General features: G+C 64.7%; 107 protein-coding genes (1 of these 107 only partly in view). 88 read left to right on the forward strand and 19 right to left on the reverse strand.

From position 1 onward, the window contains the following. Positions 1 to 214 precede the first annotated feature (214 nt). The 4 genes from ACIPG5_RS17590 to flgA form a co-directional block, all read right to left on the reverse strand. Positions 215 to 958, reverse strand: coding sequence for a flagellar brake protein (locus tag ACIPG5_RS17590; RefSeq protein ID WP_176515792.1), 744 nt, complete (start codon positions 956 to 958; stop codon positions 215 to 217). An 80-nt stretch (positions 959 to 1,038) separates the two neighbouring features. Continuing rightward, entirely contained in the window at positions 1,039 to 1,506 is a 468-nt protein-coding gene (locus ACIPG5_RS17595) for a flagella synthesis protein FlgN (protein ID WP_176515794.1), read from the reverse strand. 49 nt (positions 1,507 to 1,555) lie between these two features. After that, entirely contained in the window at positions 1,556 to 1,870 is a 315-nt protein-coding gene (flgM, locus tag ACIPG5_RS17600; RefSeq protein ID WP_176515796.1) for a flagellar biosynthesis anti-sigma factor FlgM, read from the reverse strand. A gap of 151 nt (positions 1,871 to 2,021) precedes the next feature. Then, positions 2,022 to 2,774: a flagellar basal body P-ring formation chaperone FlgA gene (gene flgA / locus ACIPG5_RS17605; RefSeq protein WP_176515798.1), complete on the reverse strand. Its 753-nt coding sequence runs from the start codon at positions 2,772 to 2,774 to the stop codon at positions 2,022 to 2,024. Between the two features lie 79 nt (positions 2,775 to 2,853). On the opposite strand from flgA, the gene ACIPG5_RS17610 reads away from it, so the two are divergent. From ACIPG5_RS17610 to ACIPG5_RS17955, 70 genes are all read left to right on the forward strand, one after another. Next, a complete protein-coding gene (locus tag ACIPG5_RS17610) occupies positions 2,854 to 3,783 on the forward strand; it encodes a chemotaxis protein CheV (protein WP_176515800.1) in 930 nt (309 codons plus the stop codon). Positions 3,784 to 3,835: 52 nt separating this feature from the next. Then, positions 3,836 to 4,663: a protein-glutamate O-methyltransferase CheR gene (cheR, locus tag ACIPG5_RS17615; RefSeq protein WP_176515802.1), complete on the forward strand. Its 828-nt coding sequence runs from the start codon at positions 3,836 to 3,838 to the stop codon at positions 4,661 to 4,663. A gap of 337 nt (positions 4,664 to 5,000) precedes the next feature. After that, positions 5,001 to 5,408, forward strand: coding sequence for a flagellar basal body rod protein FlgB (gene flgB / locus ACIPG5_RS17620; RefSeq protein WP_401376691.1), 408 nt, complete (start codon positions 5,001 to 5,003; stop codon positions 5,406 to 5,408). Positions 5,409 to 5,410: 2 nt separating this feature from the next. After that, positions 5,411 to 5,854, forward strand: coding sequence for a flagellar basal body rod protein FlgC (flgC, locus tag ACIPG5_RS17625; protein ID WP_176515806.1), 444 nt, complete (start codon positions 5,411 to 5,413; stop codon positions 5,852 to 5,854). Between the two features lie 15 nt (positions 5,855 to 5,869). Further along, complete coding sequence (gene flgD, locus ACIPG5_RS17630) at positions 5,870 to 6,577, forward strand: flagellar hook assembly protein FlgD (RefSeq protein ID WP_176515808.1); 708 nt, start codon at positions 5,870 to 5,872, stop codon at positions 6,575 to 6,577. Positions 6,578 to 6,608: 31 nt separating this feature from the next. After that, positions 6,609 to 7,964 (forward strand): flagellar hook protein FlgE, encoded by a 1,356-nt coding sequence (gene flgE / locus ACIPG5_RS17635; protein ID WP_176515810.1) that lies wholly within the window; start codon positions 6,609 to 6,611, stop codon positions 7,962 to 7,964. 72 nt (positions 7,965 to 8,036) lie between these two features. Continuing rightward, on the forward strand, positions 8,037 to 8,222 hold the full coding sequence (locus tag ACIPG5_RS17640; RefSeq protein WP_176515812.1) for a hypothetical protein: 186 nt from the start codon (positions 8,037 to 8,039) through the stop codon (positions 8,220 to 8,222). A gap of 260 nt (positions 8,223 to 8,482) precedes the next feature. Beyond that, positions 8,483 to 9,223, forward strand: coding sequence for a flagellar basal-body rod protein FlgF (flgF, locus tag ACIPG5_RS17645; RefSeq protein ID WP_176513079.1), 741 nt, complete (start codon positions 8,483 to 8,485; stop codon positions 9,221 to 9,223). 47 nt (positions 9,224 to 9,270) lie between these two features. After that, on the forward strand, positions 9,271 to 10,056 hold the full coding sequence (gene flgG, locus ACIPG5_RS17650) for a flagellar basal-body rod protein FlgG (RefSeq protein WP_054900084.1): 786 nt from the start codon (positions 9,271 to 9,273) through the stop codon (positions 10,054 to 10,056). 35 nt (positions 10,057 to 10,091) lie between these two features. After that, a complete protein-coding gene (flgH, locus tag ACIPG5_RS17655; RefSeq protein WP_176513081.1) occupies positions 10,092 to 10,787 on the forward strand; it encodes a flagellar basal body L-ring protein FlgH in 696 nt (231 codons plus the stop codon). 12 nt (positions 10,788 to 10,799) lie between these two features. Further along, positions 10,800 to 11,909, forward strand: coding sequence for a flagellar basal body P-ring protein FlgI (locus ACIPG5_RS17660; RefSeq protein ID WP_401376698.1), 1,110 nt, complete (start codon positions 10,800 to 10,802; stop codon positions 11,907 to 11,909). An 11-nt stretch (positions 11,910 to 11,920) separates the two neighbouring features. Beyond that, a complete protein-coding gene (flgJ, locus tag ACIPG5_RS17665; protein ID WP_176513085.1) occupies positions 11,921 to 13,084 on the forward strand; it encodes a flagellar assembly peptidoglycan hydrolase FlgJ in 1,164 nt (387 codons plus the stop codon). Between the two features lie 12 nt (positions 13,085 to 13,096). Beyond that, complete coding sequence (gene flgK / locus ACIPG5_RS17670) at positions 13,097 to 15,127, forward strand: flagellar hook-associated protein FlgK (RefSeq protein WP_401376701.1); 2,031 nt, start codon at positions 13,097 to 13,099, stop codon at positions 15,125 to 15,127. 13 nt (positions 15,128 to 15,140) lie between these two features. Continuing rightward, a complete protein-coding gene (locus tag ACIPG5_RS17675) occupies positions 15,141 to 16,724 on the forward strand; it encodes a flagellar hook-associated protein 3 (RefSeq protein ID WP_401376704.1) in 1,584 nt (527 codons plus the stop codon). A 73-nt stretch (positions 16,725 to 16,797) separates the two neighbouring features. Continuing rightward, a complete protein-coding gene (locus ACIPG5_RS17680) occupies positions 16,798 to 20,370 on the forward strand; it encodes a glycosyltransferase (protein ID WP_401376706.1) in 3,573 nt (1,190 codons plus the stop codon). A gap of 82 nt (positions 20,371 to 20,452) precedes the next feature. Next, positions 20,453 to 23,170, forward strand: coding sequence for a glycosyltransferase (locus tag ACIPG5_RS17685; protein WP_401376709.1), 2,718 nt, complete (start codon positions 20,453 to 20,455; stop codon positions 23,168 to 23,170). A 227-nt stretch (positions 23,171 to 23,397) separates the two neighbouring features. Further along, on the forward strand, positions 23,398 to 24,168 hold the full coding sequence (rfbF, locus tag ACIPG5_RS17690) for a glucose-1-phosphate cytidylyltransferase (protein WP_401376711.1): 771 nt from the start codon (positions 23,398 to 23,400) through the stop codon (positions 24,166 to 24,168). Then, positions 24,150 to 25,223: a CDP-glucose 4,6-dehydratase gene (rfbG, locus tag ACIPG5_RS17695; protein WP_401376714.1), complete on the forward strand. Its 1,074-nt coding sequence runs from the start codon at positions 24,150 to 24,152 to the stop codon at positions 25,221 to 25,223. The genes rfbF and rfbG overlap by 19 nt, the downstream gene beginning before the upstream one ends. Continuing rightward, positions 25,220 to 26,542 (forward strand): lipopolysaccharide biosynthesis protein RfbH, encoded by a 1,323-nt coding sequence (gene rfbH / locus ACIPG5_RS17700; protein ID WP_401376716.1) that lies wholly within the window; start codon positions 25,220 to 25,222, stop codon positions 26,540 to 26,542. The genes rfbG and rfbH overlap by 4 nt, the downstream gene beginning before the upstream one ends. Beyond that, complete coding sequence (locus ACIPG5_RS17705) at positions 26,542 to 27,237, forward strand: sugar phosphate nucleotidyltransferase (protein WP_401376719.1); 696 nt, start codon at positions 26,542 to 26,544, stop codon at positions 27,235 to 27,237. Before rfbH ends, ACIPG5_RS17705 begins: the two co-directional genes overlap by 1 nt. Next, positions 27,234 to 28,598: a CBS domain-containing protein gene (locus ACIPG5_RS17710; RefSeq protein WP_401376722.1), complete on the forward strand. Its 1,365-nt coding sequence runs from the start codon at positions 27,234 to 27,236 to the stop codon at positions 28,596 to 28,598. The genes ACIPG5_RS17705 and ACIPG5_RS17710 overlap by 4 nt, the downstream gene beginning before the upstream one ends. Continuing rightward, a complete protein-coding gene (locus tag ACIPG5_RS17715) occupies positions 28,595 to 30,493 on the forward strand; it encodes an N-acetylneuraminate synthase family protein (RefSeq protein ID WP_401376725.1) in 1,899 nt (632 codons plus the stop codon). Before ACIPG5_RS17710 ends, ACIPG5_RS17715 begins: the two co-directional genes overlap by 4 nt. 43 nt (positions 30,494 to 30,536) lie before the next feature. After that, positions 30,537 to 32,324, forward strand: coding sequence for a thiamine pyrophosphate-binding protein (locus ACIPG5_RS17720; protein ID WP_401376728.1), 1,788 nt, complete (start codon positions 30,537 to 30,539; stop codon positions 32,322 to 32,324). A gap of 46 nt (positions 32,325 to 32,370) precedes the next feature. Next, the gene (locus tag ACIPG5_RS17725; RefSeq protein WP_401376731.1) at positions 32,371 to 33,081 is read left to right on the forward strand and encodes a TylF/MycF/NovP-related O-methyltransferase; all 711 of its coding nucleotides are present in this window, start codon (positions 32,371 to 32,373) and stop codon (positions 33,079 to 33,081) included. Continuing rightward, a complete protein-coding gene (locus tag ACIPG5_RS17730) occupies positions 33,074 to 34,138 on the forward strand; it encodes an FkbM family methyltransferase (RefSeq protein WP_401376734.1) in 1,065 nt (354 codons plus the stop codon). The genes ACIPG5_RS17725 and ACIPG5_RS17730 overlap by 8 nt, the downstream gene beginning before the upstream one ends. Next, positions 34,135 to 34,767 carry a class I SAM-dependent methyltransferase gene (locus tag ACIPG5_RS17735; RefSeq protein ID WP_401376737.1) on the forward strand — a complete coding sequence of 211 codons (633 nt, stop codon included), beginning with the start codon at positions 34,135 to 34,137 and terminating at the stop codon, positions 34,765 to 34,767. Before ACIPG5_RS17730 ends, ACIPG5_RS17735 begins: the two co-directional genes overlap by 4 nt. Positions 34,768 to 34,792: 25 nt before the next feature. Next, on the forward strand, positions 34,793 to 35,713 hold the full coding sequence (locus ACIPG5_RS17740; RefSeq protein ID WP_401376740.1) for a LicD family protein: 921 nt from the start codon (positions 34,793 to 34,795) through the stop codon (positions 35,711 to 35,713). A 73-nt stretch (positions 35,714 to 35,786) separates the two neighbouring features. Further along, positions 35,787 to 39,260: a glycosyltransferase gene (locus tag ACIPG5_RS17745; RefSeq protein WP_401376742.1), complete on the forward strand. Its 3,474-nt coding sequence runs from the start codon at positions 35,787 to 35,789 to the stop codon at positions 39,258 to 39,260. Between the two features lie 23 nt (positions 39,261 to 39,283). Then, positions 39,284 to 40,303, forward strand: coding sequence for an NAD-dependent epimerase/dehydratase family protein (locus tag ACIPG5_RS17750; RefSeq protein ID WP_401376745.1), 1,020 nt, complete (start codon positions 39,284 to 39,286; stop codon positions 40,301 to 40,303). Positions 40,304 to 40,556: 253 nt separating this feature from the next. Further along, positions 40,557 to 41,492 carry a ketoacyl-ACP synthase III gene (locus tag ACIPG5_RS17755; protein WP_401376748.1) on the forward strand — a complete coding sequence of 312 codons (936 nt, stop codon included), beginning with the start codon at positions 40,557 to 40,559 and terminating at the stop codon, positions 41,490 to 41,492. A 251-nt stretch (positions 41,493 to 41,743) separates the two neighbouring features. Further along, entirely contained in the window at positions 41,744 to 42,592 is an 849-nt protein-coding gene (locus ACIPG5_RS17760; protein ID WP_401376751.1) for a flagellin domain-containing protein, read from the forward strand. A gap of 69 nt (positions 42,593 to 42,661) precedes the next feature. After that, a complete protein-coding gene (locus ACIPG5_RS17765) occupies positions 42,662 to 43,021 on the forward strand; it encodes a flagellar protein FlaG (RefSeq protein ID WP_401376753.1) in 360 nt (119 codons plus the stop codon). Positions 43,022 to 43,098: 77 nt separating this feature from the next. Continuing rightward, positions 43,099 to 44,508 carry a flagellar filament capping protein FliD gene (fliD, locus tag ACIPG5_RS17770; protein WP_401376756.1) on the forward strand — a complete coding sequence of 470 codons (1,410 nt, stop codon included), beginning with the start codon at positions 43,099 to 43,101 and terminating at the stop codon, positions 44,506 to 44,508. Positions 44,509 to 44,640: 132 nt separating this feature from the next. Beyond that, the gene (fliS, locus tag ACIPG5_RS17775) at positions 44,641 to 45,036 is read left to right on the forward strand and encodes a flagellar export chaperone FliS (RefSeq protein WP_401376759.1); all 396 of its coding nucleotides are present in this window, start codon (positions 44,641 to 44,643) and stop codon (positions 45,034 to 45,036) included. Between the two features lie 14 nt (positions 45,037 to 45,050). Next, positions 45,051 to 45,347 carry a flagellar protein FliT gene (locus ACIPG5_RS17780; RefSeq protein ID WP_176513117.1) on the forward strand — a complete coding sequence of 99 codons (297 nt, stop codon included), beginning with the start codon at positions 45,051 to 45,053 and terminating at the stop codon, positions 45,345 to 45,347. Between the two features lie 166 nt (positions 45,348 to 45,513). After that, positions 45,514 to 46,989, forward strand: a complete 1,476-nt coding sequence (gene fleQ, locus ACIPG5_RS17785) for a transcriptional regulator FleQ (RefSeq protein WP_176513120.1) — start codon at positions 45,514 to 45,516, stop codon at positions 46,987 to 46,989. Between the two features lie 193 nt (positions 46,990 to 47,182). Continuing rightward, positions 47,183 to 48,400: a sensor histidine kinase gene (locus ACIPG5_RS17790; protein WP_401376764.1), complete on the forward strand. Its 1,218-nt coding sequence runs from the start codon at positions 47,183 to 47,185 to the stop codon at positions 48,398 to 48,400. Next, the gene (locus tag ACIPG5_RS17795) at positions 48,400 to 49,770 is read left to right on the forward strand and encodes a sigma-54-dependent transcriptional regulator (protein ID WP_401376767.1); all 1,371 of its coding nucleotides are present in this window, start codon (positions 48,400 to 48,402) and stop codon (positions 49,768 to 49,770) included. Before ACIPG5_RS17790 ends, ACIPG5_RS17795 begins: the two co-directional genes overlap by 1 nt. A 106-nt stretch (positions 49,771 to 49,876) precedes the next feature. Beyond that, a complete protein-coding gene (gene fliE / locus ACIPG5_RS17800; RefSeq protein ID WP_008097326.1) occupies positions 49,877 to 50,209 on the forward strand; it encodes a flagellar hook-basal body complex protein FliE in 333 nt (110 codons plus the stop codon). 15 nt (positions 50,210 to 50,224) lie between these two features. Beyond that, a complete protein-coding gene (gene fliF, locus ACIPG5_RS17805; protein WP_176513126.1) occupies positions 50,225 to 52,000 on the forward strand; it encodes a flagellar basal-body MS-ring/collar protein FliF in 1,776 nt (591 codons plus the stop codon). Continuing rightward, positions 51,993 to 53,012 (forward strand): flagellar motor switch protein FliG, encoded by a 1,020-nt coding sequence (gene fliG / locus ACIPG5_RS17810; RefSeq protein ID WP_027921181.1) that lies wholly within the window; start codon positions 51,993 to 51,995, stop codon positions 53,010 to 53,012. The genes fliF and fliG overlap by 8 nt, the downstream gene beginning before the upstream one ends. A 200-nt stretch (positions 53,013 to 53,212) precedes the next feature. After that, positions 53,213 to 53,977 carry a flagellar assembly protein FliH gene (gene fliH / locus ACIPG5_RS17815; RefSeq protein WP_401376772.1) on the forward strand — a complete coding sequence of 255 codons (765 nt, stop codon included), beginning with the start codon at positions 53,213 to 53,215 and terminating at the stop codon, positions 53,975 to 53,977. Beyond that, a complete protein-coding gene (gene fliI, locus ACIPG5_RS17820; RefSeq protein WP_176513130.1) occupies positions 53,967 to 55,325 on the forward strand; it encodes a flagellar protein export ATPase FliI in 1,359 nt (452 codons plus the stop codon). Before fliH ends, fliI begins: the two co-directional genes overlap by 11 nt. Positions 55,326 to 55,332: 7 nt before the next feature. Then, positions 55,333 to 55,785 (forward strand): flagellar export protein FliJ, encoded by a 453-nt coding sequence (gene fliJ / locus ACIPG5_RS17825; RefSeq protein WP_176513132.1) that lies wholly within the window; start codon positions 55,333 to 55,335, stop codon positions 55,783 to 55,785. Positions 55,786 to 55,962: 177 nt separating this feature from the next. Continuing rightward, the gene (locus tag ACIPG5_RS17830) at positions 55,963 to 56,268 is read left to right on the forward strand and encodes an STAS domain-containing protein (protein ID WP_236236353.1); all 306 of its coding nucleotides are present in this window, start codon (positions 55,963 to 55,965) and stop codon (positions 56,266 to 56,268) included. A gap of 8 nt (positions 56,269 to 56,276) precedes the next feature. After that, on the forward strand, positions 56,277 to 57,968 hold the full coding sequence (locus ACIPG5_RS17835; protein ID WP_401376777.1) for a SpoIIE family protein phosphatase: 1,692 nt from the start codon (positions 56,277 to 56,279) through the stop codon (positions 57,966 to 57,968). A gap of 48 nt (positions 57,969 to 58,016) precedes the next feature. Continuing rightward, positions 58,017 to 58,364 (forward strand): Hpt domain-containing protein, encoded by a 348-nt coding sequence (locus ACIPG5_RS17840; protein WP_176513138.1) that lies wholly within the window; start codon positions 58,017 to 58,019, stop codon positions 58,362 to 58,364. A 72-nt stretch (positions 58,365 to 58,436) separates the two neighbouring features. After that, positions 58,437 to 59,723: a flagellar hook-length control protein FliK gene (locus tag ACIPG5_RS17845; RefSeq protein WP_401376780.1), complete on the forward strand. Its 1,287-nt coding sequence runs from the start codon at positions 58,437 to 58,439 to the stop codon at positions 59,721 to 59,723. 199 nt (positions 59,724 to 59,922) lie between these two features. Next, positions 59,923 to 60,420, forward strand: a complete 498-nt coding sequence (fliL, locus tag ACIPG5_RS17850; RefSeq protein ID WP_176513142.1) for a flagellar basal body-associated protein FliL — start codon at positions 59,923 to 59,925, stop codon at positions 60,418 to 60,420. A 9-nt stretch (positions 60,421 to 60,429) separates the two neighbouring features. Continuing rightward, positions 60,430 to 61,398 carry a flagellar motor switch protein FliM gene (gene fliM / locus ACIPG5_RS17855; RefSeq protein WP_176513144.1) on the forward strand — a complete coding sequence of 323 codons (969 nt, stop codon included), beginning with the start codon at positions 60,430 to 60,432 and terminating at the stop codon, positions 61,396 to 61,398. 47 nt (positions 61,399 to 61,445) lie between these two features. After that, a complete protein-coding gene (fliN, locus tag ACIPG5_RS17860; RefSeq protein ID WP_314615831.1) occupies positions 61,446 to 61,910 on the forward strand; it encodes a flagellar motor switch protein FliN in 465 nt (154 codons plus the stop codon). Between the two features lie 12 nt (positions 61,911 to 61,922). Then, positions 61,923 to 62,363, forward strand: coding sequence for a flagellar biosynthetic protein FliO (fliO, locus tag ACIPG5_RS17865; protein WP_176513180.1), 441 nt, complete (start codon positions 61,923 to 61,925; stop codon positions 62,361 to 62,363). Further along, positions 62,363 to 63,130 carry a flagellar type III secretion system pore protein FliP gene (gene fliP, locus ACIPG5_RS17870; protein WP_176513147.1) on the forward strand — a complete coding sequence of 256 codons (768 nt, stop codon included), beginning with the start codon at positions 62,363 to 62,365 and terminating at the stop codon, positions 63,128 to 63,130. Before fliO ends, fliP begins: the two co-directional genes overlap by 1 nt. A 21-nt stretch (positions 63,131 to 63,151) precedes the next feature. Continuing rightward, on the forward strand, positions 63,152 to 63,421 hold the full coding sequence (fliQ, locus tag ACIPG5_RS17875; protein ID WP_176513149.1) for a flagellar biosynthesis protein FliQ: 270 nt from the start codon (positions 63,152 to 63,154) through the stop codon (positions 63,419 to 63,421). A 7-nt stretch (positions 63,422 to 63,428) separates the two neighbouring features. Next, a complete protein-coding gene (gene fliR, locus ACIPG5_RS17880) occupies positions 63,429 to 64,205 on the forward strand; it encodes a flagellar biosynthetic protein FliR (protein ID WP_176513151.1) in 777 nt (258 codons plus the stop codon). Between the two features lie 2 nt (positions 64,206 to 64,207). Next, positions 64,208 to 65,350 carry a flagellar biosynthesis protein FlhB gene (flhB, locus tag ACIPG5_RS17885; protein ID WP_176513153.1) on the forward strand — a complete coding sequence of 381 codons (1,143 nt, stop codon included), beginning with the start codon at positions 64,208 to 64,210 and terminating at the stop codon, positions 65,348 to 65,350. A gap of 168 nt (positions 65,351 to 65,518) precedes the next feature. Beyond that, on the forward strand, positions 65,519 to 67,648 hold the full coding sequence (gene flhA, locus ACIPG5_RS17890) for a flagellar biosynthesis protein FlhA (protein ID WP_176513156.1): 2,130 nt from the start codon (positions 65,519 to 65,521) through the stop codon (positions 67,646 to 67,648). A gap of 11 nt (positions 67,649 to 67,659) precedes the next feature. Further along, positions 67,660 to 68,967: a flagellar biosynthesis protein FlhF gene (gene flhF / locus ACIPG5_RS17895; protein ID WP_401376787.1), complete on the forward strand. Its 1,308-nt coding sequence runs from the start codon at positions 67,660 to 67,662 to the stop codon at positions 68,965 to 68,967. A gap of 92 nt (positions 68,968 to 69,059) precedes the next feature. Beyond that, on the forward strand, positions 69,060 to 69,893 hold the full coding sequence (gene fleN / locus ACIPG5_RS17900; RefSeq protein ID WP_016393812.1) for a flagellar synthesis regulator FleN: 834 nt from the start codon (positions 69,060 to 69,062) through the stop codon (positions 69,891 to 69,893). Next, positions 69,890 to 70,630 (forward strand): RNA polymerase sigma factor FliA, encoded by a 741-nt coding sequence (gene fliA, locus ACIPG5_RS17905; protein WP_176513160.1) that lies wholly within the window; start codon positions 69,890 to 69,892, stop codon positions 70,628 to 70,630. The genes fleN and fliA overlap by 4 nt, the downstream gene beginning before the upstream one ends. A gap of 108 nt (positions 70,631 to 70,738) precedes the next feature. Next, positions 70,739 to 71,113, forward strand: coding sequence for a chemotaxis response regulator CheY (locus tag ACIPG5_RS17910; RefSeq protein ID WP_104881405.1), 375 nt, complete (start codon positions 70,739 to 70,741; stop codon positions 71,111 to 71,113). 18 nt (positions 71,114 to 71,131) lie between these two features. After that, on the forward strand, positions 71,132 to 71,920 hold the full coding sequence (locus ACIPG5_RS17915; protein ID WP_176513162.1) for a protein phosphatase CheZ: 789 nt from the start codon (positions 71,132 to 71,134) through the stop codon (positions 71,918 to 71,920). 12 nt (positions 71,921 to 71,932) lie between these two features. Then, the gene (locus ACIPG5_RS17920; protein ID WP_176513164.1) at positions 71,933 to 74,134 is read left to right on the forward strand and encodes a chemotaxis protein CheA; all 2,202 of its coding nucleotides are present in this window, start codon (positions 71,933 to 71,935) and stop codon (positions 74,132 to 74,134) included. A 47-nt stretch (positions 74,135 to 74,181) separates the two neighbouring features. Beyond that, positions 74,182 to 75,315 (forward strand): chemotaxis response regulator protein-glutamate methylesterase, encoded by a 1,134-nt coding sequence (locus ACIPG5_RS17925; RefSeq protein WP_401376792.1) that lies wholly within the window; start codon positions 74,182 to 74,184, stop codon positions 75,313 to 75,315. Beyond that, complete coding sequence (locus ACIPG5_RS17930) at positions 75,315 to 76,055, forward strand: flagellar motor protein (protein ID WP_176513168.1); 741 nt, start codon at positions 75,315 to 75,317, stop codon at positions 76,053 to 76,055. Before ACIPG5_RS17925 ends, ACIPG5_RS17930 begins: the two co-directional genes overlap by 1 nt. A gap of 3 nt (positions 76,056 to 76,058) precedes the next feature. Further along, a complete protein-coding gene (gene motD / locus ACIPG5_RS17935; protein ID WP_176513170.1) occupies positions 76,059 to 76,916 on the forward strand; it encodes a flagellar motor protein MotD in 858 nt (285 codons plus the stop codon). Positions 76,917 to 77,065: 149 nt separating this feature from the next. After that, entirely contained in the window at positions 77,066 to 77,857 is a 792-nt protein-coding gene (locus ACIPG5_RS17940; RefSeq protein WP_176513172.1) for a ParA family protein, read from the forward strand. Further along, on the forward strand, positions 77,854 to 78,723 hold the full coding sequence (locus ACIPG5_RS17945) for a CheW domain-containing protein (RefSeq protein ID WP_401376796.1): 870 nt from the start codon (positions 77,854 to 77,856) through the stop codon (positions 78,721 to 78,723). Before ACIPG5_RS17940 ends, ACIPG5_RS17945 begins: the two co-directional genes overlap by 4 nt. A gap of 42 nt (positions 78,724 to 78,765) precedes the next feature. Next, the gene (locus ACIPG5_RS17950; RefSeq protein ID WP_016393802.1) at positions 78,766 to 79,245 is read left to right on the forward strand and encodes a chemotaxis protein CheW; all 480 of its coding nucleotides are present in this window, start codon (positions 78,766 to 78,768) and stop codon (positions 79,243 to 79,245) included. A gap of 1 nt (position 79,246) precedes the next feature. After that, the gene (locus ACIPG5_RS17955) at positions 79,247 to 79,642 is read left to right on the forward strand and encodes a DUF2802 domain-containing protein (RefSeq protein ID WP_176513176.1); all 396 of its coding nucleotides are present in this window, start codon (positions 79,247 to 79,249) and stop codon (positions 79,640 to 79,642) included. 31 nt (positions 79,643 to 79,673) lie between these two features. Here ACIPG5_RS17955 and ACIPG5_RS17960 read toward each other — a convergent pair whose 3' ends face one another. The 3 genes from ACIPG5_RS17960 to ACIPG5_RS17970 form a co-directional block, all read right to left on the reverse strand. Next, complete coding sequence (locus ACIPG5_RS17960) at positions 79,674 to 82,373, reverse strand: dermonecrotic toxin domain-containing protein (RefSeq protein ID WP_401376800.1); 2,700 nt, start codon at positions 82,371 to 82,373, stop codon at positions 79,674 to 79,676. Between the two features lie 77 nt (positions 82,374 to 82,450). After that, positions 82,451 to 82,795: an EscU/YscU/HrcU family type III secretion system export apparatus switch protein gene (locus ACIPG5_RS17965; protein ID WP_236236338.1), complete on the reverse strand. Its 345-nt coding sequence runs from the start codon at positions 82,793 to 82,795 to the stop codon at positions 82,451 to 82,453. Further along, complete coding sequence (locus tag ACIPG5_RS17970) at positions 82,792 to 84,330, reverse strand: flagellar hook-length control protein FliK (RefSeq protein ID WP_401376803.1); 1,539 nt, start codon at positions 84,328 to 84,330, stop codon at positions 82,792 to 82,794. Before ACIPG5_RS17970 ends, ACIPG5_RS17965 begins: the two co-directional genes overlap by 4 nt. Positions 84,331 to 84,459: 129 nt before the next feature. On the opposite strand from ACIPG5_RS17970, the gene ccmA reads away from it, so the two are divergent. The 16 genes from ccmA (at position 84,460) to ACIPG5_RS18050 (ending at position 97,054) form a co-directional block, all read left to right on the forward strand. Then, the gene (ccmA, locus tag ACIPG5_RS17975; RefSeq protein ID WP_176517204.1) at positions 84,460 to 85,092 is read left to right on the forward strand and encodes a cytochrome c biogenesis heme-transporting ATPase CcmA; all 633 of its coding nucleotides are present in this window, start codon (positions 84,460 to 84,462) and stop codon (positions 85,090 to 85,092) included. Then, positions 85,089 to 85,757: a heme exporter protein CcmB gene (gene ccmB, locus ACIPG5_RS17980; RefSeq protein WP_060493049.1), complete on the forward strand. Its 669-nt coding sequence runs from the start codon at positions 85,089 to 85,091 to the stop codon at positions 85,755 to 85,757. The genes ccmA and ccmB overlap by 4 nt, the downstream gene beginning before the upstream one ends. A 46-nt stretch (positions 85,758 to 85,803) precedes the next feature. Beyond that, positions 85,804 to 86,568, forward strand: a complete 765-nt coding sequence (locus ACIPG5_RS17985; protein WP_176517202.1) for a heme ABC transporter permease — start codon at positions 85,804 to 85,806, stop codon at positions 86,566 to 86,568. After that, positions 86,568 to 86,744 carry a heme exporter protein CcmD gene (gene ccmD / locus ACIPG5_RS17990; protein WP_176517200.1) on the forward strand — a complete coding sequence of 59 codons (177 nt, stop codon included), beginning with the start codon at positions 86,568 to 86,570 and terminating at the stop codon, positions 86,742 to 86,744. The genes ACIPG5_RS17985 and ccmD overlap by 1 nt, the downstream gene beginning before the upstream one ends. Next, a complete protein-coding gene (gene ccmE / locus ACIPG5_RS17995; RefSeq protein ID WP_176517198.1) occupies positions 86,741 to 87,184 on the forward strand; it encodes a cytochrome c maturation protein CcmE in 444 nt (147 codons plus the stop codon). The genes ccmD and ccmE overlap by 4 nt, the downstream gene beginning before the upstream one ends. 11 nt (positions 87,185 to 87,195) lie before the next feature. Continuing rightward, positions 87,196 to 89,169, forward strand: a complete 1,974-nt coding sequence (locus ACIPG5_RS18000; RefSeq protein ID WP_176517208.1) for a heme lyase CcmF/NrfE family subunit — start codon at positions 87,196 to 87,198, stop codon at positions 89,167 to 89,169. Further along, positions 89,166 to 89,702, forward strand: a complete 537-nt coding sequence (locus tag ACIPG5_RS18005) for a DsbE family thiol:disulfide interchange protein (protein ID WP_176517196.1) — start codon at positions 89,166 to 89,168, stop codon at positions 89,700 to 89,702. Before ACIPG5_RS18000 ends, ACIPG5_RS18005 begins: the two co-directional genes overlap by 4 nt. Then, entirely contained in the window at positions 89,699 to 90,175 is a 477-nt protein-coding gene (locus ACIPG5_RS18010) for a cytochrome c-type biogenesis protein (RefSeq protein ID WP_401376809.1), read from the forward strand. The genes ACIPG5_RS18005 and ACIPG5_RS18010 overlap by 4 nt, the downstream gene beginning before the upstream one ends. Further along, positions 90,168 to 91,352, forward strand: a complete 1,185-nt coding sequence (ccmI, locus tag ACIPG5_RS18015) for a c-type cytochrome biogenesis protein CcmI (RefSeq protein WP_401376812.1) — start codon at positions 90,168 to 90,170, stop codon at positions 91,350 to 91,352. Before ACIPG5_RS18010 ends, ccmI begins: the two co-directional genes overlap by 8 nt. Before the next feature lie 12 nt (positions 91,353 to 91,364). Beyond that, entirely contained in the window at positions 91,365 to 91,784 is a 420-nt protein-coding gene (locus ACIPG5_RS18020; protein WP_401376815.1) for a hypothetical protein, read from the forward strand. A gap of 205 nt (positions 91,785 to 91,989) precedes the next feature. Further along, complete coding sequence (locus tag ACIPG5_RS18025) at positions 91,990 to 92,928, forward strand: 2-hydroxyacid dehydrogenase (protein WP_401376818.1); 939 nt, start codon at positions 91,990 to 91,992, stop codon at positions 92,926 to 92,928. A gap of 51 nt (positions 92,929 to 92,979) precedes the next feature. Further along, a complete protein-coding gene (locus tag ACIPG5_RS18030) occupies positions 92,980 to 93,768 on the forward strand; it encodes a PhzF family phenazine biosynthesis protein (protein WP_176517191.1) in 789 nt (262 codons plus the stop codon). A 76-nt stretch (positions 93,769 to 93,844) separates the two neighbouring features. Beyond that, positions 93,845 to 94,252: a GFA family protein gene (locus tag ACIPG5_RS18035; RefSeq protein ID WP_176517190.1), complete on the forward strand. Its 408-nt coding sequence runs from the start codon at positions 93,845 to 93,847 to the stop codon at positions 94,250 to 94,252. Between the two features lie 72 nt (positions 94,253 to 94,324). After that, positions 94,325 to 94,663, forward strand: a complete 339-nt coding sequence (locus tag ACIPG5_RS18040; protein ID WP_012315472.1) for an FKBP-type peptidyl-prolyl cis-trans isomerase — start codon at positions 94,325 to 94,327, stop codon at positions 94,661 to 94,663. A gap of 489 nt (positions 94,664 to 95,152) precedes the next feature. Then, positions 95,153 to 95,815 carry a histidine phosphatase family protein gene (locus ACIPG5_RS18045; protein ID WP_401376822.1) on the forward strand — a complete coding sequence of 221 codons (663 nt, stop codon included), beginning with the start codon at positions 95,153 to 95,155 and terminating at the stop codon, positions 95,813 to 95,815. Between the two features lie 45 nt (positions 95,816 to 95,860). After that, positions 95,861 to 97,054 (forward strand): D-amino acid dehydrogenase, encoded by a 1,194-nt coding sequence (locus ACIPG5_RS18050; RefSeq protein ID WP_401376825.1) that lies wholly within the window; start codon positions 95,861 to 95,863, stop codon positions 97,052 to 97,054. A 100-nt stretch (positions 97,055 to 97,154) separates the two neighbouring features. Here the strand turns inward: ACIPG5_RS18050 and ACIPG5_RS18055 are convergent, their stop codons facing one another. The 3 genes from ACIPG5_RS18055 to ACIPG5_RS18065 all read right to left on the reverse strand — a co-directional run bounded on the left by ACIPG5_RS18055 (position 97,155) and on the right by ACIPG5_RS18065 (position 100,343). Next, complete coding sequence (locus ACIPG5_RS18055) at positions 97,155 to 97,883, reverse strand: aspartate/glutamate racemase family protein (protein ID WP_236237157.1); 729 nt, start codon at positions 97,881 to 97,883, stop codon at positions 97,155 to 97,157. Positions 97,884 to 97,899: 16 nt separating this feature from the next. Continuing rightward, positions 97,900 to 99,432 (reverse strand): NCS1 family nucleobase:cation symporter-1, encoded by a 1,533-nt coding sequence (locus ACIPG5_RS18060; protein WP_176517180.1) that lies wholly within the window; start codon positions 99,430 to 99,432, stop codon positions 97,900 to 97,902. A 473-nt stretch (positions 99,433 to 99,905) separates the two neighbouring features. Continuing rightward, a complete protein-coding gene (locus tag ACIPG5_RS18065; protein ID WP_176517178.1) occupies positions 99,906 to 100,343 on the reverse strand; it encodes an Lrp/AsnC family transcriptional regulator in 438 nt (145 codons plus the stop codon). Positions 100,344 to 100,476: 133 nt separating this feature from the next. Here ACIPG5_RS18065 and ACIPG5_RS18070 point away from each other — a divergent pair, with 133 nt between their 5' ends. Then, the gene (locus ACIPG5_RS18070) at positions 100,477 to 101,373 is read left to right on the forward strand and encodes a DMT family transporter (protein WP_176517176.1); all 897 of its coding nucleotides are present in this window, start codon (positions 100,477 to 100,479) and stop codon (positions 101,371 to 101,373) included. A gap of 1 nt (position 101,374) precedes the next feature. After that, on the forward strand, positions 101,375 to 102,331 hold the full coding sequence (locus tag ACIPG5_RS18075) for a class I SAM-dependent methyltransferase (RefSeq protein WP_401376830.1): 957 nt from the start codon (positions 101,375 to 101,377) through the stop codon (positions 102,329 to 102,331). A 106-nt stretch (positions 102,332 to 102,437) separates the two neighbouring features. Here the strand turns inward: ACIPG5_RS18075 and ACIPG5_RS18080 are convergent, their stop codons facing one another. The 9 genes from ACIPG5_RS18080 to gcl form a co-directional block, all read right to left on the reverse strand. Then, positions 102,438 to 104,462 (reverse strand): mechanosensitive ion channel family protein, encoded by a 2,025-nt coding sequence (locus tag ACIPG5_RS18080; protein WP_401376832.1) that lies wholly within the window; start codon positions 104,460 to 104,462, stop codon positions 102,438 to 102,440. Between the two features lie 168 nt (positions 104,463 to 104,630). Continuing rightward, positions 104,631 to 105,629, reverse strand: coding sequence for a sulfate ABC transporter substrate-binding protein (locus ACIPG5_RS18085; protein WP_176517168.1), 999 nt, complete (start codon positions 105,627 to 105,629; stop codon positions 104,631 to 104,633). A 93-nt stretch (positions 105,630 to 105,722) separates the two neighbouring features. After that, positions 105,723 to 106,547, reverse strand: a complete 825-nt coding sequence (locus ACIPG5_RS18090) for an ion transporter (RefSeq protein ID WP_401376835.1) — start codon at positions 106,545 to 106,547, stop codon at positions 105,723 to 105,725. A gap of 44 nt (positions 106,548 to 106,591) precedes the next feature. Beyond that, positions 106,592 to 107,467: an urea transporter gene (locus tag ACIPG5_RS18095; RefSeq protein ID WP_176517166.1), complete on the reverse strand. Its 876-nt coding sequence runs from the start codon at positions 107,465 to 107,467 to the stop codon at positions 106,592 to 106,594. A gap of 181 nt (positions 107,468 to 107,648) precedes the next feature. Next, on the reverse strand, positions 107,649 to 109,064 hold the full coding sequence (gene pyk / locus ACIPG5_RS18100) for a pyruvate kinase (RefSeq protein ID WP_176517165.1): 1,416 nt from the start codon (positions 109,062 to 109,064) through the stop codon (positions 107,649 to 107,651). Further along, a complete protein-coding gene (locus ACIPG5_RS18105; RefSeq protein WP_176517164.1) occupies positions 109,061 to 110,335 on the reverse strand; it encodes a glycerate kinase in 1,275 nt (424 codons plus the stop codon). The genes pyk and ACIPG5_RS18105 overlap by 4 nt, the downstream gene beginning before the upstream one ends. 211 nt (positions 110,336 to 110,546) lie before the next feature. Beyond that, positions 110,547 to 111,440: a 2-hydroxy-3-oxopropionate reductase gene (locus ACIPG5_RS18110; RefSeq protein ID WP_314618067.1), complete on the reverse strand. Its 894-nt coding sequence runs from the start codon at positions 111,438 to 111,440 to the stop codon at positions 110,547 to 110,549. A 50-nt stretch (positions 111,441 to 111,490) separates the two neighbouring features. Next, the gene (gene hyi, locus ACIPG5_RS18115; RefSeq protein WP_176517162.1) at positions 111,491 to 112,273 is read right to left on the reverse strand and encodes a hydroxypyruvate isomerase; all 783 of its coding nucleotides are present in this window, start codon (positions 112,271 to 112,273) and stop codon (positions 111,491 to 111,493) included. 53 nt (positions 112,274 to 112,326) lie between these two features. Then, positions 112,327 to 113,913: the 3' portion of a glyoxylate carboligase gene (gene gcl / locus ACIPG5_RS18120; protein ID WP_176517160.1), read on the reverse strand. The gene runs 189 nt beyond the window's last position; only the last 1,587 of its 1,776 coding nucleotides appear in the window; its start codon lies off the right edge, out of view; the stop codon is at positions 112,327 to 112,329.

Raw genomic sequence — 113,913 nt, forward strand, 5'->3', positions numbered from 1 at the left:
AGCCTTGCTAGCAATGCCCGGCACAGCCGGGCCTGGGGCGCTACGCGCCCCATCGTCGGCAAGGCCAGCTTCCATAAGAAGACAGTTGCTCCCACCGGTACACCACTGCTCTTCCAACCTGTGGGAGCGGGCTTGTCCCGCGAAGAGGCCGGCCCAGGTAATGTGCAAAAGAAAACGCCACCCGATGGGTGGCGTTCTTGCATCCGGCAATCGATCAGTAATCGTCTTTATCGAACCGCCGCGCTTCACGCTGCAGCTGGTACACGAAGCTTTCGATCTTGCGCTGCGCCTGGCCACTGAGGTTGTGGAAGCGCACGCCGGCGAAGGTGGTGTTGATGCGCTCTTCATGGTGCAGGTGGCGCAGCTCGACCATGGTGTCCACCAGGCCCAGCGGGTTGCCTGCCTTGAAGCGCTCGTACACCTGGCCCAGTTGCAGGCGGTCTTCGACATTGCCTTCGAAGCGCAGCTTGCAGCCGGTGGCGGAGATGTCCAGCAGCTTGCCGCGCAGGGCGCCATTGCCCTTGAGGTGGGTGCCATCGAGCATGACATCGACCAGTTGCGACAGCTTCAGCGCAGCGCGGAAGGCGTTGCGGCGCTGGTGGTAGGTCATTTCGAGGGGCAGCGCGCCGCGGTACGAACGGTGGCCGTCGACCTCGGTGATCTTCAGTTGATGGTCGCACTCCCAGGCGATGCGCACACCGTCATGGAAGCCTTCGACGCGGAACGCTTCACCGTTCTCTATGAATTTTTCGCCATCGCGCGGGATCATTTCGTCCAGCGCCAGGGTGTTGCTCTCACGGTCCACGTGCACCACGTAGCTCTGGAACCGCTGGCTGCGCTCGTGGAAGGTGATGATCAAGGGATCATGGCTCTCCTGCAGCTGGCGCAGGTTGGCGGCGATCTCCAGAGGAGTGTTCAGCACCTTTGGCGGCTGCGGAGCGTCGGTTTCATTGAACACGGGTTATCAATCTCCAGGCAAAAACGGCACACGCAAGTAACGGCATTTTGCCAGTATGTTCCGTGCCTTGATACAAATAATCAAACTTGGCTGAGCGCCCGTGGCTTGGCCAGTGGCGAGGTGGCGCCACGGCTGTCGTAGAGCGACGGAGAGTCGCCGCCCATGAGGATTCTGATCTGGTTGGCCGTGACGTGCTGTTGCACCTGGATGATCCGGCCGTTGGTCTCGTTGACCTTCTGGCAGGTGTCCATCAGCTGGGTCAGCACGTTGAGCTGCTGCATGATCAATGCGCCGTTGTCCGACTGTGCAGCCAGCGCCTCTACCCCGGCGCGGTCGGCGCTCAGGCCGAGGCTGGTGAGCAGGTGGTTGCGGCGCAGGCCTTGCTGCTCGAGCAGGACGATCAGCGACTGCTTGCGGGCGAGGATGCCCTCCAGCGGCGCCAGGTCCCGACTGTGCAGGGCTACGGACTCTCTTTGCAGGAGGTCGAGCAGCTCCTCGGTCGGGGCGATGTCGTCTTCGATCAGTTGCAGCAAAGTGATGTCGTGCATGGCTAACTCTTGGCTTTTAAAGCGTCCGTGAAGTCAGCGCGCCAAACGGTCAGCGCTGGGCTTCGAAATCGAGCAGTTTGCTGGCGACCCGGCCGGCATCGACCTTGTAGCTGCCGTCGGCGATGGCCTGCTTCAACTGCGCCACGCGGGCGTTGTCGACAACGGGCTGGTCGCGCAGCTTGTCGCTGATCTTCTGCAACTGCTGGGCCTCTTGGCTGAGGTGTACCGCTTCTCCGCTGGCGCTGGTGCCGGCTGGCGCTGCAGCCGGTTCACCGGCCTTCTCGGCAGTGCCCGGTGCGGCAGTGCCGCGAACGCCGCCCGTGACGGACGGAGAGTTATTCAAACGACTGAAGTCGATGACCATGATCAGAAACCTCTGGGTATTTGGACGCTTGCCTTGTTTTCGGCCAACCCGAAAGAAACTTTAGGCACAAATGCATAGCCGCCTATCGGCAAGCCCGCGAACCCGTTTCCGACACAGTTTAGGAAAAGCGCCAGCGCACCGCCAGCCTAATCTACATGGCCACCTCGACCTGGCCGGGCCCGGTGACCCGGGCTTTGACCACCCGTTGCGAATTCAGGTTGCGCACGCGGATCTGCTCGCCCTGGCCGCCCTTGCTCAGGGCTTCGCCCGGCATGCGCACGCTGAGGCTGCCGCTGCGCGCGGTAATCACCACATGGTCGCCCTTGCGCACCACCTCGGCCTGCTCCAGGTGCTGCGGGGTGAGCACCTGGTCGATCACCGTGGAGCGCAGCATCTTCATGCCCACGGCCTGGTCCAGGTCGCTGAGAAAACCCTGGGTCAGGGTGCCCACATCACGCTCGCGCAGGGCCACGTCGCCCTCGCCGATCACGTTGTCACGCCGCAGCGGGCGGGTGACCACCACCACCTCGCGAAACAGCTTCACGGTGGCCGGCACGAACAGCGTCCATGGCGCACTGCCATCGCAGCGCACCCGCACCGTCACCCGGCCCAGCGGCTGCGCCGGGCTTTCCAGCGAGGCATCGAGCTGCTGGCTGCACAGCGGCATGCGCAGGCGCGGGTCCAGCGGGCTGACCTGGATTTCGTAGCGCCCCACGGTCTGGGTGGTGGCCAGGTAGTCCTCGACGGCGAATTCAAGAAACCCTTGGGTGACGCCGATAAGCTGTTCAGGCAAGGTAACCGCATCCGCCAGCGTGCGAGCGCCCGGTGCCAGCAGGCACAGCGCGGCGAGCGAGCCGCTCAGCAGGTGCGTCAGTCGTCGGAAAATTGTCGTTTTCATGTACATGGCGCTCAAAAAAGCAAAGCCCGTGCCGACTCGCTGTCAGAGTCGCTACTAAAAAGGCAGATACCAAAAGGAGTCAGGCATGGCGGGGGTAATGGATTCAGTCAACCAGCGCACTCAGCTGGTGGGGCAGAATCGCCTGGAACTGCTGCTTTTCCGCCTCAATGGCGAGCAGCTCTACGGCATCAACGTATTCAAGGTCCGCGAAGTGCTGCAGTGCCCGGAGCTGACCGTGCTGCCCAAGTCGCACCCGGTGGTGCGCGGCGTGGCCAACATTCGCGGGGCGACCATCCCGATTCTCGACCTGTCGATGGCCACCGGCTTGCCCGGGTTGAAGGAAGAGACGCGCAACAGCTTCGTGATCATCACCGAGTACAACACCAAGACCCAAGGCTTTCTGGTGCACTCGGTCGAGCGCATCGTCAACATGAACTGGGAAGAGATCCATCCGCCACCCAAGGGCACCGGCCGCGACCACTACCTGACCGCGGTCACCCGGGTGGACAACCGCATGGTCGAGATCATCGACGTGGAAAAGGTGCTGGCCGAGGTGGCGCCGTCGTCCGAGCAGGTATCCGCCGGCGTGGTCGATGCCGAAGTGCAGGACAAGGCCGTGCTGCTGCGGGTGCTGACCGTGGATGATTCGTCGGTGGCGCGCAAGCAGGTCAGCCGCTGCCTGCAGACGGTGGGTGTGGAAGTGGTGGCGCTCAATGACGGCCGCCAGGCCCTGGACTACCTGCGCAAGCTGGTGGAGGAGGGCAAAAGGCCGGAAGAAGAGTTCCTGATGATGATCTCGGACATTGAAATGCCAGAAATGGACGGCTACACCCTCACTGCAGAGATACGCAGCGATCCGCGCATGCAAAAATTGCACATCTGCCTGCATACTTCCCTGTCCGGGGTGTTCAACCAGGCGATGGTCAAGAAGGTCGGAGCCGATGACTTCCTGGCCAAGTTCAAGCCGGACGACCTGGCCCAGCGCGTGGTCGACCGGATCAAGGCAACGCATTGAAGCAGCCGGGGGGCATGCTCCCGGCACCAGTGATTGAAAAGAGGCGGCAGTAGTGTCTACGGGTAATTTGGAGTTCGAACAGTTCCGGGTCTTCCTGGAGAAAGCCTGTGGGATCCTGCTGGGCGAGAATAAGCAATACCTGGTCTCCAGCCGTCTCAACAAGCTGATGGAGCAACAGGGCATCAAGAGCCTGGGCGAGCTGGTGCAGCGCATCCAGACGCAACCGCGTGGCGGCCTGCGCGAGCTGGTGGTCGACGCCATGACCACCAACGAGACGTTGTGGTTTCGCGATACCTACCCGTTCGAAGTGCTGAAGAACAAGGTGATTCCCGAGTTCATCAGGAACAACCCCGGCCAGCGCTTGCGCATGTGGTCGGCGGCGTGCTCGTCGGGCCAGGAGCCGTATTCCATTTCCATGGCCATCGACGAGTTCGAGCGCAGCAACCTGGGCCAGTTGAAAATGGGCGCGCAGATCGTTGCCACCGACCTGTCCGGCTCGATGCTCAACAACTGCAAGACCGGCGAGTACGACAGCCTGGCGATTGCCCGCGGGCTGTCCCAGGAGCGCCTGCAACGCTACTTCGACGTCAAGGAGCCGGGGCGCTGGGCGGTCAAGCCGGCGATTCGCAGCCGGGTCGAGTTCCGCTCGTTCAACCTGCTCGACAGTTATGCCGCGCTGGGCAAGTTCGACATCGTGTTCTGCCGCAACGTGCTGATCTACTTCTCGGCGCAGGTGAAGAAGGACATTCTGCTGCGCATCCACAGCACGCTGAAACCGGGTGGTTACCTGTTCCTCGGGGCGTCCGAGGCGCTCAACGGGTTGCCGGACCATTACCAGATGGTGCAGTGCAGCCCGGGGATCATCTACCAGGCCAAGTAAACCCAAGGGGCCGGCAGCGAAAGTTGCCGGCCTTTTTGTTTGCGCGCACTGGCTTCCCACAATTTCAAGGCCACCACCAAACCCTTGTGGGAGCCGGCTTGCCGGCGATGGGCCGCAAAGCGGCCCCTCTGACGTCAATTTTTTGTTTTGCCGCTTTTGCCACCCGGCAATTGCCGCTTTCCCCCCACCAGGCGGAAGCACTTTGCCGCTTTTCTGGCATCACGGCCGCCCTCGCATCCCTCGCCGCCCAGCAATTACGGCCTTTGCAAACCTTGGCACAGCACTTGCTATACCCAGGCCAACGACATTCCGGTCAACCTTCGAAGGTTTCCCCGACATGAGCATCAGCTTCGACAAGGCACTTGGTATCCACGAAAAAGCCCTGGGCTTTCGCGCCCAGCGTGCCGAGGTGCTGGCCAACAACATCGCCAACGCCGACACGCCCAACTACAAGGCGCGCGACATGGACTTCTCCTCGGTGCTCGCCGCCGAGAGCCAGAAGCAGCAGGGCGGGCGCTTCGCCATGGACCGCACCAACAGCCGGCACATCGAGGCCGAAGGCCTGGCGATGAACGACGAGAGCCTGCAGTACCGCACCCCGACGCAGCCGTCGATCGACCAAAACACCGTGGACGCGCAGATCGAGCAATCGAACTACACCGAGAACGCCATGGGTTTCCAGGCCAGCTTCACCTTGCTCAACAGTAAATTCAAAGGGCTGGTATCGGCCCTGCGCGGAGAATGACCATGTCCCTTTCCAGTGTTTTCAACATTGCCGGCAGCGGCATGAGCGCGCAGAACACCCGCCTCAACACCGTTGCCTCGAACATCGCCAACGCCGAAACCGTGTCCTCGAGCATCGACCAGACCTACCGCGCGCGTCACCCGGTGTTCGCCACCACCTTCCAGAACGCCCAGGCCGGCGGCAGCCAGTCGCTGTTCGAAGACCAGGGCGAAGCGGGCCAGGGTGTGCAGGTCAAAGGCATCGTCGAAGACCAGAGCAACCTCGAGGCGCGCTACGAGCCTAACCACCCGGCGGCGAACAAGGACGGCTACGTCTATTACCCGAACGTCAACGTGGTCGAGGAAATGGCCGACATGATTTCCGCCAGCCGAGCGTTCCAGACCAACGCCGAGCTGATGAACACCGCCAAGAACATGATGCAGAAAGTCCTGACCCTGGGTCAGTGATAAGGAATCCAGACCATGGCAGTCGATAGCACCAGCGGTGTGAACCTCAACGATGTCCTGACGGCATCGGGTGTCGGTGGCACCACCAAGAAAACCGTCGATACCGCGTCCAAGACCGGTTCCGACGCGCTCGGCAAGGACGCGTTCCTGCAGTTGCTGGTTACCCAGATGCAGCACCAGAACCCGCTCGACCCGCAGGACAACAGCGAGTTCGTCGCCCAGCTTGCGCAGTTCAGCAGCCTTGAAGGCATCACCAACCTGAACGACTCGGTCACCAGCATCACCAATGCCATGGCCTCGTCCCAGGCGCTGCAGGCCTCGTCGCTGGTGGGGCGCTCGGTGGTGGTGCAGAACGACAAGGCAGTGGTCGACACCGCCGACAGCTTCAACGGCCAGTTCGTCGTGCCCCAGGCGATCAGCGAAGCGAAGGTCACCATCAAGGACAAGGACGGCAACACCGTCAAGACCATCGAGCTGGGCGAGCAGAAAGCCGGTTATGCCGACTTCATCTGGGATGGCACCAATGCCAAGGGCGAGAAGGTCGAGCCGGGCACCTACACCTTTGCCGCCAGCACCACCGTCGACGGCAAGGCCGTGCAGATGAACACCCTGCTGCCGGCCAAGGTGACCAGCGTCAGCTTCAACGCCACCGGCGAGATGGTGCTCAACCTCGCAGGTGTCGGCAAAGTGTCCCTCTCCGACGTACAAACCATTGGTATCTAAGGCCCGCTAGCGCGGCACAAGGAGCGAATTCATGTCTTTCAATATCGGCCTTAGCGGTCTGTACGCAGCCAACAAGCAACTGGACGTCACCGGCAACAACATCGCCAACGTCAACACCACCGGTTTCAAATCCTCGCGCGCCGAGTTCGCCGACGTCTACGCCGGCGCCAACCGCCTGGGCGTGGGCAAGAACCAGGTCGGCGCCGGCGTGCGCCTGGCTGCGGTTTCGCAGCAGTTCACCCAGGGTGACGTGGCCACCACCGGCAACGTGCTGGACATGGGTATCCAGGGCCAGGGCTTCTTCGTGCTGTCCGACAACGGCACGCGCGTCTACACCCGTGCCGGTGCCTTCCAGGCCGACAAGAACAACTTCGTGGTCACCTCCGACGGCCTGCGCCTGCAAGGCTACGCCGCCGACTCCAACGGCAAGATCCAGAAGGGCGTGCTGACCGACCTGAAGATCGACACCTCGGCGCTCAAGCCCAAGGCCACCACCCTGATCGACCAGGGCATCAACCTCAACTCCTCGGCCGGCGACATCCCGCTGACCGTCGATGACGGCACCGGCACCATGGTCCCGAACAAGGTGTTCGACCCCTCCGACGAAACCACCTACACCAAGTCGTTCCCGACCAAGGTGTATGACAGCCAGGGCAACGAGCACACCCTGGAGCAGTTCTACCGCAAGACCGACACCAACGAGTGGACCATGTACACCCTGGTCGACGGCCGCAACCCGTTCGACCCGTCGTCGACCACGCCACTGACCGGCACCATCAGCTTCAACAGCGATGGTTCGGTGAAGAGCATGTCGGCCGATGACACCGGCCACCCGGCAGGTTCGTCGTTCACCGTGACCAACAACACCTTCACCATGACCGGTTGGGTGCCCGCGGTTAAGGATTCGGCCGGCAACTGGGCAGGCAATGGCGCCACCGGCAATGCCGAGGGCATGAAGCTGTCGATGAACAGCACCACCTCCTACAACACCGAGACCGCGCGCATGTCGCAGTCCCAGGACGGCTATGCCACCGGTATCCTGTCGAGCCTGAGCATCGACTCCACCGGCGTCATGTTCGCCAGCTTCAGCAACCAGCAGTCGCGCGCCATCGGCCAGGTGGCGCTGGCCGGCTTTGCCAACGAGCAGGGCCTGCAGCAGATTGGCGGTACCCGCTGGACCGAGACCTACAGCTCCGGCATCCCAGGCATCGATGCGCCGAAGACCGGTACCCTGGGCAGTGTCGAGTCCAACGCCCTGGAAGGCTCCAACGTCAACCTGACCCAGGAGCTGGTCGAGCTGATCAAGGCGCAGAGCAACTACCAGGCGAACGCCAAGACCATCTCCACCGAAAGCACCATCATGCAGACCATCATCCAGATGACCTGATGGTCGCTGCTTGAGGGTGTGTGGCCGAACCCCTTTGTCATGAAGGGGTTCGTCGTTTTTGCCGGAGGCATCATGAAAAAGCTGCTGGTCGCATTGCTTGCTGCTTTTTGCCTGTACCAGGCGCAAGCGGGCACCGCGCCGTGGTGGCGCTGGGAAAGCCAGGTGGATGGGCGCCTGGTGTGCTCGCAGTGGTCGCCGGGGGAGGGCTGGAAGCGCTTTGCCGGGCCTTACAACAATGGTGGGTGCCGGGAGCGGTGAGGGATGTAGCGGCCCTATCGCCGGCAAGCCGGCTCCCACAGGCTCATACCTTGTGGGAGCCGGCTTGCCGGCGATAAGGCCACATTGCCGCCACCGGCAACCTCGCGCCGGATAACCGGCGTCCACTTCCCAGGCATCCCCCGCAGAAGCCCGTATTCACGGGCTTTTTCTCACTTTCTCAAAGTTGGTTCGGAACTTGCTTCAGTGCCTGCACAGCAGCGGCAAGCGGCAAGCGCTCGCCAGTGCAGCGGAGGATGACTGTGGACAAGATGCTTTACGTGGCCATGACCGGCGCCAGCCAGAACGCGCTGGCGCAGAAGGCCCACGCCAACAACCTGGCGAACATTTCCACCAACGGCTTCCAGCGCGACCTGGAGCAGGCGCGCTCGATGCCGGTGTTCGGTGACAGCTTTCCGTCGCGGGCCTTTGCCATGACCGAGCGCCCGGCCACCGACTTCAGCGAAGGGCCGATGGTCGAGACCGGGCGTGACCTGGACGTGGCCGTGGCCGGGCAGGGCTTCATCGCCGTGCAGGCCCCCGATGGCAGCGAAGCCTACGTGCGTACCGGCAGCCTGAACATCGATGCCCTCGGCGTGCTGCGCGCCGGCAACGGCATGCCGGTGATCGGCAACGGCGGCCCGATCGCCATTCCGCCCGAGCAGAAAGTCGAAGTTGGCGAAGACGGCACCATCAGCATCCGCTCCATGGGCGAAGACCCACGGGTGATGGCCGAGGTCGACCGCATCAAGCTGGTCAACCCCGACACCAAGGGCATGACCAAGGGCCTGGATGGGCTGATCCACACCGCCAACGGCCAGCCAGCGGCGGCCGACGTCAACGTGCGGGTGGTCTCGGGCTTTCTGGAAGGCAGCAACGTCAACGCCGTGGAAGAAATGACCTCGGTGCTGGCGCTGTCCCGCCAATTCGAACTGCACGTGAAGATGATGAACGCGGCCAAGGAAGGCGACGAAGCCATGGCGCGTGTTTTGCAACTCGGCTAACCACACTTGAACGGGTGCCGTAAAACAGGCGCACGAGGAGAAAACTGATGCTTCCGGCTCTTTGGGTCGCTAAAACCGGCCTGTCCGCCCAGGACACCAACCTCACGGTCATTTCCAACAACCTGGCCAACGTTTCCACCACCGGCTTCAAGCGTGACCGCGCCGAGTTCCAGGACCTGCTGTACCAGATCAAGCGCCAGCCAGGTGCCCAGTCGACCCAGGACAGCGAACTGCCGTCGGGCCTGCAGGTCGGTACCGGTGTGCGCATCGTCGGCACCCAGAAGAACTTCCAGACCGGCAGCCTGCAGACCACCGAGAACCCGCTGGACATGGCCGTCAACGGCCGCGGCTTCTTCCAGGTGCTGCAGCCGGACGGCACTGTCTCGTACACCCGTGACGGTACCTTCCACCTGAACTCCGACGGCCAGATCGTCACCGCCAACGGCTTCGCCCTGGAGCCTGCGATCGTGGTGCCGAACGACGCCCAGACCTTCACCGTCGGCCAGGACGGCACCGTGTCGATCACCACCGCCGGCAACCCGGCTGCGCAGGTCATCGGCAACATCCAGACCGCCGACTTCATCAACCCGGCCGGCCTGCAAGCCATTGGCGAGAACCTGTTCCTGGAAACCGCCGCCAGCGGCGCGCCACAGGTCGGTACCCCGGGCCTCAACGGCTTCGGCACCACCCTGCAGCAGACCCTGGAAAACTCCAACGTCAGCACCGTCGAAGAACTGGTGAACATGATCACCACCCAGCGTGCCTACGAGATGAACTCCAAGGTCATCTCCACCGCCGACCAGATGCTGTCGTTCGTTACCCAGCAGCTCTAAGCCCTAGTCACCGTTACACCGTGAGGTAATGCGTCATGAAGCGTTCGTTGTCTGTCTTCGCCCTGGGGGGGGCGGTGTTGCTGGCTGGTTGCGTCGCGCCGACGCCCAAGCCCAACGACCCGTACTACGCGCCGGTTCTGCCGCGCACCCCGTTGCCGGCGGCGGCCAACAACGGTTCGATCTACCAGGCCGGCTTCGAGCAGGGCCTGTACACCGACCGCAAGGCCTTCCGGGTCGGTGACATCATTACCATCACGCTCAACGAGCGAACCTCGGCGAGCAAGAACGCCGGCTCGCAGATCCAGAAGAACAGCAAGGCAGACATCGGCCTGACCTCGCTGTTCGGCACCACGCCGAACACCAACAACCCGTTCGGCAGTGGCGACCTGAGCCTGGAAGCCGGCTACAGCGGTGACCGCACCACCAAGGGCGACAGCAAGGCGACCCAGGGCAACACCCTGACCGGTTCGATCACCGTCACCGTCGCCGAAGTGCTGCCCAACGGCATCATCGCCGTGCGCGGCGAAAAATGGCTGACCCTGAACACCGGCGAAGAGCTGGTGCGCATCGCCGGCCTGATACGTGCCGACGACATCGCCACCGACAACACCGTGCCCTCGACCCGTGTGGCCGATGCACGCATCACCTATTCGGGCACCGGCTCGTTCGCCGATGCCAGCCAGCCGGGTTGGCTCGATCGCTTCTTCATCAGCCCGCTCTGGCCTTTCTGAGTACGGATGAACATGTTCAACCTTAGGCAGCTGATTGCCGCAACCTTGCTCCTGTCCTGCGCGTTCGGTGCCCATGCCGAGCGCCTGAAGGACATCGCCAGCATTTCCGGCGTGCGTTCCAACCAGTTGATCGGTTACGGCCTGGTGGTGGGGCTCAACGGCACGGGTGACCAGACCACCCAGACGCCGTTCACCCTGCAGACCTTCAACAACATGCTGTCGCAGTTCGGCATCAAGGTGCCGCCGGGCTCGGGCAACGTGCAGCTCAAGAACGTCGCCGCGGTGTCGGTGCATGCCGACCTGCCGGCCTTCGCCAAGCCGGGCCAGGTGGTGGACATCACCGTCTCCTCGATCGGCAACTCCAAGAGCCTGCGCGGCGGCAGCCTGCTGATGACCCCGCTCAAGGGTATCGACGGCAACGTCTATGCGATCGCCCAGGGCAACCTGGTGGTCGGCGGCTTCGATGCCGAAGGCCGTGACGGCTCGAAGATCACCGTCAACGTTCCGTCGGCCGGCCGCATCCCTGGCGGCGCCTCGGTCGAGCGTGCGGTGCCGAGCGGTTTCAACCAGGGCAATACCCTGACCCTGAACCTCAACCGCCCCGACTTCACCACCGCCAAGCGCATCGTCGACAAGGTCAACGAACTGCTCGGCCCAGGTGTGGCCCAGGCCGTGGACGGCGGTTCGGTGCGCGTCAGTGCGCCGATGGACCCGAGCCAGCGCGTCGACTACCTGTCGATCCTGGAAAACCTCGAGATCGACCCGGGCCAGGCCGTGGCCAAGGTCATCATCAACTCGCGCACCGGCACCATCGTCATTGGCCAGAACGTCAAGGTTTCGCCGGCGGCGGTGACCCATGGCAGCCTCACCGTGACCATCACCGAAGACCCGATCGTCAGCCAGCCGGGGCCGTTCTCCAATGGCCAGACCGCCGTGGTGCCGCGCTCGCGGGTCAATGCCGAGCAGGAAGCCAAGCCGATGTTCAAGTTCGGCCCGGGCACCACGCTGGATGAGATCGTCCGTGCGGTGAACCAGGTGGGCGCAGCGCCCGGCGACCTGATGGCCATCCTCGAAGCCCTGAAGCAGGCCGGCGCCTTGCAAGCCGACCTGATCGTGATCTGAGGACGCTGGCGATGAACTCCAAGAGCCTGGTCTCCAGCACCGCCGACAGTGGCGCCTACACCGACCTCAATCGCCTGAGCTCGCTCAAGCACGGTGACCGCGACAGCGATGCCAACGTGCGCAAGGTGGCCCAGGAATTCGAGTCGCTTTTCATCAGCGAGATGCTCAAGGCCTCGCGCAAGGCCAGCGATGTGCTGGCCGACGACAACCCGATGAACACCGAGACGGTCAAACAGTACCGCGACATGTACGACCAGCAGCTGGCCGTGAGCATGTCCCGCGAGGGCGGCGGTATCGGCCTGCAGGACGTGCTGGTGCGCCAGCTGTCCAAGCACAAGCCGGCGCCGGCCAACACCAGCCCGTTCCCGCGCATCGAGGGCAATGCCCCGACGCTGTGGGGCAACAAAGTTGCTGAGCCTGCGCATGCGGCCCAATCGGCTGCGCGCAACGACGTGGCTGCGCTCAACTCGCGGCGCCTGGCCTTGCCGAGCAAGCTCACCGACCGCCTGCTGGCCGGCATCGTGCCGTCTGCAGGCGGCACGGCCGCAGCCACCAATACCGCCGCCGTGCCGGTGCGCGACGGCCAGCAGGTGGCCAGGGCCGTGGCGGTGCCAGACAACGGCCTGCGCATCACCGGCCGCGCCGTGGCCCAGCCGCCTTTGGCGCCGAAGAAAGCCTTTGCCGACAGCGATGAATTCGTCGCCACCATGCTGCCGATGGCCGAACAGGCCGCCAAGCGCATCGGTGTCGACCCACGTTACCTGGTGGCCCAGGCGGCGCTGGAAACCGGCTGGGGCAAGTCGGTGATGCGCAACAGCGACGGCAGCAGCAGCCACAACCTGTTCGGCATCAAGGCCACCGGCAACTGGCAAGGCGATTCGGCGCGGGCGATCACCAGCGAGTTTCGCGATGGCCAGTTCGTCAAGGAAACGGCGGCGTTCCGTTCCTACGATTCCTACCAGGACAGTTTCCACGACCTGGTCAGCCTGCTGCAGAACAATTCGCGCTATCAAGATGCGGTGAAGTCGGCCGATAAGCCAGAACAGTTCGTGCAAGAGTTGCAGAAGGCCGGGTACGCCACCGACCCGAATTACGCCAGCAAGATCTCGCAGATCGCAAGACAGATGAAGTCGTACGAGCAATACGCAGCGCTCGGTACCACAACGAAACTTTAAGGGCATGGAACCATGGCGAGTCTGATCAACATTGGTATGTCGGGGCTTGGCGCCGCGCAGTCGGGGATGTACACCCTCGGTAACAACATCGCCAACGCCGACGTCGAGAGCTACTCGCGCCAGCAGAACGTGCAGAAGACCAAGGGCGGCCAGCAGGTCGGCCAGGTCTTCATGGGCAGCGGCACCACGCTGGCCGACGTGCGCCGGGTGTACAACTCGTTCCTCGAGAACCAGCTGCGCACCACCACCTCGCTGAGCAGCGATGCCTCCTCCTACCTGGACCAGATCTCGCCGCTGGACACCGCCCTGTCGAGCAGCGACACCGGCATCACCGCCGCCCTGCAGAGCTTCTTCAGCGCCATGCAGGACGCTGCGGCCAAGCCCACCGAAGACGCCTCGCGCCAGCTGCTGCTGACCAGCGCGCAGTCGCTGAGCAAGCGCTTCAATACCCTGGCTGCGCAGCTCAACCAGCAGAACAGCAACATCAACAGCAACATGACGTCGCTGGCCGACCAGGTGAACAACCTGACCAAGACCATCGCCGACCTCAATGACCAGATTTCCCGCGTCAGCGCCATCTCCGGCCAGCCCAACGACCTGCTCGACCAGCGCGACGGCGCCGTGCGCGAGCTCAACAAGCTGGTCGGCGCCGACGTGGTCGAGCGCGACGGCAACTACGACATCTACCTGAAGAACGGCCAGTCGCTGGTGCTCGGCAAGACCACCCAGACCCTGGGCGTGGCGCCGAGCGCCACCGACCCGACGCGCTTGAGCCTGATCCTCAACCGCGGCTCGACCAAGATGGACATCACCAACAGCACCACAGGTGGTGAGCTCGGCGGCCTGATCCGCTACCGCAAGGAAACCCTCGACCCCGCGCTCAACGAGCTGGGCCGCGTGGCCCTGGTGGTGGCCGATGCCATCAACAGCCAGCTGGCCCAGGGCATCGACAAGAACGGTGACTTTGGCGCCACGCTGTTCGGCGACATCAACAGCCTCAAGGCCATCAGCGAGCGCAGCGTCGCCAAGCAGGGCAACAGCGCCGGCTCCGGCAACCTCGATGTGACCATCAAGGACACCGGCAAGCTGAGCACCAGCGACTACCAGGTGACCTTCACCAGCGCCACCGGCTACAACGTGCGCAAGCTGCCAGAAGGCACCGACATGGGCAGCTTCGACCTCAGCGACAACCCGCCACCGGTGATCGATGGCTTCACCCTGTCGCTCAATGGCGGCGGCCTGAGCGCCGGTGACAGCTTCAAGGTCACCCCCACGCGCAATGCCGCGGCCAACATCGACACCGTGCTCACCGACCCCAAGCGCCTGGCCCTGGCCTCGCCCCTGACCGCCAGCAACGGCGCGGGCAACAAGGGCACCGGCGTGATCACCCAGCCGACCCTGACCTCCAAGCTGGACATCTACGATGCCGCCCAGCGCACCCAGCTGCAGAACGGCCTGAAGTACTCGACGCCGGTCAAGCTGGTGTTCGGTGACGAAACCACCTCGCCCCAGGCGTACAAGATGTACGACGCCAAGGGCACCGAGATCGGCAGCGGCACCATCGTGCCAGGCCAGGAAAACAAGCTGCAGCTGTCGGTACCGATGGTCGATGGCAATGGCAACTCGCTGGGTGGCAACTTCACCTTCGAGATGAGCGTTTCCGGTGCGCCGAAAAATGGCGACAGCTACACCGTGGCGCTGACCGGCGCAGGCTCGGCGGACAACCGCAACGGCCAGTCGGTGATCGACCTGCAGACCAAGCCCACCGTCGATGTCGGCGCCAATGGCAAGGGCATCAGCTTCACCGATGCCTACGCCAAGCTGGTGTCCAACGTGGGCGGCAAGGCCGGCCAGGCCGAGATGGACAGCGATGCCACCACGGCGCTGCACACCTCGGCGCTGGAAAGCCGCAACAACCTGTCGGGCGTGTCGATCGATGAAGAGACCGGCAACCTGATCAAGTTCCAGCAGTACTACACCGCGTCGTCGCAGATCATCAAGGCGGCCCAGGAAACCTTCGCCACCCTGATCAACAGTCTTTAAGGAGCCGTAGATCGTGAGCGTACGCATCTCTACTTCGCAGTTCTACAACACCAGCAGCGCCAACTATCAGCGCAACTTCGCCAACGCGGTGAAAAGCCAGCAGGATGCCAGCGATGGAATCCGCGTGCGTTCGGCAAAGGACGACCCGGTCGGCGCGGCGCGCCTGCTGCAGCTCGAACAGCAACAGAACATGCTCAAGCAGTACTCGGGCAACATTACCAGCGTGCGCAATTCCCTTGGCACTACCGAGAGCACCTTGAACGCCATCGGCACGATCCTGCAGCGGGTCAATGAACTGGCGGTGAGTTCGGGCAACGGCACCTTCACCGATGCCGATCGCAAAGCCAACGCCGACGAGTTGTCTTCGCTGGAAGACCAGCTGTTCTCGCTGATGAACAGCAAGGACGAGAACGGCAAGTACATCTTCTCCGGCTCCAAGGGCGATACCCCGCCCTATGTACGCAATGCCGACGGCACCTACAGCTACCAGGGTGACCAGGGCAAGCTGAGCCTGCAGGTGGGCGACATGCTCAGCCTGGCGGCCAACGAGACCGGTTACGATGCCTTCGAACAAGCGCTCAATACCAGCCGAAGTGAAACCAAGCTGACCGCCCCGGCCACCGATGATGGCCGCGTCAGCCTGTCCAACGGCCAGGTCTCCGGCAGCTCGACCTACAATGATCGCTTTCGCAGCGGTGAGCCTTACAAGATCGAATTCGTCAGCAGCACCGAGTACAAGATCACCGACGCCAACAACAACGACGTCACCCTCGAAGCCAGCCAGGGCGGCAAGTTCGACCCAAATGGCGATAACACCAGCATCAGCTTCCGTGGTGTCGAGCTGCGCCTGGACATCACCTTCAAGGATGGCGACAAGGGCAACGAAGACGCCGCCATTGCCGGCCACACCTTCAGCCTGAGCTCGAAGGCCGACCAGGTTTCCGGCACCCGCAGTCCCGGCAATACCTCGTCGGAGCAGGTGACGGGCGCGGCCATCACCGATCAGGCTGCCTATAAGGCGGCATTCCCGTCGGGCGGTGCGGTGCTCAAGTTCACCGGTACCAACACCTTCGAGCTGTATGCATCGCCTGTGACCGCAGACAGCCGACCAGTCGCCTCCGGTGCCCTGGGTGGCCCGAACGGAACCACCGCCACGGCGGCAGGAGTCAGCTTCGAGTTGTCGGGCGCGCCTAGCGCAGGTGATTCGTTCGGCGTGAAGGTCGATACCCACCAGACCCAGAATGTGCTCGACACCATCGGCCAGTTGCGCAAGGCGTTGACCAGCCCGGTCGACAACGATCCGGTTGCCCGGCAGAACTTCCTCGCCTCGCTGGATTCGGCGATCGGCAACATCGCCAGCGCCACTGACCAGGTATCCTCGTCGATCAGTGCCATCGGTGGCCGCGGCCAGGCGCTGGACGTGCAGTCGGAAACCAACGAGGCGCTGAGCACCGAGAATACCAAGACGCAGAGCTCGATCCGCGAAAGCGACCCGGCCGAGGTGATGCTGCGCCTGCAGATGCAGACCAACATGCTGCAGGCGTCGCTGCAGGCCTATGCCAAGGTTGCCGGGTTGTCGCTGGTCAACTACATCTGATCGTCCCTTCGTTTCAGCGGCCGCGCATCGCACTTTCAGGGTGGTGCGCGGACCATCTCCCAGGTCCCTCATCGTGAATCATTCGGCACTCGTCACTCTTGCCATCCCGGCATTCAATCCAGGCTTTCTGCGCAGCGCCCTGCTCAGTGCGGTGAACCAGGATCATGCGCATCTCGAAGTGCTGGTGTGCGACGACAGCCGCGGCGAGGACGTGCAACGGATCGTCGAAGAGGTGGCGAGCGAGACCGGCAAACCGGTGCGCTACCTGCGCAACCCGCAGACGCTGGGGTTCGCTCGCAATCTGTTGATGTGCCTCGAACAGGCGCGTGGCGAGCTGATCAAGTTTCTTTGCGACGACGACCTGCTGTTCACCGACTGCGTGAGCCTGCAGGCGGCGCTGATGAACGCCCACGCCGACGTCAGCCTGACCATCTGCCAGCGCATGTTGTGTGATGCCCACGGTGCCTTGCTGCCGTCGCGCAACCTCAACAGTGTATTGTGCCCGGAAGAAGCCGTGCTCAAGGGCAGTGACCTGCTCGAAGCGCTGGAAGTGGGTGCCCCGAACCTGTTCGGCGGCCTCAGCCATGCGCTGATGCGCGTTGCCCAGGTGAAGGCGTTTCTGCCGGCACTGGTCGAGCAAGGGCAGGGCTTCGTCGCGCGCCTGGACCTGGCGCTGTACATCTGCCTGATGCGCCGTGGCAACCTAGGTCACCTCGAGCGTTTTCTGAGCGTCGAGCGGCTGCACCCTGGGCGACTGAGCCATCATCCCAGCGTCACTCTGGCCCACCCCATCGAGACAGGCTGGATCAAGGCGATGCTGGCGGCGCGCGGCAGCGAAGCGGCGCCAGCCAGAGGCTGGGTGCGCTATGTGCCGGTGGCGCGGTATGTGGATGACCAGCAGACGTGCTGGGAAGAATATGACCTCAATGGTCTCAGTGCCTTGCAGGAGGCGCGCACGCAACAGCAGGTGGGCAGCGACAGCCTGTCGTTCGAAGAAGTCTATGGCGAGTGGTTGGAATACCGCTCGCTGTCTGATGCCCAGCTCAAACTGCTGCCCAAGCGCTTCGAGCAATGGCCGGCGAAGCCGCGCATCGTGCCGGTGATCTGGGCCGAGGCGGGTGAGGAACCGGCCTTGCGAGCGACGCTCGACAGCCTGGCGAGCCAGTCCTATGCGCCGGCAGCCTGCTGGGTGCTCGCCGCGCCCCAGGTCAAGGTGCCGCAGTTGCCCGGGGTTGAGTGCCTGCCCCTGCAGGGCAACGGTCTTGCACAATTGCAAGCGCGCCTGCTGCAGGCCGATGGCGCCGACTGGGTCTTCCTGCTGCATGCTGGCGACCGCCTGGTGCCTCAGGCGTTGGCCATCATGGCCGAGCGCATGGTATTGCGTGATCGGGTGTGCCTGTATGTCGACGAAGGGGGGCACGATACCCTTAACCCGGTCATGCCGATCTTCAAGCCGGACTTCAACCTCGACCTGATGCGCAGCTTGCCTTATGTCGGGCGTTTGTTGGCGTTCGAGTGCAAGGCGCTGCTGGCTGCAGGCGGCTTCGATCAGCAGTTCGACATCCTCGCTCCTCACGATCTGTTCTGGCGCCTGGTGGAAAGTCGTGGTTTGCAGGTGGTCGAGCATATCGACGAGCTGTTGGTGCACAGCCAGTGGGACTTCGGCCAATGGTTGAGTGATCCGCGCTGTGTGGCGCAAGCCTCCCGGGTGGTACAGGCGCACCTGCAGCGCCTGGGTGTCGAGGCGGATGTCGAGGGGGCCGCGGACCAGGCCGTGTGCCAGGTCACCTATCGCCATGAAGGCCAGGCCGGCGTGTCGATCCTGGTGAGTGTCGGCGATGACCTGGCCAGGGCTCGGCGTTGCGTCGAGTCGGTGTTCGAGCACACCGCCTATGGCAACTTCGAAGTGCTGCTGATTGCCGCCGCCGATGCCCCACTCGAACTGCGTCATTGGTTGCAGGCCATGCAAAGCCTGGGCAGTGACCAGTTGCGGGTAGTCGAAGTGGCCGCCGGTACGCGCCCGGCCCGCCTGCATGAAGCGCGCGCAGCGGCGCGCGGCGATTTCCTGCTGATGCTCGACAGCGCTTGCGTGGCCTTCGACGCGCGTTGGTTGGGTGAGTTGATGGCTCAGGCCCAACGCCCGGAAGTCGGCGTGGTGGGGCCCAAACTGTGCGACGCGGCAGGTCAGGTGGTAGGCGCAGGGTTGGTGCTGGGCCTGCATGGCGAGGTGGGCACTCCATTCGTGGGTTTGCCGGCAGGCGAAAGCGGCTACATGCACAGGCTGCGCTCCACGCAGAACTGCAGCGCGCTGGCGCTCGACTGCTTGTTGGTGCGCCGCGAGCTGTTCGACGCCCTGGGTGGTTTCGATCTCGACGGCTTGCAAGGTTCGTTGCAGGATGCCGATTTCTGCCTGCGGGCCGGCGAGCAGGGGTATTTGCTGGTATGGACGCCCGCAGCGTTGCTGGCATGCCTGGGGGCCGCCAGCGACGGTGGCGCGGACCATCAGCAACTGGCGCAGGACAAGGATCTTTTCTATCAGCGCTGGCTGGCCAAGGTTGCGCGCGACCCGGCCTACAATCGCAACCTCAGCCTCAAGATGGCCAGCTTCACCCTCGAACCCGGGTTGCGCCAGGGTTGGGACCCTTTCCTCAAGCGGGTGCTGCCTGCGGTGCTGGCGTTGCCGGTGAACTCCTCGGCGGTGGGGCATTATCGCCTGGCGCAGCCGTTCCTTGAGCTGGAAAACGCCAGCTGGGTGCAGGGGCGTGTGGGCTATCGATTCCCTGACCTGATCGAGCTGGAGCGTGAAAAGCCCGATGTGCTGGTGTTCCAGTACCGCAGCAAGATGGCCTCGGTCGAGGAGATGGGGCGGCTGGTGCGCTCCTCCAGTGCCCGGCATATCTACGAGATCGATGACTACATCATCGATGTGCCAAAACGTAACGACCACTCGCGCAACATGCCGGCCGACATTCGCGAGGCAGTGAGCCAGGGCATTGCGATGTGCGACCGGGTGATCGCTTCCACCGAGCCGTTGGCAGATGCCTTGTCGAGCATGCATCACGATATCCAGGTGGTGCCCAACATGCTCGCGGCGCACCTTTGGTGCGGCTTGGAAAGCGAGCGTCAGACCAGCGCTCGGCCCCGCGTTGGGTGGGCGGGAGGCACCAGTCACCGGGGCGACCTTGAGCTGCTGCTGGAAGTGGTCAAGGCATTGGCCGACGAGGTCGACTGGGTGTTCTTCGGTATGTGCCCGGATGCGCTGAAGCCTTATGTGAAGGAGTTCCATCAGGGCATACCTATGGCGTTCTATCCGCAGAAGCTCGCCAGCCTCAATCTGGACCTGGCGTTGGCCCCGCTGGAGCAGAACCTGTTCAACGACTGCAAGAGCAACTTGCGCCTGCTGGAATACGGCGCCTGTGGTTTCCCGGTCATCTGCTCGGACACCAAGGCCTATGCCGGCTACCTGCCGTGCACGCGGGTGGCCGGCAATCAGCCGCACGAGTGGTTGGGGGCGATTCGCATGCACCTGGCCGACCCGGATGCCAGCTACCGCCAGGGCGATGCCCTGCGCGAGGTGGTGCTGCGCGACTACGTGCTGACCGAGCGCCATCTGCAGCACTGGGCCAACGCATGGTTGAGCGACTGAAGCGCCGCGGCGGCACCCAGGGCGCCGCCTGCGGTATCACTGGATTTTGAGCATCGGGTACAATATGACTGGACAAACAACCGTGAACACCTTGTCGCTGCGCGATACCCGAGTCTTGCTGTTGGGCAGCGCCGATCAGGATTACCGCGCACGTGCCATGGCCTACCTGCAGGCGGCTGGCTGCCAGGGCAGCGTCATCGACGGGGTCACCGAAGGGCAGTTGCTTGCCGCGCTGAAGCAGGCGCTGGACCAGGTCGACAGCCCCTTCGTGGTGCTGGCCAGGGACAGTGACTTCCTGCTGATCGATGCCTTGCAGCAGGCTCAGGACTGGCTGCACGCTCACCCCCAGGTGATGGGCGTGCAGGGCTATGCGTTGGGCATGCAGCCTGGCAACAGCACGGTCAGTTACTACCGTTTGGGCCGCACCGCGCACCAGGTGCTGCCAGGTGGGCTGCGTGATCGCGTGCAGCAATACGGCATCAGTGGGCTGCAGCCGTGGCGTGCAGTGCTGCGTGTGGAGGCCTTGCGCAGCGCCCTGGACGATGCGGCGCGGCAGATGGCGGACCAGGACTGGCTGCTCGGCCTGTCCTTCGCGCTGTTGTGTCAAGGGGATATCAAGGTCCTCGAGCAGACTCAGGTGGTCAGCGAGTGCGTCGAACTGGCTGTCGAGGCCGACGCCATGCTGCCGGCCATCCGAACCCTGCGCCAATGGGATGAGCAGCAAGCGGGCGACTTCGCAGGCGAGGAAGGCTTTGCCATCCTGCGCCAGTTCGCCCTGAGCCTGGGTGCACCCGACCCGGCACCGTTGCTGTTTGTCTCGCCATGGGCCAGTGTGGTCAACGAGCCGGAGCGCAGCTTCGAGGCCCGTCAATACGTCGAGTTGCCGTACTACAACGCCGCGCTGTTCCGCCAGTTGTCGGCGCTGGAGTTCCTGCAGCACGCCTGGCCAGCGGGCCAGGCCCATGTGCGGGCGCTGGAGGGCGCCTGGGTGCGCCAGCGCGACTTGTTGCAGCAGCATGCCAACGACAACGTCAAGACGCTGCGCACGCGCTACTGGCAGGCGCTGTCGGTCAACTTGTTCGCGCCGCAGATCTGTAGCCTGCTGCTCGCTACTTTGGCGGACGATGAAGACGATGCTCGGCATGAGCTGCAGGCCTGGATCGAACGCTTGCAACAGGCCGGCGCACCGCCGGTTGCCGAGCGCCTGGCACACACTCCTTCGGGGCGTGTGCTGCAGGCCCTGGCCCAGGCGACCCTGGACGATGCCGGCCGGCAGCGGGTGCGCAAGCACCTCAAGGCCGGTCGGCGCAGCAGCATGGCACTGCTTGTCATCGACCTGGCGGATGATGACGAAGCCCTGCAGCGCACTTTTGACAGCGTGGTCGCCAGTGGTTTGAGCGATTTGCGCATCGTCGTGCTCAAGGCCGGCCAGTTGCCGGCGATCACCACCGTGCGCGATACCTTGCACTTCATCAAGGTCATGCCTGACACCCTCGTTTCGCATCTCAACCAGGTGGTTCGCCAGCTGCCGAGCGACTGGTTGATGCTGTTGCAGGCCGGTGACGAACTGGCCGGCAGCGGCTTGCTGCGCCTGCAGGTCGAACTGGCGCAAGCCGGGCAATGCACGGCAGTCTGTGGCAATGAAGTGCAGCGCGATGTCGAAGGCCGCCTGATCGCTATCCAGCGCCCTGGGGCCGACGTCGACCTGCTGCGCAGCCGTCCGGACCTCATGGCGCAGCACTGGCTGCTGCGCAGGGAAGTGCTGCTGGATGTTGGCGGATACAGCGATGCCTGCCGTCAGGCACTGGAGTTCGACCTGCTGCTGCGCGTGATCGAGGCCCGTGGCCTGGGCGGCCTGGCGCATGTCGACGAATACCTGGTGGTCGGCCAGATCGACCGTGAGGCGATGCAGCCGGGCGTGCTGGCCACGCTCGACCGGCACTTGGGTGTATTGGGCTACCAGGCTCAAGTGGTGCCGGGGCGCGAGGGGCGCCTGGACATCGAGTTTCGCCATGCCGCCACGCCGATGGTCAGTATCCTGTTGTCAGCCAGTGGCGATATGCAGCAGCTCGGCGCGAGCCTTGCCAGCATCCAGCAGCGTACTCGCTATCCACGCTATGAAGTGTTGGTGGTCGGCGAGGATGAGCAGTTGCAGCAAGCCAACCTGGGTGGCCGGGTCAGGGTGGTGTGCTGCCCGTCGCAGGTGCAGTCGGAGCGTTTCAATCAGGCGGCGGGACAGGCGCGTGGCGAGTACTTGGTGCTGATGAGCGACCGCAGCCTTGTCGCCAACCCGGGTTGGATCGAGGCCCTGCTCAACCAGGCTCAGCGCCCCGAAGTAGGTGTGGTTGGCTGCCAGATGTACGGCGCTGACGGCAGTATCAGTCACGCCGGCTACGAGTTGCTGGAAGATCGGCAGGTGCACGCTAGTTGGTTGGGCGTGGCTGGTCGAGCCAGTGCCGATGTACTGGCGTTGGAGGTGGTGCGAGCTAGTCACGCGGTGTCGGCCGACGGCCTGATGGTGCGCAAGGAGGTGTTCGAAGCGCTGGGCGGCTTGCCGCAGGGCGGTACGCCGGACATCGAGCTGTGCCTGCAGGTGTCGCAGGCTGGCCTGCTGGTGCTCGTGGCGCCACAGGCGCAATTGTTCAATGGCGGCGTGCCGGTGCTGACGCCCCCAGTGCGCGAGGCGCTGGTGGCGCGAGCGCCCTGGGCATTTGCACGGGCGCTGGCCGTGGATGGCGCATACGGCATCGGCGAGCAGCCGGGTGAGGCCGGGCCACGCTGGTTGCGTGAGCTGGGCTAGCCTCAGCGGCATGAGAAGCCGGGCTCAGCCCGGCTTTTTTTTGCCTGACAAATGGCATTGGTACCCGTATGAACACCTGCCTTTCGGCGCTTTTTCATGCCATTCGCCTGCTGTGGCCTCGTCGCGGGGCAAGTTGGCAATCTTTTTGCTTCGCCTGCCCAAGTTGCTGAATTGGTCAGTATTTTGTCAGCCCGGTCGGGGCATCGGCCTCTCAAGGTGAGTCGACAATGAAAACAGTCATCCTGGCCGGCGGCCTGGGTACACGCATCAGCGAAGAATCGCACCTTCGCCCCAAGCCGATGATCGAGATCGGTGGCAAGCCGATCATCTGGCACATCATGAAGATCTACTCCCATCACGGCATCAACGACTTCGTGATCTGCCTGGGGTACAAGGGCTATGTGATCAAGGAGTACTTTGCCAACTACTTCCTGCACATGTCCGACGTGACTTTCGACATGTCGGAAAACCGCATGCACATCCATAACCGCAATGCCGAGCCGTGGCGCGTGACTCTGGTCGACACCGGGGACAACACCGCTACTGGCGGGCGCCTGAAGCGTGTGCGCGATTATGTCGGAGACGACACCTTCTGCCTGACTTACGGCGACGGTGTCGCCGACGTCGATATTCCGGCGCTGATCGATTTCCACAAGGGGCACGGCAAGCTGTCGACGGTCACCGCCGTGCAGCCTCCGGGACGCTACGGTGCGCTGGATGTGCGTGGCGAGCAGGTGCATGGTTTTCAGGAAAAGCCCTTGGGCGACGGCGGCTGGATCAATGGCGGTTTCTTCGTGCTCGAGCCGGGCATCTTCGACTACATCGAAGGCGATGACACCACCTGGGAATACGAACCCATGCGTGCCCTGGCCAGCAACGGTCAGTTGATGACCCATACCCACCGTGGCTTCTGGCAGGCGATGGACACCCTGCGTGACCGTACCTACCTGGAAGAGCGCTGGAAGTCGGGAGAGGCGCAATGGCGGGTATGGTCGTAAGCCGCAGTTTCTGGGCCGGGCGCAGGGTATTCCTGACCGGCCACAGCGGTTTCAAGGGCAGTTGGCTGGCGTTGTGGCTCAGCGAGCTGGGTGCCGAGGTGTACGGCTATTCGCTGGCACCTTGCACCTCACCTGCCATGCACGACAGCGCCCGCCTGGGCGAGCGGGTGGCTGGCGAGTTTGCCGATATCCGCGATGCCGATCAGCTGGCGCGCAGCCTGATGACCTTTGAGCCGCAGATCGTCCTGCACCTCGCGGCGCAGCCGCTGGTGCGCGAGTCCTACCGTACGCCTGCGCAGACCTATGCCACCAACGTCACCGGCACGCTCAACCTGCTCGAGGCGGTGCGCCGCTGCGATAGCGTGCGTGCGGTGCTGGTGGTGACCAGCGACAAATGCTACGAGAACCGCGAATGGCTGTGGCCCTACCGCGAGCAGGACGCCCTAGGTGGCCACGACCCCTACAGCAGCAGCAAGGCCTGCGTCGAACTGCTCTGCGCCTCCTGGCGCGAGTCGTTCCTGCGTGAACGCGGTGTCGCCTTGGCAACGGCGCGGGCCGGCAATGTGATCGGCGGTGGCGACTGGTCGGCCGACCGCCTGCTGCCCGACATTCTCCGTGCGTGGGACGCAGGCCAGGCGCTGACCTTGCGCTACCCGGGGGCGGTGCGCCCCTGGCAGCATGTGCTTGACCCCTTGCAGGGTTACCTGCTGTTGGCCCAGGCCTTGGTTGAGCAGGGCCAGGCACTGGCTCAGGCCTGGAACTTCGGACCTGACAGCGAAGGCACGGCGACCGTGGGCGAGGTGGTCGAGGCGATGGCCTCGCTGTGGCCAGGCGACGCCCACTGGGCGGTAGAAGCCGGTGCCCAGCCCCACGAGGCAGGGTTGCTCACCCTTGATTCATCCCGGGCACGCCAACAGTTGGGCTGGCGCCCGCAGTGGGATCTGCAGCAGGCGCTGCGGCAGACCCTGGAATGGCATCGCGCCTGGCGCGAGGGTCAAGACATGCAGCAATACAGCCGCGCGCAGATCGCGGCCCATGAAGGCGGAAAACAATGACTGATCAAACGGCGCAGCAGTTGCGCCAGCAAATTGCCGAACTGGTAGGCCGCTACGCGGAGCTCGAGCTGACCGCCCCTGCGTTCGTGCCGGGGCAGCATGCCGTGCCGCCATCGGGCAAGGTCATCGGCGCGCCGGAGCTACAGGCGATGACCGAGGCTGTGCTGGACGGCTGGCTGACCACCGGGCGCTTCAACCAGGCGTTCGAAAAGCGCCTGGCGCGCTACCTGGGGCGCCGTGGTGCGCTGACCGCCAACTCCGGATCCTCGGCCAACCTGCTGGCGTTTTCCGCACTCACATCGCCGCGCCTGGGCGACCGCGCCATACGCAAAGGAGATGAAGTCATCGGCGTAGCGGCGGGCTTCCCGACCACGGTCAATCCGATCCTGCAGTTCGGCGCAGTGCCGGTGTTCGTGGATATCGAAATGGGCACCTACAACATCGACCCTGGGTTGATCGAGGCGGCCATCAGCCCGAAGACCAAGGCGATCATGCTGGCCCACACCCTGGGCAACCCATTCAACCTCAAGGTGGTGCGCGAGCTGTGCGACCGCTATGGCTTGTGGTTGATCGAAGACTGCTGCGATGCCCTCGGTGCCACCTACGCGGGGCGCCAGGTCGGCAGCTTCGGCGACTTGGGCACTCTGAGCTTCTACCCGGCGCACCACATCACCATGGGCGAGGGCGGTGCGGTGTTCACCGATTCGCCGCTGCTCAAGCGCATTGTCGAGTCATACCGCGACTGGGGGCGTGACTGTTATTGCGGCCCGGGCGAGGACAACACCTGCTCCAAGCGCTTCTGCTGGCAGCTGGGCGACCTGCCGCAAGGCTATGACCACAAGTACACCTACTCGCACCTGGGCTACAACCTGAAGATTACCGACATGCAGGCTGCCTGTGCCCTTGCGCAGATGGACCGGGTCGATGACTTCATCGCCGCGCGCAAGCGCAATTTTACCTGGCTCAGCGAGCGCCTGGCCGGTTGCAGCGATCAGCTGATCCTGCCCCATGCCACGCCCAACAGCGACCCCTCCTGGTTCGGCTTCCCGCTGACGCTGCGCGACGGTTGTGGCGTCGAGCGCCTGGACCTGCTGCGCCACCTCGATGCGCAGAACGTCGGCACACGCCTGCTGTTCGCCGGAAACCTGACGCGCCAGCCTTACCTGCAAGGCCTGGAATACCGCGTCTCCGGTGAGCTGAAGGTGACCGACAAAGTCATGAAGGACACCTTCTGGATCGGCTTGTGGCCAGGCTTGACCGACGATCACCTGGAACATGCTGCCAGCAGCATCGAGCAATACGTGCGGAGGCTGTGCTGATGCGCGCCTACGTTCTGTGCGGCGGCTTCGGCACGCGCCTGCAGAGCGTGACCCAGGGCTCGCAAAAAGCCCTGGTCAGCGTGCATGGCGCGCCGTTCTTGCAGGCAGTGCTGTGCCAGCTGGCGCAGGCCGGCATTACCGAGGTGGTGCTGTGTGCCCACTACCGAGCCGACCAGGTGGCCGAACAATTGCCGGCCGTGGCTCAGGCCAGTGGCCTGGCATTGCAGCTGGTGGTCGAAGCCGAGCCTCTGGGTACCGGCGGGGCGCTGCTCAACGCGCTGCATGTCAGCCCGGCAGCGGGGCGTTACCTGGTGCTCAATGCCGACACTTATCTGGATGCCGCAGCCTACCGCCTGGCGGTCCAGTCCTCGGTCAACGCGATGCTCGGCGTACAGGTCGACGATCGCAGTCGCTACGGCAGCCTGGTGCTTGGCGAAGACGGCGCGCTGCGTGCGATCAACGAAAAGGGCGTGATAGGCCCAGGGCTGATCAATGCCGGGGTCTATGCGTTCGACGCTGAGGCGTTTGCTGCAGCCGCCGGACATGCCTGCTCGCTCGAGCGCGATCTGTTGCCTGCCTTGCTGCAGCGCAGTGCGGTTGCTGTGTGCCAGTACCAGGGGCGATTCATCGATATCGGCACGCCGGAATCGTTTGCCCGTTACTCCAGCGAATTCCAGATGAGCGCCGCCCAATGAATTCACTCGTCACGACGCTGAGCATCAGCGAAAAGCACAGCATCCTCGACGCTGTCGAGCGCATCGAGGCCGGCGCCTTGCAGATCGTTTTCGTCGTCGATGGCGCCGGCCGCCTGGTTGGCGTGGTGACCAACGGCGACGTGCGCCGCCACCTGCTACAGGGCGGGCAGACCGACGTGCCGGTGACTGCCTGCATGAACCGTCAGTTCCGTGCGGTACCTGTGGGTACCACGCGTGAAGAACTGCTCAAGTTGTTCGACCTGGGCTACATTGCCCTACCAGGTTTGGATGTCGAGCAACGGCTGGTCGAGGTCTATACCCGCCAGCTGGCTGCCAGTGCCGAAGTACCGGTGCTGGCGCGGGCGCGGGCGCCGGTGCGCATGAGTTTCTGCGGAGGCGGCACCGACCTGACCTATTTCTTCATCGACCATCCGGCCGCCGTGCTGAGCTGCACCGTGGGCCTCTACGCCCATGCCACGCTGGTGCCGCGCAACGACAAGCAAATCAATATCCACGCCGAAGACCTAGGTCGGGAAGAGCATTTCGCTTGTCTGGCAGACTTGCTTGCCGCGCCAGAAAAGAGCTTGCTGGCGACCATCGTGGCGGTGATCAAACCCAAGTACGGCTTCGACCTGTTTCTTCGATCGGACTTCCCGGTGGGGTCGGGTCTTGGCGGCTCTTCTGCGGCTACCACGGCCACCATCGCGGTATTCAATGAGCTGCGCCAGGACCGCTGGAGCACCTACGAGATCGCCGAGCTGGCGTTCCAGGCCGAGCGCCTTTGCTTCGGCATCGCCGGTGGCTGGCAGGACCAGTACGCTTCGGCGTTCGGCGGCTTCAACCTGATCGAATTCGAAAACCAGCGCAACCTGGTGCACCCGATCCGCCTGGAAGACGCCATTCGTAATGAGTTCGAATCGTGCCTGCTACTGTGCAACACTGGCATTTCCCATGACTCGGGTCGCCTGCATGAACTGCAGCGCGAAGAGATCGCGGCTGAAGCGTCGCAGACCGAGTTGCTACACGCCAGTGTCACCCTGTGCCGGCGCATGCACCGGCACCTGATTCGTGGCGAGTTGCGCGGGGTCGGTGAATGCCTGGATGAAGCGTGGCGGCTGAAGAAGCGCTTTTCCTCGGCGATCAGCCACGGACGCCTTGACGCCATCTACGATGCGGCAATCGCCGCCGGGGCGGTGGGCGGCAAGCTGCTCGGTGCCGGCGGCGGTGGCTTCTTCCTGTTTTACGTGCAGCCGCAACTGCGCCAGCGCGTGATCGACGTGCTGGCGGGTGTGGGCTGCCAGACCCAGAATTTCCGCTTTGAATCCAGCGGCGTAACCTCATGGCGAGCGAAAATCCAATGACTTCCATTCTTCTCGACGGCGTCCCCGTTGGCGGCGATCGCGTCTACGTCATCGCCGAAGTGGGCAACAACCACAACGGCTCCCTGGAGCTGGCCCGGCAACTGGTGGATGCGGCGATCGAGGCCGGTGCCGACTGCGTCAAGTTCCAGCTGCGCAACCGCGACGCGCTGTACCGGCGCAAGGCCGATGGCTCGCGCGCCGAAGACCTGGGCGTCGAATACATCCAGGACCTGCTGGACAAGGTCGAGCTGAGCCTCGACCAGCACCGCCAGGTGCGCGAATACTGCGCGCAGAAGGGCATCACCTACTTGTGCACGCCCTGGGACGAGCCGAGTGTCGATGCGCTTGCCGAGTTCGACGTGGCGGCGTTGAAGATCGCCTCGGCAGACTTGTGCAACCCGTACCTGATTGCCAAAGCTGCGAGCCTGGGCAAGCCGCTGATCCTGTCCACCGGCATGTCGTTCGAGCACGAGATCATCCGTGCGATCGAGCAGTTGCAGGCATTGGGCACGCCGTTTGCGCTGCTGCACTGCAACAGCGCGTATCCGGCTCCGGAGTCCGATATCCAGTTGGGATATCTGCGGCGCCTGCAGCAGTTGCATGGGCTGGTTGGCTACTCGGGGCATGAACGTGGCATCGCCATCACTCTGGGCGCCGTGGCGCTGGGGGCGAAACTGGTGGAGCGCCACATCACCCTGGATCGTGACATGGAAGGGCCGGACCACCTGGCCAGCCTGGAGCCCACCGAGTTCCGCCAACTGGTCGAAGGCATTCGCCAGTTGGAACTGGCACTGCCGTGGCAGGGGCCCGGTCGTCACGCCAGCCAGGGCGAGCTGCTCAACCGCGAGAACCTCGGCAAGAGCGTGATCGCCGCCCGCCCCATCGCCCGTGGCAGTGTCCTCGAAGCGGACATGCTGCGCATCGCCAGCCCTGGCCAGGGCCTGGCGCCCTACCGCCTGGAAGAGTTGCTGGGCAAGCCGGCGCAGCGTGATATCGCCCAGGGCGACTTCCTGTTCGAAAGCGATCTTCAAGAGCTGCAGCCCGAACAGAAGCTGGCCTTCGACATGCCGGTGCGCTGGGGAGTGCCGGTGCGCTACCACGATTTCCTCGACTACCGCCGGCGCATCGAGCCTGACCTGTTCGAGTTTCACCTGTCCTATCGCGACCTGAGTCTCAAGCCGCAGCCGTTCCTCGCGCCGGTGGCCTGTTCGCGCCTGGTGGTGCACGCCCCGGAACTGTTCGAGAACAGCGAGTTGCTCGACCTGGTTGCAGATGACCCAGCCTACCGCCGGCGCTCCATCGACAACCTGCAGCGGGTGGTGGAGGCCACCGAGGAGATCGCCGACTTCTTCCCAGAGGCCGATGCCCGGCTGATCGTCGCCAATATTGGCGGCTTCTCTGCCGATGCGCCACGCCCTTTGGGGATGCGCCCGGAGCTGTACCAGCGCTTCTACGAGAGCTGCGCGCAAGTCGACTTCGGCAGCACCGAGCTTATCCCGCAGAACATGGCGCCGTTCCCTTGGCATTTCGGCGGCCAGCGTCACCAGAATATTTTCATGATGCCGGACGAGCTGGCCGCCCAGGCCCGTGACAGCGGCATGCGCCTGTGCCTGGACCTGTCGCACCTGCAGATGACCTGCTTCCACTTCGGCCTCGACTTCCAGGAGGCCCTGGGCTTGCTGCTGCCGTATTCGGCACACCTGCACGTGGCCGACGCCAAGGGCACCAACGGCGAAGGCGTGTTGATGGGCACTGGCGACATCGACTGGCCTGCGGCCTGGGCGCAGATCAAGACCCACGCCGAGACGAGCTTCATTCCAGAGGTATGGCAAGGCCACAAGGATCACGGCGCAGGTTTTTGGTCGGCGCTGGCATTTTTGAATCGATTGAATTGAGCCGGACGTTCGGCGAACTGAGGTTTGAGAGATGGGAAACAAGATGCGTGTAGCTGACTACATCATGAATCGGCTGGCAGAGCTGGGCATCAAACAGGTGTTCTTCCTGCCGGGCGGCGGTGCCATGCATCTGAACGATGCCTTGGGCCGTCACCCTGACCTCGAGCCGATCCTATGCCTGCATGAACAGGCCTGTGGCATCGCCGCCGAAGCTGCCGGCAAACTGTCGGGCGGGCCAAGCGCGTGCATGACCACCTGCGGCCCGGGCGCGACCAACGCGGTCACCGCGACCTTGGGTGCGTGGCTGGACTCCACCCCGGTGTTCTTCATCTCAGGGCAGGTGAAGACCGCTGACCTCAAGGCCGGCAGCGGCTTGCGCATGCTGGGCGTGCAAGAAGCCGATATCGTCTCGATCGTGTCGTCGATCACCAAGCGCGCGGTGACACTGACCGACCCGCTGGCCGTGGCCGAGGTGTTCGACGAACTGGAACATGCCGCGCTCACTGGCCGTCGTGGCCCGGTGTGGCTGGACGTGCCGCTGGATGTGCAGGCGGTGCAGATCGACCCGTCGACCTTGCGCCGGGCGCGCCTGCCTGCGCCAGCTGCAGCGGTCGACCTGGCCGAGCCGGTAGCTCGTACCCTGGCGCTGCTCAAGCAGGCCAAGCGCCCCGGCATCATTGCCGGCAGCGGCATCCGCATGGCGGGGGCAGTCGAGGCGTTCCGGCAACTGGCGCAGAGTGCTGGGGTGCCGGTAATGCCAACCTGGCTGGCGATGGACCTGATCGAAGACGAGCATCCGCTGTACGGTGGCCGCCCAGGCTCGATCGCGCCGCGCTGGGCCAACTTCACCTTGCAAAATTGCGACCTGCTGATCGTGCTCGGCTCGCGCCTGGACATGGCGCTGACCGCCTACAACCATGCGCACTTCGCACCCAAGGCGAAAAAAGTCGTGGTCGATATCGACCCGGCCGAGATTGCCAAGTTGCAGATGGACATCGAATTGCCGGTGGTGTGCGACGTCAAGCCGTTCGTCGAGCAACTGCAGGCGGCGGTGAATGCCGAGCGTCTGCCTGACTTCAGCCGCTGGCGCGCGCAGATCGCGACCTGGCGTGCACGCTACCCGCTGCTGCAGGCCGAGCATGCCGACGACAGCCAGGGCGTCAGCATGTACCACTTCAGCGACCGGCTTTCGGACCTGCTCCAAGAAGGCGACGTCATTGCCCCGGGCAGCTCCGGATTCGCATCGGAGCTGTTCCTGCTCAACCTGCGTTTGAAGAAGGACCAGCGCTGCTTCCACAACCGCGGCACCGGTTCGATGGGCTTCGGCGTGCCGGCGGCCATCGGCGCCTGCCTGGCGGCGGGACGCAAGCAGACCATCTGCGTGGATGGCGACGGTGGTGTGCAGATGAACATCCAGGAACTGGCCACCTTGGCGGCGCAGAAGTTGCCGATCAAGTGCTTCGTGATCAACAACCAGGGTTACGCCTCGATCCGTACTTCGCAGAACGCGCACTTCAAGTTACTGGTCGGTGCCGATTCCAGCAGCGGCCTGCAACTGCCCGACCTGCAGCAACTCACCGCCGCCTACGGGGTGGGCTACGCGCGTATCGACAGCCATGACGCACTCGATGAGCAACTGCTGGCGGTGCTCGAGCGCGACGGCCCGGTGGTCTGCGAAGTCGTCGTGCAGGTCGAAGAAGCGCGCGTGCCGCGCGTCATGACGCGCATCAACGAGCAGGGCAAGCCGGAAACCGGTGCGCTGGAAGATCTGTACCCGTTCCTGCCGCGGGATGAGTTCGCGGCGCAGATGGCCATTTCGGAGCACGACTGATATGGCGTGGCTGAAGAGAACGCTGACGGGCTGGAGTTATCGCTACTTGCGTGGCACTCGCGCATGGGCGCATGCCCGCTCGCCGGAAATCCACCACGAGCGCCTGCTGCCCTACGCAAGCTATGCGCCCTGGCAGGGCGACCAGGCCTTCGCGCGAGCACTGGCGCAAGTCCAGGGCAACACCCTGGTCGACAAGTATCGCTTGTACGAGCTGTGGTCGCTGGCGCGCCAGCTGGAACACCTCGAGGGAGACTTCCTCGAGGTCGGCGTCTGGCGTGGTGGCTCCGGCTGCTTGCTGGCGATGGCCAGCAAGCGCCCTGGTCGCCAGGTGTTCCTCGCCGATACCTTCGCCGGCGTGGTCAAGGCTGGCAGCCACGATACCCGCTATCAGGGCGGCGAACACGCCGACACCGATATCGGCCTGGTCCAGGCCCTGGCGCGTAAGTGCGGGGTCGCCGACCGCGTGCAGTTGCTCCAAGGCATGTTCCCCGAGCAGAACGCCGAACGGGTGACGGGGCAATTGGCTTTGCTGCACATCGACGTCGATGTCTACGAGTCGGCACAGGATGTCCTGAACTGGGCATTGCCTCGTCTTCTGCCAGGTGCGGTGGTGGTGTTCGACGACTACGGGTTCTTTGGTTGCGAGGGTGTGACACGCCTGGTCAATGAGTTCATCCAGGGCAACCCGGATTTCCGCTTCCTGCACAACCTCAATGGTCACGCGGTACTGGTGCGCGTGGGAGCCAGCCATGCTTGATCGGCAGAACTTCAAGCACTTGCTGGTCTACGGCGCGCGCCTGGCAGGGCAGCGTGTGCAAGCCTACCTGGCAGCGCGTGATATCCGTGTCGATGGCTTTCTCGATCGCGACACCTCGTTGGGCCAGGTCCAAGGTGTCGGCGTCAGCAGCGCACAGGCCTGGGCCCAAGCCCATGACCCGGCGCAGGCCTGTGTGATCATCGGCCTGTTCAACAACTACGTCGATGTGGCCGAGGTGGTGCGAGACCTGCGCCAGCTGGGTTTTGGCCAAGTGCTCAGCCTGGTCCAGTTCGTCAACTTGATGCCTGAAGGTCAGCCGTTTCGCTACTGGCTGGTTGAAGGCGCTTATTACCAGGCCCATGCCGAGCGTATCGCGTTCATGCGCGAGCACCTGGCCGATCAGGCCAGCCGCGAGTTGCTCGACCGCATCGTCGAGTTTCGAACCAGCGGCGACTACCTGAGCCTGCCCACGCCGTCGCCACGCCAGTATTTCCCCTCCGACTTGCCAGCCTGGCCACAGCCATTGCGTTTCATCGATTGCGGCGCCTACGTGGGCGACACCGTGGCAGAAATGCGTGAGGCAGGGGTGGCATTCGCATCGGTCGCGTGCTTCGAACCGAATCTGCAGAACTATGCAGCCCTGGTCGAGAGCGTACGTGGCCTGGACGCGGTGAATTTCCCTTGCGGGGTGTCTGACCGCAACCGCCAGGTGGGCTTTGACGGTGCGCTGGGCGCGGGCGGCCACCTTATCGAGTCGGGAGGCGAGACAGTGACCTGCGTGCGCATCGACGACGCCTTGGCGGGCTTTGCACCGAACTTGATCAAGATGGATATCGAAGGCGAGGAACCTGCGGCGCTGGAAGGCGCAAGGCAAACCTTGGCCCGCCATCGGCCGAACCTGGCCATCAGCATCTATCACCGCGCCGAACACCTGTGGAGCATCTTCGAACAGCTGCACGGCTACGGACTGAACTATCGATTTTATTTGCGCTGCCACGCTCACAGCACCTTCGACACTGTGCTGTACGCGCTGAGCAGTGATGAGGGAAGACCATGAGCCTGTCGGAAAAGTCGAACTACTGGGACAGCTTCTACAGCAGTCGTAAAAAGGGCGCGCCGGCGTATCCCTCGCAGTTTGCCGCGTTTGTCATCAACGAACTCGCAGACGTCGACGGCATCATCGAGTTCGGCTGTGGCAATGGTCGCGACAGCGAATTCTTTGCGGCCAATGGCTTCGAGCTTTTGGCGCTGGATGCCTCGAAGGAGGCAATCGAGCTATGCCGGTCGCGCTCGGCCCATGATCGTGCGCGTTATGTGCAGTCCACGGCAGGTGCCGCCCGCGAGGCCATCCAGGATTTTTTGCTCGGCAAGCGCAAGGTGGCTGTGTATGCACGCTTCTTCCTGCATGCAATCGAGGAGGCCGAGGCAGCGGCGTTGCTGGACTTGCTGGGCGTGCTGCTGCCCTCCGGCAGCCAGGTGTTCTTCGAATACCGCACGGTGGACGATGCAGCCCAGGACAAGATCTTCGGCACCGACCACTACCGTCGCTACCTGGAGCATGGCAATGCATTGGCCGGCATCGAGCGGGCAGGGTTCAGCATCGTCTACCAGATAGAAGGGCATGGCCTGGCCAAGTTCCGCGACGAAGATGCCAAGGTGGGCCGTTGCGTCGCGCAGAAAAATTGAGCAACAGTGAACCGAGGTAACTGACATGCAGGACCTGCAAGGTAAGAAAATCGTCCTCTTCGGTGCGGGCAAGAGTGGTGGCCTGTTCATCGAGCAGAACCCGGCACTGAATATTCTGGCCGTGGCCGACAATGACCCAGGCAAACAGGGGGGGCTGTTCAATGGCTACCCGGTGATTGCCGCGCAGCAGATTGCCCAGTCCGATTGCGAAGTAATCGTGATCACTAGCGTCTGGTCGGACAGTATCCTCAAGCAGCTGACGGAATTGGGCCTGGAGCATCTGCCGGCAGTGATTCCGGGCAAGCGTGAAATGAAGGGGATGCGCGATATCCATCCGTTCTCCCAGCCGTTGACTAAGCGGCTCGCCAGCGAGTTGGTGATCGCCCTCGACGCCATGACCGATGCTGCAGGCATCGATCTCTACCTGGACTTCGGTACGTTGCTCGGCGCTTTGCGCGAGGGCGACTTCATCGCCTGGGACGACGATATCGATTTTTCCGTGAATGCCGAGCAGTTCGAGCACCTGGTCGGGTTGGTGCGGGAAAACCGTGACAGCCTGCCGGTGCACGACGGCGTGCAGTGGCGTATCGAAGTGATCGCCACCCATGGCGTCGATTTCGCTATCCGCATCACCTGCGACAACGTCGATGGGAGCGACGCGATCATCCCGTTCGAAACCGACATCGCGCGCCGGGTGCGCCGCGACGGTTCGGCCGTGGTGATCGGCGCCATGCCGGAATGGTTCTGCCCCGAGCGGCACTTCGACGGTTTCGATCAAGTGCAATTGTTTGGCGCGACGCTCAAGGCGCCAAGCGATGCCTACGGCTACCTGGACTTCGTCTACGGAGAGTGGCGGGTGCCGAAGAAGGACATGTCATTCGCCGATTACAACAATTCCGGGGAAGTGCTGTTCGAGCACTACGACAATTCCATTCGCGCGCTGTAAGGCGCCAGTCAGGAAGCGACCGGGCCCTTTGTGGGCCCGGTCACGTTCACCGGTCAGTTGTCAGGAGTTCCAGATGGTCCGTTCGTTGTTTGCCAAGCGACCCAGCCCTTACTACATCATGGCCCCGGACTACCGCCGCAGTTCGGCGGGTATCCGGGTACTGCACATGTTGTGCGATGCCTTGATGCGCGCCGGGCAGGAGGCCTACGTCGCGGCAGCAGGCATGAATGCTGGTCTGATGACACCGCTGCTGACCGAAGCAGTCATCGCGGTACACAAGGCGCAGGGTGTGGAGCCGATCATCGTTTACCCGGAGGTGGTCGATGGCAACCCGTTCAAGGGCAATGTGGTGGTGCGCTACCTGCTGAATCGGCCAGGATTCCTCGCCAGTGTCAGCCCGTTCGCCGAAACGGATGTGCTGTTCGCCTACACCCGCGATCTGTTGCAACCGGGCATGGACGAAGACCGTGTGCTGTACATGCCGGCGGTCGACCTCAGCATCTTCTGCCCGCCGGGAGACAGCGCCACGCGCATTGCCGGCAAGGTCTGCTATTACCGAGGTCGGAAGGGCCAGGTGGAGATCGACCCGGCGCTGCTCGGTGCCGACGCCGTGGAGATCACCGGGCAGAGCCCGGGCTCCTGGGAAGAATTGGCCGCGCTGTTCCAGAGCTGCGAGTACTTCTATTGCACGGAGCCGTCGGGCCTGGCGGCAGAGGCCGCCCTGTGCGGGTGCATCGCCGTGGTGTTGCCGGGTGCCTACGCACCTCGACCGCTGTCGCAGCATGAGAACAACAGCTACGGCGTTGCCTGGGGCAACACCCCGCAGACTCTGCGGCACGCCAGGCAGACGCTGCCGTTGTTGCGCGAGAGCCTGTTGCAGCACCAGCGCACATTCTGGGCGGCACTCGACCATTTCATCGACGTGACCCAGCAAGCCGTCGAGCAGTTCCGCGTGCGTTCACAGGTCAGCGAGGCGCAGCGCTGGCTAGAGCGGCGCAGCCTGAGCGAGGCCCAGCGTGCCCAAGTCGACCAGTACCTTCAAACGCGGCCCGGGCTGCGCCTGGCGGTGGTGATCGTCGATCGCCAGGGTGGGCCTGCTGCGCTGCGCAAGACAGTCGACAGCCTGACGGCGCTCGCTGCGCCTGGCCTTTCGGTGCTGCCCCTGGTGATTGCGGGCGGGCAGGGCCTAGTGGCGGCCATCAATGCACAGGTTGCCGACTGCGCCTGTGACCTTTTCATGTTGTTGGAAGCTGGCGAAACACTGACCGCCTCCGGTGTGCTGAGCCTGGTGTTGGAACGCGCCGCCGCGCCAAACTGCCGCGCGGTGTATGCCGACGAGGCGCTGCAGGGCAGCGGCGGTGCGCTCGAATTGCAACTGCGTCCGGCCCTCAACCTTGACTTGCTTTTGAGCCTGCCTGCGGCCATGGCCCGTCATTGGCTGTTCGATCGGGAAGTCTGGCTGGGGCTCGGCGGTTTCGATGCCGATTACCCTGATGCCTTCGAGTTGGCCTTCATCCTGCGCCTGATCGAGGTCGCGGGCCTGGATGGCCTGGGGCATATCAGCGAGCCGTTGGTGATTGGCCCTGCGCCGCTGTTGCAGGACCTAGCCCCGCAGCGCGAGGCAATCGAAGCGCACCTGCGGCAGCGCGGCTATCCCGCGGCGGCGGTGACTTCGCGCAGGCCAGGCCGATACGAGCTTGACTATGGCCATGACAGTTGCCCACCCGTCAGCATCCTGATCCGCGTGCAGGGCCAGCTCGCCTATGCCCAGCGCTGCCTGCAGAGCCTGCTCGAAGGCACCGACTACCACAATTACGAAGTGTTGCTGCTCGACCATGGTAATGACGATGCGGCTGTCCTGCAGTGGTTGGCAGGCATCGAACAGATGGCCGCCGGCCATCTGCGGGTGCTGCGGTTTGCTGCCGAACTCGAGCCGCAGGCGGTGCTGAATCAAGCGGCAAATGCGGGGCGTGGCGAGTTCCTGCTGTTTCTCGATGCCCATGCCGGTGTGATCGAAAGGGACTGGTTGGCGCAGATGCTCAATCACGCCATGCGACCCGAAGTGGGAAGCGTGGGTGCCAAGTTGATCGATGGCGATGGCCGGATTTGCGACGCCGGTCTGCTGTTGGGGCTGTCGGGGCCGGTCGCCGCGCCTTTTCAGGGGATGCCGAGCGATGCTCCCGGTTACCTGCATCGCCTGGAAGTCGATCAAAACTACACGGCTCTGGGCGAACGATGCCTGATGGTGAGCCGAGCGTTGTTCGTCTCGTTGGGCGGTTTCGATACGCAGATGGCGCCTTGGGCGCACGTAGACCTGTGCCTGAAACTGCGGCAGGAGGGTTACTTGAATGTGTGGACACCGCGCGCCCAGCTGTTGATCAGTAACGCCGAAAGGGCGGGTGCCACCGTCGAGCAGGAAGATGGCCTGTACGCTCGCTGGTTGCCTGCGATCGCGCGGGATGCTGCGAGCAATCCGAACCTGGTCGTGGGCGATGGTAGCCAGATCTTTGCCTACGCTGATACTGCGGTTTCCTGGCGTCCGCTGTCGGCCGTGGCCGCACTGCCGACGGTGCTGGCCCTGGAGAGCGGAACGGGTGGTAGTCAGCATCGGCTCGAACAACCTTTCGATGCCTTGAACGCATGCGGGCAGATCCAGGGCGCACGGCTTGGAAAATGGCTGGAAATGCCGGCACTGGAGCGCTTTGCGCCCGATGCGATCATCATCCAAGGCGCGCTCGACCCTTCGCATGTTCAGGCCATGCGTCGCATGAAGGTGTTCAGCAAGGCCTTCAAGGTCTACGACCTGGCCACCTACCTGCCGGGCGCCCGACTGCAGGGGCCTTTTGCGCGGCAGCGACCGGATGACGTGTGGGCCTTGCTGCAGTTGGGCATCGAAAACGTGGACCGCCTGCTGGTGCCAACGCACTTCATGGCCCAGGTCTGCGATGGCATCGGCGTGGATATCCAGGTGTTGGGCGATCGCCTTGCGCCCGAGCAGTGGGCGGGCCTGCAGAGCCTACGCCGCTGCGATGACAAGCCTCGGGTGGGCTGGGTGGGAGGCCTGGGAGAGCTGGACGATCTCGATATGATCGCCGACGCGGTCAAGGCGCTGGCTGGCGAAGTGCACTGGGTCGTGCTTGGCAGTTGTCCGGAACACCTGCGGCCATACATGCATGAGATCCATGCCGCGGTGACCCCGGTCCAGTATCCCGGCAAGCTCGCTTCGTTGAACCTCGACCTGGCCGTGGCGCCGTTGTGCGACAATTTGCTCAACCGGTGCAAGAGCCATCTGCGCCTGCTGGAGCATGGCGTGTGCGGTGTACCGGTGATCTGCAGCGATATCGAAGCGCACCACGGCGAATTGCCGGTCAAGCGCGTAGCTGACCACACCACTGCATGGGTCGAAGCGATCCGGCTGCATGTCGGCGACCTGGATGCTGTTGCGCAGCTCGGCGATTACCTGCGCCAATGTGTGTTGCAGGACTGGATGCTGGATGGCCCCGCGCTTGTGCGATGGCGTGAGGCTTGGCTGGGGGCGACATCATGAGGTCATCGCCTGTCGAGGCCGTGATGGCCCAGGATATCCAGCGTATTGCCGCCCATGTGGATGTGACGGCCTTGTCGCGGCAGCACTTGCTGCTGACCGGCTGCACCGGGTTTTTTGGTAAATGGTTGCTGGCGATGCTTGCCAACCTCAATCGAAATGGCGCAGCGATCCGGGTAACGGCGGTTTCTCGATCGCCCCGGCAGTTTCTCTGCCAGAACCCGGAATATTCCGGCGCAGGCTGGATCCAATGGCTGCAGGCCGATGTTCGCTCGCTCGAGCACGCGCTGGCAGGCGTTAGGCTCGACGGGGTGATCCATGCTGCCACCGACACCTTGGGTGCCGGTCAGGCGGACGCGCTGCAGCTCTATGACACGATCCTGCTAGGCGCCCGCAATGTCCTGGACCTGGCAGTGCGCAGCGGTGCCCGGCGCGTATTGTTCACTGGCAGCGGGGCGCAGTATGGCGCGATTCCATGGGCCTGCCCGGTACTGGAAAGCAGTACCGGGGCCTGTGACAGTACGCAGCCTGCCAGTGCCTACGGTGAAGGCAAGCGCGCCCAGGAAACCCTCGCCGCGCTCTACGCCCAGCGCTACGGCCTTGAGGTGGTTTTCACCCGCTGTTTCGCCTTTTCCGGGCCTGGACTGGTATTGGACGCGCATTTCGCCATCGGCAACTTCGTGCGCGACGCCTTGTATCAAGATGAGCTCGTACTCCATTCCAGCGGCAGTGCGGTGCGCAGTTACCTGCATGGCGCTGACCTGGCTGCTTGGCTACTCGCACTGCTTGCCAAGGGGGAGGGGGGGCACGCTTACAACGTCGGCTCGGACAATGCACTGAGCATCGCCGAGCTGGCCCATCGGGTGGTCGCGCGCCTGGCCCCGGGTAAGCCGGTACGAATCCTCGGCCGAGACACTGCCGCGCAAGCGCGGTCCTACTACGTGCCGCATATCGGCAAGGCGCGTGCGTTGGGCCTGGACACCTGGACGACGCTCGATCAATCCATCGACAGCATGGGCCGCTGGGCCGTTGCCCTGAGCGGTTGAGCCGGCCTTCACGCTGGCATTGGCCGCTGGCCTGGGCGCGTGGCGCAGGATGATTGCTGCGCCTGGATTCAGTCGGGCGACAAAAAGCGCGTGACTCGGGAGTCAGAACGGGCATCTTCACTGTATATTGTCGAAACCGGGAACCGTCGTGTCGCCCGGACACAGCGTCAGGGATAGGGCTTGCACCCATCGCCTGGCGTTTTGTCGTTTAGGCCGCGACGGGTATTTCGCTGTTACTGAATTGGGAAGCCATATGATTGGCATTAAAAGCATCGCCAGCTACGTGCCGACTGAAGGCGTGGACAACTACGCCCAGGGCGCGAAATTCGGCAAGGACCAGGATTTCATCTTTGGCAAGATCGGCTCGACGTTCTTGCCCCGCAAGGAAGCCGCCCAGGAAACTTCCGACCTCTGCGTCGAGGCCGCCAAGAATCTGTTCGCTGCCAATCCATCGCTGGACCCGGCCTCCATCGACGCCGTCATCGTGGTCACCCAGAATGGTGACGCCGAAGGCCTGCCGCACACCGCTGCAATCGTTCAGCACAAGCTTGGCCTGTCCACGGCGCTCGCCGCCTTCGACATTTCGCTTGGCTGCTCCGGCTATGTCTATGGCCTGTATGCAATGAAGGGCTTCATGGAAGCCGCAGGCTTGAAGAATGGCCTGCTGATCACCGCAGACCCGTACTCGAAGATCGTCGACCCGGAAGATCGCAATACCACCATGTTGTTCGGCGATGCCGCCACCGCGACCTGGATGGGCGAGGGCGCTACCTGGCAGTTGGGCAAGTCGCTGTTCGGCAGCGATGGCGCAGGGGCCGAGCATCTGCGCACCACCGATGGCAAGTTCTTCATGAACGGCCGCCAGGTCTACAACTTCGCCCTGGTCAAGGTGCCTGCGCACCTCAAACAGCTGCTCGAAGCCAGCGAACTGGGCGCTGACGACATCGACCTGTACTGCCTGCACCAGGGCAGCGCGGCCATTGTCGATGCGGTCTCGGCGCGCTTCGATGATGGCGTGCACAAGCAAAAGTTCGTCAAGGACATGGTCGAGACCGGGAATACGGTGTCGTCTAGCATTCCGCTGCTGCTGGAAAAGCACGTGATGGGCTCGCAGCATGCGCGCGTTGCTCTCAGTGGTTTCGGCGTAGGGTTGTCGTGGGGCTCGGCGATCATCGAGCGTAAAAACTGATCGCGCGCCGCCTCGCAAATGAACGCCACCCTCGGGTGGCGTTTTTGTTTGCTGCAATCTCACGCTAGCGCCTGAATTCTGGCGTCAAACCCTTGATTTCATTGGGCTGGCAGGATGCCAGCAATTTTTTTTGAAAAATCCCTAAAGCAACCCGCCCAGACGACGATAACCATTACGAAGGTTCTCTGTGCCGCACCCGGCGAATTGCCAAGGCCGGAAGCCGTAGTACCCAATCCAACGAGGAATTCGTCATGGCTTTGACTGTTAACACCAACACCACCTCCCTGGGCGTCCAGAAGAACCTGAACCGTGCTACCGACGCGCTGGCCACCTCGATGACCCGCCTGTCCTCCGGCCTGAAAATCAACAGCGCCAAAGACGACGCTGCCGGCCTGCAGATCGCTACCCGCATGACCTCGCAGATCCGTGGTCAGACCATGGCTATCAAAAACGCCAACGACGGTATCTCCATCGCCCAGACCGCTGAAGGTGCGATGCAAGAGCAGACCAACATTCTGCAGCGTATGCGTGAACTGGCCATCCAGTCGCGAAACGACTCCAACAGCGCCGACGACCGTATCGCTCTGGACAAAGAATTCCAGTCGATGTCCTCGGAACTGACCCGTATCGCCAACAGCACCCAGCTCAACGGCAAGAACCTGCTGGACGGTTCGGCTTCGACCATGACCTTCCAGGTTGGCTCGAACACCGGCGGCGTGAACCAGATCACCATCAACCTGAACCAGAAGTTCGACGCCTCCTCGCTGGGTATCGGCTCTTCGATCAACATCCAGGGCTCCAGCAGCGCCCTGTCGGAAACCAACTACAGCGCCGCTGTTGCTGCCATCGACACCGCTCTGCAGACCATCAACACCAACCGTGCTGACCTGGGTGCTTCGCAGAACCGTCTGACCAGCACCATCAACAACCTGCAAAACATCAACGAAAACGCCGAAGCTGCTCGTGGCCGCGTACAGGACACCGACTTCGCTGCCGAAACTGCTCAGCTGACCAAGCAGCAGACCCTGCAGCAAGCTTCGACCTCGGTTCTGGCTCAGGCCAACCAGCTGCCGTCGGCAGTACTGAAGCTGCTGGGCTAATCTGCCTAGTTGCTGGCGGGGGAGTGCTCTTGCGGCGCTTCCCCGCCTTTTCATTGCGAGGTGGTGGACATGGACATGAGCGTCAAGCTGAACCTGTCTTATCCGGCCGCACGTTCGGCCGAGCAGGTTACCGAAAAGCCGGTTGTCCGGTCGACGGAGCAGGTCAAACCCGAGGACGACAAGAAAGCCCCCCTGGCGGTGAAGGATACCGACAAGGTCAAGAGCGCCGTCGCGGAGATCGAGAAGTTCCTGAAAGCGTCACAACGCAATCTGGAATTCTCCACGGATGAAGAGTCCGGCAAGATTGTTGTCAAAGTCATCGCGACCGATAGCGGTGAGCTGATTCGCCAGCTGCCTTCGGAAGAGGCGTTGCGGATTGCCCACAGCCTGAGTGATGTCAAAAGTGTTCTGTTCGACGCCAAGGTATGATCGGCGGCGAATTTCAATGAAGTGATGCATCACGGTCCGCTGGAGCGGGCGTGAAGCGTTGAGAGAGGGACTACAGCATGGCAAGCCCGATTGCTCCCAGTACCGGCCTTGGGTCCGGTCTGAACATCACCGAGATCGTGAATGCTCTGGTTACCGCCGATACGGCGGCAAAAAAGGCGCAGATCACCCGCCAGACCAGCAACAATACCGCGATGATCTCGGGCATTGGCTCGCTGCGCAGTGCCCTCACGGCGTTCCAGGACGCCATGAAAAAACTCAATGACAAGGACGCGCCGTCGTTCAACGCGTTCGCTGCCAGCTCGGGCAACGAGGCTGTGGTCAAGGTCAAGTCGAGCAACGCGGCAGTGGCCGGTAGCTACGACATCAAGGTGATCAACCTGGCAACCTCGTCCAAGGTGGCTAGTCAGTCGTTCGACACTGGTGCGAGCACGGCAATTCCTGAGGGCGAGCTGACCATTTCCCAGGGTGGCAACGACTACAAGGTCAAGGTGGCTGCCGGCTCGACCCTGCAAAGCGTGCGCGACCAGATCAACAAGGAGCTGGGCGCCAAGGGACTTTCCGCGAACATCGTCAACGAAGAGAGTGGTTCGCGCCTAGTCATTGGTTCCACCACCACGGGCAAGGGCTCCGATATTTCGGTGAGCGGCATCGCTGAGCTTGAAATCAGTGGCACAACCAAGATGACGGGGACCGGGGCGGGCTATATCACCGACCTGGCCAAGGATGCCGAGTTGACCGTGGACGGCCTGACCGTCAAGAGCGCGAAAAACACCATCAGCGATGCGATCAGCGGCATGACCCTGGAGTTGACGGGTGCCACGGCGAACGGTGCTGCAGGCACGTCGACCAAGATCACTGTAGCTGCCGACAACGATGGATTGAAAAAGTCGGTGCAGAGCTTTGTCGATTCCTACAACACCCTGCAAAAAGCGATCACTTCGCTGACCACCACCTCGCGTGACGCGAATGACAATCTGGTCCTTGGCCCGTTGACCAACGACCCGACCACTCGCTCGCTGTTGTCCGATGTGCGCAAGGTGCTGAGCGAGGTGGGTAGTGGCGATCAGCTGACATCCCTGAGCCAGTTGGGTATCAACACTCAGAAAGATGGCACGCTGGAATTCAACACCACCAAGTTCACTTCGGCGATGAACGACAAGAAACTGGGCACTGAAGTCCAGGCCTTGTTCACCGGCACCAACGGCATTTTCGAGCGCATGAACAAGGCGATCGACCCGTACAACGCTACCGATGGTAGCCTCGCCACGCGCAAATCCAACCTTGATAAGGTCGCGAAAAACCTCAGCGACCAGCAGGCTGCGCTGGATCGTCGCACCGAGTCGCTGACCGAATCGCTGACCAAGAAATACGTGGCTCTGGACACCGCGCTGGGCAAGATGAAAGCTCAGGCCGACCAGATCACCTCGATCTTCGATGCGATCAACGCCCAGGCCAAGAAGTCCTGATTCGGCCTGAATGACAAGAGCCCGGCTGCGTTCATCGACGCGCCGGGCTTTTCGTTTTGGCCCTAAAGTTTTTTGACGGGGCGGCGATACACAGGGTACAAGCAACCTTTTTCGCTGCAACGAGGTAGATCCATGAACCCGATGTTGGCCCTTCGGCAATACCAGAAAGTCAACGGTGTGGCGCAGACGTCCGAAGCCAGCCCGCACCGTTTGGTGCAGATGCTGATGCAGGGCGGCCTGGACCGCATGGCCCAGGCCAAAGGCGCCATGGCGCGTAATGACATCGCCCAGAAGGGCATCCTGATCGGCAAGGCCATCGACATCATCGGTGGCCTGCGCGAAGGCCTGGATCTGGAAAACCACGCCGACAGCCTGGCCGAACTGGACAGCCTGTACACCTACATGAGCCGCCGCCTGGTCGAAGCCAACGTGAAGAGCGACCCCGCCATCATCGACGAAGTGGCGCGCCTGCTGATCACCGTGAAAGAAGGTTGGGATGCGATCGGCGACCCGTCGGCGGCTTCCTGATCAAGGAGGATGACATGACCGAGGTAATCGCCCGAATCGAACAGACCCGCGAGTTGCTGCTGGCCGCCCTGGCCAGCCGCGACTGGGATGCGGTCGGTGAACTCGACCTGCAATGCCGCCTGCGCATTGACGATGTGCTGACCGAGGCACAGGGCAACGAGGCCGACGTGCGCGACAGCCTGGAGCAGCTTTTGCTCGTCTACCGCCAATTAATTGATGTTGCAAGTGGCGAGCGTCAATCAATAGTCGACGAGATGATGCAAATCCGTCAGGCGAAAAACGCGGCTAAGGTATACCATCTGTTCACGTGAACCACAGATGGGCAAAAAGCCGTCCGCCATTAATTTGACTGTATGCGTTTTTTTGACTTTACTAGTGGCTGTTTTCGAATTTCAGACGTCCGAACACTGACCATTCAGTCGGAATGATGTCGCGCATGCCTTCGGGCGCCGATATGACTAGGGAAGTTGCTATTGCATGTGGCGTGAAACCAAGATTCTTCTGATCGATGACGACAGCGCCCGCCGCCGCGACTTGGCGGTGGTACTGAACTTTCTCGGGGAAGAGAACCTATCGTGCTCCAGCCAGGACTGGCAGCAGGTAGTCGAATCGTTGTCTTCCAGTCGCGAAGTGCTCTGCGTGCTGATCGGTGCCGTCAATGCTCCAGCCGGAGTGCTTGGGCTGCTTAAGACCGTGGCAGGGTGGGATGAGTTCCTTCCGGTGCTGCTGATTGGTGAAATTTCTTCTGCAGACTACCCCGAAGAGCTTCGCCGCCGGGTGCTGTCCAACCTGGAAATGCCGCCCAGCTACAGCCAGCTGCTCGACTCGCTGCACCGTGCCCAGGTCTACCGCGAGATGTACGACCAGGCCCGCGAGCGCGGTCGCCAGCGCGAGCCCAACCTGTTCCGCAGCCTGGTCGGCACCAGCCGTGCCATCCAGCATGTGCGCCAGATGATGCAGCAGGTGGCCGATACCGACGCCAGCGTGCTGATCCTTGGTGAGTCCGGCACCGGCAAGGAGGTGGTGGCGCGCAACCTGCACTACCACTCCAAGCGCCGCGAAGCGCCGTTCGTGCCGGTCAACTGCGGGGCGATTCCGGCCGAGCTGCTGGAAAGCGAACTGTTCGGCCATGAAAAGGGCGCCTTCACCGGGGCCATCACCAGCCGTGCCGGGCGTTTCGAGCTGGCCAACGGCGGCACCTTGTTCCTCGACGAGATCGGCGACATGCCGCTGCCGATGCAGGTCAAGCTCTTGCGCGTGCTGCAGGAACGTACCTTCGAGCGGGTGGGCAGCAACAAGACCCAGAGCATCGATGTACGCATCATCGCCGCGACCCACAAGAACCTCGAGAGCATGATCGAGGAAGGCACCTTCCGCGAAGACCTGTACTACCGCCTCAACGTGTTCCCCATCGAGATGGCGCCGCTGCGTGAGCGCGTGGAAGACATCCCGCTGCTGATGAACGAGCTGATCTCGCGCATGGAGCACGAGAAACGTGGCTCGATCCGCTTCAACTCCGCAGCCATCATGTCGCTGTGCCGCCATGGCTGGCCGGGCAACGTCCGCGAGCTGGCCAACCTGGTCGAGCGCATGGCCATCATGCACCCCTACGGGGTGATTGGTGTGTCGGAGCTGCCGAAGAAGTTCCGCTACATCGACGACGAGGACGAGCAGCTGGTCGACAGCCTGCGCAGCGACCTCGAAGAGCGCGTGGCGATCAACGGCCATGCGCCGAACTTCGCCAACCACGCCATGCTGCCGCCGGAAGGGCTGGACCTGAAGGACTACCTGGGCAGCCTGGAGCAGGGTTTGATCCAGCAGGCGCTGGACGATGCCAACGGGATCGTGGCGCGTGCGGCCGAGCGCTTGCGCATTCGCCGCACCACCTTGGTGGAGAAGATGCGCAAGTACGGCATGAGCCGCCAAGGCGGCGAGGACCAGGCCGAAGATTGATTTGGCCTGTACCGGCCCTATCGCCGGCAAGCCGGCTCCCACCACTTGAGGCTTGTGGTGCACCTGTGGGAGCCGGCTTGCCGGCGATAGGGCCGGGCCTGTAAAAACCCAAAACCCCCATCCCCGGCACGGCTATTGCTACACCGCTGGCACCACACCGTTTTTATGACGGTCAGCCACGCGAGAGAGCACGATGCCCCAGGCCGCCCACCATTCCCGAGCCCTTGATCTGCAGGGGCGTACCCCGGTCGAACAGGAGAGTCGAGAGGGGCTGGAGCAGGCGTTCGCCCTGTTCAACCAGGTTTCCTCCCAGCTCAACCAGTCCTACAGCATGCTCGAAGCCCGCGTCAGCGAGCTCAAGGGCGAGCTGGCGGTGGTCGGCGCCCAGCGCATGGCCGAGCTGAACGAGAAGGAGCGCCTGGCCAACCGCCTGCAGAACCTGCTCGACCTGCTGCCCGGTGGGGTGGTGGTGATCGATGACCAAGGCCTGGTGCGTGAAGCCAACCCCGCGGCCTGCGAGCTGCTTGGCGAGCCCTTGCTGGGCCAGCTCTGGCGCCAGGTGATCGGCCGCTGCTTCGCCCCGCGCAAGGACGACGGCCACGAAGTGTCGCTGCGTGACGGGCGCCGCCTGTCCATCGCCACGCGTTCGCTGGACGCCGAGCCCGGCCAGTTGGTGCTGCTCAACGACCTGACTGAAACCCGTCGCCTGCAAGACCAGCTGGCGCGCCACGAACGGCTGTCTTCGCTGGGCCGCATGGTGGCGTCGCTGGCCCACCAGATCCGCACGCCATTGTCGGCGGCCATGCTCTACGCCAGCCACCTGGCCGATGGCGAGCGCGAGCTCGCGCCAGAGACCCGTCAACGTTTTGCCGGCAGCCTGAAGGAGCGCCTGCACGAGCTCGAGCACCAGGTGCGCGACATGCTGGTGTTCGCCCGCGGCGAGCTGCCGATGACCGACCGGCTGACCCCCAAAGCCCTGTTCCAGGCCCTGCAGCACGCGGCCCAGGCCCATGTGCAGGGGCATGCCGTGCGCTGGCAGTGCGACACCCACCTGGGCGAGCTGCTGTGCAACCGCGATACCCTGGTCGGCGCCTTGCTCAACCTGATCGAAAATGCCCTGCAGGCCAGCGAAAGCCCGGCGCGGCTCAAGGTGCACCTGTTCCGCCGCCAGCACAGCCTGCACCTGTGCATCAGCGATGCCGGCAGCGGCATTGCGCCCGAGCTGCTCGGGCGCCTGGGCGAGCCGTTCCTCACCACCAAGGCCACCGGCACCGGGCTCGGGCTGGCCGTGGTCAAGGCCGTGGTGCGTGCGCACCAGGGCAGTCTGCAACTGCGTTCCAGGGTCGGCCGCGGCACCTGCGTGACAGTGGTGCTGCCACTGATCGACGGCCAGCCGGCGGAGGGCCTGTGATGCCCATCAAGGTGCTGCTGGTCGAAGACGACCGCGCCTTGCGCCAGGCGCTGGGCGACACCCTGGAGATCGGGGGCTTCGCCTACCAGGCCGTAGGCAGTGCCGAGGAGGCGCTGCAGGCGGTGGCGGGCGAGGCGTTCAGCCTGGTGGTCAGCGATGTGAACATGCCAGGTATGGACGGCCACCAGCTGCTGGCGCAATTGCGCCGCCATTACCCGCAGCTGCCGGTGCTGCTGATGACCGCCCACGCAGCCGTGGAGCGTGCCGTCGAGGCCATGCGCCAGGGCGCGGCGGACTACCTGGTCAAGCCGTTCGAGCCCAAGGCGCTGCTGAGCCTGGTCGAGCGCCATGCGGCGGGGCGCCTTGGCGCAGATGAAGGGCCGGTGGCCAACGAGGCTGCCAGCCGGCAACTGCTGGAGCTGGCCGCGCGGGTGGCGCGCAGCGATTCCACGGTGCTCATTTCCGGCGAGTCGGGTACTGGCAAGGAAGTGCTGGCGCGCTACATCCACCAGCAGTCACCGCGCGCGGCCCAGCCGTTCGTGGCGATCAACTGCGCGGCGATCCCCGACAACATGCTCGAAGCCACGCTGTTCGGCCATGAAAAGGGCGCCTTCACCGGCGCCATCGCTGCCCAGGCAGGCAAGTTCGAGCAGGCCGAAGGCGGCACCTTGCTGCTCGACGAAATCTCCGAGATGCCCCTGGGCCTGCAGGCCAAGTTGCTGCGCGTGCTGCAGGAGCGTGAAGTGGAGCGGGTCGGCGGGCGCAAGCCGATTGCCCTGGACATCCGCGTGCTGGCCACCAGCAACCGCGACATGGCCGGCGAAGTGGCGGCCGGGCGCTTCCGTGAAGACCTGTTCTATCGCTTGTCGGTGTTCCCCCTGGCCTGGCAACCGCTGCGCGAGCGCGCCGGCGACATCCTGCCGCTGGCCGAGCGCCTGCTGGCGCGGCACGTGGCGAAGATGAAGCATGCGCCGGTGCGTTTATCGGCCGAGGCCCGTGCCTGCCTGCAGGCGCACAGCTGGCCGGGCAACGTGCGCGAGCTGGACAACGCCTTGCAGCGGGCGCTGATCCTGCAGCAGGGCGGGGTGATCGAAGCGGCGGATTTCTGTCTGGCAGGCGCCATTCCCTTGTCGGCTGCGGCGCAGGCCACTATTGCGCCATTATCCGAGCCGGCCACGGCGGATGCAGGCGGCCTAGGCGACGACATGCGTCGCCACGAATTCCAGATGATCATCGACACCCTGCGCGCCGAACGCGGTCGCCGCAAGGAGGCTGCCGAACGGCTCGGCATCAGCCCGCGCACCCTGCGCTACAAGCTGGCGCAGATGCGTGATGCCGGCCTGGACGTGGAAGCCAGCCTGTACGGCTGATCGCGCCATTTCAAAGATCGTCGAGCGGGCTGGCACTCTTGTTGCTAGTTCTGGGCTATCCGCCGCATGAGTGTCAAAAAAATGCGGCCGCCGGAGAGAGAAGTTCATGAGCCAAGGTGTTGAATTCAATCGTCTGATGTTGGACATGCGGGCCATGCAGGCAGAAGCCATGTCCGCGCCCAAAGCCACTGCCGCGCCTGAGCTGGCGCCGGGGCAGAGCAGCTTTGCCGACATGCTCGGCCAGGCCATCGGCAAGGTGCATGAGACCCAGCAGGCGTCGACCCAGCTGGCCAATGCCTTCGAAATCGGCAAGAGCGGCGTCGACCTGACCGACGTGATGATCGCTTCGCAGAAAGCCAGCGTGTCCATGCAGGCGTTGACCCAGGTACGCAACAAGCTGGTCCAGGCGTACCAGGACATCATGCAGATGCCGGTTTGAGGACGGAAGTGAGTCATGGCTGAAGCAGTCGTCGAAAACGCCCCCGCCAAGAGCGGTTCGCCCGCGAGCAAGCCGCCGCTGTTCGGCATGGCGTTTCTGGAAAACATCTCGCAGATGCCCATGCTGCGCCAGGTTGGCCTGCTGGTCGGGCTGGCGGCGAGCGTGGCGATCGGCTTCGCCGTGGTGCTGTGGTCGCAGCAGCCGGACTACCGCCCGCTGTATGGCAGCCTGGCCGGCATGGACACCAAGCAGGTCATGGATACCCTGGCCGCTGCCGACATCCCCTACAACGTCGAGCCCAACTCCGGGGCTCTGCTGGTCAAGGCCGACGACCTCTCCCGTGCGCGCCTGAAACTGGCAGCCGCCGGCGTGGCGCCCAGCGATGGCAACGTCGGTTTCGAGCTGCTCGACAAGGAGCAGGGCCTGGGCACCAGCCAGTTCATGGAAGCCACCCGCTACCGCCGCAGCCTGGAAGGCGAGCTGGCGCGCACCGTGTCCAGCCTGAACAACGTCAAGGCCGCCCGCGTGCACCTGGCGATCCCGAAAAGCTCGGTGTTCGTGCGCGACGAGCGCAAGCCCAGCGCCTCGGTGCTGGTCGAGCTGTACCCGGGGCGTTCGCTGGAAGCCGGCCAGGTGATGGCCATCGTCAACCTGGTCGCCACCAGTGTGCCGGAGCTGGACAAGTCGCAGGTCACCGTGGTCGACCAGAAGGGCAACCTGCTCTCCGAGCAGCTGCAGGACACCGCCTTGACCATGGCCGGCAAGCAGTACGACTACAGCCGCCGCATGGAAGGCATGCTCACCCAGCGCGTGCACAACATCCTGCAGCCGGTGCTGGGCAACGACCGCTACAAGGCCGAAGTGTCGGCTGACCTTGACTTCAGCGCGGTCGAATCGACCTCCGAGCAGTTCAACCCGGACCAACCCGCGCTGCGCAGCGAGCAGTCGGTCAACGAGCAGCGCGCCAGCAGCCAGGGCCCGCAAGGCGTGCCGGGTGCCCTGAGCAACCAGCCACCAGGCCCGGCCTCGGCGCCGCAGACCACCGCGGGCGCCCCAGGCGCCGCCGCCGCGATCCAACCTGGCCAGCCTTTGGTGGACGCCAACGGCCAGCAGGTCATGGACCCGGCCACCGGCCAGCCGATGCTCGCGCCGTACCCTTCGGACAAGCGCCAGCAGACCACCAAGAACTTCGAGCTGGACCGCTCCATCAGCCACACCCGCCAGCAGCAGGGGCGCCTGACCCGCCTGTCGGTGGCCGTGGTGGTCGATGACCAGGTCAAGGTCGACGCCAACGGCGAAACCACCCGTGCGCCGTGGGGCGCCGAAGACCTGGCGCGCTTCACCCGCCTGGTGCAGGACGCGGTGGGCTTCGATGCCAGCCGTGGCGACAGCGTGACGGTGATGAACGTGCCGTTCGCCGCCGACCGCGGCGAGGTGATCGCCGACATCGCCTTCTACCAGCAGCCGTGGTTCTGGGACATCGTCAAGCAAGTGCTGGGCGTGCTGTTCATCCTGGTGCTGGTGTTCGGCGTGCTGCGCCCGGTACTCAACAACATCACTGGCGGCGGCAAGCATGCTGCCACGGACAGCGACATGGAGCTGGGCGGCATGATCGGTCTGGATGGCGAACTGGCCAACGACCGCGTCAGCCTGGGTGGCCCGACAAGCATTCTGTTGCCAAGCCCGAGCGAGGGTTACGAGGCGCAGCTCAACGCAATCAAAGGCCTGGTGGCCGAAGACCCGGGCCGCGTGGCCCAGGTCGTGAAAGAGTGGATCAACGCCGATGAGTGACAATCGAGCCATTACCGCCAAGCTCAGCCGGGTCGACAAGGCAGCCATCCTGCTGCTGTCGCTCGGCGAGACCGATGCTGCGCAAGTGCTGCGACACATGGGCCCCAAGGAAGTGCAGCGGGTCGGTGTGGCCATGGCGCAGATGGGCAACGTGCACCGCGAGCAGGTCGAGCAGGTGATGAGCGAGTTCGTCGAGATCGTCGGCGACCAGACCAGCCTGGGCGTGGGCTCCGATGGCTACATCCGCAAGATGCTCAACCAGGCCCTGGGCGAAGACAAGGCCAACGGCCTGATCGACCGCATCCTGCTCGGTGGCAACACCAGCGGCCTGGACAGCCTCAAGTGGATGGAGCCGCGTGCGGTGGCCGACGTGATCCGCTACGAGCACCCGCAGATCCAGGCCATCGTGGTCGCCTACCTGGACCCTGACCAGGCCGGCGAAGTGCTGAGCAACTTCGACCACAAGGTACGCCTGGACATCATCCTGCGCGTGTCGTCGCTCAATACCGTGCAGCCGGCGGCGCTCAAGGAGCTGAACCAGATTCTCGAGAAGCAGTTCTCGGGCAACTCCAATGCCGCGCGCACCACCCTGGGCGGCATCAAGCGCGCCGCCGACATCATGAACTTCCTCGACAGCTCCGTGGAAGGTGCACTGATGGACTCGATCCGCGAGATCGACAACGACCTGTCGGAGCAGATCGAAGACTTGATGTTCGTCTTCAACAACCTGGCCGATGTCGACGACCGCGGCATCCAGGCGCTGCTGCGCGAGGTGTCCTCCGATGTGCTGGTGGTGTCGCTCAAGGGCGCCGACGAGCGGGTCAAGGACAAGATCTTCAAGAACATGTCCAAGCGTGCCTCGGAGCTGCTGCGCGACGACCTGGAAGCCAAGGGGCCGGTGCGCGTCAGCGACGTCGAGACCGCGCAGAAGGAAATCCTCACCATCGCCCGGCGCATGGCCGAGGCCGGCGAGATCGTGCTCGGCGGCAAAGGCGCCGAGGAAATGATCTGATCCACAGGTCCTCTGTAGGAGCGGCCTTGTGTCGCGAAAGGGCTGCGAAGCGGCCCCAGGATTTTGGATTCTGGATTCTGGATTCAGGATTTCAGTGTTGTTGCATAAATTGCTGGGGCTGCTGTGCAGCCCTTTCGCGACACAAGGCCGCTCCTACAGGGGGCGCATTGGTCGAACAGGGTTTTTGAGTACCTGAGAACATGCCCACCAAAGAATCCCACCCCAGTGACCTGATCCGCGCCCGCGACCTCGTGGGCGTCGACGTCTGGGCGTTGCCCAGCTTCGACCCGGAGCCTGCACCTGAGCCGGAACCGGAACCGGAAGTGGTCGAGGAAGAAGTCGAGGAAGTGCCGCTGGAAGAAGTCCAGCCGCTGACCCTCGAAGAACTCGAAGCGATCCGCCAGGAGGCCTACAACGAAGGCTTCGCCACCGGCGAGCGCGAAGGTTTTCACAGCACCCAGCTGAAGGTGCGCCAAGAGGCCGAGGAAGCGCTCAATGCCAAGCTGGCCAACCTTGAGCAACTGATGGAGCACCTGTTCGAGCCCATCGCCGAGCAGGACACGCAGATCGAAAAGACCATGGTGCACCTGGTGGCGCACATGGCCCGCCAGGTCATCGGCCGCGAACTGCGCAGCGACTCCAGCCAGATCACCCAGGTGCTGCGCGAAGCCTTGAAGCTGCTGCCCATGGGCGCCGACAACATTCGCATCCACCTCAACCCCCAGGACTTCGAGCTGGCCAAGGCCCTGCGCGAGCGCCACGAGGAGAGCTGGAAGCTGCTCGAGGACGATGCCCTGCTGCCCGGTGGTTGCCGGATCGAGACCTTGCACAGCCGCATCGACGCGACCATGGAAACGCGCATCGAGAAGGCCGTGGCGCAGCTGTTCGACCAGCTGCACGACCACGCCCTGCATCCGGCAGCGCCGGATGTGTCGGTCGAGATAGGCGCCAGCGATGCGCCTTGACCGCACCAGCTTCGGCAAGCGCCTGAGCGGCTACGCCGAAGCCATCGAGCTGCCGGCGCAGCCCGTGGTCGAAGGCCGCCTGCTGCGCATGGTCGGCCTCACCCTCGAGGCCGAGGGCCTGCGCGCCGCGGTCGGCGGGCGCTGCCTGGTGATCAACGACGACAGCTACCACCCGGTGCAGGTCGAAGCCGAGGTCATGGGCTTTTCCGGCAACAAGGTGTTCCTCATGCCGGTCGGCAGCATCGCCGGCATCGCCCCGGGCGCGCGGGTGGTGCCGCTGGACGACAGCGGCCGCCTGCCCATGGGCATGAGCATGCTCGGCCGGGTGCTCGACGGCGCCGGCCGCGCGCTGGACGGCAAGGGCGGGATGAAGGCCGAAGACTGGGTGCCGATGGATGGCCCGATCATCAACCCGCTCAACCGCGACCCGATCAGCCAGCCGCTGGACGTGGGTATCCGCAGCATCAATGGCCTGCTGACCGTCGGGCGCGGCCAGCGCCTGGGCCTGTTCGCCGGTACCGGCGTGGGTAAATCGGTGCTGCTGGGCATGATGACGCGCTTCACCGAGGCCGAGATCATCGTGGTCGGGCTGATTGGCGAGCGGGGCCGCGAGGTCAAGGAATTCATCGAGCACATCCTCGGCGAAGAGGGCCTCAAGCGCTCGGTGGTGGTCGCATCCCCCGCCGACGATGCGCCGCTGATGCGCCTGCGTGCGGCCATGTACTGCACGCGCATCGCCGAATATTTTCGCGACAAGGGCAAGAATGTCCTGTTGCTGATGGACTCGCTGACCCGCTTTGCCCAGGCCCAGCGTGAAATCGCCCTGGCCATCGGCGAGCCGCCGGCGACGCGCGGCTACCCGCCGTCGGTGTTCGCCAAGCTGCCCAAGTTGGTGGAGCGTGCCGGCAACGGCGAACCCGGGGGTGGCTCGATCACTGCGTTCTATACCGTGTTGTCCGAAGGCGACGACCAGCAGGACCCGATCGCCGACTCGGCGCGTGGCGTGCTCGACGGCCACTTCGTGCTGTCCCGGCGGCTGGCCGAGGAAGGCCACTACCCGGCCATCGATATCGAGGCCTCGATCAGCCGGGTCATGCCGCAAGTGGTCGATGCCGACCACCTGCGCCAGGCGCAGAAATTCAAGCAGCTGTGGTCGCGCCTGTCGCAAAGCCGCGACCTGATCAGCGTCGGCGCCTATGTCGCCGGCGGCGATCCGGAAACCGACCTGGCCATCGCCCTGCAGCCCAAGCTGGTGGACTTTCTGCGCCAGGGGCTGGACGAGAACGTCGGCATGGCCCAGAGCCGCCAGCAACTGGGGTCGATCTTCATGCCCCCGGGCAATGGTTGAGTAGCCTATGAGCATGCCCAGCCGTGCCGCGCGCCTGGCGCCGGTGGTGACCATGGCCGAGGAGGCCGAGCGCAAGGCTGCCCAGCGCCTGGGGCACTTCCAGCAGCTGGTGGCCCAGGCCCAGGCCAAGCTGGGCGAGCTCGAGTCGTTTCGCGAGGGTTACCAGGCGCAGTGGATCGAGCGCGGTGGGCAGGGTGTCGATGGCAGCTGGCTGCTCAACTACCAGCGCTTTCTGGCTCAGCTCGAAACGGCGATGACCCAGCAGCGCCAGAGCCTGCTCTGGCACCAGAACAACCTGAAGAACGCCCGTGGTACCTGGCAGCAGGCGTATGCACGGGTCGAAGGGCTGCGCAAGCTGGTACAGCGGTACATGGACGAAGCGCGGCGGGCCGAAGACAAGCGCGAGCAGCGCTTGCTCGATGAACTGTCCCAGCGGCTGCCCCGGCAGGGGCATCTGTAACCTGCGGCGGCCCTATCGCCGGCAAGCCGGCTCCCACAGGAGCCGTGCCAGTGCCCTACCTGTGGGAGCCGGCTTGCCGGCGATAGGGCCGCATCAGGCATCCCCGGTTTGCCACTACCGCTAGCGCCTGCTAAACCTTGAAGAGTTGCATTCGCCATCATCGAAGGAATCGCTAGCATGGCAGTCGAGACCGATTTTTCGCAGGACGGGAAAAAACTCACGATCAAGGTCAAGGGGCGCTTCGATTTCGGCAAGCATCAGGAGTTTCGCGATGCTTACGAGCGCCAGGCGAAAAAGCCCGACTCGGTCGTGGTCGACCTGAAGGACACCACCTACCTGGACAGCTCCGCGCTCGGCATGCTGCTGTTGCTGCGCGACCACGCCGGCGGCGACGACTCGGATGTGCGGGTGGTGCATGCCAGCTCCGACGTGCGCAAGATCCTGGCCATCTCCAATTTCGAAAAACTGTTCGACATCAGTTGAACGCCCAGATGCCTCCCGAACAGGCGTTGACCGTGCTGGTGGCCGAAGATGGCGCCACCGACCGCCTGTTGCTGGCGCAGATCGTCCGGCGCCAGGGGCATCAGGTCTTCACGGCGGAAAACGGCGAACAGGCGGTGGCGCTGTTCGCCGAAAAGCGCCCGCATATCGTCTTGCTCGATGCCTTGATGCCGGTGATGGACGGCTTCGAGGCGGCGCGGCAGATCAAGGCCCTGGCCGGCGAGGCGCTGGTGCCGATCATCTTCCTGACCTCGCTGAACGAGGAGGGTGCCCTGGTGCGCTGCCTGGAGGCCGGGGGCGATGACTTCATGGCCAAGCCCTACAGTGCGGTGATTCTCGGCGCCAAGATCCGCGCCATGGACCGCCTGCGCCGGCTGCAGGCGACGGTCCTCGAACAACGCGACCTGATCACCCGCCATCACCATCACCTGCTCAACGAACAGCGCGTGGCCAAGGCGGTGTTCGACAAGGTCGCCCATTCCGGCTGCATCACCGCACCTAACATCCGTTACTTGCAGTCGCCTTACGCGCTGTTCAACGGCGACCTGCTACTCGCGGCGTTCACGCCCTCGGGCGACATGCACGTGCTGCTCGGCGACTTCACCGGGCACGGTCTGCCGGCCGCTGTGGGCGCCATGCCCCTGGCCGAGGTGTTCTACGGCATGACCGCCAAGGGCTACGGCCTGGCGCAGATGCTGCGTGAGATGAACGCCAAGCTCAAACGCATCTTGCCGGTCGACATGTTCTGCTGCGCGCTGCTGCTGAACCTGAGCGTGCAGCGTGGCACCGTGGAGGTGTGGAACGGCGGCATGCCGGATGGCTATCGGCTGTCGGGCGCAGGAGACGTGCTGTCCACCCTGGCCTCGCGCCATCTGCCGCTGGGCATTCTCGCCGCCGAGCGCTTCGACGACAGCACCGAGGTACTGCCGCTGGCGGCGGGCGAGCGGTTGCTGCTGCTGTCCGATGGCGTGGTCGATACTGCGGACGATCAGGAGCGGCTGTTCGGCGTCGAGCGCCTGCGCACGGTGCTGGCGGCCAACCGCGACCCGGTGCGCCTGTTCGACGAGGTGATGCAGGCACTGCAGGGTTTTGGCGGGCGCCCGCGGGACGACATCAGCCTGTGTGACATCCGCATGTTCGCCGCCGAAGAGCGGGTGCCGGCGCCGACCCTCTATTCCGACAGCGGGCGCTCCAGCCCGCTGGACTGGTCGCTAGGCTTCGAACTGCGTGGCGAAAGCCTCAAGCGATTCAACCCGGTGCCCTACCTGGTGCAATTGCTGCAGGAGATCCACGGCTTGCGGCCGCGCACCGGGGCGTTGCACAGCGTGCTCAGCGAGCTGTATTCCAATGCCCTGGAGCATGGCGTGCTGGGCCTGGATTCGCGGCTCAAGCGGGACGTGCAGGGCTTTGCCGATTACTATCAGGAGCGCGCCCGGCGGCTGGGCGTGCTGGCCGAGGGCTTCGTGCGCATCGACCTGAAAGTGGAACCGCTGGCCGGTGGTGGGCGTCTGATGATCGAAGTGCGCGACAGCGGCGCCGGCTTCGATGTGCACCGGGTGCTTTCGCGCCCGCCGCAGGACCAGGGCCTCAGTGGTCGTGGCCTGAGCCTGGTGCGACGGCTTGCCAGCAGCGCGCAGTGGCGCGAAGGCGGGCGTTGTGCCCAGGTGCATTTCGAATGGTGAGCCGCCGGGCGGCTCGGTCATAATCCGGCTTGATCAAGGAGTGAGCAAGTGACTGACATGCATATCGACCACAGGGTGCTCAGGGACCTGCAAGAGGTGATGGAGGAGGGCTACCTGCAGTTGCTGGAAACCTTCCTCGAAGACTCCGAGCGGCGCCTGAGCCAGTTGCACGGTGCCCGCACTGCCGACGAGCTGGGCATGGCGGCCCACAGCTTCAAGGGCAGCAGCGGCAACATGGGTGCGGTCGGCCTGGCCCAGCTTTGCCAGCAGCTGGAGGAGCGGGTCAAGGAGCGCGCGTTGTACGGCATCGAGGACCTGATCCAGCGTATCGACCAGGAATACCTGGAGGTGCAGCGCTTCTATCGTGCCGAGCGCGAGCGGGTCTCGGCAAGCTGATCGGCAGGTTGGCGCGAGTTTTGCCTGTCTGTGCCAGGACGATATTCATGTTTTTGGCGCGGAGACCTTTCAATGCCTGTCGCACCCAACCCTTTGTTGCAATCCAGCACCCTGAGCAAGCCGTCGAACGCTGCTTCCTCGCGGCTGGACAAACCGCTGCAGGCGGCGGGCGGGCAGGGCGGTGGCTTCGACCAGGTGATGGCCAACCAGGGCCGCGACAAGCCTTCGCTGCGCGACGACAAGGTCAAGCCCAAGGACAAGCCTGACACCGACCAGGGCGGCAAGGCGGCGGCAGCCGACAAGCCGGCCGTTGCCGATGACGGCAACAAATTGCCAGCCAGCGACCAGGCCCAGGCCAGCACCGACGCCGACGCAAGCTCGGTGGATGCCAACCTGGTAGCCGGCCAGGTCACCGATGCCCAGCCGGGCGCGCAGCTGTTGCAGGCCCAGGCCCAGACCGTGGCGCCGGTGTTGCAGGCGGCCGCTCAGCAACCACCGGCGCCGGCGTTGCCTGAAGAGGATGCCGGCGAAACCTTCGACCCCGAGGCCGACGCCCTGGCCAACATGCCCACCCTGCGCCTGGCGCTGGAGCAGAGCGCCCAAGCCAAAGGCACCACCTCGGCGCATGCCGCCAACACCGCGCAGCAGCCGCAGGCCGAGGATGGCCCGGTGGCCGTCAATCCATTGGCGAACCTGGTCGACAAGGTCGAAGCCGAGGCAGGCCATGCGGAGTCGGGTGACAAGGCCTTCGGCGCCTTGCTCGAAGACGGCCTGAAAGACACCAAGAACGCCAGCAGCGATACCCGCATCGATGATTTTGCCAACCGCCTTGCCAGCCTGACCCAGGCGGCCACGGCCAAGACCGCCAACGCCGTGCCGGTGACCCCGAGCCCCCTGCACCAGCCGCTGGCGATGAACCAGAACGCCTGGGCCGAGGGCCTGGTCAACCGGGTCATGTACCTGTCCAGCCAGAACCTCAAGTCGGCCGATATCCAGTTGGAGCCGGCGGAGCTTGGGCGCCTGGACATTCGCGTCAACCTGGCGGCGGACCAGTCGACCCAGGTCACCTTCATCAGCGGCCATGCCGGCGTGCGCGATGCGCTGGACAGCCAGGTGCACCGCTTGCGCGAGCTGTTCGCCCAGCAGGGGCTGGCGCAGCCGGACGTCAACGTCGCCGACCAGTCGCGCGGGCAGCAACAGCAGCAGGCGCAGCAGGATGGCTCGCAGTTGTCCGGCGTGGCGGCGCGCCGGGCGCAGGAAGGTGGCGCTGGCGAGCGGGGTGGTGACGTTGCCGATGCCGCCCGGCCGGTCGAGCAGCAGGTGGTCATCGGCGACAGCGCGGTCGACTTCTACGCCTGATTTGCCGTGGCAGCACCGGCCTCTTCGCGGGGCAAGCCCGCTCCCACAGGTACACCACCGACTTTGGTGCAGTGGTGTACCTGTGGGAGCCGGCTTGCCGGCGATAGGGCCGGTACAGACTAAAACCCGAAATCTGGCATAACACTTGCTCAAGCCACGTCATCTCCTTTGAAACCCCGCTGGACGACGGATTATTGGCATGGCGAAGAGCGACGCAGTGAAAGACCCCGCCGCTAAAGGCAAACTCAAGCTGATCCTGCTGCTGGTGCTGGCACTGCTGCTGGCCGTCGGCCTGTCGGTGGGCGCCACCTGGTTCATCATGCACAAGAGCGAGCCGGCCCCGGCGGCCGACCCGGCGGCGGCCAACGTCAAGCCGGCGGCGATCTACGAGCCGCTGGCCCCCGCCTTCGTGGTCAATTTCAACCAGAACGGCCGCCAGCGCTACATGCAGGTGAGCATCACCCTGCAAGGCCGCAACCAGGCCGACCTGGATGCCCTGAAGGTGCACATGCCGGTGATCCGCAACAACCTGGTGATGATGTTCTCCGGGCAGGGCTTCGACAGCCTGGCCGGCAGCCCGGTGGGCCAGGAGATGCTGCGTCAGAAAGCCACCGCGGTGGTGCAGGAAGTGGCGCAGAAGGAAGTCGGCAAACCTGTGGTCGACCAGTTGCTGTTCACCAATTTCGTATTGCAGTAGGAGTCCGCCATGGCCGTACAGGACCTGCTGTCCCAGGATGAGATCGATGCCCTGCTGCATGGCGTCGACGATGGGCTGGTACAGACCGAAAGCGCTGCCGAGCCTGGCAGCATCAAGAGCTACGACCTGACCAGCCAGGACCGTATCGTGCGGGGTCGCATGCCGACCCTGGAAATGATCAACGAGCGCTTCGCCCGCTACACCCGCATCAGCATGTTCAACCTGCTGCGCCGCTCCGCCGACGTGGCCGTGGGTGGCGTGCAGGTGATGAAGTTCGGCGAGTACGTGCATTCGCTGTACGTGCCCACCAGCCTCAACCTGGTGAAGATCAAGCCGCTGCGCGGCACCTCGCTGTTCATCCTCGACGCCAAGCTGGTGTTCAAGCTGGTGGACAACTTCTTCGGCGGCGACGGCCGTCACGCCAAGATCGAAGGCCGCGAATTCACCCCGACCGAGCTGCGCGTGGTGCGCATGGTGCTGGACCAGTGCTTCGTCGACCTCAAGGAAGCCTGGCAGGCGATCATGCCGGTCAACTTCGAGTACATGAACTCCGAGGTCAACCCGGCCATGGCCAACATCGTCGGGCCGAGCGAGGCGGTGGTGGTGTCGACCTTCCACATCGAGCTCGACGGCGGTGGCGGCGACCTGCACGTGACCATGCCGTACTCGATGATCGAGCCGGTGCGCGAAATGCTCGATGCCGGCTTCCAGTCCGACCTGGACGACCAGGACGAGCGCTGGGTCAAGGCCCTGCGCGAGGACGTGCTGGACGTGTCGGTGCCGCTGACCGCCACCGTTGCCCGCCGCCAGCTGAAGCTGCGCGACATCCTGCACATGCAGGTCGGCGACGTGATCCCGGTGGAGCTGCCCGAGCACCTGGTGCTGCGCGCCAACGGCGTGCCGTCGTTCAAGGCGCGCCTGGGCTCGCACAAGGGCAACCTGGCCCTGCAGATCATCGACCCGATCGAACGCCGCTGACGGCGTGCCGGTCGCTCACTACGAATTGAATGCCTGCCGAGGACATCATGGCTAACGAAAACGAGATCACCTCCCCCGAGGACCAGGCCCTGGCCGATGAATGGGCTGCGGCCCTGGAAGAAACCGGTGACGCCGGCCAGGCCGACATCGACGCGCTGCTCGGCGCCGATGCCGGCAGCTCAGGCGCCGGCCGCCTGCCGATGGAAGAGTTCGCAAGCTCGCCGCGGCCCAAGGAAAACGTCAGCCTCGAAGGCCCCAACCTGGACGTGATCCTCGACATTCCGGTGAACATCTCCATGGAAGTGGGCAGCACCGAGATCAACATCCGCAACCTGCTGCAGCTCAACCAGGGCTCGGTGATCGAGCTTGACCGCCTGGCCGGCGAGCCGCTCGACGTGCTGGTCAACGGCACCCTGATCGCCCATGGCGAGGTGGTCGTGGTCAACGAGAAGTTCGGCATCCGCCTGACCGACGTGATCAGCCCCAGCGAACGCATCAAGAAGCTGCGCTGAGTGAAGGGCACGATGCGGGCCGCGATGGCCCTGGTCGGCTTGCTGGCCAGCGAAGTGGCGATTGCCGCCGTGGCCGCCACCCCGGCCGCGCCGGCCGCAGCCGCGCCCGGCAGCCTGGGCGGGCAGCTGGCGCAGATGGTCTTCGGCCTGTTGCTGGTGGTCGGCCTGATCTTCTTCCTGGCCTGGGCGCTGCGCCGCATGCAGGGCGCCACCCCCAAGGGCGGCCAGGTGATCGAGATCGTCGGCAGCCGCGCCATCGGCCCGCGTGACCGGCTGCTGCTGGTGCAGGTGGGCAACGAGCAGATTCTCATCGGCCACAGCCCCGGCAGCATCGAGGCCTTGCATGTGCTGGCGGAGCCGGTGCAGGTGCCTGCCAGTGCCCGCCAGGCAACGCCGGAATTCGCCCAGCGGCTGATGGAGCTGATGGGCAAGGATCAGAAGGACAAGAAGTGATGAGCCGCGCCTTGCGCACCCTGTTGAGCACCTTGCTGCCCATCGCGCTGCTGCTGGCCGCGCCGCTGGCGCTGGCGGCCGACCCGCTGTCGATCCCGGCCATCACCCTGTCCAACGGCCCGGACGGGCAGCAGGAGTATTCGGTCAGCCTGCAGATCCTGCTGATCATGACGGCGCTGAGCTTCATCCCGGCGTTCGTCATCCTGATGACCAGCTTCACCCGCATCATCATCGTGTTCTCGATCCTGCGCCAGGCCCTGGGCCTGCAGCAGACGCCGTCGAACCAGGTGCTGACCGGCATGGCGCTGTTCCTGACCATGTTCATCATGGCCCCGGTGTTCGACCGGGTGAACCAGGACGCCCTGCAGCCCTACCTGAAAGAGCAGATGACCGCCCAGCAAGCCATCGACAAGGCCCAGGGGCCGCTCAAGGACTTCATGCTGGCGCAAACCCGGCAGAGCGACCTGGACTTGTTCATGCGCCTGTCCAAGCGCACCGACATCGCCGGCCCCGACCAGGTGCCGCTGACGATCCTGGTGCCGGCGTTCGTCACCTCCGAGCTGAAGACCGCGTTCCAGATCGGCTTCATGATCTTCATCCCGTTCCTGATCATCGACATGGTGGTGGCCAGTGTGCTGATGGCCATGGGTATGATGATGCTGTCGCCGCTGATCATCTCGCTGCCGTTCAAGATCATGCTGTTCGTCCTGGTCGATGGCTGGGCGTTGATCATGGGCACCCTGGCCGGCAGTTTCGGCGGCGTCTGACGCCGTCAAGGAGAGCCCCGCATGACCCCTGAAGTAGCTGTCGACCTGTTCCGCGATGCGCTGTGGCTGACCACGCTGATGGTTGCCATCCTGGTGGTGCCGAGCCTGCTGGTGGGCTTGATGGTGGCGATGTTCCAGGCCGCCACGCAGATCAACGAACAGACCCTGAGCTTCCTGCCGCGCCTGCTGGTCATGCTGGTGACGCTGATCGTCGCCGGCCCTTGGCTGGTGCAGAAGTTCATGGAGTACATCACCGGCCTGTACACCAGCATCCCGCAGCTGATCGGTTGAGGCGGCCATGCTGGAGCTGACCGACGCGCAGATCGGCACCTGGGTCGCCACCTTCATCCTGCCGCTGTTCCGGGTGACGGCGCTGCTGATGACCATGCCGATCTTCGGCACGCGCATGCTGCCGGCGCGCATCCGCCTGTACGCGGCGGTGGCCATCACCGTGGTGATCGTGCCGGCACTGCCGCCGTTGCCCGAATTCGACCCGCTGAGCCTGCGTGGCCTGCTGCTGTGCGGCGAGCAGGTCATCGTCGGCGCGCTGTTCGGGTTTTCCCTGCAGCTGCTGTTCCAGGCCTTCGTCATTGCCGGGCAGATCGTCGCGGTGCAGATGGGCATGGCCTTCGCCTCCATGGTCGACCCGGCCAACGGCGTCAACGTGGCCGTGGTCAGCCAGTTCATGACCATGCTGGTGAGCGTGCTGTTCCTGCTGATGAACGGCCACCTGGTGGCGTTCGAGATCCTCACCGAGAGCTTTACCACCTTGCCGGTGGGCAATGCGCTGATGGCCAACCAGTTCTGGGAAATGGCCGGGCGCCTGAGCTGGGTGTTCGGCTCCGGGCTGTTGCTGATTCTGCCGGCGATCGCTTCGCTTTTGGTGGTGAACATCGCCTTTGGCGTGATGACCCGCGCTGCGCCGCAGCTGAACATCTTCTCGATCGGCTTCCCGCTGACCCTGGTGCTGGGCATCGGCATCTTCTGGGTGGGCCTGGCCGACATTCTTTCCCATTACCAGGCATTGGCCAGCGAAGCGCTGCAATGGCTGCGTGAACTGGCAAGGGCGCGCTGAGCATGGCCGAGAGCGAGAGCGGTCAGGACAAGACGGAAGACCCCACCGAAAAACGCAAGCGCACCGCGCGCGAAAAAGGTGAGATCGCCCGCTCCAAGGAGCTGAACACGGTGTCGGTGACCCTCGCCGGTGCCGGGGCCTTGCTGGCCTTTGGCGGCAACCTGGCCGAAACCCTGATGACGCTGATGCGCATGAACTTCTCACTGACCCGTGAAGTGCTGGTCGATGAGCGCTCCATGGGCCAGTTCCTGCTGGCCTCGGGCAAGATGGCGATCTGGGCGGTGCAGCCGATCCTGGTGCTGCTGTTCGTGATCGCCTTCGTATCGTCCATCTTGCTGGGCGGGTTCATCTTCTCCGGGAGCCTGCTGCAGCCCAAGTTCAGTCGCATGAACCCCTTGTCGGGGATCAAGCGCATGTTCTCGCTGAACTCGCTGACCGAACTGCTCAAGGCGATGGCCAAGTTCTTCATGATCCTGGTGGTGGCGCTGGTGGTGCTCAGCAATGACCGCCAGGCGCTGCTGGCGATCGCCAACGAGCCGCTGGAGCAGGCGATCATCCACAGCGTCCAGGTGGTGGGCTGGAGTGCCCTGTGGATGGCGGCGGGCCTGTTGATCATCGCGGCGGCGGACGTGCCGTTCCAGCTGTACCAGACGCACAAGAAGCTGAAGATGACCAAGCAGGAGGTCAAGGACGAGTACAAGGACAGCGAGGGCAAGCCCGAGGTCAAGCAGCGCATCCGCCAGCTGCAGCGCGAGGTGTCGCAGCGGCGCATGATGGCCGCGGTGCCTGAGGCCGATGTGATCATCACCAACCCCACGCACTATGCCGTGGCCCTGAAATACGACCCGGAGCAGGGTGGGGCGGCGCCGCTATTGCTGGCCAAGGGTACCGACTTCATTGCCTTGAAGATTCGCGAGATCGCCGTGGAGCACAAGGTGCAGATTCTCGAGTCGCCCGAGTTGGCGCGGGCGATCTACTACTCCACCGAAGTCGAGCAGGAGATCCCGGCGGGGCTGTACCTGGCCGTGGCGCAGGTGCTGGCATACGTGTTCCAGATTCGCCAGTACCGCTCGGGCAAGGGCAAGCGGCCGGAGCCGTTGAAGGAAGACCTGCCGATCCCGCCAGACCTTCGCCGCGACAGCTGAGGGCCCAATCGCCGGCAAGCCGGCTCCCACAGAGTGGGTGGTGTGGGAGCCGGCTTGCCGGCGATAGGGCCGGCCCTGCCCGCACAAAACCCAAAGTTGGAAGGCTTCTTGCAGAGCCACGCCCAAGCGCCCCTTGGGCGTCAAAGTTTTGCATGAAGAGGAATCGCGGTGGATCGCACTCAGTTAATCAGCAACGCCCGGCAAAACCTGGCCGGTCTCGGCCGGGGCAACCTGGGGGTGCCGTTGTTGCTGCTGGTGATGTTGGCAATGATGATGTTGCCGATACCGCCGTTCCTGCTCGACGTCTTCTTCACCTTCAACATCGCCCTGTCGATCGTGGTCCTGCTGGTCTGCGTGTACGCCCTGCGGCCGCTGGACTTTGCCGCGTTCCCCACCATCTTGCTGATTGCCACGCTGTTGCGCCTGGCCCTGAACGTCGCCTCCACGCGCGTGGTCATGCTCCACGGCCAGGAGGGCCATGGCGCCGCGGGCAAGGTGATCCAGGCCTTCGGCGAGGTGGTGATCGGCGGCAACTATGTCGTGGGTGCGGTGGTGTTCGCCATCCTCATGATCATCAACTTCGTGGTGGTGACCAAGGGTGCCGGGCGTATCTCGGAGGTGAGCGCGCGCTTCACCCTCGACGCCATGCCCGGCAAGCAGATGGCCATCGACGCCGACCTCAATGCCGGCCTGATCGACCAGGCCCAGGCCAAGGCGCGCCGCGCCGAGGTGGCCCAGGAGGCCGAGTTCTACGGCTCGATGGACGGTGCCAGCAAGTTCGTGCGCGGTGACGCCATCGCCGGCCTGCTGATCCTGTTCATCAACCTGATCGGCGGCATGCTCATCGGCATGCTGCAGCACGGCATGAGCTTCGGCGATGCGGGCAAGGTGTACGCCTTGTTGACCATTGGTGACGGTTTGGTGGCGCAATTGCCATCCCTGCTGTTGTCCACCGCCGCCGCGATCATGGTCACCCGTGCCTCGGGCTCCGAGGACATGGGCAAGCTGATCAACCGGCAGATGTTCGATTCGCCAAAGGCGCTGGCGGTATCGGCCGGCCTGATGATCGTCATGGGCCTGGTGCCGGGCATGCCGCACATCGCCTTCCTCAGCCTCGGCCTGCTGGCCGCCGGTGGCGCGTACCTGGTGTGGAAGAAGCAGCAGAAGGCCAAGGTCGAGGCGCTGCAGGAAGCCCAGCGCCAGCAGGACCTGCTGCCTTCGCCGCAACGTGCGATGGATACCAAGGAACTGGGCTGGGACGACGTCACCCCCATCGACATGATCGGCCTGGAGGTCGGCTACCGCCTGATCCCGCTGGTCGACCGCAACCAGGGTGGCCAGCTGCTGGCGCGGATCAAGGGCGTGCGCAAGAAGCTGTCCCAGGACCTGGGCTTTCTCATGCCCACCGTGCACATCCGCGACAACCTCGACCTGCAGCCCAGTGCCTACCGCCTGACGCTGATGGGGGTGATCCTGGCCGAGGCCGAGATCTACCCGGACCGGGAGCTGGCGATCAACCCTGGCCAGGTGTTCGGCACCCTCAACGGCATTGCCGCGCGCGACCCGGCATTCGGCCTGGAGGCGGTGTGGATCGACGTCGGCCAGCGGGCCCAGGCGCAGTCGCTGGGCTACACCGTGGTCGATGCCAGTACGGTGGTGGCCACCCACCTCAACCAGATCCTGCAGAAGCACTGCCACGAGCTGATCGGCCACGAAGAGGTGCAGCAGCTGCTGCAGGTATTGTCCAAGGCTTCGCCTAAACTTGCCGAGGAACTGGTACCGGGTGTCATTTCCTTGTCGGGGCTGCTCAAGGTCCTGCAAGCGTTGCTTGCCGAGCAAGTGCCAGTACGTGATATTCGCAGCATTGCCGAGGCCATCGCGAACAATGCCGGCAAGAGTCAAGATACCGCCGCGCTGGTCGCGGCAGTGCGCGTCGGATTGTGTCGTGCCATCGTGCAAAGCATTGTCGGCGTTGAGTCCGAGCTGCCTGTGATCACCCTTGAGCCAAGGTTGGAACAGATTTTGCTCAATAGTCTGCAAAGGGCCGGGCAAGGTCAGGAAGACGGTGTTCTTCTGGAGCCGAGCATGGCCGAAAAGCTGCAGCGTTCGTTGATCGAAGCAGCCCAGCGTCAGGAGATGCAGGGCCAGCCGGCCATCCTTCTGGTCGCCGGCCCGATCCGCGCCATGCTGTCGCGCTTCGGTCGCCTGGCTGTACCGAATTTGCATGTTCTGGCGTATCAGGAAATACCGGATAACAAGCAAGTCACCATCGTTGCCACCGTGGGCCCCAACGGCTGAGGTAGTGGGTTATGCAAGTTAAGCGTTTTTTCGCCGCCGATATGCGTCAGGCCATGAAGCTGGTCCGTGATGAGCTGGGCTCCGATGCCGCCATCATCGGCAACCGCCGCATCGCCGGCGGTGTCGAGCTGACGGCCGCGCTGGACTACAAGCTGTCTGCGCTGGCCCCGCGCGTGCCCAACACCGAGCTGGAAGAAGAGCTGCGCAAGACCCATTCGCGCATCGCCACGGCCCAGGCCGAGCTGGACAACCGCGAAGATGCCAGCGAAGGCAACCGCCAATTGTTCGCCGGCCAGTCGCTGACCGCCTCGGAGCCGCTGATCGAGCCGCACGTGGAGGCGCCGGCAGCCGCTGCCGCAGCTGCCCCGGCGCCGGTCGACCAGCGCGTGTTCGACGCCATGCGCTCGGAGCTCTCGGGCCTGCGCGAGCTGCTCGAAGTGCAGCTCGGTTCGCTGGCCTGGAACCAGCTGCAAGGCGCCAAGCCTGCGCAAGCCAACCTGTGGCGCCGCCTGCAGCGTATCGGCCTGTCTGGCCCGATCGCCCGCGAACTGCTCGACCTCACGGCTGAAATCGATGAGCCGCGCCAGGCCTGGCGCATGCTTTTGGCGCACCTGGCGCGGATGATCGAGGTGCCCGAGGTCGAGCCGATCGAGGAGGGCGGGGTGATCGCCATGGTCGGCCCGGCCGGCATGGGCAAGACCACCACGTTGGCCAAGCTGGCGGCGCGCTATGTGCTCAAGTACGGCCCGCAGAACCTGGCCCTGGTGAGCATGGACAGCTTTCGCATCGGCGCCCAGGAGCAACTCAAGACCCTGGGCCGCATCCTCAACGTGCCGGTGACCTACGTCGACCCGGGCCAGTCGCTGGCCCAGGCGCTGGAGCCGCTGCTGCGCAAACGTGTGGTGCTGATCGATACCGCCGGCCTGCAGGCCAGCGACCCGGCGCTGCGCATGCAACTGGAAACCCTGGCCGGGCGCGGCATTGCCGCGAAGAATTACCTGGTGCTGGCCACCACCAGCCAGAAGCAGGTGCTCACCGCTGCCTACCACAGCTACAAGCGCTGCGGCCTGGCCGGTTGTATCCTGACCAAACTCGACGAAACGGCGAGCCTCGGCGATGTGCTGAGCCTGGCCATCAGTCATGAACTGCCAGTGGCCTACCTCACCGATGGCCCGCGTATTCCTGATGACCTGCACCTGCCGCGCCCGCACCAGTTGGTGACCCGCGCGGTCAATGTGCAGTTGCAAGACGAGCCCAGCGAAGAGGCCATGGCCGACATGTTCGCTGATCTCTATCACAACCCGCGGCGCGCGGGCTGATGATGAAGCGTATGCAAAATACCTACACCAGGGGGGCGCTGTAATGCCTCTAGTGTGGCTTGGGTCCAAGCGAGACAAGGTAAACAACGAACATGGGTAGCATGCATCCCGTACAGGTGATCGCCGTCACCGGTGGTAAAGGTGGCGTCGGCAAAACGAACGTTTCAGTGAACCTGTCCCTGGCGCTGGCCGAACTCGGCCGCCGGGTCATGCTGCTGGACGCCGATCTGGGCCTGGCCAATGTCGACGTGTTGCTGGGCTTGACCCCCAAGCGCACCCTGGCCGACGTGATCGAAGGGCGCTGCGAACTGCGCGATGTGCTGTTGCAGGGGCCGGGCGGTGTGCGCATCGTGCCGGCGGCCTCGGGCACCCAGAGCATGGTGCACCTGGCGCCGGCCCAGCATGCCGGCCTGATCCAGGCCTTCAGCGAGATCGGCGACAACCTCGACGTGCTGGTGATCGACACCGCTGCAGGTATTGGTGACTCGGTAGTCAGCTTCGTCCGCGCGGCCCAGGAAGTGCTGCTGGTGGTCTGCGACGAGCCGACCTCCATCACCGACGCCTACGCCCTGATCAAGCTGCTCAACCGCGATTACGGGATGAACCGTTTCCGCGTGCTGGCCAACATGGCGCAGAGCCCGCAGGAAGGGCGCAACCTGTTCGCCAAGCTGACCAAGGTCACCGACCGCTTCCTTGACGTTGCCCTGCAGTACGTGGGCGCCGTGCCTTACGACGAGTGCGTGCGCAAGGCGGTGCAGAAGCAGCGCGCAGTGTACGAAGCCTTCCCGCGCTCCAAGTGCGCGCTGGCCTTCAAGGCCATTGCCCAGAAGGTCGACAGCTGGCCGCTGCCGGCGAACCCGCGCGGGCACCTGGAGTTCTTCGTCGAGCGCCTGGTGCAACCCACCAGCGCAGGGCCGGTGCTATGAACGCGAGCGGATTCAAGATGTACAGCAAGGCGTCCAAGGACGCCCAGTACGAATTGATCGAACGCTACGCCCCGTTGGTCAAGCGCATTGCCTACCACCTGCTGGCGCGCCTGCCGGCCAACGTGCAGGTCGAAGACCTGATCCAGGCCGGCATGATCGGCCTGCTGGAAGTTGCCAACAAGTACGACGCCAGCAAGGGTGCGAGCTTCGAAACCTACGCCGGCATCCGCATCCGTGGCGCGATGCTCGACGAGGTGCGCAAGGGCGATTGGGCACCGCGTTCGGTGCACCGCAACACCCGCATGGTCAGCGACGCGATGCGCGCCGTTGAAGCCAGAACCGGCCGTGACGCTAAAGATCATGAAGTTGCTGCCGAACTCCAATTGAGTCTCGATGATTACTACGGGATCTTGAACGATACCCTGGGCAGCCGCCTGTTCAGTTTCGACGACCTGTTGCAGGACGGCGAGCACGAAGGCTTGCACGAGGACGGCGTCAGTGGCCAGGTCGAGCCATCGCGCGACCTGGAGGACGAGCGCTTCCAGGCCGCCCTGACCGATGCCATCGCCAACCTGCCGGAACGCGAGCGGCTGGTGCTGGCGCTGTACTACGACGAAGAGCTGAACCTCAAGGAGATCGGTGAGGTGCTGGGGGTCAGCGAGTCGCGTGTCAGCCAGCTGCACAGCCAGTGCGCCGCGCGCCTGCGCAGCCGTCTGGGAGAGTGGCGGGCACGTTGAGACCGGTATCGTTGCAGTCGTTTTCCATGTTGTACCGAATTGAATGAGTTGCGTGCTCGGTAGGCCGAGCGCGTTTGAGACTGCTTGGAGGTCTACTTGAACAAAGACATGAAAATCCTCATCGTTGACGACTTTTCGACGATGCGGCGAATCATCAAGAATCTGCTGCGTGACCTTGGCTTCACCAACACCGACGAGGCCGACGACGGCACCACGGCGCTGCCGATGCTCGAAAGCGGCCATTACGACTTCCTGGTGACCGACTGGAACATGCCGGGCATGTCCGGCATCGACCTGCTGCGCAAGGTGCGCGCCCATGACCGCCTCAAGGGCATGCCGGTGCTGATGGTGACCGCCGAAGCCAAGCGCGACCAGATCATCGAAGCGGCCCAGGCCGGCGTCAATGGTTACGTGGTCAAGCCGTTCACCGCCCAGGTGCTCAAAGAAAAGATCGAGAAGATCTTCGAACGCGTCAACGGCTGAGTCACGTCAGGGGGCGCCATGGAATCATCACAAACGTCTTTGGGGGAGTTCGAAACGACCCTGAAGAAGCATGCCCAGGAGCTGGTCGAAAGCCTGGAGCGCGGCCGTTTCGGCGAGGCGGTGCAGCTGATCCATCAGCTCAACCAGACTCGCGACCGCGGCCTGTACCAGGAAGTCGGCAAGCTCACCCGCGAGCTGCACAGCGCGATCGTCAGCTTCCAGATCGACCCGCACATGCCGCAGGCCGAGGAAGTCTCGCAGATCACCGACGCCACCGAGCGCCTGTCCTACGTGGTCAAGCTCACCGAAGGCGCCGCCAACCGCACCATGGACCTGGTGGAGGAGAGCACGCCTGTGCTCAACGACCTGGCGGCCGAGGCCCAGGGCCTGAGCCTGGACTGGCAGCGTTTCATGCGCCGCGAAGTGGCCGCGCCGGAATTCCGTGAGCTGGTCAAGCGCGTCGACAGTTTCCTGACGCACAGCGCCGAGGGCAACCGCAAGGTGTCCGGCCACCTCAACGACATTCTCCTGGCCCAGGACTACCAAGACCTGACTGGCCAGGTGATCAAGCGCGTCACCGCGCTGGTGACCGAAGTCGAAAGCAATCTGCTCAAGCTCGTGCTGATGGCCAGTCAGGTCGACCGCTTTGCCGGCATCGAACATGACCACCAGCAGCTGCGCGCTGAAAAAGATCAAGAAAAACATCCGACTCGGGGTGAAGGTCCGCAGATTCATGCCGATAAGCGTGAAGACGTCGTGTCCGGTCAGGACGATGTCGATGATCTGCTGTCCAGCCTGGGTTTTTAAGGAGCACGTTTAATGAGCTTCGGCGCCGATGAAGAAATCCTTCAGGATTTCCTGGTAGAAGCCGGCGAAATTCTTGAGCAACTGTCCGAGCAACTGGTCGAGCTGGAAAGCCGGCCCGACGATGCCGACCTGCTCAATGCCATTTTTCGCGGTTTCCACACTGTAAAAGGGGGCGCCGGCTTCCTCCAGCTCAACGAGCTGGTGGAGTGCTGCCATATCGCCGAGAACGTCTTCGACATCCTGCGCAAAGGTGAGCGCCGGGTCGATGCCGAACTGATGGATGTGGTGCTCGAGGCACTGGACACGGTCAACAGCATGTTCGGCCAGGTGCGCGAGCGCAGCGAAGTGACGGCGGCCACCCCCGAGCTGCTGGCAGCCCTGGCGCGCCTGGCCGAGCCTGCCGCTGCCGGCCAGCCTGCGCCAGCCCCGGCGCCGGTGGCCGAGGCGCCCGCTGCCGAGGCAGACATCACCGACACCGAATTCGAACAGCTGCTCGACTCGCTCGATGCGGTCAAGGCCCAGGCCGAAGCGGCGGCCGAGCAACTGCAGGGTGAAACCCTCAGTGGCGCCACCGATGAAATCACCGACGCCGAGTTCGAATCGTTGCTCGACCAGCTGCACGGCAAGGGCCAGTTCTCGGCCGAAGTCGTCGCCACCGAGCCGCCGGCCGTTGCCGCCAGTGCACCGGTGAGCGACGAAATCACCGACGAAGAATTCGAGTCGCTGCTCGACCAGTTGCACGGCAAGGGCACTTTCCAGGCCGACGCGCTGCCGGCCGCCGCGCCGGTGGCCAGCAGCGCACCGGCCGCCAGTGGCGACGAGATCAGCGAGCACGAGTTCGAAGCGCTGCTCGACCAGCTGCATGGCAAGGGCAAGTTCTCCGGCGACAGCGTGACTGCCGAGGCCCCTGCCGCGGTTGCCGCGCCCGTTGCGGCCAAGGCCCAAAGCCTGCCCGTGGCCAAGCCAGCCCCGGCCCCGGCCGCCAAGCCCGCAGCGCCAGCGCGCGCGCCGGCCCCTGCTGCCGAGAAGCACGCGGTCAGCGAAGCGGAAACCACCGTGCGCGTCGACACGGCGCGCCTGGACGAGATCATGAACATGGTCGGCGAACTGGTGCTGGTGCGTAACCGCCTGGTGCGCCTGGGCCTGAACAGCGGCGACGAGGCCATGTCCAAGGCCGTGTCGAACCTCGACGTGGTCACCGCCGACCTGCAGACTGCGGTGATGAAGACCCGCATGCAGCCGATCAAGAAAGTCTTCGGCCGCTTCCCGCGCCTGGTCCGCGACCTGGCCCGCCAGCTCAAGAAAGAAATCAACCTGGAGCTGGTCGGCGAAGAGACCGACCTGGACAAGAACCTGGTCGAGGCCCTGGCCGACCCGTTGGTGCACTTGGTGCGCAACGCCGTCGACCATGGCGTGGAAATGCCCGACGAGCGTGAAGCCGCCGGCAAGGCCCGCACCGGCCGGGTGGTGCTGTCGGCCGAACAGGAAGGCGACCACATCCTGCTGTCGATCTCCGACGACGGCAAGGGCATGGACCCCAACGTGCTGCGCGCCAAGGCCGTGGAAAAGGGCCTGATGGACAAGGACGCCGCCGAGCGTCTGAGCGAATCGGACTGCTACAACCTGATCTTCGCCCCGGGCTTCTCGACCAAGACCGAAATCTCCGACGTGTCCGGCCGTGGTGTCGGCATGGACGTGGTGAAGACCAAGATTTCCCAGCTCAACGGCTCGATCAACATCTTCTCGGCCAAGGGCCAGGGTTCGAAGATCGTCATCAAGGTGCCGCTGACCCTGGCGATCATGCCGACCCTGATGGTGATGCTGGGCAACCAGGCGTTCGCCTTCCCGCTGGTCAACGTCAACGAGATCTTCCACCTCGACCTGTCGCGCACCAACGTGGTCGACGGCCAGGAAGTGGTGATCGTGCGCGACAAGGCGCTGCCGCTGTTCTACCTCAAGCGCTGGCTGGTCCAGGGCCAGGTGCACGAAGAGCAGCACGAGGGCCACGTGGTGATCCTCTCGGTCGGCACCCAGCGCATCGGCTTTGTCGTCGATCAACTGGTCGGCCAGGAAGAAGTGGTAATCAAGCCACTGGGCAAGATGCTGCAGGGCACCCCGGGCATGTCGGGGGCCACCATCACAGGTGATGGCCGCATCGCGCTGATCCTCGACGTGCCGAGCATGCTCAAGCGTTACGCGGCACGGCGTATCTGATTTTCGGCGGCGCACCCTGGCGGGTTGCGCCGCCTAATGGAGTGTTTATGGCAGTCAAGGTCCTGGTGGTGGATGATTCGGGTTTCTTCCGCCGCCGCGTCTCGGAAATCCTCTCGGCGGACCCGACGATCCAGGTCGTAGGTACCGCGACCAACGGCAAGGAAGCGATCGACCAGGCGCTGTCGCTCAAGCCCGATGTCATCACCATGGACTATGAAATGCCCATGATGGATGGCATCACCGCCGTGCGGCACATCATGCAGCGCTGCCCGACGCCGGTACTGATGTTCTCCTCGCTGACCCACGAAGGCGCCCGGGTCACCCTCGATGCGCTGGATGCCGGTGCGGTCGACTACCTGCCGAAGAACTTCGAAGACATCTCGCGCAACCCGGACAAGGTCAAGCAGATGCTGTGCGAGAAGGTGCATACCCTCTCGCGCAGCAACCGCCGTTTCGGCGGTTATGCCAGCCAGCCAGCGGTCAGCGCCCCGGCGCCGGCAGCGCCCGCCGCTGCCCATGCTCCGGCCAGCAGCCTGGCCAGCCCGGCCCCGGCCCGTGCCGCCGCGCCTGCCCGCCCTGCAGCGGCCCCGGCGGCGCATTCGCCGGCGCCCAAGCGCAAGCCCTACAAGCTGGTGGCCATCGGCACCTCCACCGGCGGCCCGGTAGCCCTGCAGCGGGTGCTGACCCAGCTGCCGGCGAACTTCCCGGCGCCGATCGTGCTGATCCAGCACATGCCGGCGGCCTTCACCAAGGCCTTTGCCGAGCGCCTCGACAAGCTGTGCAGGATCAACGTCAAGGAAGCCGAGGACGGCGATGTGCTGCGCCCGGGCCTGGCGCTGCTGGCCCCCGGCGGCAAGCAGATGATGATCGACGGCCGTGGCACGGTGAAGATCCTGCCCGGTGACGAGCGCCTCAACTACAAGCCCTGCGTGGACATCACCTTCGGCTCGGCGGCCAAGTCGTATGGCGACAAGGTGCTCTCGGTGGTGCTCACCGGCATGGGCGCCGATGGCCGCGAAGGCGCGCGCCTGCTCAAGCAGGGTGGCAGCACGGTGTGGGCCCAGGATGAGGCAAGCTGCGTGATCTATGGCATGCCCATGGCCATCGTCAAGGCCAACCTGGCCGACGCGGTGTACAGCCTGGACGAGATCGGCAAGCACCTGGTAGAGGCCTGCGTCTGATGGATGTGCTAAGCCTGATTGGCCTGATCCTGGCGTTCGTCGCCATCGTCGGCGGCAACTTCCTCGAAGGCGGCCATGTCGGTGCGCTGCTCAATGGCCCGGCGGCGCTGATCGTGCTCGGCGGCACCCTGGCGGCGGCCTTGCTGCAGTCGCCGCTGTCGTCGTTCAAACGTGCGCTGCAGATTCTGCGCTGGATCATCTTCCCGCCGCGGGTGGACCTGGCCGGTGGCATCGACCGGGTGGTCAACTGGAGCCTGACGGCGCGCAAGGAAGGCCTGCTGGGCCTGGAAGGCGTGGCCGATGCCGAGCCCGACCCGTATGCGCGCAAGGGCCTGCAGCTGCTGGTCGACGGCGCCGAGCCGGAGTCGATCCGCAGCATCCTCGAGGTCGATTTCCTGACCCAGGAAGGCCGCGACATCCAGGCTGCCAAGGTGTTCGAGAGCATGGGCGGCTATGCGCCGACCATCGGCATCATCGGTGCGGTGATGGGCCTGATCCACGTGATGGGCAACCTGGCCGACCCCTCGCAACTGGGCAACGGCATTGCCGTGGCGTTCGTGGCGACCATCTACGGCGTGGCCAGTGCCAACCTGATCCTGCTGCCGATCGCCAACAAGCTCAAGGCCATCGTGTTGCGCCAGTCGCGCTACCGCGAAATGCTCCTCGAAGGCTTGCTGTCGATCGCCGAAGGCGAGAACCCGCGCTCGATCGAGCTGAAGCTGCAAGGCTTCATGGAGTAGCCCATGCGTCGCCGTCGTCACACCGAGGAACACGAAAACCACGAGCGTTGGCTGGTGTCCTATGCCGACTTCATCACTTTGCTGTTCGCGTTCTTCGTGGTCATGTACTCGATTTCCTCGATCAACGAGGGCAAGTACAAGGTCATCTCGCAGGCGTTGCTGGGGGTGTTCAACGACCCCGAGCGGAGCATGAAGCCGATCCCCATCGGCGATGAGCAGCCGCTGAGCGTCAAGCCGGCCGAGCCGCTGATCAAGGACAGCGAGCAGACCGACGCGGGCCTTGCGCAAACCAACGTCGACCCGCTCAAGACCATCAGCGACGACGTGCGCGATGCCTTCGGCGACCTGATCAAGTCCGACCAGATGACCGTGCGTGGCAACGAGCTGTGGGTGGAGATCGAGCTCAATTCCTCGCTGCTGTTCGGCAGCGGCGATGCCATGCCCAGCGACAAGGCGTTCGCCATCATCGAAAAGGTCGCCAACATCCTCAAGCCGTTCGCCAACCCGGTGCATGTCGAAGGCTTCACCGACAACCTGCCGATCCGCACCGCGCAGTACCCGACCAACTGGGAGCTGTCGTCGGCGCGGGCGGCGAGCATCGTGCGCCTGCTGGCGATGAACGGGGTGAACCCTGGGCGCATGGCTTCGGTGGGCTATGGCGAGTATCAGCCGGTGGCCAGCAACGACAGCGCCGAAGGCCGTGCGCGCAACCGCCGGGTGGTGCTGGTGATTTCCCGTAACCTTGAGGTGCGCCGCAGCCTGACCGGTACCGGCAGCGCCAACGCCACCCCGGACGCCGCGCTGCGCCGGGCTGGCACACAAAGTGCACCGGCAACGCCAGCAAGCAAGGCGGGGCAGTAACTCGTCAATTCTCTGTCACCGCGTTTTCTGTACGAGCCGGCTTGCCGGCGATGAAGGCAACGCGGTGTGTGGCACCGGCGCCGCCGGTGTTCGCCGGCAAGCCGGCTCCCACAGGGTTTCAGCGGCATCCATGAGTCAAGAGTTGTCCTATGAGAGTCTGGGCAGTAGCCAATCAAAAAGGTGGAGTCGGCAAGACCACCACCACCATCGCCCTGGCCGGCTTGCTGGCCGAGGCGGGCAAGCGCGTGGTCGTCGTCGACCTCGACCCGCATGGCTCGATGACCAGTTACTTCGGGCACAACCCCGATGCCCTGGAGCACAGCTGCTACGACCTGTTCCTGCACAAGGGCCAGGTGCCCGATGGCCTGCCGGGGCAACTGCTGCTGCCCACCAGCGACGCGCGCATTTCGCTGCTGCCGTCGAGCACCGCGCTGGCGGTGCTGGAGCGCCAGTCGCCGGGGCAGAGTGGCCTGGGCCTGGTGATCGCCAAGAGTCTGGCGCAGCTGTGGCAGGACTTCGACTTCGCCCTGATCGACAGCCCGCCCTTGCTCGGCGTGCTGATGGTCAATGCCCTGGCCGCCAGCCAGCAGCTGGTGATCCCGGTGCAAACCGAATTCCTTGCGGTCAAAGGCCTGGAGCGCATGATCGGCACCCTGGCCATGGTCAACCGCTCGCGCAAGCAGGCGTTGCCCTACCAGATCGTGCCGACCTTGTTCGACCGCCGCACCCAAGCCTCCCTCGGCACCCTGAAAGTGCTGCGCGATACCTATGAACAGCAGGTGTGGCAGGGCTATATCCCGGTCGATACGCGCCTGCGCGATGCCAGCCGCAATGGCCTCACGCCGTCGCAGTTCGACGGCAAGAGCCGTGGCGTGATTGCCTACCGGGCGCTGCTCAAGCACCTGCTCACCTACAAAAGTGCCGTGCAGGTGGCGTCATGACCTTGAAAAGCGCCAGCCGGCCGCAGATGGCCTTGCAGTCCTACCTCGATGGCCTGCTGCAGGAGGCCACCGAGGCCGAAGACCTGCTCGACCTGCCCGCGGCCAGCGACGAGTTCGCCGACGCCGTGCGTGAGGAGCAGGCCCGTGATGCGCGCCAGCCTGCGCCCATCGCAAGCCTCGCGGCCAAGCCGTTTGCCGAGCCGCAGCTCAAGGTATTGCCGACCGTGCTTGCCGTCGAGGAACCGGTGGTGATGGTGGTCGAGGCCCAGGTGGTGGCCGAGGCCAGCGTGCCGGTGCTGACCGAGGTGCAGGCGCCTGAACCTGTGGCGCCGTTGGTCGAGGTGCACCTGCCGGCGCCCGATTCGCCGCCGCCCCGCGCCACGGTCGATGGCCGCCCGGCCTGGGCCGCCGAGCCCTTCGAGTGCCTGCTGTTCGACGTCGCCGGGCTGACCCTGGCGGTGCCGCTGGTGTGCCTGGGCTCGATCTACAGCTTGCAAGGGCAGGAGCTGACGCCCTTGTTCGGCCAGCCGGACTGGTTCCTCGGCATCCTCACCTGCCAGGCGGGCAACCTCAAGGTGCTGGATACCGCGCGCTGGGTGATGCCCGACCGTTACCGCGACGACTTCCGCCAGGGCCTGAACTACGTGATTTCGGTGCAGGGCTACGAATGGGGGCTGGCCGTGCACCAGGTCAGCCGCTCGCTGCGCCTGGACCCGTCGGAAATCAAATGGCGCAGCCAGCGCGGCCAGCGCCCGTGGCTGGCCGGCACGGTCATCGAACACATGTGTGCACTGCTCGACGTTGCCGAACTGGCCGAGTTGATCGCCAGCGGCGCGGTCAAGCAGATGCATGGCAAACACCAATAACTGCGAACACACCGCCATCGGCGGATTTTGAGGGCTAGGGGAATGAAAAAGTCGTCTGCACAAGGTTCCGAAGATCCAATCCTGCAGTGGGTAACCTTCCGTCTGGACAACGAGTCCTACGGCATCAACGTCATGCAGGTGCAGGAAGTGCTGCGCTACACCGAGATCGCCCCGGTACCGGGCGCGCCGAGCTATGTGCTGGGCATCATCAACCTGCGCGGCAACGTGGTGACGGTGATCGACACCCGCCAGCGCTTCGGCCTGATGCCTTCGGACGTGACCGACAACACCCGCATCGTCATCATCGAGGCCGACAAGCAAGTGGTCGGCATCCTGGTCGACAGCGTGGCCGAGGTGGTCTACCTGCGCCAGTCGGAGATCGAGACGGCGCCGAACGTGGGCAACGAAGAGTCGGCCAAGTTCATCCAGGGCGTGTGCAACAAGAACGGCGAGCTGCTGATTCTGGTCGAGCTGGACAAGATGATGACCGAGGAAGAGTGGTCCGAGCTGGAGAACATCTGAGTTGATTTTCGAGGTTGCTGTCATCTTCCTGGGGCTGCTGTGGGCGCTGAGCCTGTGGTACTTCCTCAACTACAGCAAGCGCCAGCGCGAGCTGGCCGCCCAGCAGGCGGTGGGCGATGCGCTGCGTGACCAGCGCATCAAGGACCTGGCCAAGCGCCTGGACGACTACCAGAACGGCACCGTGCGCATGGGTGATGCGATCCATGAGCTGCGGGCGACCATGGCGACCCTGCCAGACCGCCTGGAGCGCCTGGAGCAGCGCGACCCGAGCAACGTCACCTTCTCCCAGGCCGCCAAGCTGGTGGGGATGGGCGCCAGCGTGGCGGAGCTGACCGAGAGCTGCGGGTTGACCCAGGCCGAAGCGGAGCTGATGAGCAAGCTGCACCGCTCCGACTAGCCGCGCAAGGCGACCTGCAGGTCGCCTTTTTTCAGGTGTGCTCCCACGAGTGGGTGGCGCCGACCTTGGCAATGCGGTTCAGCGGCGTTCGTGAGCGCAGTGCCTGAGCAACGGCGCGGGTGTCGATGACCTCTGCCAGATTGACTTTGGGGATGCCGACCAGGTTCAGCAGTTGGCGTAGCTGGTACATGTCCGGCAACTGATCATCGATCACATCGGTCAGCAGCCTCGGGCCGGTCAGGTAGCTCAGGCGCCGGGTGTAGCGGTTGAAGGCGGCCGGGTCCTGTTCGAAGTCGGGTTTGCTCAGGTAGAAGTCCTGGTTGGCCTGGTAGCGCTTGTGCATCAGCTCGGAAATGGCATCGAGCGTCGGGTTGCCCGGGTGGCTGCCAATCATGCTGTTGTTGAAGTCGCAGCGCATGTCCAGCTGCTCGTTGCCCATGGGCGGGTGCAATACCAGCCCCTTGGGCGACGCTGCCAGCTCTACGTCATCTATCGACTCGCCGGTTGTCAGCAGCACGTCATCCAGGTCCATGTAGAAACCGCCTTCCTGGTGCAGCAATCGGTAGCGCAGCACGTCGCAGGCCGAGGCGTAGTTGCGCGCCACGCCACCATTGCCTTCCAGGGCAGCCTGATATTGCGCGTGGTACTTGCTGGCCTTGAAGCTGGTGAAGAACGGCTGCTCTTCGAGGGGCAACACTTCAAGGCCCGGCACTTGCGCCGTGACTGCGGCGAGGTTGTCGGCAAAAGCTGCCGGCGTGCTGTTGGAGAGTAACAGGCGCAGCTCGAAGCCGGTGCCGGCCAGGCGCTGCGCATTGGCCTCGAGGTTGGCCAGCAGCTGCGGGCCGATGGGCTGATCGCCCAGCCAGATGCAGGTAATTTTGCGTGGTAGCGGGGCCAGCCCCTCGGTGGTCAGCGTGGCAGGGTCGAATGGCAAGCGGATATCCACCCCCATCGCCCGCAAGCTGCTCATGCGCATGCTGTCGGAGACCGGGCGGCCGCCCGGGGGGAGCGCTACCAGGTCCCGGCGACCTTGTTGGGCAATGTAGTGGGTCGGCTCGACCTCGTTCATGTCGGATTCCAGCACAAAGGCATCACTGGCCATGTCGTACACCACATCTGTGTTGTAGCCGGAGATGCTGGCCTGCAGTTCGTCGGCGCCGCCGGTGAAGCGTGGCACGCGAATCACCGCGCTGGCGATGGCGGGGTCGCCGTGTGGCAGTGGCTCCACCGTATCGCTGAGCTGGAAGAAATCCGCTACATCGGTGTCCGGCAGTTTCGGCGGAAACAGCGGGCTGAGCGGATAGCCCCATTGCTCGTTGACCCACTGGGGCAGCAGGAAATTCTGCCCCTTGGTGCGGAACACCGCGTCAACTTCCGCCGCCGCGGACGCCGCCAGGGGGAGGGCATTGAACGCGCCGAACTCGGCAACAGTGACGCCTTGGGCACGGGCTTCCTGGCTTTTGCCGTTGATGGCCTGATCCAGCCCCAGGCCGAACAGGGCCACGCCACCGAGGGCGAATACCGGCGCCAGTTCAGGCACCACCAGCGCCAGCGGCGCCAGCAGGTTCGTGGCGCTGAGCAGGTAGCCACGCCACCTGGCTTCGCTGACCTCGCTGGTGCGGGTGATGAGGAAGTCGGCGTCCTGGTAGCTGCGTGCGCGCTGGCGCTCGCTCAGGGCCAGGAACAGATCGCCCGTGAGGGTAGGGCTGTACTTGCCAGGCCGGTAATTGACGTATTCGCGCGGCGGCCAGCGCCCATCGGTGGTGAAACCCGAGCGATCCGGCGGCAGGTGGTGCACCTGCGGATAGGCGCCCAGGCCTTCCAGCGCGCTGTCCAGGCCGGTGAAGTCCAGGCCATCGGGCAGGTCGGCCAAGGCGAAATGCTGGCGCAGCTGCTGGCGTTTCTCGGCGCTCTGGCACTGTTTGCCCAGCCAATCCTGCAGGGCCTCGTGGCTGGCGAACTCATGCAGCGGCGCGCTGTTGCCCGGCACATACAGCAGCGTCAACGGGGTGCCTTGGCTGCGGATGCACAGCAGGTCGGTGGCGGCATAGCCATAGATGTTCAACGCCCTGGTGCGTATCACGTCGGTGTGCGCCATCAACCCGGCGGCCTGCCAGGCCAGCCTGCGCCCGCCCTCGCTCAGGCTGCCCTGCGCCACCTGCTGGTTGCAGGCGGCGATGAAGTTGATCTTCGCTGCCAGCCGGTGTTCTTGCAGGTGCTGGCCCCAGTAGTCGTCGAGGCTGGCCTGGTAGCGCGTGTGGAAGTCCATGTTCCAGATGAACGCCTGCAGCGCTTCGGCTTGCACCGGTATGTGGGTGCTTGCGTCGAAACGCTCAGGGGCGGTTCTGCGGAACAGGCCGTTGAATACCGAAAACGCTGCGCCCTCGTGCAACAAGCCTGGCGCCGGCAGGGTCGGCACGATTGTCAGCGGGCCATTGGGGAAGGTGCCTGCCCAGGGCTCGCCGATCAGTGCGCCGATCAGGTTGTTGTCGGACTCGCCCTGCCAGTTCGACAGCACGGCCTGGGTCAGCGACTGGCGGGCGACGATCATGGCCTTGTGGCCGCGGTAGTGCAGGGTCACCACGTCGGTCTGGTCGGGGTCGATGTCCAACCCTGGTTGCCGGTACCAGTCGCCAATGGCGCTGGCCGCCTGGCGGTCCGGGCGGGGAAAGCGCTGCAGGTGGTTGCGGACGAATTGCGTGCCTCTGGCGTTGACAGCGGGTGTAGGCATGGCTTGAGCCTCGGGTTGATGAAGGAGGCGCAAGGGTGGGTGGGGCTGCAGGGCCCCGGGCGGTAGATAAGGCTGAGTTACCGGGGCCGTGGGCCTGGCAGCAGGTAGGGCGCAGCCGGAGTGATGTCCCGCTCACCGGCCGGTTCATCGTCGAAGCCCACCGGCACCTTGCCGCGCAACTGCCAGGCGAAGGCGATGATTTCGGCGATGGTCAGGTACAGCGCCTCGGGAATCTGCTCGCCGAGCTCCAGGCGCGCCAGCAGGCGCACCAGCTCGGCATTTTCGTAGATCGGCACTTCGTGCTCGCGGGCCAGGGCCAGGATGGCCTCGGCCAGTTCGTCGTCGCCCTTGGCGCTGAGGGTCGGGGCCTGCTGGCCGTCGTAGCTCAGGGCGATGGCCTGGCGGGGTTGGCGCTTGCTCATGCGGTTTCATCCACCCAGCGTTGTTCCACGCGGGTACGGGGGCCTTGGGGCGGGATGCCGGGGTGGCACTCCAGGTCGCCGACCTCCACGCCACGGGCCAGCAGGCGCTCGCGCAGCACACCGAGCTGGCTGTCGATCAGCCGCGCGGTCTGCTCGCGCTCGGCCCACAGCTGGCCGGACAAACGCCCTTGGGTGAGTTGTGCCTGGACCTGCAAGGGGCCAAGCGGGGGCAGGTCGAAGGCCAGGTCGATGCGCCACAGGGCCTGCAGCGGGTCCGGCTGCTCGCGCTGGCGATCGGCCTGTTGCTCGGGGGTTTCCTCGCGCTGCAGCTTGGCCTGCAAGGGGATGAACTCCTGGCCATGGCGCACCGGGATCTCGGTTTGCCAGGTCGTTTGCAGGTTGCCGTTCTCCAGCGTGCCGCTTTGTTGCAGGCTGCTCAGGGCATGGCTCTGCAGCCGCGAAATGGCAGCGGCGGCCAGGCGCAGCAGTTGCTGCAGGTCGCCTTCCTCTTCCATGGCTTGCAGCAGCCGCGAGGGCAGGGGGAAGGCGCCAGGGGGCTGGCGCGGGCTGACCCGCTCAAGCATGCCCAGGGCGCTGCGGGCCAGGGCCGGCATCACTTGGGCCAGGGTCGAAGGGTTGCCAGAGGCGAGCGGGCCGTCGCTGGGCACCTGCGCCACCAGGCGCAGCAGTTGCGCCTTCAGGTCCACGCCCGTGGCCAGCCCGCCAAGCAGCTTGGCTTCGAGAAACACGCCGCTGTTGCCCAAGGCCTGGGCCAGGCCCTTGGCATCGCCCAGCTGGCGTGCGTCCGGCAGGCTGGCCAGCAGGCGCTCGGCACTGGCGCGCAGTTCGCCATCAGCGCTGCCGGCCAGTTGCTGCAGGGCGCCGAGCAACCCCGGCAGGGAGGCCTGGCGCGCCTGTTGGGTGGCGAGTTGCTGGTCGACATTCAATTGTTCCTGGCGCCCGCTCAAGGGCACGAAACGCAGCGACTGGTCGCCCTGCACCAGGGCGCTGAGCAGGCTGCCGACCGCCAGCGGGCGCGGGCTGTCGATGCTCAGGGTGGCGCCGGCCTGGGCGGTGTTGAGCAGGCTGACCAGCGAGCGGAAGCTGGCCTGTGCGCCTGGGTTTTGCAGCAGCTGGCTGGTCAGCACCTTGCCCTGCAGCAGCGTACCGACCGGTACCTTGCTGGTGTCGAGCTGGGTCAGGGTGCTGACAGCGCTGGCATTGGCCTGTTGCACCATCAGCGCCAGGCGATCGCCTTGCGGCTGGCTGACCGTGACCTGGCTGCCCGGTGCCAGCGGTTGGCTGGCATTGGCCTGCACCTGGGCCTGGGTGCCATTGGCCAGCAGCAGGCGCAGCACCAGCTGGAACTCGCTGCCGCTCTGCTTGAGGGTCAAGACCTCGGCCTGCGCGGTTTCGCCAGGCTTGAGCAAGCCGGGTTGCGCCTGGGTCAGGTTGAGCAGCTCGCCGGTCATCGCCGCTTTGATCGCCTGGGGGCTGACCGCGGTTTGTGCGCCGAGACTATTGATTTCAGTCATGATTGTATACAACCTGTCGAACCCGCCCTCTTGGCAGCGAAGCCGCGCATGTAATAATGCCGGCCGCCCGCCACTGCCACTGTAACGGCAGCGAGGGGGGCGACTTGAGACACTGCATAAGGCGAAACCGTGACCTTTCACCTCCAAGCCGTGGGCCTGGCCTGCGAGCGCGACTGGCGCCTGCTGTTCGAACAGCTGGATTTCGAGCTGCGGCCAGGCGACATGCTGCAGATCAGCGGCCCCAACGGCAGCGGCAAGACCAGCCTGCTGCGTTTGCTGGCCGGGCTGATGCAACCCACTGCCGGGCAGATCCTGCTGGGCGGCCAGCCCTTGGCCGAACAGCGCCATGCCTTGGCCAGCATCCTGCTGTGGATCGGTCACGCCGCCGGCATCAAGGACCTGCTCAGCGCCGAGGAAAACCTCACCTGGCTGTGCGCCCTGCACCAGCCGGCCAGCCGCGATGCCATCTGGGCCGCGCTGAGCGCCGTTGGCCTGCGCGGCTTCGAGGACGTGCCGTGCCATACCTTGTCGGCCGGCCAGCAGCGCCGCGTGGCCCTGGCCCGCCTGCACCTGGACAGCCCGCCACTGTGGATTCTCGACGAACCCTTCACCGCCCTCGACAAGCAAGGCGTCGCCCAGCTTGAAGCGCACCTGGCGGCGCACTGCGAGCAGGGCGGGACCGTGGTGCTGACCACCCACCACACGTTGGCGCACAAACCGTCCGGTTACCGCGAACTGAACCTGGGGCAATGGGCAGCATGAGCGTATTTCTTCTGTTGTTGCGCCGCGAGGCGCGCCTGCTGTTCCGCCGCCCGGCCGAGCTGGCCAACCCCCTGGTGTTCTTCGCCATCGTCGTGGCGCTGTTTCCGCTGGCGGTAGGCCCGGAGAGCCAATTGTTGCAAACCTTGTCTCCCGGGCTGGTCTGGGTCGCGGCTTTGCTGGCGGTGCTGCTGTCGCTCGACGGCCTGTTTCGCAGCGATTTCGAGGACGGTTCGCTGGAGCAGTGGGTGCTGTCGCCACACCCGCTGGCCCTGCTGGTGCTGGCCAAGGTGCTGGCGCACTGGATCTTTTCCGGCCTGGCACTGGTATTGTTGGCGCCACTGCTGGCATTGATGCTGGGTTTGCCGAGCCATTGCCTGCCGGTGCTGCTCGGCTCGCTGCTGCTGGGCACCCCGGTGCTGAGCCTGCTGGGCGCGGTGGGCGCGGCGCTGACGGTCGGCCTCAAGCGCGGTGGTTTGCTGCTGGCGTTGCTGATTCTGCCGTTGTATATCCCTGTATTGATCCTGGGCAGTGGTGCGTTGCAGGCGGCGTTGCAGAATATGCCCGCCACCGGCCACCTGCTGTGGCTGGCAAGCCTGACGGCCCTGGCGGTTACCCTGGCACCCTTTGCGATAGCGGCCGGCCTGAAGATCAGCGTCGGCGAATAACGAGTCCCGGGCTTTCAAGCCCGGCTAATACCCTGGATGTACCCTGATGAAAATAAGCTGGACGTGGTTCCACAAACTGGGTTCCCCCAAATGGTTCTATGCCATCAGCGGCCGCATGCTGCCGTGGCTGGCCGTTTCCGCCATCCTGCTGCTGGCCACCGGCGTGATCTGGGGCCTGGCCTTCGCCCCCCAGGACTACCAGCAGGGCAACAGTTTCCGCATCATCTACATCCACGTGCCGGCGGCCATGCTGGCCCAGTCCTGCTACGTGCTGCTGGCGGTGGCCGGGGTGGTGGGGCTGGTGTGGAAGATGAAGCTGGCCGACGTCGCCCTGCAGTGCGCGGCGCCCATCGGCGCCTGGATGACCGCCGTGGCGCTGGTCACCGGGGCCATCTGGGGCAAGCCGACCTGGGGCAGCTGGTGGGTGTGGGATGCGCGCCTGACCTCGATGCTGATTTTGCTGTTCCTGTATTTCGGCATCATCGCCCTGGGCCAGGCCATCAGCAACCGTGACAGCGCGGCCAAGGCCTGCGCGGTGCTGGCCATCGTCGGCGTGATCAACATCCCGATCATCAAGTACTCGGTGGAGTGGTGGAACACCCTGCACCAGGGCGCCACCTTCACCCTCACCGAAAAGCCGGCCATGCCGGCCGAGATGTGGCTGCCGCTGCTGTGCACGGCGCTGGGCTTCTACTGCTTCTTCGGTGCGGTGCTGTTGCTGCGCATGCGCCTCGAGGTGCTCAAGCGCGAGGCGCGGGCCAGTTGGGTGCGCGAAGAAGTGTTGAACAGCCTGGGTCGGAGGGCCGCGTGATGAGCTTTTCTTCATTCGGCGATTTTCTCGCCATGGGCCACCATGGCCTGTACGTCTGGTCGGCCTATGGCATCTGCCTGGCGGTGCTGGCGATCAATGTCGCCGCGCCCCTGCTGGCCCGCCGTCGCTACCTGCAAGAAGAGGCGCGCCGTCTGCGCCGGGAGAACAACCTGTGAATCCGCAGCGCAAGAAACGCCTGTTCCTGATCCTCGGCCTGCTGGCCGGTGTCGCGGTGGCCGTCGGCTTTGCCTTGAGCGCCCTGCAGCAGAACATCAACCTGTTCTATACCCCCACCCAGATCGCCAATGGCGAGGCGCCGGTGGACACCCGCATCCGCGCCGGCGGCATGGTCGAGAAGGGTTCGGTGCAGCGCTCGGCCGACTCGCTCGATGTGCGCTTCGTGGTCACCGACTTCAATAAATCGGTGCCGATCACCTACCGTGGCATCCTCCCCGACCTGTTCCGCGAAGGGCAGGGCATCGTCGCTTTGGGCAAGGTCAACGGCGAGGGCGTGGTGGTGGCCGACGAGGTGCTGGCCAAGCACGATGAGAAATACATGCCACCTGAAGTGACCAAGGCCTTGAAAGAAAGCGGCCAAGCGCAGGCCCAGCCATGAACGCGGCCCTGGTGATACCCGAACTCGGCCAACTGGCGATGATCCTGGCGATCTGTTTCGCCGTGGTGCAGGCGAGCGTACCGCTGCTCGGCGCCTGGCGCGGCGACAGCCTGTGGATGAGCCTGGCGCGCCCGGCGGCCTGGGGCCAGTTCGCCTTCCTGGCCTTTGCCTTCGCCTGCCTCACCCATGCCTTCATGACCGACAACTTCTCGGTGGCCTATGTCGCCAGCAACTCCAACAGCGCCTTGCCCTGGTACTACAAGTTCAGCGCCGTGTGGGGCGCGCACGAAGGCTCGCTACTGCTCTGGGCGTTGATCCTGGGCGGCTGGACCTTCGCCGTGTCGATCTTCTCGCGGCAATTGCCGCAAGTGATGCTGGCGCGGGTGCTGGCGGTGATGGGCATGATCAGCACGGGCTTCCTGAGCTTCTTGATCATCACCTCCAACCCGTTCGAACGCCTGCTGCCGCAAGTGCCGGTGGACGGTCGCGACCTCAACCCGCTGCTGCAGGATTTTGGCCTGATCGTTCACCCGCCGATGCTGTACATGGGCTACGTGGGCTTCTCGGTGGCCTTCGCCTTCGCCATCGCCGCCTTGCTCGGCGGCCGCCTGGACGCCGCCTGGGCGCGCTGGTCGCGGCCCTGGACCATCGTCGCCTGGGCCTTTCTCGGGGTGGGCATCACCCTGGGCTCCTGGTGGGCCTACTACGAGCTGGGCTGGGGCGGCTGGTGGTTCTGGGACCCGGTGGAAAACGCCTCGTTCATGCCCTGGCTGGTGGGCACCGCGCTGATCCATTCGCTGGCGGTGACCGAGAAGCGCGGCGTGTTCAAGAGCTGGACGGTGCTGCTGGCGATCGCCGCCTTCTCGCTGAGCCTGCTGGGCACCTTCCTGGTGCGTTCCGGCGTGCTGACCTCGGTGCACGCCTTCGCCGCCGACCCCTCGCGCGGCGTGTTCATCCTGATCTTCCTGCTGTTCGTGGTCGGCGGCTCGCTGACCCTGTTCGCCCTGCGCGCGCCGGTGGTCAAGAGCCAGGTCGGCTTTGCCCTGTGGTCGCGCGAAACACTGCTGCTGGCCAACAACCTGGTGCTGGTGGTGGCGGCCTCGATGATCCTGCTCGGCACCCTGTACCCGCTGGTGCTCGATGCCTTGACCGGGGCCAAGCTGTCGGTCGGCCCGCCGTACTTCGACGCCCTGTTCCTGCCGCTGATGGCGCTGCTGATGGTGGTGCTCGGGGTAGGCGTGGTGGTGCGCTGGAAGGACACCCCGGGCAAGTGGCTGGCGAGCATGATGACCCCGGTGCTGATCGGCAGCGCAGTCCTGGCGCCGGTGGCCGGCCTGATCGTCGACGACTTCGACTGGCCAACCCTGAGCGCCTTCGCCCTGGCCGCCTGGGTGGTGCTGGCCGGGCTGCGCGACATCCTCGACAAGACCCGCCACAAGGGCCTGGCCAAAGGCGTGCGCGGCCTCACCCGCAGCTACTGGGGCATGCAGCTGGCGCACCTGGGCCTGGCGGTGTGCGCCCTGGGCGTGGTGCTGTCGAGCAACAACAGCGCCGAGCGCGACCTGCGCATGGCGCCGGGCGAGAGCGTCGAACTGGGTGGCTATCACTTCCTGTTCCAGGGCGCCAAGCACTTCGAGGGGCCGAACTTCATCTCCGACAAGGGCACCATCGTGGTCAGCCGCGATGGCCGTGAAGTGACTACCCTGCACCCGGAAAAACGCCTGTACACCGTGCAGCAGTCGATGATGACCGAAGCGGGCATCGATGCCGGCTTCACCCGCGATCTGTATGTGGCCCTGGGCGAGCCGCTGGAAAACGGCGCCTGGGCGGTGCGGGTGCATATCAAGCCTTACGTTCGCTGGATCTGGCTGGGCGGTCTGCTGACCGGCCTGGGCGGTTTGCTGGCGGCCTTCGACCGGCGCTACCGCGTCAAGGTCAAGACCCGGGTGCGTGATGTCCTGGGCGTGTCTGGAGCAGCTGCATGAAGCGTTGGATCATGGTGGTGCCCTTGGCGGTATTCCTGCTGATGGCGGTATTCCTCTACAAAGGGCTGTTCCTCAAGCCTGACGAGCTGCCCTCGGCGATGATCGGCAAGCCGTTCCCGGCGTTCTCCCTGGCCTCGACCCAGGGCGATCGCAACCTCACCCAGGCCGACCTGCAGGGCCGCCCGGCACTGGTCAACGTCTGGGCCACCTGGTGCCCGTCGTGCAAGGTCGAGCACCCGTACCTGAACCAGCTGGCCGAGCAGGGCGTGGTGATCTACGGCATCAACTACAAGGATGACAATGCCGCCGCGCTGAAGTGGCTGGCCGAGTTCCACAACCCCTACCAGCTGGACATCCGCGACGAGCAGGGCAGCCTGGGCCTGGACCTTGGCGTGTACGGCGCGCCGGAAACCTTCCTGATCGACGCCAAGGGCGTGATCCGCTACAAGCACGTGGGCATCGTCGATGCCAGCGTCTGGCGCGAGCAGCTGGCGCCGCTGTACCAGGGCCTGGTCGACGAGGCCAAGCCATGAAGCGCTGGCTTGCAGCCGCCGTGCTGGGCATGAGCCTGGCCGGCGTGGCCAAGGCGGCCATCGACACCTACCAGTTCCGCGACGACGCCGAGCGCGAGCGCTATCAGCAACTGACCAAGGAACTGCGCTGCCCCAAATGCCAGAACCAGGACATCGCCGACTCCAACGCGCCGATTGCCGCCGACCTGCGCCGCGAGATCTTCCGCATGCTCGGCGAGGGCAAGAGCAACCAGCAGATCGTCGACTTCATGGTCGACCGCTATGGCGACTTCGTGCGCTACAAGCCTGCGCTCAGCGGGCGTACCTGGCTGCTCTGGTTCGGCCCGGGCATCCTGCTGGTCGGTGGCTTCGCGGTGCTGGTGCTGATCGTGCGCCGGCGCCGTGGCCCGGTGGCCGAGGGCGTGGAGCACCTGTCCGCGCAAGAACGCGAGCGTCTCGCCAAACTGCTGGAAAAAGAACAGACCCATGACTGAATTCTGGCTTAGCGCGGGCCTGCTGCTGCTCGCCGCCCTCGGCTTTCTGCTGATCCCGATCCTGCGTGGCCGCCGCCAGCAGCAGGAAGAAGAGCGTACTGCGCTGAACGTGGCCCTGTACCAGGAGCGTGTCGCCGAACTGGCCGCCCAGCAGGCAGCCGGGGTGCTGGACGATACGCAACTGGCCACCGGCCGCGACGAGGCCGCGCGCGAATTGCTGGCCGACACCGAAGGTGCCGACGCGCCGCGCCAGGGGCACCTGGGCAAGGCGTTGCCGCTGTTGGCGGCGGTGCTGGTGCCGCTGCTGGGCCTGGGGCTGTACCTGCACTTCGGCGCCGCCGACAAGGTCCAGCTGACCCAGGAGTTCGCCGCCGCACCCAAGAGCATGGAAGAAATCACCGCGCGCCTGGAGCGGGCGGTGCAAGCCCAGCCCGATTCGGCCGAAGGCTTGTACTTCCTCGGCCGTGCCTACATGGCCGAGCAGCGCCCGGCCGATGCCGCGCGCGCCTACGAGCGTGCCGTGGCCCTGGCCGGGCGCCAGCCCGAGCTGCTCGGGCAATGGGCGCAGGCGCTGTACTTTGCTGCCGACAAGCAATGGAACCCGCAGGTGCAGGCGCTGACCGACGAGGCGCTCAAGGCCGACCCCAATGAAGTCACCAGCCTTGGCCTGCGCGGTATCGCCGCCTTCGAGGGCGAGCGTTACCAGGAAGCGATCGATTACTGGACGCGCCTGCTGGCGCAATTGCCCGAAGGCGACGCCTCGCGCGCGGCGCTGCAAGGTGGCATCGACCGCGCGGCGCAGCGCCTGGGCGGCGATGCCGGCAAGCCGGTGGCTGCGGCGCGCCTGAAAGTGCGGGTGGAACTTGCTGCGGCGCTCAAGGACAAGGTCAAGCCCGACGACACCGTGTTCATCTTCGCCCGCGCCAAGAATGGCCCACCCATGCCGCTGGCGGCCAAGCGGGTGACCGTGGCGCAGTTGCCGCTGGAGGTGGAACTGACCGACGCCGATGCGATGATGCCGCAGATGAAACTGTCGGACTTCGCCGAAGTCCAACTGGTTGCACGTGTGTCGCGTGCCGGTCAGCCTACCCATGGCGAGTGGATCGGCCAGGGCGCACCGCTGGCCAATACGACCCAGGCCACCCAACAATTAGTCATCGACAGCCCCGACCCGTAAGAGAACCCTGCCATGCACAGTACCGTCCGCCTGACCCTGATCACCCTGGCCCTGGGTTTGTCCGCGTGTACGGTGCGTGAGCCGTATGAGCAGCCGTCGCCGCCGGTGGAGACGGTGCCTTCGCACCCGGGGCCGGTGGTCAAGCCTTTGCCGGGCAGCCAGCCGTCGACGCAACCGAGCAAGCCGGCGGCGATCCCCAAACCCATGCCGCGCACCTCTGCCAGCTTCGCGCCGCCACCGGGCGGTGCCAGCCATTGGGACCCGAAGCTGGGCGTGTATGTGCTGGAGAAAAAGCCCAACACCTTCTACCGCCAGCGTACCTACTACCGCTATGACGGCGGCTGGAGCTGGTCGCTGAGCCCGGATGGGCCGTGGCAGGAGACCGATAGCAGCGGTGTGCCGGGTGGTCTGGGGCGGGCCTTCGCGCAGTAATTCCAGGCAGCCTGTACCGTCCCTATCGCCGGCAAGCCGGCTCCCACATGTTTCAGTGGTTAACCTGTGGGAGCCGGCTTGCCGGCGATAGGGCCAGAACAGGCATACCCTTATACCCATACAGTACAGTTAACCCCTGATTTTGCGATTGACTGTGCTGGCCCCTGACTCCGCATAATGCCCCCCTGATATTCAAGGAGGTGGCATGCGCAAGACAGTCCTGGTGCTGGTGGAAACCGTCGATGATTACCTGCCACTGCTCGAGCAGGCCGGCTACCACTTGATTCGCGCCCCCTCCCCGCAACTGCGCGCCGAAGCGATCCAGCGCCATGCCGGCGACATCGATGCCGTGCTGACCCGCGGCCCGCTGGGCCTTACCGCTGCCGAGATCCAGGCCCTGCCGGCCCTGCAGATCATCTGCGTGATCGGCGCCGGTTACGAGCAGGTCGACCTGGCCGCTGCCGCCGCCCGCGGCATCACGGTCACCAATGGCGCGGGTGCCAACGCCGCCGCGGTTGCCGACCACACGCTGGCCATGCTGCTGGCGCTGCTGCGCGATATTCCCCGTGCCGATGCCAGCACCCGCCGTGGCGAATGGAACCGCGTCATCAGCCCCTCGGTCAGCGGCAAGCGCCTGGGTATTCTCGGCCTGGGTGCCGTCGGCCAAGCCATCGCCAAGCGCGCCAGCCTGGGCTTCGAAATGCCCGTCAGCTACCACAGCCGCAGCCCGCGCCAGGGCGTGCCCTACACCTGGTACGACAGCCCGCTGCACCTGGCCGAGGCGGTGGACCTCCTGGTGGTGGCCACACCCGGTGGCGCGCATACCCGCCATCTGGTCGATGCCCCGGTACTCGAAGCCCTGGGCGCCGAGGGCTACCTGGTGAACATCGCCCGCGCCAGCGTGGTGGACACCCAGGCGCTGGTCACCGCCCTGCAGCAGGGCCGGATCGCCGGTGCGGCGCTGGACGTGTTCGACGACGAGCCGGCGGTGCCCGCAGCCCTCAAGGCCCTCGGCAACACCGTGCTCACCCCCCACGTGGCCGGGCAGTCCCCAGAGGCTGCGCGCGACACGGTCACCCTGGTGCTGCGCAATCTGCAGGCTTTCTTTGCTGGCGAGCCGGTGCTCACGCCGGTCCGCGTTTGACCTTCGCTTTCGATACCGCCCGGCAGCGCCCGGGCCTCAAGGAGTGTTTGCATGCAACTCGAGATCTTCCAGGTCGATGCCTTCACCGCCGAGCCGTTCGGTGGCAACCCTGCAGCGGTAATCCCTCTTGAAAACTGGCTGCCGGATGCCGTGCTGCAGCGCATCGCCGAAGAGAACAACCTCTCCGAAACTGCCTATATCGTGCGCAACGGCGAGACATTCGACCTGCGTTGGTTCACCCCGACCGTCGAAGTCGATTTGTGCGGCCACGCCACCCTGGCGTCGGCCTATGTGCTGTTCGAGCAACTGGGCGAGCAGGCCGCGGTGCTGCGTTTCAACACCCGCAGCGGTGAACTGCGGGTCAGCCGCGACGCCGACGGGCACCTGGCCATGGACTTCCCGGCCAAGCAGCCGGTGGCCGTGGCGATCCCGGATGGCCTGCTCGAAGCGCTGGGCTTGCGGGGCGCCGCCGCGGTCTATCGCTCCGACGATTATGTGGTGATGATCGACGACGCCAGCTTGCTCGACCCGCTCAAGCCCGACTTCGTCGCCCTGGCCGCCTTCGATGTGCGCGGCATCGCGGTCACGGCGCCGGGCCGTGGTTACGATTTCGTCACCCGCTGGTTTGGCCCGAACGTGGGGGTCAACGAAGACCCGGTCACAGGTTCGGCGCATACCTCGCTGGCGCCGCTGTGGGCCGAGCGCCTGGGCAAACAGGCGCTGACCTGCGAGCAGGGTGGTGCACGCAAGGGCCAACTGCAGTGCGAAGTGCCCGGCAATGGCCGGGTGATCATCAGCGGCCGCGCGGCCTTGTACCTGCGCGGCAACATCTACATCTGAGCCTGCGGCTTGGGCGGCGGGCCCTTGCCTGGGCCCGTCTATACTTGCCCACCCATCCCTTGCAAGGAGCCCCACCATGACCCTGGAACAACGCGGCAGCTGCCTGTGTGGCGAAACCCACCTGCGCGTCACGGTCGACAACACCCATATCAGCGCCTGCCATTGCAGCATGTGCCGCAAGTGGACCGGCGGCCCGATGCTGGTGGTGCATTGCAGCCAGCCGCCGCTGATCGAAGGGCGAGCGCCCAGTGTCTACGATTCGTCCGACTGGGCCCAGCGCGGTTTTTGCAGCCGGTGCGGCACGCACCTCTACTACCGGCTCAAGGCCAACGACTTCTATGCGGTGCCGGTGGGCTTGCTCGACAGCGACGAGGCCTGGGCGTTCGACCTGCAGATCTTCGTCGAGCAGAAACCGGCCTGGTACTGCTTTGCCAACCAGACCAAGGAGCTGACCGGGCAGCAGGCCTTCGAGCAGCTGGGTTGAGCTTTGCGGCTTGCCAAAGCCGGGCATTCCTGCGAAAAGGGCGGCCTTGAATTTCAGCGTTGGAGCATGCCTGTGAGCAGCGAACTGCAGATTACCGACCTCGTCGAAGGCGACGGCAAGGCCGCCGTCAAAGGCGCCTTGATCACCACCCAGTACACCGGCTGGCTGGCCGACGGCAGCGAGTTCGATTCGTCCTGGTCGCGGGGCAAGCCTTTTCAGTGCGTGATCGGCACGGGGCGCGTGATCAAGGGCTGGGACCAGGGCCTGATGGGCATGCGCGTCGGCGGCAAGCGCAAGCTGCAGGTGCCGGCGCACCTGGGGTATGGCGAGCGCAGCGTGGGCGCGATTCCGCCGAACTCGGACCTGACGTTCGAGATCGAGTTGCTGGAGGTGTTGACGCGGGATGATTGAGGGGCGCATGGCTTGAGGCTTACGTTGGTCTCACAATCGAGCGCCGCCCGCGCGGCGCATCGCGGATAAATCCGCTCCCACATTTGTTGCAACGTGCCACGGTCTGTCAGGCCATGGTTGTCCGCCTTTGGCGCCCGCCGAGAAATCGCGTCGTACAAAAAGGCTGACAACCATGGCCTATCAGGCATAGGCACGTTGCAACAAATGTGGGAGCGGATTTATCCGCGATGCGCCGCGTGGGCGGCGCTGGATCTCAAGGGCGATACAAAACGCCCGACGAGCTTAATAATCCAGCAACACAATTCCCCTACGGTAACCCTTGCCTAGGGAACGGCATCCACCCTCATGGAGGAACCAAACGGGTCGAGGGCACTCTGAGCCCTACTCGTTGCCAAGGACGGCATTCACTACAAGGATGCCCCAGGCTTGTCCGAGCCAGGGCGATGTGGCGGGTTTACCCGATACCTACTGCCACAAGAGCCCGTCTTCATGAAGTTGCCATCCTTTCTCCGACGTCGTCGCCAGCTGCTGCTGAGCCTGGCCCTGGTCGCCGTGGCCGTGCCCCTGGCACTGGAGGCGGTCGAAAGCCGGGCGCAGCCGGTCGACGGTACCCAGACCCTGGTGTTTCTGCGCCATGGCGAAAAACCCGAAGAAGGGCTGGGGCAGCTGAACTGCCAGGGCCTCAACCGCGCGCTGGACCTGGCCACGCTGTTGCCGGAGCGCTTTGGCAAGGCCGACTACGTGTTCGCCGCCAACCCCTCGCGGCACGTCGAGGAGGGCAGCCACGACCAGAGCTACAGCTACATCCGCCCGTTGATGACCATCACCCCCAGCGCCGTTCGCCTGGGCCTGCCGGTGAACATCGACTTCGGCGCCAACGATACCGAAGACCTCGCCGACGAACTGCTCAGCGAAAAATACCGCAACGCCACCGTCTATACGGCCTGGTCCCACGGCTACCTGCCGGAGCTGATCAACACCGTGGCCGGCAAGGCCCTGGGCGAGGAGCGGGTGATCACCGAGGACTGGAGCGGTGACGATTTCGACACCCTCTACGTGCTGACCCTGACCTGGCACGACGGCAAGGCCAGCCTGCTCAGCCGCAACGTGCGCCAGGGCCTCAATAACGGCCCCCATAGCTGCCCGACCTGATCGGCTGTTACTGTCTGGGCGAGCAAGCCGGGACAGGGATGCAGCATGACGCAACGGATAACGGTAATTGGCGCTGGAGTCATCGGCCTGGCCACAGCTTATGCGCTGGTGCGCGAGGGCCATTCGGTCGACCTGATCGATGCGCGCGACAGCGTGGCGTCGGCCACCAGCTTTGCCAATGGCGGGCAGCTGTCGTACCGCTATGTGGCGCCCTTGGCGGATGCGGGGGTGCCTTGGCAGGCGCTGGGCTGGCTGCTGCAGGGCGACTCGCCGCTGCGGCTGCGGCTGCGCCTGGACCCGGCGCAGTGGCGATGGCTGCTGGCCTTCATGCTGGCATGCCGCAAAAGCGTCAATCGCCGTAACGGCGCCCGATTGCTGGAGCTGGCACTGCACAGCCAGGCCGTGCTGGCGCGCTGGCGCGAGGAAGACGGCCTGGCGGACTTCGCCTGGCGGCGCAACGGCAAGCTGGTTGCGTTTCGCAGCGAGCGCGCCTTTGCCCATGGGCGTGAGCAAGTGCTCGACCCGGCCTGCCAGCACGTGCTCACGGCTGGCGAACTCAAGGCATTGGAGCCGGCGCTGGCCCAGGCGCCTTTCATCGGTGGCGTGTTCACCGCCAATGAAGAAGTCGCCGACTGCCATCGCTTCTGCGAGCGCCTGGCCGAGCGCCTGCGTGCGTCCGGGCAGTGCCAGCTGCTGCTCGGCAAGCCGGTCACGCGGCTGCTCAGCCACCATGAACAGGTGGTGGCGCTGCAGGTGGGGCAGGAGCAGCTCGAGGTGCAGCGCCTGGTGCTGTGCGCCGGGCACCTCAGTGCCGGGCTGGCGTTGCCGGGCTTGAAGGTGCCGGTCTACCCGCTCAAGGGTTACAGCCTGACTGCGCCGATCGGCCCTGGGCACCTCGCGCCGCAGGTCAGCGTTACCGACTATGAGCGCAAGGTCGTCTATGCGCGGCTCGACCAGCAGCTGCGGGTGGCGGCGATGGTCGACATCGTCGGCTTCGATGACGCGGTGGATGTGCGCAGGTTGCAGAGCATGCGCCGCTTGGCGGGGCAGACGCTGCCCGCGGCGGCAGATTACGGGCAGGCGGTGGAGTGGGCCGGGATGCGGCCGGCGACGCCGACCGGGGTGCCGCTGATTGGGGCGACGGCCTATCGCAACCTCTGGCTGAACCTGGGGCATGGGGCCTTGGGGTTCACCCTGGCCTGTGGCAGTGGGGAGCGGTTGGCCAGGATGATGGGCTGAGGTTCCCGGCCCTATCGCCGGCAAGCCGGCTCCCACAGGTCAGGGGCTAGCCTCAACCCCTGTGGGAGCCGGCTTGCCGGCGATAGGGCCAGATGAGACCTCAGCGCCCGAAGCGCATCGGCCAGCCCACCACCTTCTTCACCCGCGGCGTGGCATAGGTGCGCACCTTGGAAGTGCTCAAGCCCATGCGCACCAGCGACTCGGCGATGGTCACCGCCGCGCTCACGCCATCCACCACCGGCACCCCGGTGCGCTGGCGGATCTGCTCATCCAGCCCGGCCATGCCGCCGCAGCCCAGGCAGATCACCTCCGCCTTGTCCTCGCGCACGGCCCGCTCGGCCTGCTCGACGATGGCTTGCACCGCCCGCTGCGGGTCGGCTTCAAGCTCCAGCACGGCCAGCCCGCTGGCCCGCACCGAGGCGCAGCGCTCGTACAAGCCGGACAGTTTCAGGCGGTCCTCGATCAACGGCACGGTGCGGTCCAGGGTGGTCACCACCGAATAGGCGTGGCCCAGGTACATGGCCGTGCTGGCGGCGGCATCGGTGATGTCCACCACCGGCACGTTCAACAGCTCCTGCAGGCCCTCCCGGCCATGCTCGCCGTAGCCGGCCTGGATCACGGCATCGTAGGGGCCCTCGTAGGCCAGCACCCGGTCCATTACGGCGATGGCCGCCAGGTAGCTTTCGAAATTGCCTTCCACCGACTCGGCACCGAACCATGGGGTCAGGCCGACGATTTCGGTGCCCGGTGAAGCCACGCTGCGGGCCTGCTCGGCAATGGCCTCGGTGATGGCTTCGGTGGTGTTGACGTTGGCGATCAGAATGCGCATGGGCAGTCCTCCCTGGTCAGTGGCTGCTGTGGTCGACGGCGATGCATTCGCCGCTGACGTCGTGGTAGTGGCGGTTGCGCGGGGCGATCAGCAGGTACAGCGCGGCGGCGATGCCGGCACCGATCAGCCAGGAAAACGGCGCAATGGCATGGAAGTTGGGCACCAGGGCCAGGACGATGGCCAGCAGCGCGGCGGGCAGGAAGGCGGCCACGGCGCGCAGGTTGATGCCCTTGCTGTAGTGGTAGGCGCCGGCCGGGTGCTCGCTGTACAGCTCCGGCACGTTGATGCAGCCTTTTCGCAGCAGCCAGTAGTCGGCCATGATCACCCCGTACAGCGGCCCGAGCAGGGCACCCAGGCCGGACAGGAAGTACACGATCACCAGCGGGCTGTTGTACAGGTTCCACGGCAGGATCAGCACGGCCAGGGTGGCGCTGATCAGCCCGGCACGGCGGAAGTTGAGGTGGCGTGGCGCCAGGTTGCTGAGCACGAAGGCCGGGGCGACGAAGTTGGCCATGATGTTCACCGCCACGGTGACGATCAGGAAGGCCATGCAGCCCAGGACCAGAAACGCAGTGTTGGGAATGCTGGCGACGATCTGCGTCGGGCTGTCGATGATCTGGCCGTTGATCTGGAACTGCGCACCGCACAGCACCACGGTGATCATGGCGAACACCAGGATGTTCACCGGCAGGCCCCAGAAGTTGCCGACGCGGATGGTCTTGCGGCACGGCGAGGAGCGGGCGAAGTCGCAGAAGTTGAGCACCAGGGTGCCGTAGATCGCCAGCCACAGGGCGCCGCCGGCAAAGATGTTGCGCCACATCTCGTAGCCGCTCAGCGGCTCGGCCACCGACCAGGCGATGCGCGCATCGGCCTTGAAGTACATGAACAGCGCAAGGCTGGCCACGGTCAGCAGGATCACAGGGCCCGCGAAGGCCTCGTAGCGGCGCACCATCTCCATGCCGTAGGCGAGGATCACCAGCTGCACCAGCCAGATCGCCACGAAGCACACCCAGCCCAGGCTCGACAGGCCCAGCAGGCTGTTGTGGTCGTAGCTGGCCAGTTGCGGCCACACGGCCGTGAGCAGCACGCGCAGCACCACCGAGGCCAGGTAGGTCTGGATGCCGAACCAGGCGATGGCGATCACCGCGCGGATCAGCGCCGGGATCTGCGCGCCGTGGATGCCGAAGGCGATGCGGCTGATCACCGGGAAGGGCACGCCAGTCTTCTGGCCCATGTAGCCGGAGAGGTTCATGAAGAAGTACACCAGCGCCGCACCGATCGCCAGCGACAGGAGGATTTGCCAGCCGCCCAGGCCCAGGGCGAACAAGCCCATGGCGAAGGAGTAGTTGGCGATGTTGTGCACATCGTTGGTCCACAGCGCGAAGATGCTGTAGCGCCCCCAGCGCCGGCCTTCCATGCGGGTCGGGGCGAGGTCGCGGTTGTGCAGGCGCGGGCTCAGTTCAAGTAACGGAAGTTCGCCGGCAAGGGTGGAAGAAGCGTGGGTGCTGGCGACGGATAGTTCAGGGGCAAGGTCGAGGCTGGTACTCATTCCGGCGGGCTCCTGATGCACGTGGACTGCGATGAGCGGGCATGCGCACGGGCTCGCCATCTCGTCGGTGCAGCGTTGGCATCACTGGGTTCTGGACGCGGCGGCTGGTGATTGGGCCAGCGTCGCGGGTTCTTGTGTATTTATGTTTTGTCGAACTTGTATACAAAACACGAACACACAAAAGCGAGTTCCATGCCAGGCGAGAAAGAGGCTTTTAGTGGCCATCATTTCGAATCTATCTGACTGATAGATAAGTGAATGAAATAGCGAAACTATAAGTTGACCAAATGAACAGGTTTAAATTTTTAGTGGGTGTGTTAGTTGATCGAATGGTCAAATTTTATTAAACGGAATGTGTAACGCTTTGGGGCGTTACTTGGGAAAGTGCACACAAAAATGGCACTTAAGGTGACATTCTTGTGTACAAAAAATAGTCAGCTTTTCTTGCGCAGGCCTGTCGCCGGCAGCCAGCCTCACTCCATCGGCGGCAAGCGCCGTTTCACCGGCGACTTCTTGATGATCGCGGTATTGGTCTCGGCCAGCACATTGATCCGGTCCAGCAGCGTGTCGAGTTGCTCCATCGAGCGCACGTGCAGCCGGGCAATGAAGCAGTCCTCGCCGGTCACCTTGTCGCACTCGGTGAACTGGGGGATGGCGATGATCTGCCGTTCCACCTCCTGCAGCTGCCCCGGCAGCGGGCGGATACGCACGATGGCCTGCAGCTGGTAGCCAAAGCTGCGCGGGTCGACATCGACCGTGTAGCCACGCAGCACGCCGCGCTCTTCCAGGCGCCGCAGCCGCTCGCTGACGCTGGGTGCGGACAGCCCGCTGATCTGCGCCAACGCCTTGAGCGAGCGGCGGGAGTCTTCCATCAGTGCATTGATCAGCAGTTGGTCGATGGCATCGGTCATGGGCGCCTCGTCAGGTGATAGTGCGAATTTGCCTTGATAGTAAAGGTGAACCGGCAAAACTGCCTTGGTTATCCGCTGGAAGGCCGGTGACGGGCCTCTGCATACTAGGCCCATCGTCAATGGGAGACATGCGATGGACAGTTCATTGCGCCGCGGTTCGTTGGAAATGGTCGCCGCCATGCTGATTTCCGGCACCATCGGCTGGTTCGTGCTGGTGTCCGGCCAGCCGGTGCTGGAGGTGGTGTTCTGGCGCTGCGTGTTCGGCGCTGGCACCTTGCTGGTGATCTGCGCGGCACTGGGCTTTCTCAAGCCGGGCGTGATCAGCGGCACCGCCGTGTTGCTGGCGATTGCCAGCGGCGTGGCCATCGTCGGCAACTGGGTGTTGCTGTTCGCCTCCTACTCGCGGGCGTCCATCGCCATCGGCACGGCGGTGTACAACGTGCAGCCGTTCATGCTGGTGGGGCTGGCGGCGCTGTTTCTTGGCGAGAAGATCACCCTGGCCAAGGTCACCTGGCTGAGCGTGGCCTTTCTCGGCATGCTGGCGATCGTCAGCGCCCATGGCGCCGGGCAGGCGAGTGGCGAGGAGTACCTGCTGGGCATTGCCCTGGCCTTGGGCGCGGCATTTCTGTATGCCATCGCTGCCTTGGTCATCAAACGCCTCAAAGGCACGCCCCCGCACCTGATCGCGCTGATCCAGGTGAGCACCGGCGCGCTGCTGCTGGCGCCCTGGGTCACGCTCGGCGGCCTGCCTGGCGAGCCCTCGGCACTGGCCAGCCTGGTGACCCTGGGCATGGTCCACACGGGGCTGATGTACGTGTTGCTGTACAGCGCCATCCAGCGCCTGCCCACGGCGTTGACCGGCGCGTTGTCGTTCATCTACCCAATCGCGGCGATCCTGGTCGACTGGGTGGCGTTCGGGCACCGCCTGGCGCCGTTGCAGTGGTTGGGCGTGGGCTTGATCCTGCTGGCGGCGGCGGGCATGCAGCAGGGTTGGTGGTTGCGTTCGGCGCAGGTGCCGGCCAAAGGGTAGAATGCCCCCTTTCACTTGCTTGCGACCTGCCATGACTTCGCCGATCCAGACCCTCGAACAGCACCTGCTCACTGCCCTCGACCCCGCCCCGCAAGAAACCCGCCGCCTGTTCCATGGCCGCGGGCGCTGCTGGCCGGGGCTGGAGCAGATCACCGTCGACTGGCTGCAGGGCGTGCTTTCGCTGGCGCTGTTCCGTGAACCGCCAGAGGGCCAGCTGGCAGCGCTCGAGGCCATGCTCGCGCGCATTGCCGAGCATCCGCACTGGGCTGGCCAGGCCATGCTGATCCAGCACCGCTACTTGCCCGACAGCCCGGGGCAGTGGGTGTGGGGCCAGCCGTGCCAGCAGCGTGAGGTCATCGAGGATGGCCTGCGTTACCTGCTGGACCTGGGCGTGCGGCAGAACACTGGCCTGTTCCTCGACATGCGCTACGGGCGCCGCTGGGTACGCAAGCAGGCGCCAGGCAAGCGCGTGCTCAACCTGTTCGCCTATACCTGCGGTTTTTCCGTGGCGGCGATTGCCGGCGGCGCCGAGCAGGTGGTCAACCTCGACATGGCCAAGGCTGCGCTGTCGCGAGGCCGCGACAACCACCGGCTCAATGGCCACGATGCGTCGCGGGTGGCGTATCTGGGGCATGAGCTGTTCAAGTCGTGGGGCAAGGTGCGCAAGTACGGGCCCTATGACTTGATCATCATCGATCCGCCGACCTTCCAGAAGGGCAGCTTCGTGCTCACCCAGGATTACGCGAAGATCCTGCGGCGCCTGCCGGAGTTGCTCAGCGAGGGAGGCACGGTGCTGGCGTGTGTGAACGACCCGGGGATCGGGCCGGAGTTTCTGATCGAGGGCATGGCCGAGCAGGCGCCTTCGCTGGCTTTTGTAGAGCGGCTGGAGAACCCGCCGGAGTTTCCCGATGCGGACCCGGCGGGGGGGTTGAAGGCCTTGGTATTCAGGCAGGTATAGGTTGCCTGTGGCGGCCCCATCGCCGGCAAGCCGGCTCCCACAGGGGGGGGCTGCGATGGCCTGTGGGGGAGCCGGCTTGCCGGCGATAGGGCCGGAACTGACACCGTCAAGCTGAAACGCTTCGCACCGGCAACGGGTACACCTGGGCAAAGCTCACATGCTCGGTCTGGTCCACGCGCTTCTTCAGCCGCTCGTTGAATGCCCGGCTCACCGCATACTGCCCCCCGGAAATGGTGCGGAACTGCGCCGTGAGCACGAACCCGTTCAAGTCCATGCGGTCGACCCCGAACACCTGCAGCGGCCCCTGCAGGTTGATGCGCAGCAGCGGGTCGTCGCTGATCGACTGCCCCACCTCGTGGATCAGCGCCAGCGACTCATCCACGTCACTGTCATAGGTGAACTGCACCGAGAAGAACGCGTAGGCGAACTGTCGTGACTGGTTGGTGACCGCCTTGATCTGGCCGAACGGCACCGAATGCACGAAGCCCTTGCCATCGCGCAGGCGCAGGGTGCGGATGGTCAGGCTCTCGACGGTGCCGGCGTGGCCGGAGTCGAGCACCACCCAGTCGCCGATCGAGATGGTGTCCTCGATCAGGATGAACAGCCCGGTGATCACGTCCTGCACCAGCTGCTGCGAGCCAAAGCCGATGGCCAGGCCGATCACCCCGGCACCGGCCAGCAGCGGCGCGACGTTGATGCCCAGGTTGGCCATGGTGGTGATGGTGCAGATCACCACCAGTACCACCTTGATGGCGTTGCGCAGCATCGGCAGGATGGTCCGCACCCGGGTGCTGGGCTGGCGTGCCGCGCGGCGGCCGGCGGGCGGCTTCAGGGCTTCCTGGATGGCGGTGTCGAGTACCACCCAGAGCAGCCAGGTCACCAGCAGGATCAGGCCGATGCTCGACAGCGAGTTGCTGATCGCCTGGCCCAGGCTGTTGCTCAGGGCGAAGTCGATCACCGAAAAGCCCCAGATGCGCCCCAGCAGTTCGATGAAGGCCACCGCCATGGCAATGCGCAGCAGCGCATGGGCCAGGCTGCGCAGCAGCTCCTTGTACGGCCGCACCCGTTGCCCGGCATCGGCATCGCCCGGGGCCAGCAGGTGTTGCAGCAGGGTGCTGAGAAACACCGTGCTGACCAGCAGCACCGTGGTCAGCAGCGCGTTCTGCAGGGCCTTGTGGCTTTCTGCGCCGGCGCCGACCAGGTGGATGGCCGACACCAGGATCATCAGCAAGATCGGCAGGTACCACACCAGCGAAAAGATCCGCAGGGTTTCCTGCACGGCGCGGTGTTGCTGGCGGTCCTTGAAGGCGCGGTTGCGGATCAGCTGTGCGACCGGGCGGCGCAGGCGGATCACCAGGCTTGCGAAGATGAAGGTGGCGATCAGGCCGGTGGCCACGGCGATGCTGGCGGTGATGTTGCCGCCCAGCTGGCGAGCGATCTGCGGGCTGGTCAGCGCATCGCTCCAGGCGGCGAGAAAGCCGATCAGGAACAGCGGGCGCGGTGCCAGGCGCTTGATCACGGCCACCGCGGCGCGCTTGTGGCCGGCATCGAACAAGGTGACCAGGCACAGGATGATCGAGGTGGAGAACAGGCCGCTGCTGGTGGCATAGGCCAGGCTCAGGCCCAGGGCGCGGGCCACCGAAGGGTCGAGGAAGCGGCTGGCATACAGGGTCAGCGGCAGGCTGGCCAGGGCCGGCAGGGTGTAGGGCAGCAGGTAGCCGAGCAGGCTGCTGGCACGCTTGCGGGCGCGCAGCCACGGGGTGCCCGCCGCACGCCTGGCGACCCAGCGGCCAAGTGTGGTCAGCAGGGCGAAACAGGCGGCCCAGGCCAGGGTCAGGAGCATGAAGTCGCCGGCCAGCTGCAGTGAATCGCCAGCCGAATGGCGGTCCACCAGGCGTTCCATTTCCTTGGCGGCGCGGTCGGTGCGCAGGCGCCAGGCATCGACCAGGTGGGCGTCGAGGTCGAGCTCCTGGGCGGCGCTGTCCAGGCCGTCGGCCAGGGCGCCGAGCAGGCCGCCTTGCAGGACCGCTTCCGGTTCGGCGGGTTGTTCTTCGGCGGGGGCGGGGTCTGCGGCGAGCAGGTGGGTGCTCAGCAAGCAGCCGAGCAGCAGGGTGGCGAGGTAGCGCAGCACTGGAGTACTCCTTGGGCCGGGGTGAGCGGGGCAGGGTTACTCAAGGAACTGATTGGTGTGGGCGCAAGAAAGTTCGATGGGGTGTGTATTTGCCGAATCGCCGCAGCGCTAATTGTAGGAGCGGCCTTGTGTCGCGAAAGGGGCGCGCAGCGCCCCCCCCATGACCGATCACTGGTTGGTATAGATCTGGTCGAACACGCCACCGTCATTGAAGTGGGTCTTCTGCACGGTACGCCAGTCGCCGAAGGTCTTCTCCACCGAGAGGAAGTCCACCTTCGGGAAGCGGTCGGTGTACTTGGCCAGCACCGTCGCATCGCGCGGGCGCAGGTAGTTCTGCGCGGCAATTTCCTGGGCCGCCGGCGACCACAGGTACTTCAGGTATTCCTCGGCCACGGCTTGGGTGCCTTTCTTGGCCACCACCTTGTCGACCACGCTCACCGGCGGCTCGGCTTCGGCCGACACGCTTGGGTAGACCACTTCGAACTGGTCGCGGCCAAACTCGCGGGCGATCATTTCGGCTTCGTTCTCGAAGGTCACCAGCACATCGCCGATCTGGTTGGTCATGAAGGTGGTGGTGGCGGCGCGGCCACCGGTGTCGAGCACCGGCGCCTGCTTGAACAGCTTGCCGACGAACTCGCGGGCCTTGGTCTCGTCGCCGCCCTGCTTGAGCACGTAACCCCAGGCCGACAGGTAGGTGTAGCGGCCGTTACCGGAAGTCTTGGGGTTGGGCACGATCACCTGCACGCCGTCCTTGAGCAGGTCCGGCCAGTCTTTCAGTGCCTTGGGGTTGCCCTTGCGCACGATGAACACGGTGGCCGAGGTGAACGGCGCGCTGTTGTTCGGCAGGCGCGTCACCCAGTTGTCCGGCACCAGCTTGCCGTTGTCGGCCAGGGCATTGATGTCGGTGGCCATGTTCATGGTGATGACATCGGCCGGCAGGCCATCGATCACCGCCCGCGCCTGCTTGCTCGAACCGCCGAAGGACATCTGCACATTGACCTTCTCGTTGTGCTCGGCTTCCCAGTGTTTCTGGAACGCTGGGTTGTAGTCCTTGTAGAAATCGCGCATCACGTCGTAGGACACGTTGAGCAGCGTCGGGGCGGCCTGGGCGATGTTGCCCAAGGCCAGGCCGGCAGCCAGCAGCGAGGCGGTGAAGAGCTTTTTCACGAAGCATTCCTTGTTCTGGTTCAAAGGTTTGGCAAATTGCCAGCGACTATAGCGTTTCGTTCGCGGGCGATTAAAGACCAAATGGATCTTTGCTTATTCGGTTTTCGGGAACAGCGAATTGCCACAGCGCGAGCAGAATGCCGCGCCGTGTTCGTGGGTCTTCTTGCGGCACGTCGGGCAGTCATGTTGCAGCTGTTCCCCGCGCATGGCGTTGGCCAGCTCTGCGGTGAAGATGCCGGTGGGCACGGCGATGATCGAGTAACCGGTAATCATCACCAGCGACGACAGTACCTGCCCCAGCGGCGTCTTCGGCACGATGTCGCCGAAGCCCACGGTGGTCAGGGTGACGATGGCCCAGTAGATGCCCTTGGGAATGCTGGTGAAGCCATGCTCCGGCCCTTCGATCACGTACATCAAGGTGCCGAACACGGTGACCAGGGTCGAGACGCTGACCAAGAACACGATGATCTTCTGCTTGCTGCCGCGCAGCGCCTCCATCAGGTAGTGCGCCTGCTTGAGGTAGGGGCCGAGCTTGAGCACACGGAAGATCCGCAGCATGCGGATCACCCGGATCATCAGCAGGTACTGGGCGTCGCTGTAATACAGCGCGATGATCCCCGGCACGATCGCCAGCAGGTCGACCAGGCCGTAGAAGCTGAAGGCGTAGCGCAAGGGTTTGGGCGAGCAGTACAGGCGGGCCAGGTACTCGACCAGGAAGATCGCGGTAAAGCCCCATTCGATACCGGCCAGCAGGCCGGCATAACCGCGGTGCACTTCGTCGATGCTGTCGAGGATCACCGTGACCAGGCTGGCGAGGATGATCAGCAAAAGGATCTTGTCGAAGCGCCTTCCAGCCACGGTGTCGGTCTGGAAGACGATGACGTAGAGCCGCTCGCGCAGGCTCGCAGGGTTGTTCATGGGCTCGTTCCATTGGGCAATGGGCTGAGCCTAGGGGCTCGCTTTCAGCTGTGCAAGCGGCGGGCGTTGCCGCGCTGGTTGAGCTGCGCCAGGTGGTTGCCCAGGTGCATCAGCCAGCAGGCGACGACGAAGGGCGCGGTCAGCCCGGCCACGGGCAGCAGCTTGAACAGCGGTTGCAGCAACAACGCCAGGGCGATGGCCAGCAGCGTCACCCAGGGGCGTTCGCCCTGGCGGCTGAAGGCCAGCGCCGCCAGCGCGGCATTGAACCCGTACAACCCCAGCCAGGCGCCCTGGGCCTGGTCGGCCAGCAGCGCCACGCCGCCGCCGATGGCCGAGCCGATCACGGCCCACAGGGCCGCGTAAGGGTTGGCAATGAACATGCCGGCGATGATCAGCAACCCGGCCAGCGGCTGGTCGAGCAGGAAGATCTGCCCCACACCGCGCGCCAGGGCGTGCAGCGGGTCGGCTTCGACCAGGCCGCTGGGCGCGGGCGTGGCCAGCAGCAGCGTGCACCAGCCGAGCAGGACGAAGGGCGCGGTGTAGGCGATCAGCAGCTTGCCGCCACGCTTGCGCCACTGGTGGGTGATGATGCTGGAAAGACCGCCGGCGGCGATGATCAGTGGCGGCATGATCGCCGACCAGGGCAGCACGGCGCTGATCAGGATGCCGATCAGCACGCCGTTGTAGCAGTACAGCCCGGCCTGGCGGTCGGCGCGGTCGTAGCCGCGGCGCTGGGCCGTGAGCAGGCCGGCGAGGGCGCCGAGCAGGGCGCCGCCGACCAGGTTGGGGGCGGTCAGCAGGATGGCCAGCAGGCACAGCAGGCCGCACAGGGGGCTGCGCAGCAGCAGCACCTGGCTGAAGCCGTTGAGCAAGGCCGTGGCCCAGTCGGGGCACGGGTTGACGAAATTTTTGGTGTACATGGGCAGTCGGCAAGGTTGATGGACGAGCGGTGGGCCTCTTTGGGCCTCGGGTTTTCCGCAATCGGTGTTGGGGGAGGGCTTTGCCCTCCTTTCGCGACACAAGGCCGCTCCTACAGAGGATCGCGGTCGCCTGTAGGAGCGGCCTTGTGTCGCGAAAGGGGCGCAAAGCGCCCCCGGGATTTCAGACCAAGGTCTCGATCCGCAGCGTATTAGTCGAACCCGGCTTGCCAAAAGGCACACCGGCAGTAATCAGCAGCGTGTCTCCCCGGCTGGCCATACCCTGTGCCTGAGCAATCTCCAGCGCCGTGGAAACCACCTCGTCGACCTGGCGCAAACGGTCATTGACCACCGAGTGCACACCCCAAGCCACACTCAGGCGCCGCGCGGTGTTCAGGTTCGGCGTCAGGTTGAGGATCGGCGCCCGCGGCCGCTCGCGCGCAGCGCGCAGGGTCGAAGCCCCCGACTCGCTGTAGTTGACCAGCACCGCCACCGGCAGAATGCCGCTGATGCGGCGGATCGCGCAGCTGATGGCGTCCGACACGGTGGCCTCGGCCTTCGGCCGGCCGACGTCGAGCTGGGCCTGGTAGTCCGGGCCGTTTTCCACCTGGCGGATGATCTTGCTCATCATCTGCACGGCTTCCAGCGGGTAGTCGCCCGAGGCGGTCTCGGCCGACAGCATCACCGCGTCCGCACCCTCGGCCACGGCGTTGGCCACGTCGGTGACTTCGGCGCGGGTCGGCGCTGGCGAGAAGCGCATCGATTCGAGCATCTGCGTGGCGACCACCACCGGCTTGCCCAGCTGGCGGCAGGTGCCGATGATGCCTTTCTGGATCTGCGGCACGCTTTCGGCCGGCACTTCCACGCCCAAGTCGCCACGGGCGACCATGATCGCGTCGGCCAGCTCGGCGATGGCCTGCAACTGCTCGACGGCAGAGGGCTTCTCGATCTTGGCCATGAGGTAGGCACGGTCGCCAATCAGCTGGCGCGCCTCGACGATGTCTTCAGGGCGCTGCACGAACGACAGGGCCACCCAGTCCACCCCAAGCTCCAGGCCGAAGGCCAGGTCGCGGCGGTCTTTCTCGGTGAGCGGGGAGAGGTCGAGCACCGCCTGCGGCACGTTCACGCCCTTGCGGTCGGACAGCTCGCCACCGGCCAGCACTTCGGTGTCGATGGCATCGGCGTGCTTGGCGGTAACCCGCAGGCGCAGCTTGCCGTCGTCCAGCAGCAGGTCCATGCCAGGCTCAAGCGCTTCGATGATCTCCGGGTGCGGCAGGTTGACCCGGCGGCTGTCGCCTGGGGTCTTGTCCAGGTCCAGGCGCAGGGCCTGGCCGCGTTGCAGCTGCACCTTGCCTTCGGCGAAGCGGCCGACGCGCAGTTTTGGCCCCTGCAGGTCCATGAGGATGCCCAGCGGGTAGTTCAGCTGCTGCTCGACTTCACGGATCCACTGGTAGCGCAGGGCGTGGTCGGCGTGCTCGCCGTGGCTGAAGTTGAGGCGGAAGATGTTCACCCCGGCTTCGACCAGCTGGCGGATGTCGTCGATGCCGTTGATCGCAGGGCCGAGGGTGGCGAGGATTTTGACTTTCTTATCAGGCGTCATGATTGTGCAGTCTCGAGGATCAGGATGGCGCGGAAGTCGTTGACGTTGGTGCGGGTCGGCTCGGTGACGATCAGGGCGTCGAGCGCGGCGAAGTAGCCGTAGCCGTTGTTGTTGTCGAGCTCGTCGCTGGCCGACAGGCCCAGCGCTTCGGCGCGGGCGTAGCTGGCTGGGGTCATGAAGGCGCCGGCGTTTTCTTCCGAACCGTCGATGCCGTCGGTGTCACCGGCCAGGGCATACACGCCCGGTAGGCCCTTGAGGCTTTCGGTGAGGCTGAGCAGGAACTCGGCATTGCGCCCGCCACGGCCATTGCCGCGCACGGTCACGGTGGTTTCGCCACCGGAGAGGATCACGCACGGGGCCTTGAGCGGCTGGCCGTGCAGCACGATCTGCCGGGCGATGCCGGCATGCACCTTGGCCACTTCGCGCGACTCGCCTTCCAGGTCGCCGAGGATCAGCGGGCTGAAGCCGGCCTGGCGCGCCTTGACGGCTGCGGCCTCGAGCGATTGCTGGGGCTTGGCGATCAGCTGGAAATGGCTGCGGGCCAGGGCCGGGTCGTCGGCCTTGACGGTTTCCGAGGCGGGGTTGTTGAGCCAGTCGATGACGGCCTTGGGCGCTTCGATGTTGTAGCGCTTGAGGATCGCCAGGGCGTCGGCCGAGGTGCTCGGGTCGGCCACGGTGGGGCCGGAGGCAATGACCGTGGCCAGGTCGCCAGGCACATCGGAAATCGCGTAGGTGTAGACGGTGGCCGGCCAGCAGGCCTTGGCCAGGCGGCCGCCCTTGATCGCCGAGAGGTGCTTGCGCACGCAGTTCATCTCGCCGATGGTGGCGCCGGACTTGAGCAGGGCCTTGTTGATCTGCTGCTTGTCGGCCAGGGTCAGGCCTTCGGCCGGCAGGGCCAGCAGGGCCGAGCCGCCACCGGACAGCAGGAAGATCACGCGGTCGTTTTCATCGAGGTTGCTGACCAGCTCCAGCACGCGCTTGGCCACGGCCAGGCCAGCGGCGTCGGGGACCGGGTGGGCGGCTTCGACCACCTCGATTTTCTGGCAGTTGGCGCCGTGGCCGTAGCGGGTCACGACCAGCCCGGAGACTTCGCCCTGCCAGCTCTTTTCGACCACTTCGGCCATGGCGGCGGCAGCCTTGCCGGCGCCGATGACGATGACCCGGCCGCTGCGGTCGGCGGGCAGGTAGGGTTCCAGGACTTGGCGCGGGTGGGCGGCGGCGATGGCTGTGTCGAACAGCTCGCGTAGAAGTTTTTGCGGATCGACCGACATGGCAGGCTCCCAGAATTCTTGTTGTTCTCAGAATCGAAAACGCCCCTGGAACTGCCTCCGTGCAGGCCGAACCAGGGGCGGGTGTTGCTCGGTGTCACCGATGAACCTGTGGTCGCAGGCTCATCGGTGTTGGCTGCATCGCGGATGAATCCGCTCCTACATAGGATTGCCGTGTAGGAGCGGATTTATCCGCGATGGGCCAGAGAAGGTGTCACTTGTCGTCGCGGATCGAGAAGTTGGCCATGTGCTCCAGGCCTTTGATCAGCGCCGAGTGGTCCCAGTTGCCGCCGCCCAGGGCCTGGCAGGTGTTGAACACTTGCTGGGCGTTGGAGGTGTTGGGCAGGTTGATGCCCAGTTCCTTGGCGCCCTGCAGGGCCAGGTTCAGGTCCTTCTGGTGCAGGTTGATGCGGAAGCCTGGGTCGAAGGTGCCCTTGATCATGCGCTCGGCGTGCACTTCGAGGATCTTCGAGGAAGCGAAGCCGCCCATCAGTGCTTCACGCACCTTGGCTGGGTCGGCGCCGTTCTTGGCGGCGAACAGCAGGGCTTCGGCAACGGCCTGGATGTTCAGCGCGACGATGATCTGGTTGGCCACCTTGGCGGTCTGGCCGTCGCCATTGCCACCCACGCGGGTGATGTTCTTGCCCATGGCTTCGAACAGCGGCAGGGCGCGCTCGAAGGCTTTCGGGCAGCCGCCGACCATGATGCTCAGGGTCGCAGCCTTGGCACCGACTTCGCCGCCGGACACCGGGGCGTCCAGGTAGGCGGCGCCAGTGGCCTTGATCTTCTCGGCGAAGGCCTTGGTGGCGGTCGGCGAGATCGAGCTCATGTCGATCACGACCTTGTTCGGGCCAACGCCTTCGGCGACGCCGTTTTCACCGAACAGGACGCTGTCGACCTGCGGGGTGTCCGGGACCATGACGATGATGAATTCGGCTTCCTGGGCAACCTCTTTTGGGTTGGCCAGGGCTACGGCGCCGGCGGCGACCAGGTCGGCCGGGGCAGCATCGTGGTGGGTCGAAAGGAAGATGCTGTGACCTGCTTTTTGCAGGTTCTGGGCCATGGGCTTGCCCATGATGCCGGTGCCGAGGAATCCGATTTTAGCCATGAGAAATTACCTCTTTTATATTTGTTCGCGGTCCCGATGGGAGCGGTGATTCAGATCGCGTTATGGGTCTTGAGCCAGCCCAGGCCTGCTTCGGTGGTGGTCAGCGGCTTGTACTCGGCGCCCACCCAGCCCTGGTAGCCGATGCGGTCCAGGTGCTCGAACAGGAAGCGGTAGTTGATCTCGCCGGTGCCTGGCTCGTTGCGGCCTGGGTTGTCGGCCAGCTGGATGTGGTTGATCAGCGGCAGGTTGGCTTGCAGGGTGCGAGCCAGGTCACCTTCCATGATCTGCATGTGGTAGATGTCGTACTGCAGGAACAGGTTGTCGCTGCCCACTTCGGCCTGGATTTCCAGGGCCTGCTGGGTGGTGTTCAGGTAGAAGCCCGGGATGTCGCGGGTGTTGATCATCTCCATGACCAGGCGAATGCCTGCGGCCTTGAGCTTGTCGGCGGCATAGCGCAGGTTTTCGACGAAGGTCTTGCGCACGGTGGCGCAGTCCGGGCCTTGCGGGCGGATGCCGGCCAGGGCGTTGACCTGGGTGTTGCCCAGCACCTTGGCGTACTCGATGGCCTTGTCCACGCCAGCGCGGAATTCTTCGATGCGGTCGGGGTGGCAGGTAATGCCGCGCTCACCTTTGGACCAGTCGCCAGCCGGCAGGTTGAACAGCACCTGGGTCAGGCCGTGGGCATCGAGCTGCTGTTTGATTTCGGCGGCGCTGAAATCATACGGGAAGAGGTATTCGACACCGCTGAAACCGGCATCGGCGGCAGCCTTGAAGCGGGCCAGGAAGTCCTGTTCGGTGAACAGCATGGACAGGTTGGCAGCGAAGCGAGGCATGGGTTGTCTCCTAGCGATGAAGGCCCCCGGGCAAGCCCGGGGGCGTCAGGCGATCAGTCGAGCATCGAGATGGCGGTTGGCGCGTCGTTGCCGACCAGGGCGAGGTCTTCGAATTCGTTGACCGCGTTGATCTCGGTGCCCATGGAAATGTTGGTCACACGCTCGAGAATCACTTCGACCACCACCGGCACGCGGAACTCTTCGGCCATCTTCTGCGCCTTGAGCAGGGCAGGGGCGATGTCGTTCGGCTCGAACACGCGGATGGCCTTGCAGCCCAGGCCTTCGACCACGGCGACGTGGTCGACACCGTAGGTGGCGGCGTCGGTGGCGTTGATGTTCTCGAACGCCAGTTGTACACAGTAATCCATGTCGAAGCCACGCTGCGCCTGGCGAATCAGGCCCAGGTAGGCGTTGTTCACCAGCACGTGGACATACGGCAGGTTGAACTGCGCGCCCACTGCCAGTTCTTCGATCATGAACTGGAAGTCGTAGTCACCGGACAGCGCGACGACCTTGCGTTTCGGGTCGGCCTTGACCACGCCCAGCGCGGCAGGGATGGTCCAGCCCAGCGGGCCGGCCTGGCCGCAGTTGATCCAGTGGCGAGGCTTGTACACGTGCAGGAACTGCGCACCGGCGATCTGCGACAGGCCGATGGTGCTGACGTAGCAGGTGTCCTTGCCGAACACCTGGTTCATCTCTTCGTAGACGCGCTGCGGCTTGACCGGCACGTTGTCGAAGTGAGTCTTGCGCTGCAAGGTGGCCTTGCGCTGCTGGCAGTCTTCCAGCCAGGCCTTGCGGCACTTGAGCTTGCCAGCGGCTTTCCACTCGCGGGCCACTTCCAGGAACACATCCAGCGCCTTGCCGGCGTCGGAAACGATGCCCAGGTCCGGGGTGAACACACGGCCGATCTGGGTCGGTTCGATGTCCACGTGCACGAACTTGCGGCCTTCGGTGTAGACATCGACGGAACCGGTGTGGCGGTTGGCCCAGCGGTTGCCGATACCGAACACCAGGTCGGATTTGAGCAGGGTGGCGTTGCCGTAGCGGTGCGAAGTCTGCAGGCCGACCATGCCGACCATCTGCGCGTGGTCGTCGGGGATGGTGCCCCAGCCCATCAGGGTCGGGATCACGGGTACGCCGGTCAGTTCGGCGAACTCGACCAGCTTGTCGCTGGCGTCGGCGTTGATGATGCCGCCACCGGCTACCAGCAGTGGGCGCTCGGCGTCATTGAGCAGGGCCAGGGCTTTTTCGGCCTGCACGCGGGTGGCCGACGGCTTGTTGACCGGCAGCGGCTCGTAGGCGTCGATGTCGAATTCGATTTCAGCCATCTGCACGTCGAACGGCAGGTCGATCAGCACAGGGCCTGGGCGGCCGGTGCGCATTTCGTAGAAGGCCTTCTGGAAGGCGTAAGGCACTTGGCCCGGCTCCAGGACGGTGGTGGCCCACTTGGTGACCGGCTTGACGATGCTGGTGATGTCGACGGCCTGGAAGTCTTCCTTGTGCAGGCGGGCACGCGGAGCCTGGCCGGTGATGCAGAGAATTGGGATGGAGTCGGCCGACGCACTGTACAGGCCGGTGACCATGTCGGTGCCGGCTGGGCCGGAGGTACCGATGCACACGCCGATGTTGCCTGGGTTGGC

It is taken from the genome of Pseudomonas sp. NPDC087029, assembly GCF_044745345.1.
GTDB lineage: Bacteria > Pseudomonadota > Gammaproteobacteria > Pseudomonadales > Pseudomonadaceae > Aquipseudomonas > Aquipseudomonas faucium.

Bases quoted from the DNA above. Each gene is read 5' to 3' on its own strand.
- ACIPG5_RS17715 (WP_401376725.1), top strand. From the start codon at position 28,595: ATGACTTCCATTCTTCTCGACGGCGTCCCCGTTGGCGGCGATCGCGTC.
- ACIPG5_RS18020 (WP_401376815.1), top strand. From the start codon at position 91,365: ATGCACAGTACCGTCCGCCTGACCCTGATCACCCTGGCCCTGGGTTTG.
- fliJ (WP_176513132.1), top strand. From the start codon at position 55,333: ATGAGCATGCCCAGCCGTGCCGCGCGCCTGGCGCCGGTGGTGACCATG.
- ACIPG5_RS17845 (WP_401376780.1), top strand. From the start codon at position 58,437: ATGCCTGTCGCACCCAACCCTTTGTTGCAATCCAGCACCCTGAGCAAG.
- fliL (WP_176513142.1), top strand. From the start codon at position 59,923: ATGGCGAAGAGCGACGCAGTGAAAGACCCCGCCGCTAAAGGCAAACTC.
- fliM (WP_176513144.1), top strand. From the start codon at position 60,430: ATGGCCGTACAGGACCTGCTGTCCCAGGATGAGATCGATGCCCTGCTG.
- ACIPG5_RS18090 (WP_401376835.1), bottom strand. From the start codon at position 106,547: ATGAACAACCCTGCGAGCCTGCGCGAGCGGCTCTACGTCATCGTCTTC.
- ACIPG5_RS17610 (WP_176515800.1), top strand. From the start codon at position 2,854: ATGGCGGGGGTAATGGATTCAGTCAACCAGCGCACTCAGCTGGTGGGG.
- ccmD (WP_176517200.1), top strand. From the start codon at position 86,568: ATGAGCTTTTCTTCATTCGGCGATTTTCTCGCCATGGGCCACCATGGC.
- ACIPG5_RS17925 (WP_401376792.1), top strand. From the start codon at position 74,182: ATGGCAGTCAAGGTCCTGGTGGTGGATGATTCGGGTTTCTTCCGCCGC.
- fliI (WP_176513130.1), top strand. From the start codon at position 53,967: ATGCGCCTTGACCGCACCAGCTTCGGCAAGCGCCTGAGCGGCTACGCC.
- fliP (WP_176513147.1), top strand. From the start codon at position 62,363: ATGAGCCGCGCCTTGCGCACCCTGTTGAGCACCTTGCTGCCCATCGCG.
- ACIPG5_RS17760 (WP_401376751.1), top strand. From the start codon at position 41,744: ATGGCTTTGACTGTTAACACCAACACCACCTCCCTGGGCGTCCAGAAG.
- ACIPG5_RS17985 (WP_176517202.1), top strand. From the start codon at position 85,804: ATGAAAATAAGCTGGACGTGGTTCCACAAACTGGGTTCCCCCAAATGG.
- ACIPG5_RS18035 (WP_176517190.1), top strand. From the start codon at position 93,845: ATGACCCTGGAACAACGCGGCAGCTGCCTGTGTGGCGAAACCCACCTG.
- pyk (WP_176517165.1), bottom strand. From the start codon at position 109,064: ATGACGCCTGATAAGAAAGTCAAAATCCTCGCCACCCTCGGCCCTGCG.
- ACIPG5_RS17720 (WP_401376728.1), top strand. From the start codon at position 30,537: ATGCGTGTAGCTGACTACATCATGAATCGGCTGGCAGAGCTGGGCATC.
- ACIPG5_RS17780 (WP_176513117.1), top strand. From the start codon at position 45,051: ATGACCGAGGTAATCGCCCGAATCGAACAGACCCGCGAGTTGCTGCTG.
- fliF (WP_176513126.1), top strand. From the start codon at position 50,225: ATGGCTGAAGCAGTCGTCGAAAACGCCCCCGCCAAGAGCGGTTCGCCC.
- ACIPG5_RS17750 (WP_401376745.1), top strand. From the start codon at position 39,284: ATGGCCCAGGATATCCAGCGTATTGCCGCCCATGTGGATGTGACGGCC.
- fleN (WP_016393812.1), top strand. From the start codon at position 69,060: ATGGGTAGCATGCATCCCGTACAGGTGATCGCCGTCACCGGTGGTAAA.
- ACIPG5_RS17945 (WP_401376796.1), top strand. From the start codon at position 77,854: ATGACCTTGAAAAGCGCCAGCCGGCCGCAGATGGCCTTGCAGTCCTAC.
- ACIPG5_RS17790 (WP_401376764.1), top strand. From the start codon at position 47,183: ATGCCCCAGGCCGCCCACCATTCCCGAGCCCTTGATCTGCAGGGGCGT.
- ACIPG5_RS17915 (WP_176513162.1), top strand. From the start codon at position 71,132: ATGGAATCATCACAAACGTCTTTGGGGGAGTTCGAAACGACCCTGAAG.
- rfbF (WP_401376711.1), top strand. From the start codon at position 23,398: ATGAAAACAGTCATCCTGGCCGGCGGCCTGGGTACACGCATCAGCGAA.
- flhF (WP_401376787.1), top strand. From the start codon at position 67,660: ATGCAAGTTAAGCGTTTTTTCGCCGCCGATATGCGTCAGGCCATGAAG.
- ACIPG5_RS17765 (WP_401376753.1), top strand. From the start codon at position 42,662: ATGGACATGAGCGTCAAGCTGAACCTGTCTTATCCGGCCGCACGTTCG.
- flhB (WP_176513153.1), top strand. From the start codon at position 64,208: ATGGCCGAGAGCGAGAGCGGTCAGGACAAGACGGAAGACCCCACCGAA.
- ACIPG5_RS18005 (WP_176517196.1), top strand. From the start codon at position 89,166: ATGAAGCGTTGGATCATGGTGGTGCCCTTGGCGGTATTCCTGCTGATG.
- flgJ (WP_176513085.1), top strand. From the start codon at position 11,921: ATGAACTCCAAGAGCCTGGTCTCCAGCACCGCCGACAGTGGCGCCTAC.
- ACIPG5_RS18055 (WP_236237157.1), bottom strand. From the start codon at position 97,883: ATGCGCATTCTGATCGCCAACGTCAACACCACCGAAGCCATCACCGAG.
- ACIPG5_RS17830 (WP_236236353.1), top strand. From the start codon at position 55,963: ATGGCAGTCGAGACCGATTTTTCGCAGGACGGGAAAAAACTCACGATC.
- motD (WP_176513170.1), top strand. From the start codon at position 76,059: ATGCGTCGCCGTCGTCACACCGAGGAACACGAAAACCACGAGCGTTGG.
- fliS (WP_401376759.1), top strand. From the start codon at position 44,641: ATGAACCCGATGTTGGCCCTTCGGCAATACCAGAAAGTCAACGGTGTG.
- ACIPG5_RS18030 (WP_176517191.1), top strand. From the start codon at position 92,980: ATGCAACTCGAGATCTTCCAGGTCGATGCCTTCACCGCCGAGCCGTTC.
- ACIPG5_RS17970 (WP_401376803.1), bottom strand. From the start codon at position 84,330: ATGACTGAAATCAATAGTCTCGGCGCACAAACCGCGGTCAGCCCCCAG.
- fliG (WP_027921181.1), top strand. From the start codon at position 51,993: ATGAGTGACAATCGAGCCATTACCGCCAAGCTCAGCCGGGTCGACAAG.
- ACIPG5_RS17730 (WP_401376734.1), top strand. From the start codon at position 33,074: ATGCTTGATCGGCAGAACTTCAAGCACTTGCTGGTCTACGGCGCGCGC.
- flgD (WP_176515808.1), top strand. From the start codon at position 5,870: ATGGCAGTCGATAGCACCAGCGGTGTGAACCTCAACGATGTCCTGACG.
- ACIPG5_RS17735 (WP_401376737.1), top strand. From the start codon at position 34,135: ATGAGCCTGTCGGAAAAGTCGAACTACTGGGACAGCTTCTACAGCAGT.
- ACIPG5_RS18045 (WP_401376822.1), top strand. From the start codon at position 95,153: ATGAAGTTGCCATCCTTTCTCCGACGTCGTCGCCAGCTGCTGCTGAGC.
- ACIPG5_RS17595 (WP_176515794.1), bottom strand. From the start codon at position 1,506: ATGCACGACATCACTTTGCTGCAACTGATCGAAGACGACATCGCCCCG.
- ACIPG5_RS18060 (WP_176517180.1), bottom strand. From the start codon at position 99,432: ATGAGTACCAGCCTCGACCTTGCCCCTGAACTATCCGTCGCCAGCACC.
- ACIPG5_RS17660 (WP_401376698.1), top strand. From the start codon at position 10,800: ATGTTCAACCTTAGGCAGCTGATTGCCGCAACCTTGCTCCTGTCCTGC.
- ACIPG5_RS17710 (WP_401376722.1), top strand. From the start codon at position 27,234: ATGAATTCACTCGTCACGACGCTGAGCATCAGCGAAAAGCACAGCATC.
- ACIPG5_RS18070 (WP_176517176.1), top strand. From the start codon at position 100,477: ATGGACAGTTCATTGCGCCGCGGTTCGTTGGAAATGGTCGCCGCCATG.
- ACIPG5_RS17960 (WP_401376800.1), bottom strand. From the start codon at position 82,373: ATGCCTACACCCGCTGTCAACGCCAGAGGCACGCAATTCGTCCGCAAC.
- fliN (WP_314615831.1), top strand. From the start codon at position 61,446: ATGGCTAACGAAAACGAGATCACCTCCCCCGAGGACCAGGCCCTGGCC.
- hyi (WP_176517162.1), bottom strand. From the start codon at position 112,273: ATGCCTCGCTTCGCTGCCAACCTGTCCATGCTGTTCACCGAACAGGAC.
- ACIPG5_RS18095 (WP_176517166.1), bottom strand. From the start codon at position 107,467: ATGTACACCAAAAATTTCGTCAACCCGTGCCCCGACTGGGCCACGGCC.
- ACIPG5_RS17745 (WP_401376742.1), top strand. From the start codon at position 35,787: ATGGTCCGTTCGTTGTTTGCCAAGCGACCCAGCCCTTACTACATCATG.
- ACIPG5_RS17965 (WP_236236338.1), bottom strand. From the start codon at position 82,795: ATGAGCAAGCGCCAACCCCGCCAGGCCATCGCCCTGAGCTACGACGGC.
- fliD (WP_401376756.1), top strand. From the start codon at position 43,099: ATGGCAAGCCCGATTGCTCCCAGTACCGGCCTTGGGTCCGGTCTGAAC.
- ACIPG5_RS18050 (WP_401376825.1), top strand. From the start codon at position 95,861: ATGACGCAACGGATAACGGTAATTGGCGCTGGAGTCATCGGCCTGGCC.
- fliH (WP_401376772.1), top strand. From the start codon at position 53,213: ATGCCCACCAAAGAATCCCACCCCAGTGACCTGATCCGCGCCCGCGAC.
- ACIPG5_RS18010 (WP_401376809.1), top strand. From the start codon at position 89,699: ATGAAGCGCTGGCTTGCAGCCGCCGTGCTGGGCATGAGCCTGGCCGGC.
- fliE (WP_008097326.1), top strand. From the start codon at position 49,877: ATGAGCCAAGGTGTTGAATTCAATCGTCTGATGTTGGACATGCGGGCC.
- flgM (WP_176515796.1), bottom strand. From the start codon at position 1,870: ATGGTCATCGACTTCAGTCGTTTGAATAACTCTCCGTCCGTCACGGGC.
- ACIPG5_RS17950 (WP_016393802.1), top strand. From the start codon at position 78,766: ATGAAAAAGTCGTCTGCACAAGGTTCCGAAGATCCAATCCTGCAGTGG.
- rfbH (WP_401376716.1), top strand. From the start codon at position 25,220: ATGACTGATCAAACGGCGCAGCAGTTGCGCCAGCAAATTGCCGAACTG.
- rfbG (WP_401376714.1), top strand. From the start codon at position 24,150: ATGGCGGGTATGGTCGTAAGCCGCAGTTTCTGGGCCGGGCGCAGGGTA.
- ACIPG5_RS17940 (WP_176513172.1), top strand. From the start codon at position 77,066: ATGAGAGTCTGGGCAGTAGCCAATCAAAAAGGTGGAGTCGGCAAGACC.
- ACIPG5_RS18075 (WP_401376830.1), top strand. From the start codon at position 101,375: ATGCCCCCTTTCACTTGCTTGCGACCTGCCATGACTTCGCCGATCCAG.
- ACIPG5_RS17910 (WP_104881405.1), top strand. From the start codon at position 70,739: ATGAAAATCCTCATCGTTGACGACTTTTCGACGATGCGGCGAATCATC.
- ccmB (WP_060493049.1), top strand. From the start codon at position 85,089: ATGAGCGTATTTCTTCTGTTGTTGCGCCGCGAGGCGCGCCTGCTGTTC.
- fliA (WP_176513160.1), top strand. From the start codon at position 69,890: ATGAACGCGAGCGGATTCAAGATGTACAGCAAGGCGTCCAAGGACGCC.
- ACIPG5_RS17930 (WP_176513168.1), top strand. From the start codon at position 75,315: ATGGATGTGCTAAGCCTGATTGGCCTGATCCTGGCGTTCGTCGCCATC.
- flgB (WP_401376691.1), top strand. From the start codon at position 5,001: ATGAGCATCAGCTTCGACAAGGCACTTGGTATCCACGAAAAAGCCCTG.
- ACIPG5_RS17795 (WP_401376767.1), top strand. From the start codon at position 48,400: ATGCCCATCAAGGTGCTGCTGGTCGAAGACGACCGCGCCTTGCGCCAG.
- ACIPG5_RS17920 (WP_176513164.1), top strand. From the start codon at position 71,933: ATGAGCTTCGGCGCCGATGAAGAAATCCTTCAGGATTTCCTGGTAGAA.
- fleQ (WP_176513120.1), top strand. From the start codon at position 45,514: ATGTGGCGTGAAACCAAGATTCTTCTGATCGATGACGACAGCGCCCGC.
- ACIPG5_RS17640 (WP_176515812.1), top strand. From the start codon at position 8,037: ATGAAAAAGCTGCTGGTCGCATTGCTTGCTGCTTTTTGCCTGTACCAG.
- ACIPG5_RS17740 (WP_401376740.1), top strand. From the start codon at position 34,793: ATGCAGGACCTGCAAGGTAAGAAAATCGTCCTCTTCGGTGCGGGCAAG.
- flgC (WP_176515806.1), top strand. From the start codon at position 5,411: ATGTCCCTTTCCAGTGTTTTCAACATTGCCGGCAGCGGCATGAGCGCG.
- flgH (WP_176513081.1), top strand. From the start codon at position 10,092: ATGAAGCGTTCGTTGTCTGTCTTCGCCCTGGGGGGGGCGGTGTTGCTG.
- flgE (WP_176515810.1), top strand. From the start codon at position 6,609: ATGTCTTTCAATATCGGCCTTAGCGGTCTGTACGCAGCCAACAAGCAA.
- fliQ (WP_176513149.1), top strand. From the start codon at position 63,152: ATGACCCCTGAAGTAGCTGTCGACCTGTTCCGCGATGCGCTGTGGCTG.
- ACIPG5_RS18065 (WP_176517178.1), bottom strand. From the start codon at position 100,343: ATGACCGATGCCATCGACCAACTGCTGATCAATGCACTGATGGAAGAC.
- ACIPG5_RS17835 (WP_401376777.1), top strand. From the start codon at position 56,277: ATGCCTCCCGAACAGGCGTTGACCGTGCTGGTGGCCGAAGATGGCGCC.
- ACIPG5_RS17705 (WP_401376719.1), top strand. From the start codon at position 26,542: ATGCGCGCCTACGTTCTGTGCGGCGGCTTCGGCACGCGCCTGCAGAGC.
- ACIPG5_RS18105 (WP_176517164.1), bottom strand. From the start codon at position 110,335: ATGTCGGTCGATCCGCAAAAACTTCTACGCGAGCTGTTCGACACAGCC.
- flgG (WP_054900084.1), top strand. From the start codon at position 9,271: ATGCTTCCGGCTCTTTGGGTCGCTAAAACCGGCCTGTCCGCCCAGGAC.
- ACIPG5_RS17755 (WP_401376748.1), top strand. From the start codon at position 40,557: ATGATTGGCATTAAAAGCATCGCCAGCTACGTGCCGACTGAAGGCGTG.
- flgA (WP_176515798.1), bottom strand. From the start codon at position 2,774: ATGTACATGAAAACGACAATTTTCCGACGACTGACGCACCTGCTGAGC.
- ACIPG5_RS18110 (WP_314618067.1), bottom strand. From the start codon at position 111,440: ATGGCTAAAATCGGATTCCTCGGCACCGGCATCATGGGCAAGCCCATG.
- ccmI (WP_401376812.1), top strand. From the start codon at position 90,168: ATGACTGAATTCTGGCTTAGCGCGGGCCTGCTGCTGCTCGCCGCCCTC.
- ACIPG5_RS18025 (WP_401376818.1), top strand. From the start codon at position 91,990: ATGCGCAAGACAGTCCTGGTGCTGGTGGAAACCGTCGATGATTACCTG.
- fliR (WP_176513151.1), top strand. From the start codon at position 63,429: ATGCTGGAGCTGACCGACGCGCAGATCGGCACCTGGGTCGCCACCTTC.
- flgK (WP_401376701.1), top strand. From the start codon at position 13,097: ATGGCGAGTCTGATCAACATTGGTATGTCGGGGCTTGGCGCCGCGCAG.
- fliO (WP_176513180.1), top strand. From the start codon at position 61,923: ATGCGGGCCGCGATGGCCCTGGTCGGCTTGCTGGCCAGCGAAGTGGCG.